Below are 115343 nucleotides of genomic sequence, written 5' to 3' on the forward strand. Positions count from 1 at the left end.
ATTCCAGACTGCGAGCACCGAAAATACAGGCAGGTCGGAAACTATTAATTTCCAGGGAACTTGAAGCACAGCCTCCATAACATCCTCTATATCTTTTAAATATAAGGCTTTTTGGATTTGATAAAGACCCAGATAAATTGAGCTTACTGATAAGTTATATTGAAAATGTTTGCACGTCCAGTTTCCAGATAAAAATATTTCTACATTTATTTTTTTATCTATTTTTAAATAAAAATAGAAATGTCTAAATAATTTATACTCTTCACGCTGTTATTGGAGGACTTCTATGAAACTTAACAGGATCTTTATGGCTCTTCTTCTATCCCTGGCACTCACCCTCGCTGTAAGCGGGTGTGTCTCGCAGGGCGGAGAAATAGAAGAAGGCGAAAGTGTGGAAGCAGAGGTTGAGAGCGAGGTTTCGAACATCCAGGCAAATCCTGTGACTCCCTGGAATCCCGAACCAACCGAACCGATTATTGACCCAACTGCCTACATCCACCCCCAGGCAGCAGTAATAGGTGATGTAACAATAGGCGCCAGTGTAATGGTTTCCCCGATGGCTTCAGTCCGGAGCGATGAAGGCATGCCGATTTTTGTTGGAGACGAGACCAATATCCAGGACGGAGTTGTGCTCCATGCCCTTGAGACGATTGATGAGGAAGGCGAGCCTGTGGAAAAGAATCTGGTTGAGGTTGACGGTAAAAAATACGCAGTTTACGTTGGAGAAAGGGTTTCTCTTGCCCACCAGTCCCAGATCCACGGCCCTGCCTCTGTTGGAAATGACACATTCATTGGCATGCAGGCCTTCGTTTTCAAGACTAAGGTAGGAAACAACTGTGTACTTGAACCGACATCAGCAGCAATTGGTGTAACTATCCCTGACGGCAGATACATCCCTGCAGGTACTGTGGTAACCTCTCAGGCTGAAGCAGACCGGCTGCCCGAAATTACGGATGACTATGCCTACAGGCACACTAATGAAGCCGTAGTATATGTAAATGTCAACCTGGCTGAGGGATACAATGCATAACAACACTACTGTTAAAGTAGAAACCGTTAAAGTAGAATAATAAACAGAGCATATGGAAAAGGAAATATGCAGGAGATAAAAGTTCAAAAAATTCAATGTCTTTTAACTAAAAAAACCTTTACCGAATCTTTATTTTCTTTGCCCGGAACTACCTACCTTTTCCTTATTTCGGGCAAACTCACTATTTTGCGGTCTTTATCTCGCAAGAGTTCTGGACTTATTGTTTCAACAAGAAAAGGCAATTTTAAGACCTGGCAAAAGACCACGCATATGTGTTATCGCGCATACCTGATGAGCACAATATATAATAAATTTAGAAATTTAGACATTTAGGAACGGTCATAAGGTTTATTTAAAATAAATACATTATAAAAAAGAGCAAGTCTTACTGAAAATTAATTCTGAAGTAAAGGTCTTTTGAGAATTTTGTTTAAAATTAATTATTTGTTCAGAAGTAGATGGTAGGGGTCGAGTCCCTATTCTCGAGATCCCTACCTGCGATCCAACCCTAGATTGAGAGGAAACCCTATTACTCTCAATCTATTATCTTTTATAACGATGCGGTAATATATATCATCACCGACCCGAAAAACCTTTTTTAATTCAAATTTTCAAATTGACCATATATTTTCTTTGCGATTAAACTTTCAACGGCGTTGAATATTTTAACCTAAATATAATAAAAAAGTATTTTTATAACTCTCATTTACAGCACTTACGTCATCTGATAACCAGATTGTAGTTTGTTTGATAAAACATCAATCCAGCAATCTGTTATTTCACATAATATCAGTTTCCCACTTCCTTTATGCTATTAAAAGAAACTTAATGCCGGAAACGTCCCCAGGTGGCCTGAGTACCTATTTTTGACTCCAGAACCACATCTTAATCCACAGGTAAATATAAGCGCCTCCGCTAACTTATCTGGCGGTCAGTCGAAAAACAAAAAATAGTAAGGGCATCTGCCCTTTAAATAATGTAGGCTTTGAGAGGTGGAAAGCCGTTAAAATTCACGGAACAGTAACTCTGGGTGTAAGCTCCGGTAGTGAAGATATATACACGGTTACCTTCTCTCATAGTATGAGGGAATGAATACTTATGGTGCTCATAGAGGATATCCATGCTGTCACAGGTGGGGCCTGCAAGGATGACCTCTTCTGCACATCCTTTTTTATCACAGAAAATGGGGTATTTGATGCATTCGTCAAGGGTCTCAATAAGGCCGCCGAACTTTCCTATATCAAGATAAACCCACTTGTACTGGTTGAACCTGGCTTTCAGGGAGATCATAACGACTTCACTTACGATTATGCCAGCATCGGCAACCAGAGAACGCCCTGGCTCGATAATGATTTCGGGAAGTTCTTCTCCGAAGTCGTCATGCAAAAAGCGGCGGATTTCACTGGCATAAGTCTCAAGGTCGTGGGCCTGAGCCTGATATTTTGCGGGGAAGCCTCCACCGAGGTTGATCATTTTCAGCTGAATTCCTTTTTCGGCCACTGCTTCAAAAAGGTATTTGCACTTGGAGATTGCATTGTCCCATTGCCCGATATCCCTCTGCTGGGAACCAACATGGAAAGAAAGCCCATAAGGTTCAAGCCCGAGCTTTTCGGCTTTCATAATTAGTTTGTATATCAGGTCCGGATGGGAGCCGAATTTTCTAGAAAGTGGCCAATCTGCACCATCACTTTCTGTAAGAATCCTGAAAAAAACCCTTGAGCCGGGAGCTTTTCGGGCTAACTTTTTCAAATCACTTTCTGAATCAGTAACAAAGAGCCTTACTCCTTTCTCATAGGCATAACCTATGTCCTTTTCTTTTTTGATCGTGTTTCCATAACTTATCCTCTCGGGCTCTACCCCGAGCCTTAGCAACTGATCAAGTTCGTAAACAGTTGCAACATCAAAGTTGGAACCTTTGTTCTTCAGAGCGAGCACTACCTTATCCATAGGATTGGCCTTTACAGCATAGTGAATTTTTGCAAAAGGCATGTGCTCTACAAGATCGTCATAACTTCGCTCTATTCTCTGAAGATCGATGATCAGAAATGGTGTTTCTTTATCCCGGGAGAACTTCTTTATTTTGTTAAAGTCTTCTCTTGGAATGAAATCCTCCAGTGGGAACTCATAAGGCTCTTTTCTCATATCTACTCCCTTTTTTAACCTGAAATTATTTGTAAGCAGAACTGAAACTTTATTATGGTCTGAGTGGCAAATCTGTTTAAAAGCTGTTTAGTTATATTTAGGTAGTTCTGTTTATAAATTTTTAGTATATTTCGGATTCATTTCAGTTTTGAGATTTATAATTTATAATATAGATAATCCCTGAAATAAAACGAATCAAATTGGATTTTATGTATATAAAACTAATTCTTGTTGAATATCAAGACCCAATAATAACTAAAATCGAAAAATATTCAATATAAATCGTCAGATCTTGGAAAAAAGCCTAATTATTCTTTTTTAAGCAATTAAATCTATATATATGCTTTTTTTGCTTATTAAAAGCATTAAAAGCCCATTTCTATTTATGGAACATTCCAGAAACACCTGTATGTTCCGGAAATATACAGGCGCCGTTTAAACCTGAAGAAGGAATTTAATCCTATAAAAAAGAAAAAAAACACTTTTTGAGTGACTAAATAAATATTAAAGCTTTTTTAAGCCATTATTTATATAAATATCTTCTAATTTGGTTTTTTATAATTAGCTCAAATGCCTTTGTTTGAATCAACTGTATAAATAATATTTATGTCTTTGTGAGATTTACTATAAGATAAATAGAATTAAAGAAAATCAGCCAGCCGGAATCTCAGCCGACTCTTTTCTGGTTTTAAGCAGCACTATAAGTACGCTTATCCCTGCAAGGAAAAACCCGTAAACCATGACTTCTTTACTGATCTGGGAAAAAAGAAAAACAGCAGATAGAGCACCAAGAGCCGGAAACAGGGGCAAACGGCCGATGCTGAACGGCACTCTAAAAGGGCGTTTTCTTCCCGGGTCGGTGTATCGGAGCCTTATGAGGGAAATATTGACTATAAAAAAGACAATAAAAATCATGAAATTCGCAATATTTGCTACCGTTGTTATGTCTCCGAGGAGGATGAACAGACTCGAAAAGCATGTAATTCCGAAAATTGCCGTCCAGGGAGTCTTGAAGAAGTGGTGTACACGTGCGAAGATTTTCGGAAGCGAACCTGCGTCTGCCATGCCGTAGACAATCCTTGACCCTCCAAGCATAACCACAAGTACGGTGTTCGTTGTGGAAAAAAGCGCGATCCAGGAAAGAAGGATAAAAGCCTTATTCCCAAGAGAGACCGCCGCAACATCAGCAAGCGGAATATCTGAAATTCCGAGAACCCGAAAATCAAGCACACTTACAGTAGCTACTGCCACACAAATATAGAGGAAAACAGTGACGAAGATGGCAATAAGCAAAGCTTTTGGAGTTGTTTTCTCTGCATCTATTGTTTCCTGGGATAATCTCACAATATCCTCAAAACCCAGAAATGCAAAAATAATCAGGGCAGAAGCCTCAAAGACTCCTGAGAGGTTCGGAGTCTCAAAATAATTTACCGTACCAAGATAAGGAATTCCCACGTAAATAATAATCAGAAGTCCCGAAAGTTCTATAAAAGTCATGAGAATAGCCAGCCGTGCGGACTCCTTGATGCCGTAAACCATGATAAAGCTGAGGACAATAAACAGGCTTACTGCCGCTATTATAATTCCACCCCCGAAAAGGTTACTGAAGTACCTTCCGAAGCCGAGAGCAACCGCAGAGCCGGTAATTGCTACATAATAGATAACTAGCAGCCCTACAAATAGACCTGTACGTTCTCCAAAAGCTCTTTTTGCAAACTCATACTCCGCCCCTGCTCGGGGATACATTGAAGAAAGCTCCATATAACTAAGGGCGGAAAGTGCAGCAGTAAATCCTGCAAACAGAAAGGAAAACCAGACCATATTGCCTGCAAGTCCTGCAGCTTTTCCCATCAGCACATAGATCCCGGCTCCAAGAATATTGCCAATTCCTACCAGAGTAATTTCCGGTAAACTCAGGTCCCTTTTTAGTTCAGATTCCCTTTCCATAAGAAAACCCCTTTTTCGTAAGAAAACTCCTTATCTGAAACTTGAAATCAGGACCTGAAGGTAATCTTGAAAATTGAACCTCGGGCCTGCTGAAAAGACCAGGTCCGGAAAAGCCTATAACCAGACCTACTAAACAGATCTATTATGCACTATATTCTATGCGCTATGTTCTCGAAAATTATTTTCCATATAAAGCCTTATTTTCCATAAATCATAATTTCCCTAATTATGTTTAACTTTAATAATTATATCACAGATGAAATTCTATTTATGAATTCCGGATAATAAACACAAAAGTTAAACATTTTCACAAAAGTTATACATGTTCAGCTCGCAGAGGTAAGAATGAAGGTTGAAAGGCTAAGTTCACTTACTCGCTCAATAGACCTTGATTATCCCACAAACAGGGCGATTGTGATAATTACCCTGCTTTTCCTCTTTGGAATCTCAGGTTTTCAACTTTTCCTGGGAAGAGATATTTCCGCAGCTTTTTACTCCGGCTTAAGGGCAGGAGCATCGGTATTTCTTGCCTGGGCGTTTGCAAGGGAACTGGACCCGGACAACGAACTCTCTGCGTTTTTTGCAGCTTTTTTGGGCTGCACAGGCTTTCTATTTTTCCCTTCTCCTTTATTGCTTGGTCTCTTCCTGGAACTCCTGCTTATTCGTATAGTTAACAGAAGTACCGGGATGCCTTCAAAAACTTCCGATTCTCTTGCGGTACTTCTGCTTTCAAGCTGGATTTCGCTGCAAGGAAACTGGATTTTTGGTTTATTTACTTCACTTGCATTTTTACTGGACTCTTTCCTTCCTGCACCCAATCGTCACAACCGTATCTTTGGAGGAGCGGCCTTTATAGTTTCAGTACTTGCTTTCTTAAAGGCTGCAGGACAAGAAAGCACTTTTCTGGATATAGAAAGCACTTTTTCGGCTATTCAATCAGGCTTATTCATGCTAACAGTTTCTCTCCTTTTTATTCCCATTGTCCTTAGCTCCAGAAAAATAAAATCCGGAGGGGACATGACAGGAATTCCTTTAGATCCTCTTCGGATGCAGGCAGCTCAGCTGACAGCTCTGCTGAGTGCAGGTTTGTTGACAGCTCTAAGAGGATGGGCAGGAGCTGAAAGCCTGCTGCCTTTATGGGGGGCAATTTTAGGCATTTCCTTTTACGGATATTTGCACATGCTACTGAAAAAATTTCATAAGGATTCTCAGCCAGATTAACCCATCAGCCAGATTAACCGTATCTTGTTGACGTGGAAGAGCCTTAGAGTTCTTCCTGATAGGATTCTTCAGGCAGAACTCTTCCTCCTGCAATTCACGGAGTCATGCTTTCATTTTTTGAGCCAGTTCTCTGCCTATTTCCTCTACTCTTTTTAAGTCTTCTTCACTAGCTTTGCCTTTCACCTGAAGGGTTCCTACAATCTCCATTTTCAAAGGAGCCAGAATTTCTCCTGCCTGCTTCAGCGCCCCTCCACCCCAGCCAAAGGACCCGAGCACAACCCCATACTTTGCCGGTGGGTTGAGAGCTTTTACCAGAGACGTGCCGTAAAGGGCAATCGGGTGCATGCCTCCAAGAACTGTCGGCGCTCCAAGGATAAGAGCACGGGAATCAACCAGTTCTCTTGCAACATCTCCTATATCCGAGACTGCAAGATCATACATCCTGACATCCACTCCTTCTTTTAGCAAGGTTTCTGCAATTGTCCGGATCATCTCTCTAGTTGAGCCCCACATGCTCACATAAACAATAAGGGCTTTATTCTCGGTTTTTCCTGCAGTCCATTTCGCATATGGGTCCATAATTCTCTTCGGGTTTTTGTAAACAGGCCCGTGGCTGGGGGCAATAATTTCGATATCCAGGTCCTTTATCTTTTCAAGAGCTCTGGCCCCCATTTTCCCGAAAGGCATCATGATTTCCCCGTAGTAGCGTTTTGCAAAAGGAATAAGCTCTTCGATATCTTCATCATAGATGCCCTGAGCTGTATGAGCTCCGAAAAAATCGCATGGAAAAAGGACTTTGTCTTCAGGCAGGTATGTGAACATTGTTTCAGGCCAGTGGAGCCAGGGTGCTTCTATGAAACGAAGGGTCTTTCCTCCCAGATCAAGACTGTCTCCTTCAGCAACGATTTTGATCCGGGCTTCAGGCAGCTCATGGTAGAGCCTGGCCATCTTCACTCCTTTCTCAGTTGTTACAAATAGGGCATTCGGAGCCTTTTCAAGGATAAATCGAATTGCATTGGCATGATCCGGTTCGGCATGGTTCATTATCAGGTAATCCAGTTTTTCCAGGTCCGAGACCATATTGATTTTTACCTCTAGTTCCTCTTCAAAACCCGGATTCACGGTATCTATGAGGGCTGTTTTCTTCTCGCCTTTTACGAGATAAGAATTGTAGCTGGTACCCTCTGGCAGAGGAATTAAAGAATCGAACATCCTGCGGTTCCAGTCTTTTGACCCGACACCAAAAACATTCCTCGCAATCTCTGGAATATTATAAGTTTCCATACTTTTCCTCCATTCTCCCTTATGGAATAATCAAAAATCTGCCATAGAAAATCCTGCCATAGAAAACATATTGAAATCTCTGGCTGTCCCCACCAATCTTATAATTTGTTATGGTTATATTTATTAAATATCTATATTGCATTCGTCCAATATATTTATTGGGCAAAAACCCTATTTTCTCCTGTCCATCTGTCCGAAAAACAGAATTATGCCGAACAAGCCCATGATGATTATCCGCTGTTTATATTTCATCCAAAAAATAAAAAAGAGAAAACTTTATATAGACCGCAGTAAGTTATCTCTTTCCTAGTCAGGCAGAAATTTACTAAATTACGATTAATACGGCAATCATTAAGCCTGAACAATATTATTATTGAAATGAGGCTTTGAATACTCGAATATTCCAATCAAACATATTTCAATCAATAAGAAGGGATAACAATGAAAACATCATCTGTAGAACTGAATCCGAACAGCCTGGTACAGTACCTTAAGAAGCCAGCAAACGAATTCACCAAAGACGACATCATAAAGTTCATCAAAGAAAACGGCATTAAGATGCTGACCTTCCGCTATGTTGGTGGAGATGGCAGGCTCAAAGCCCTCAGCTTCGTTATCAGAAATGAAGAACACCTTGACACCGTGCTTTCTACCGGAGAAAGAGTGGATGGATCCAGTCTTTTCAAATACATAGAAGCCGATTCAAGCGACCTTTACGTCGTCCCGAAATACCGAACTGCTTTTGTAAACCCGTTTGAGGAAATCCCGACTCTTGATTTACTCTGTTCTTACTTCGACAAGGATGGAAATGCCCTTGCAAGCTCTGCTGAAAACATCATGAAGAAGGCTCATGCTGTTCTGAAGGAAGAAACCGGGTACGAGTTAAATGCAATGGCTGAACTCGAGTATTACATCATCAGCGACAAAGAACAGATTGATACTGATTTCCCGGCTGTTGACCAGAGAGGCTACCACGAAGCAGGCCCCTTCACCAAGTTCGACCAGCTCAGGAAAGATGCCATGCTCGCAATCGCCGAAGCTGGCGGATCAATCAAATACGGACACTCTGAAGTCGGAAACTTTACCGATGAAAAGTACTACTACGAGCAGAACGAAATCGAGTTCGAGACCACAAGCCTCGAGGATGCTGCTGACCGCCTGATCATCGGAAAATGGGTGCTCAGGATGCTTGCAGCCCAGTATGGTGTTTCAGTCAGCTATGCCCCGAAGATCACCGTCGGAAAGGCAGGCAGTGGACTACACATCCACATGAAGCTCATGAAAGATGGCAAGACTGCAACCGTCGAGAACGGAGGACAGCTCACCGATGCCGCAAAGAAAGCAATCGTTGGCTGCCTGGATATTGCCGGATCAATCACTGCTTTCGGAAACAGGATCCCGACATCCTACCTGCGTCTTGTACCTCACCAGGAAGCTCCAACCAATATCTGCTGGGGAGACAGGAACCGCTCTGCCCTTATCCGTGTGCCTCTCGGCTGGTCCGGGGAAGCAAGCAAGATGATCACCATCGCAAACCCGAACTACAGCGAAGAACTCAAGGACCACTCCAGCAAGCAGACCTACGAGTTCCGTGCAGCTGACGGTTCTGCTGACGTCTATCTCCTCCTCGCAGGGCTCTGTGTCGGTACCCGTCACGGTCTCCAGATGGACAATGCCCTTGAACTTTCCAAGAAGCTGTACATCAGTGTAAACATCTTCAAGGACGAGCACAAGGACAGGCTTGCCGAACTTGAGCACCTCCCTGCTTCCTGCTACGAGTCCGCCCAGGCCCTGAAGAAACAGAAGGATATCTTCATGCAGTACGATGTCTTTACCGAGGGCATGCTCGATGGAATCATTGGTGGCCTTGAAGCCTTCAATGACTACCAGCTGAGCGAGAAACTCTACGGTAAGACAGAAGAAATCAAGAGACTTGTGGACACTTACATCCACGTCGCTTGATATCGACTGTAATGATTTAAAAACAAATCTTTTTTTCTTTTTTCCTGCCGGAAAAAAGAGCAGAGGCTCTGCTCCTGTGGGGCAGAGTCCCTGTAAAAAACGATTTTCCTCTTTTTGTAGCTTTTTTGGTGCCCTGAAGGTACTATATATACCTCACAGGATTAAAAAGATCTAATTGAATAGTTTACTAAAAAAGGAAAGCAGCCACCGAATTGAAAATATTCATAAACTAAAGCCTGCTTAACAGGAATAGCCTTCTCCGGTTGTTTATTAACTGCGCAGTGAAGACTTATTCCCTGAGGAACAATGATTATTCCTTTGATTATTCCTTATCCCTTATCTTTACAGCCGTTCCGTATGCAAGCATCTCGGCTGCTCCTGCCATTACCATGGAGGTCATGAACCTGACATTTACCACGGCATCGGCTCCCATCTTTTCGGCATCCTCAACCATGCGGTTGATCGCCTTCTCCCTTGCTTCTTCAAGCATCTCGGAGTATTCTGTCAGTTCGCCCCCTACGACGCTGCGCAGACCTGACATAATATCCTTACCAATATGCTTGGCCTGAATGGTACTGCCACGGGCCATTCCAAGGGTACGTATGATCTCCTTTTCTGCTATTGTATCCGTAGTTGCGATTATCATGTTCTCACCTAGTATCTCCTTTCAATCTCCTTATCCTTGACACTCATTTTTTCCTTTATCAGGATCAATAAAACCAGCCCTATACCTGCTACAATTGCCGTGATAGATATTTTAAGGATGAGGCTGGACTCTGTGGTAAAAATATCATAAAGGGCGTATCCCACCAGCAAGATTAAGCCTGTGACTGTCAGTCCTATGCCAAGATTTCTAACTGCTGTGTTGCTGTTCATAAGAACACCTCTTCAAACAAAATTGGAAATCACCACAGAAACCAGGTTGCTTGAGAAATTCTATAAGTACAGGATATACTATATCATTTTCTTTATATTAATGGATATGTTTCATCTGATGTAAATTTCCTATAATGCAACTTTCCCTTTACAGAATCATGGCAGAATAGAAAAAACTTCGCAAAAACGAAAACATGAGAAACAAATGAAAAGGGAAAGAAGAAAGGGAAAAGGAAAGAGGAAAAGGAAAGAGGAAAAGGAAAAAGGAAAAGGGAAAAGAGAACACATCAATCATAATTTTGGAAGTTCCAATATTATGAGAACAGGTCAAAAACCTGATGTATTTAACTGTTATTTAACTATAATATTAACCCACTGTAAGTAAATACTTATTATAGTGTGAAACATAGGGGGATGTAACTGCTTTTTAAGATGTTGCATCATAACTGAATTTTCGAAAAGTTAGATTGCATATCAAACTCTTGCTGCGTGGATGTTAACAATGGCTGCTTCAGTGAAAGATAACCCGCAAAATAGGCCGCATGATAGTAATTGGCGAAATACGTTATATACGATAATATTTGAAGCCGACACTCCCGCCGGAAAGATTTTTGATGAAGTCCTGATTCTTACCATCCTGCTGAGCGTCATTGTCGTTATGCTTGATAGCGTAAGCAGCATTGCAGCAAGATATGGCGGTTTGTTTTATTCACTGGAATGGATTTTCACGATACTATTTACAGTGGAGTATCTTTTGCGCCTGATCTGTGTTGGGAGACCCCTCAAATACGCCACAAGTTTTTTTGGCATCATAGACCTGCTGGCGATTCTCCCGACATATCTCAGCCTGATCCTTCCAGGCGGCCGGTATCTTCTGGTGATCCGGAGTTTACGTTTACTCAGGATTTTCAGGGTGCTCAAACTTGTCCAGTATCTTGGAGAAGCTGAGTTCTTGATAAGAGCTTTACGTGCAAGCCGGCGAAAAATAACCCTGTTCCTGTTTACTGTCTTGAACCTGGTGGTGATACTGGGCTCAATGATGTACGTTATTGAAGGGGCAGAGAGCGGGTTTACCAGCATACCCCGGAGCATCTACTGGGCAATCATAACACTTACAACCGTAGGATACGGGGACATAGTCCCTGAGACGAATCTCGGACAGGCACTGGCGTCATTTATCATGATAATAGGTTATAGCATCATAGCGGTTCCGACAGGTATTGTCACATCCGAGATGACCTATGCAAGCAGAAACCTTAAAGGAAAGGTGTGTCAAAATTGCAGTTTTGAGGGGCATGACAGCGATGCTAAATTCTGTAAGCGTTGCGGAGCAGAATTATAGAACCGCCTGTGGGATTGAAGAGCATTATCTACTTTCTTCTCTGCATCCGCCGTCTTATCCAGCAACTTGAACAAATCACCAAGATTGTCAGCTTGAGTAACTGTTTCCTCCAGAGCCTGAACTCCAAGCCTTCCGCCTGTCACACCCGGCGCCAGAGCACATACAACATCAGTAGCAAGACCTATGTAGGTCCATTTATCAGCATTCCCGGTGCGGATATCATTAATATCCATTGCAAGGAACGCTATATCAATGGCAGTTTCAACATAGTGCCCGCTCGGATCAGTATATTTCACCGGATTATTCAATGCATAAGAATACCTGTTCAAAGCCTGCGGATTATAAGGATCAGGAAGCATCGTATCCGGCTGAACGAAAACCCTGTACTCAGGCGAATAATACCTTGCACCGTAGTACATCAGCCCGGTATCGGCATCGTTCTCCTGACCTGTAAACCCGTATTTCTCCAGACCGCCTGACCGGACCTGGCCGTATGGGAAGTAATCGGTGCGTTCGACTTCAAGCCCGGTTTCGTCAACCATCAGGGAAGTGCTGCCTATATGGTCGGAGAGGTACCACTCCATGCTTTCGGATGTTTCTCTGAAACATTGGTTGTAAAAAACAATTCAAGAGGAGATTATAAGCAATAAAAAAACTTCATAAAGGGTAGATTTAAAGAGTTTCCAATCTCTTATGGATTCATGGATAAACCAATCGAATCACTCAGCATGGGCGATGAGAATGCTACTAAATAAAGATATGACCTGACATAACCGTATTTCAGGATCAATGCAGAGTGTACGATTTGAAAGATTGATAAGCATCAGGGAATAATTTATTTTCCCTGATGTATTCTTCAAAATCTTTTTTATACTTTACAGAGAATTAGTCTCTCAATCCATATTGTTTTCATCGATTAATTTATAATATGTCTCTAATAGTTTAATTGTATGAGATATGACTAAAAAATTAATTTCCATATGTGGATAATCTTCAAGGTTTATTTTTGCGCTTAAATCTTTGAGATTTTTTAGCCTCTCTGAAACTAAAAAATCAATTTCCTCTTTTTTCACTTTTTTTGAAGACTTTACATCTCTATACCTTGTGAGAATTCCATATACATCAGCTGATGCTAGGTCTAACTCAGCCCAAAAATCAATTTTAAGATCATCTTCTGGAATGTCTCCTAGATGTACAAATCGAATTATACTTTTCATTTGATCCAATACATCTATTATTTCCTCTAGTTTTTCCATACCTACACCTCTATTTGTTGGGATTTTTAGGATGATATGAAACTATTTTTCCATCTTTTGTAAAAATACCCATTTCATTATTACTCTTAGGTCCAGTTACTATTTTGATACCTGTAGTCCCGTCACTTAACCTAGTTTCTGTTATTTTCGCATTTCCCGGCAAATTATTTTTATCATATTGTTTAAATAAATTTTCGGCATTAGTTGTGTAGTCTTCCATACTCATATCGATATTTCTACTCAATACATGTCTTTCATAATGATAATCCAAACTATCTTCAACTGTTTTGGAACTTTGTGCTGACCATTTGTTCAGTATTCCTTCGTCAATATGATTAACAGTTTTTTCAGTATCAATCGCATTATCCACTTTCTTCTCTGTATCCGCCACCTTATCCATCCGATTAAAGAAGTCTGCAAGCTCATCACCATGATTAACCGTTTCCTCCAGAGCCTGAACTCCAAGCCTTCCGCCTGTCACACCCGGCGCCAGAGCACATACAACATCAGTAGCAAGACCGATGTAGGTCCATTTATCAGCATTCCCGCTGCGGATGTCGTTGATGTCCATTGCAAGGAACGCTACATCAATGGCAGTCTCAACATAGTGCCCGCTCGGATCAGTATACTTCACCGGATTATTCAGCGCATAAGAATACCTGTTCAACGCCTGCGGATTATACGGATCAGGAAGCATCGTATCCGGCTGAACGAAAACCCTGTACTCAGGCGAATAATACCTTGCACCGTAGTACATCAGCCCGGTATCGGCATCATTTTCCTGTCCGGTAAATCCGTATTTCTCAAGACCGCCGGACCGAACCTGTCCGTATGGGAAGTAATCGGTTCGTTCGACCTCAAGTCCGGTTTCATCAACCATCAGGGAAGTGCTACCTATGTGGTCTGAAAGGTACCACTCCATGCTTTCTGATGTTTGTTTGGCTACGCGTTCGTCGTCGCGGAAGAATTGGCTGGTGGATGTGCCGTTATCAATTTCGTAGAACTTGTTAATGTAATAGGTGAACTCGCTGTCGGAGTTCTGTTTCTTGATTCTCTGGCCGTTTGCATCGTACCAGTACTTTTCCACAAGGGAATTGTTAGCGGAGTAACGGACCTCACTTAACTGGTTGGCATCGTTGTAAATCGATTATCATTAGAAAAGTAAATCATGGTTTGAGAACCATAATTGGTGAGCTTATCCCAAAAGCCATTTCACTTCATTCATTAACAAGTTCCAGATTATTTTCAAGATCAGGAACTTGATCGATTATTTGGGATATAAGATTCGAGAAGTGAATTCTGAGTTTTAGGATGAGCTCAATAAAAAAGTAAATTTGCCTGTTATCAGGCAAAAACATAAAGGAATAAGCTTAAATTACTGTCATTTGTGAGAAACAATAGTCAAATATTATTTCTGTCTTTAAGTTTCCATGCCTCAAGGTTGTTTCGGAGAGCATAGAGATAAAGTTCTGCCTTCTCTGTTGCTAATTCCTTTCCTTCTTCGTCAATTTCTTCGAGTTCATCCATTACGCTTGCAATAGAATCACTATACTCTTCACAGTAATAATACCATTCAGAGAACCATATTGTGTTTACCCAATCCAATACATCTCTCTTTGAAATCTTTCCAGCCTTATATTCTTCCAATAAATGTATTAAGTGCTCACTGCAGACTACTACCCGATTATTCCAATATTCTTTAGGCGGATTAAATGGAACAGATTCAAAGAGTTCTTTATTTGAGATGATTAAATCCCTAAAGTTTGTTATTTTTTCTAGATCGATCATCTTATTCCTTCCTATTATCTCATTTTATTTTTAGAGTGTACAAGATTACCAGAAGGATCTATCGTTTCTTTGTATACCTTGAGGGTGTCTCCAGAAGGTGAAATTTCCTTATAGTAGGTAGCGTAAGAACCAGGAACATTACCTGGTTTGGTCATAGTAGCTAAATAGTTTCCGTTTTCAGTTTTCTGTAATGTAAACTCTGTGTATTTATTAGATCCTCCATTGTAAAAATCTTTTATTTTATCTCTAATCTCGAGAGGTAATCCATCAACAGCTTTTTTTGCTTCAGCTTTAGTGTTTGCTTTAAGAACATAATCTGTTGCTTGAAGCGTATCATCAATATGATTAACAGTTTGTCCCGCATCAATCGCGTTATCTACTTTCTTCTCTACACCCGCCGTCTTATCCAGCAGCTTGAACAAATCACCAACATTATCCGCACCAGTAACTGTTTCCTCCAGAGCCTGAACTCCAAGCCTTCCACCTGTCACACCCGGCGCCAGAGCACATACAACATCAGTAGCGAGACCTATCACTTATCAGCATTCCCGGTACGAATATCGTTAATGTCCATTGCAAGGAACGCTACATCAATGGCAGTCTCAACATAATGTCCGCTCGGATCAGTATACTTCACCGGGTTGTTCAGCGCATAAGAATACCTATTCAGAGCCTGCGGGTTGTACGGGTCAGGAAGAAGGGTATACGGCTGAACGAAAACGAATCATTCAAAAATGAAAAAACATCATTTCTCAGCTAAAGTATGTCATTGGACAGATTAAGTATTCATAAAATTAATGAGAGTATATTGTATTGGATGTGGCCTAAAACAAGTATTTCAGGATCGATAATAAATATGTGACTTGAAAATTGATAATAAGGGAATGATTCCCTTAATCTTATTATTAAGTTTGTTCAGTTTATTTTATTAACCTCCTGACAATCTCCACGCATTCTTCCATATATTTATGCAATTGTTTGTAATCTCTGGTACTTTTATTGTAAAGAAAATTCTCCCAATCACAATTTTTAACAATTACTATTCTAAAGGAGCCTTCGGGTGAAAATGCCGGATACCAACCAACGTCAATAGTGTAACGTGTATTGTCAACATTATAATTTACTTGAAATACATCTTCATCATATAATTGATAATCAGGATTTTCACCCTGATCAATTGGATACGGATTATAAATGTATTCTTTTGAGTTAAAATTAATATCTTCAAACATTTATATCACTTCAAACTATCATCTTTTAACAATTTATTGTATCTTGATTCATCAATAGGTCTGCCGTGTATGAATCCATCACTATACTCTACCTGAACATATTGAGTTTCTTGTCCAGAACTTGCACCAATCACATCATCAAACTTCATAACGCTGTATGTTTTTCCATTTTGCTCAACCTTAGTTCCCTCTTTCCATACCATTGTTTCCAGTTCTTTTATATCATTATCATTAAAGTCTTGAACATATTTTGCGCTTCCATGTTTTGTCCCTTTTACGACATCTTTCCATGGCAACTTTGAGCTTGCCATATGCTTATGAGCATGGTCCAACCATTTTACGTTGTCAACGGCATCTAATCCATTGTCTACTGTTTTTACCAACTCTTCTGTATTAGTGACAGCTTTTTCAGCATCAACAGCATTATCAATCTCATTGGCAGCTTTAATTCCTTTTACTCCAAGTCCGCCACCGGTTGCAAATGGCACGACAGCGCATACCCCATCTGCACCAAGTGCGCCCCAGGCCCACAGGTCAGATGGGTCCTGCCTGATGTCGTTCAAATCCATCAGAATAAATGCAGCATCAAGAGCAGTATCGACAATATGCCCGCTCGGATCAGTATATTTCACAGGATTATTCAGCGCATAAGAATACCTGTTCAACGCCTGCGGATTATAAGGATCAGGAAGCAGTGTATCCGGCTGAACGAAAACCCTGTACTCGGGCGAATAATACCTTGCACCGTAGTACATCAGCCCGGTATCGTCATCGTTCTCCTGCCCTGTAAACCCATATTTCTCAAGACCGCCTGACCGAACCTGTCCGTATGGGAAGTAATCGGTTCGTTCGACCTCATGTCCGGTTTCGTCAACCATCAGGGAAGTGCTGCCTATATGGTCGGAGAGGTACCACTCCATACCTTCGGATGTTTCTTTGGCTACGCGTTCATCATCGCGGAAGAAGTAGCTGGTGGATGTGCCGTTATCAATTTCGTAGAACTTGTTAATGTAATAGGTGAAAAATATAAGTTTCAGGAGAATGGGATGGTGCCATAGATTATCCATAAGAGATATTTTGGCACCGTTGTCATTCACCTGCTTGATGCTTATTTACGTTTCTTCTACTCTTTCAATTTCATCTGGCAAAAAAACCAATTGTTTGGAATTATTGTCTTTGTCCACAAATTCAACTTCATAAGCTTCATTTGGCTTACTAAAAGCGATAATTATGGCGCCAATATCTCCTTTTTTGACACCTTCTTCAGGAATGTCTTTCTTTGTTCTTACGATGTCCAGTTCTGAAAACTTCATGTTAATTCCTCACTTTACGAACAGAGTTGTTAACCTTGGGCTATCAGATCCTGCATCTAAAATCCAACCGGTTCTAACAGTAGCAACGTTACCATTTGCACCAGTTATCGCCATGTCTACAGTATACCTTTGCCCGTATCTATCCAATTTACCAACATTCGCCTGACTTTCTGGCAGCTTTGAATAAATCTGTTCAATCAAGTCATCAGCATTTGACCGATCATAGCCAAGAGCACTCTTGAAAACTCTAGCTTTATTAGAGCCTACTGGGTTATTTGGGTTTAAAGCATAATCAGTTATTTTTCTTGAATCAATTTTAGCATTTTTAAAGTTTGGCAACTGATTCAAAACTTTTCCAGCGTCTCCAACGTGATTAACAGCTTGTCCCGCATCAATCGCATTATCCACTTTCTTCTCTACACCCGCCGTCTTGTCCATCCGATTAAAGAAGCCTGCAAGATCATCACCATGAGTAACTGTTTCCTCCAGAGCCTGAACCCCAAGCCTTCCGCCTGTAACACCCGGCGCCAGAGCACATACAACATCAGTAGCAAGACCGATGTAGGTCCATTTATCAGCATTCCCGCTGCGGATGTCGTTGATGTCCATTGCAAGGAACGCTACATCAATGGCAGTCTCAACATAATGTCCGCTCGGATCAGTATACTTCACCGGATTATTCAACGCATAAGAATACCTGTTCAATGCCTGCGGATTATAAGGATCAGGAAGCATCGTATCCGGCTGAACGAAAACCCTGTACTCAGGCGAATAATACCTCGCACCGTAGTACATCAGCCCGGTATCTGCATCGTTCTCCTGCCCTGTAAACCCGTATTTTTCCAGACCGCCTGACCGGACCTGCCCGTATGGGAAGTAATCGGTTCGTTCGACTTCAAGTCTGGTTTCATCAACCATCAGGGAAGTGCTGCCTATATGATCTGAAAGGTACCACTCCATGCCTTCGGATGTTTGTTTGGCTACGCGTTCGTCGTCGCGGAAGAAGTAGCTGGTGGATGTACCGTTATCGATTTCGTAGAACTTGTTAATGTAATAGGTGAATTCTCCACCGGAGTTCTGTTTCTTGATTCTCTGGCCGTTTGCATCGTACCAGTACTTTTCCACAAGGGAATTGTTAGTAGAGTAACGGACCTCACTTAACTGGTTGGCATCGTTGTAGACGTAGATGAAATCCTCATCGTCGATCAGGTTTCCGTTTGCATCATAGTCGAGGGTGTTTCCGTTGTAGGTAACAGGTGCGTGGGACGGCGTCGCAGAGTAATCATAAGAGGAGATTGTGGCGCCGTTATTAGTTACCTGCCTGATACTGCCATACTGGTCGTAGGTGAAGTCTCTCTGGTAGGTAGGGACGCTGTTGACCGACATATCCGCGCTGACCAGCCTGTCAAGGTCGTCGTATCCGTAGGTTTTTACGGAATTTTGGGTGTTGTCCGCGATCTCGAGGACATTGCCGACGTTATCGAAATCGTAGTTGAGGTCCTGGAGGCCTGCAGCATAGATTCTGTCCAGCAGCAGTTTTTGACTGTCGTAGGTATAGGTTGTGACCACACCGTTGGAATATTCCTTTCTTGTGATCTGGTTCCTTGCGTTGTAGTCAAGGTCATCGATCACGCCGTTCACACTTTCAAGAAGGGTCTGCGCATTGTATGTCAGGCTGACGGCTTTGCCGTTCGGGTAGGTGATGCCTGTGACCCTGTCCATGCTGTCGTAATCATAGGACGTGGTGTAGGGTGTACCGTCAATGGTTAAGGTTTCGCTTTCTACCCTGTAGCGCAGGTCGTAATCGTAACTTGATGATGCGGATCCTTTTGTTACTCTGGAAAGCGTACCATCAAACTCAAGGTCGTAGGTGAAACTGACATCTTCATCGTTAGGGTAATCTATGGCAGTAACCCTGTCCAGCTCATCATAACTGAGGATTGTTGAAACTCCCCTGGCATCGGTCTGATTTATCAGGTTGCCGTTCAGGTCATATTCATAAACCCAGCTTCCCATGTCAGAGTCGTCCATTGCCACTTTCCTGCCAAGGGAATCGTAGGTGAAATAAACACTGGGGGATGCCTGAGGGTCATTACAGCCCGGCGTAATCTCTCTGAGATTATTCAGGGCATCGTAATCGTAGGATGTAACGTAAGTTTCACCTTCGTTAAATTCATAGACCTTGACAATATTTCCGAAAACATCACTTGTTAATGTTTTGTCAACTCCGTTCTGGTTTGTAATCTTGGTGTTGTCAAGTTCGTAATTATATCTCAGGGTAGTGCCATCAGTATTGGTGATTACCGTTGGCCGTCCGGTTGCATCGTACTCGTAGGTTACGGATAAGCCTGATTGATCCGAATAATGCGGGACTTCAGCACTTTCCAGAAAGCCCAGTTCATTATATGCGGTGTTCTGGACAATCCAGCCGTCTTCCCCTTCATACTTTTTCTGGATTAGTTGACCGAAGCCGTCATATGAGTCGGTAGAATCAAAAGTTGAATGATTTGGAGATTTGGAAATTGTATAAGTTGGTTCGGAAGATGCATATTTACGTACAAAGAGATTCTTGACTTTAAATGTATTCTTGTCTCTCAAAAGAGCACCGGAAGTGAAGTGGGGTAGTCGAATTGTCCCATGTGTATTTTCAAATTCTCCCAGAACATTGATTTTCTCAATTCCATTAACGTAAAGTGCAACATTGGAACCACCGAATTTGAAGACCATATCTGTCCAAGTATACTCTGGGTACATGACTCTATTATCAAGATATATCTCTTCCTCACTACCTGAAGTGTAATAACTCAAAAGTGTTTGGCTAGTATATATATGTGAATTGTAATACCATCCATCTGTGACCCCCTTATACTCCATGTAATAACCAGTACCATAAGAAACGTCAGCGAAGTGACCTATTTCTGTAGGCCCATAATAATCTATATGCAAGACTATTGGATCTTCAAAGTTAACTCTAGATTCAAGTACACTTCCACCTAAACTTATTGCTGAGGTAGATCTAGGTTCAATAGTAGAAGTATAAACACCATCTGACACCGAATAAGAAATCCGATACATGCGGTAATCATCATAGCTCGTTCTTATCCATTTACTTGAATTTATGGAATTGCCCTCGAACATATCATAAAATATCATAACTTCATCGATGCTTGATTTGGAGCTCACTGTCGGATTACCATAGTACATCCTGACTGTAGTATTCTCTGTGCCGTCGATTACCGGAACTTTTACCCAGACCTTTGCAGAAATATAATCGGTCTTTTCCTCGATCCAGTATGGAAGCAGAACTCCGTTTCCGTCTGTAAACCGAATGTCATCAAAATCAGGCTGCATCTCAGGATCGTAACTGACGTTAAAACTCATCTGGTAATCAGTCAGGGTACCGTCTGAGGATGGAGAAATTGTAATAAGTGTGGAATTACAGAACACGGCATTATCGACAAGATGGGTGTCGCCTTTTTCCTTTGTTTTGGTTGATATTTTTTCAGGTGCTACGCCATCTTGATAATATGTATATTCTATGGACGGAGAATCAGGCGTGTCATCGACCTTCAGTATCCTTGTTATTCTGTGCAGATCGTCATAGATATATTCCGTAGAAATACCATTACTGTCTGTTATTTTTGTTATCCTGCCAAGGTTATTGTATTCGTAACATTCTCTTTGGCCCAGAGCGTTTTCAATGGAAACGGGGTATAAATTGTTTGCATCATACTCTATGTTCTTTGAAGCCCCTTCCGGATTTGTAATCCGGATTATGTTTCCATATGCATCATAATCGTACAGAACATTGGGATTATCTCCCAAATTGTTCCATGATACTGTTTTAGTGAGCTGCCCTTTGCTGATGGCACTGTTGTCATTTGTTTCGTCATAATAGTACCATGATTCGCTCTTCTTTACATGATCGGAGTCTTCCACCCATTCATGCGTTTTTTTTCCGAGGATCCACGGATTTACTGCATTGACATATTCAAAATGGTAATATTTTCCATCTCCGGTAGTGTTCACATCGCCGTAATCTGTTATGGAAAGCGGGTTCCCGTAATCGTCATATTCGTTATATTTGATGAAAGAGGACCAGCCAGCTGAACTGGACGGGTTTTGTACAAGCCCGTCAAACTTTGTTTTGGACTCCGAGTCCAGCAAAATCAGGTTGACATCAGGGTACATTTCCTGAGCAGTATATTCCGCGTTCGAGGAACTGTATAGGTTTCCGTTTTTGTCCCAGACTTCAGTATGATGTTCGATGCCCTTGAGCACATTGTCCTGATGGAAAAAGTGTTTTACTATCGAATACTCGTTTTCAACGGTAACCTCGCCAAATCCTCTGAATTCGATTTCTTCCGGTGGGTCGAAATACTGCATTCCGTTTTTATAGGTGTAATCGGTTGTTGAAACTATACTTCCCATGCCTGTAATACCATTATCTCTTGTCACACTGCTTGTGACCCACATACTCATGGTCAAATCCGAAACGCCGTCTTCCCCGGTGTTATCGAAGAGCGTAGAAGGTTCATATTTTATGGTCGTGCTTCCACCGGTTGGGTGCTGTATTTTTTTGAGCAGGCCCTGTGTTTTGTAATTTTCTGTGCTCTCAGTGTTAGTGTTTATCCAGGTATGGTAATCACCATAACCTGCTTTGATAATGTCTGTCAGCCCATCTCCATTCAAATCTGCAAACCGTACTCCCTGATCTTTGTTGTAGCTTGCGATCAGTGTAGGAGGATTCCATGAGTTATCTCTTTCCCAGCCACTACCAGTGTTTATCCAGGCATCGTAAGTATATCCTACATTGTCATAAATACTCTTAAGAATATCTACCAAGCCATCTCCATTAACATCTACTAAGACTACACCAGTATTAAATGAGGCAAGTGATACTGGGGATCCCCATGAATTATCCTGTTCCCAGCCACTACCGGTGTTTAACCATGCAGAGTGTAGTGTAACGATATCAACCAGTCCGTCTCCGTTAAGGTCAGCGAGTTGTATTCCTACATTAACATCAGCATATGATAAATAAGTAGGCGGGTTCCATGAATTATCCTGTATCCAGCCTTCACCGGTATTGAGATAAGCATCATAGTATTCAGTTCCAAGATCATTTTTGTAACCCATAATTATGTCAACTAATCCATCTCCGTTGACATCTAAAACTCTTACACCATAATCATTTGACCAGCCAAAATCCAGTGGAGGTATCCATGAATTGTTTTGTTCCCACCCGGTGCCGGTATTCAACCAGGCAGAAGAAATGTAAAATCCATGCTGGATAATATCAACTAATCCGTCCCCGTTGACATCTGCAAGGCGAGCCCCACCATCATGATTATAATGCCTGAAATATGTTGGCGTTGTCCAGGAACTGTTCAGTTCCCAGCCATCTCCGGTATTTATCCAGGTTGAACAATATACATCACCATCACTATCTGCATAACCCATAAGAATATCTTCTAATCCGTCGCCATTAACATCGGCAATCCTTCTTCCACTATCTCTCCCTGACATGTCAACTGGTGATGCCCATAAACTACTTTCTTTCCATCCTTCGGTTAGTGAATCATATTCAAAAATAGTAGGTGGGAATTCCGTATTGTTTAGCCCCGTTTTTGTAATAGATGTCAGATATAATTTGGACTGTTGAGTTTCGTACTCAAGATCATATTCCCAAAGAACGGTTTCATCATTATGAATCGTGATGCTGGATATTAACTTCTTTTCACAAATTTTATTACCATATTCATATACAGTGAAAGTGCGTGGTTTTTCCGTAAACTCAAAATCAATAACTGCATGATTGTCGTTGTAGGTTATGCTGTCAAGATATGTGCTTCCTATCTCTCCACTTTCCGGGTTTTCAAGATACGTGTATCTAATCTGGTTGCTATTAACATCCTCTATAAGATCGAGCCACCATTTACTGACATAATTTCTTGATTCAACGGAATTTCTTTGTTCGGAATCACTGTTATAACCAAAACGATATTTTGTTCCATCCGGCATTTTAAGGATCCAATAATCTCCAAAAGAATTGCTACCGGTTGTACTTTTTTCAATTTTCATAAAACTTTCAATTTCGGTGTGATATGAGTCATCCTCTTCCACATAAACGAGTTTGTATGTTGAGCCATCCAAAACAAGAATAAATCTATCATCGCCGGTGTTTTCAGGGGTATATCTGGTATCTCTGATGATGCAGTTCTCATTCAATGACCACCCCATCCCCAGTGGACCGTATGTTCCTCTTGAGCCCATAGCACTGGAATAGGTTAGAGAAACCTTTGGTTCTAAGCCAGCTCTTCCTTTTAAAGTTTCAATCGGATAAGAATATACGAAAGAACCGGTAAACAGGCTCGTATCAAAGTAATCGTTTTCATTTTCTAGGGTTGGACTAAGATATGCTTTTGCATCCCCTAAAGGTTCCTCGTCTCCAGAAGTTGAAGTTAACACAGTATCTGTAGAATCGGTTTCAAAATTGTCATCTACACTTTCACTATCAAGATCGGAAGTTGTTTCACTCTTTTCTTCCTCAGATTCTATTATATTGTTATTATTTTCCTCATATAATTCAGAGTCCGCTTGTGAACTCTCAGAACTGACTTCTTGACTTGCATCTGTGTTTTCAAGACAATATACATTCGGTGTGAGCAATATAATTAGCATTAAAATTGAAATCAGTCTTTTGATATGGATCGGAATGTGTTGTATAATAAAAAGCACCTCTTTATTTATTTTTGTAGTGCCATATTGTTCTTTGATATAAGTGGATATATATTCAACATAAAAATAAAATAAATGTTACTCATTTATTTTTGAAATGAAAACCCCTCGATTAAAAACAGCACACTTATATAAAAAATTAATGTATGTTAGATAATACTATTAAAAAAAATTAATTTTTGTAGGTATTACTGCGATTCCTAAGTATGTTCACAAAATAGGAGGTTTGAATCTGCCTAGTGATTACGAATTCTTATCTAATCAAGAAATTTATTTTGGAATCGATGCACTAGTTAATATTATATTTTTGACCTGAAAATCCACAAATTAGTTATTTTTCATGCTTAATATTAATTAAACTAAATTATTTATTTAATCTGTTATAACTCATTTTTTTAATAAGTATGTGTTTTGTTAAATTGATATAATCTAAAACTGAAAACTTTTAGCCTTTTTAAGACATCACTCACTTTAATATATATTTGGTTTAGTCGTCTTTTAGATTTCTATCAATAACTTTTAGCTAGCTTATTGTGCCTAAATATTTTGGATGTTTTCAATCCCCCAAAATATGGGAATTGAAGAATGTTTGTAAGAATAAATTTTTTAGTTTTTAGTACTGGTGTTTACTATAGTATAAGTCTGCACGCTCTGAAGCACCTGCAATTTGAAGGGGCGAAGTAGGCTTACAATTTGTAATTTGCTCTATAATCATGCAAAAATCAACACTGGGCACACGACTTGAGACGTACATAAAACAAGTAGTTCTTATTACCTGCTTTTGGCAGGTCGACATAAAAATCGAGTAATTTTGTCTCCCGATATCGTTTTTTTTTCAGAACTTTTGAAATTAAATTAAAATAAAAAACTGCTAAATGTTAATCATATCATCATTAATATATATTTACAATAAATGAGGTAAATGACAAATAGGATTAGATCTGTAGTCCACATGAAACTGATTTTCAATTGAACCCACAAAAAATTTCAATCAAAGATATTTATATGTTAAAATGTTCTTGCTGCCGAATGTAGGTTATTAGTATATTTCACCGGATTATTCAGCGCATAAGAATACCTGTTCAACGCCTGCGGATTATACCGGAGTTTATATTTTGCAGTATAAAACCACATCAGACGACATATAAATTGTAGGGTGTATCAAAAAATTAGAGTCTTTTTAATTTTTAATTTCATTTAAGGAAGGGCCGCCAGAAAAGCTGGCGGAGGCTTTCTGTTCTTTTCAAGACAAAACGGTTCCCTTGATCGAAGTGGACGTTTTACATATCTGGAAACGACAAAAATCTTCACGAAAAAGAAAAATGAAATAGAAGAAAAAAAGGGAAAGAGGAAAGAAGGAAAGGAGGGAAAGAGAGACCCTCAATCATAATTTCGTTTTACTCTTTTCTGGTGGAGTAGAGAGCCGCCAGCATGCCTGTAACTGCGAATACAAGTTCAAATCCTGGGGTCTCTTTTCCTTCGTTATTTCCTCCGTTGTTTCCTTCTTCCTCGGAATCTTTTGTTACTTCAGAAGCTGTGGAGTTTTTGGATGTACCCGTATCTCCTGAGGAGGGAACCTGCATAACTGACCCGTCAGATTCGTCTTCTTCTTCATCAGACTCCTCCCCGGTTTCATCTGTCCCCGCGGAGATTATCCTGGCTTCCCCTGTCCCGCTTCCGCCGCTTCCACCGTTTCCGCTACTGATGCTCACCGAAGTGTATGAATCATAATCATCAGGCAAGCCTTCGATGTTTCCGTAGACATCCGTTGCGACAGTGTAGAAGTAGTAGTCACCTGCTGAAGCGGTAGAGAACATGAAGCTGCCGGTGCTGCTATCTCCGTATTTGCTCCAGTCCCCACCATCTTTCTTGTAGTAAAGCTCAACCATGTCCACACCGACACTTGCCGGGTTGGTAAACGTGGTACTGACGGTAAATGAAGCCGTGCCCGAACCGCTGGCTGTGGACGGGGCGCCTGCCTCGGAAAGAAGGACGAGCGGGTAGTAATCGGTTTGCGTGCCATGGTTGGTATTGTAATGACTGCTGGCAATATCGTATTCACTGTCGGCAATGCCGTCTCCGTCAGTGTCATAACTGCTTGAAAGAGTGCGGATTACCGGGGTGCTGAATGAGGTCTCGTTCCCGTACTGTCCTGCCCTTGCAACATGGACAAGCTCTTTTGCGTGTATGGAAGAATTGTTGCCCAGGTACAAACCGCTGTAGAGGGAAGTATCAAAGTAAGAATATTCAATCCTCTTAAAATTGAACCTGATGGTGCCGTTTTCATACAGCACAACCTGGAAATCGAGGGGGGATTCGCCGTACTCACGGTTATGATACGAATCCCCATATGTAATCACATGATAATCGATCACAGTCAGATTGCACGGGATAATGTTGTCCTCGGAATCAGTGTCTCCAGTTGAGTAACTTGTGTACCCGTACCACTGAACATCCGGGGAAGTGCTTCCCATGAGGGCAGTTTCAACTGGATTTGATTTCATGGAAACCGGAACATTCTTTTCCCTGTCCTTTTCTGTTACAGCTATTTCGCTAAAGGTTTCAGGTTCAGCAAAATTAACTGCGGAGGTATTTTCAACCCCAGGTTTTTCTGATGTGGCTGCAAGCTCGGTAAATGCAAAATTTTCTTCATCATATCCTTCTGCGGTAAGGTCGTCACAGAGGACAAATATGAACGTTTCGTCAGGATATGTGTCAACCCAGTGTTTGAGCCCATACCAGGAAGAAGCATTAAGCTCTCCGGACCCCGCTGGAATTAGCTGGATCACCCCGTTGCTCCCGATCTGCATGTCGGTGTAGTTAACCCCGTCGAGGGTGAGGTTAAAGCCTATAGGGACCTTTTCCGAATAATCTTCATCTGACGTGTCATACCAGGTTGCATTGTCCTTGGTGGTGTTGATCCATTGATAAGAGGATTCAGTCAAAGAGTATTTGCGGTAAACGTCCCCGTAGTAGTTCCCGATATAAGAGCCGGAAACTTGATTGGACATATAGTCGTTGTTTGAATCATAGCTGTAAATGGCACGCCAAGTTTTGCTAATAACGTTTCCGTAGAAAGTGTTATCATAACAGTCGTAAAGGTAAATTCCGCTAGAATACTCTAGATTACCTTCATTTACCGTGTTACCGGTAAATGTGTTGCTGCTTGAAGAAGAAAGACAGATACCGTAGAGATTTTCCGTAAGATTATTGTTTTCCAGTTTCGAGTCCGTAGTATTATAAAGGAGTATTCCGAGCCCTTCCTTTTCAATAGTCAGGTCTTTTACAGTGATATTTTTGCAGTCAATCAAGTAAAGAGTCCCTGCATTTGAAGATGAGTTTATTTCAAGATCCGAAACTTCAACAAGGTAATAAATTGGCTTTCCGTCTACGTAATTATTGGCATAGACAATATTGGTGTCCAGAGAATTACCATATGCGTAGAAATTGTAATTGTTGTCCTCCATCCGGTTTTCAGAAAGAATACTGTTGCTTGTAAAATTAAGAAATATGCCGTTTTCGTTGTTTGATGCTGTGTTATTTTCAAGCTTGTTGCTGCTCGAAGAATCAAGGTATATGCCGTTATAGTTGTCCGATGCTGTGTTATTTAGAATACTGCACCCTTCAACGGAATCAAGATAAATACCGCTATATGGATAGTTGACCGTCCCGGTTACGTTAAACCCACTGATCGTAACGGAATTTGCCATTATTTTGAAAACATGATCCTCTGAATTAGAAGCCTGAACCGTGGTAAGTCCGGGTCCGCTTTCGGAACGGATAGTCATGTTATCCTTATCCGCAGAGACAACGACGTTTTCAATGTATTTCCCTTGAGCCACAATTATCGTATCGTAACTGGATGCGTTATTTACGGCTTCCTGAATTGTCTGGTAATCCCCAGATCCGTCAGGGTTAACATGGATCTCACTGGCGGCTGCAGTGCCGATACTTATCAAAAGGAGGACTGCGACTGCAGCCAGGCAAAACATTATATGAATGTTTATCTGGGTTCTTTCGGAAATATTCATCTGGATCATACCAAAATATTTAATGTTAACTATTATATTATCCACAGTTTATATTTGCAATTTCTTAACTAATTCCAATGCAGTTTGTTGGCGCCTGGATGTGAAATTCACTCCCGTACCGTTTGAATCTAAATAATTAAGTTATGTTGTTTTTTTAATTATGTAGTTAATATATTATAACTGTTTTTATGTCACTTTGAGCAGGGTTATAATAAATTAATGATTTATTTCAACAGGTGGCGGCTTCTTATTTTTGTCAGGACAAAAAGGTTCTTTGGATCGCAGTTAGCATTCTCCAAAAAGGGAAACGGGACTTTTTCCCGGAGGTCAAAAACAAAACAGCAATTTTTTTGATTAGAGCCGGAATTTTGGGGTTGGTTTTATCTATCTTTACGAATTCTAAAGGCAATTGTTTCTGAACAAAAATGTTTCTGAACAAAAATGTTTCTGAACAAAATTGTTTCTGAACGAAAGTCCAGAATAAATCAGGATAAATTCAGAAGAAAACCGGACTGATCTGACAATGACAGATATAAGTAAGCCAGAGAATGTAAATAATTCAAAAATCACCATCATCTGTTCTGCCCCTGACCTTTCCAGCCAGAACATCAAAACTCATCTTTTGCGCCTGAGGGAATGGAAACCCCTTGAACTCCCGCCAGAATCCGGATTTTCAGCAGCCAGAGAATCAGCGGATGGAAAATTCAGGCTTGTAGATATTGAAGAAATCCATGTTTTTCAGGATAGACTTGATAAAAAACTCGAAGCTGCAGGGCTGCCAGCTTCCCTGATAATTTTCGCATCCAAACACAGGAGCAAAGAGGAAATCAATTCCCTTACCGTGCACTGTACTGGAAATTCCTCGGGTGAGGCCAGGCTCGGGGGCCTCCCGAAATCCCTTGCAGTCGCTTCCCCGGCTGCTATGAAATCGATCCTGAGCGAAATGAAACGGCTTGTCGGAGAAAAGGGGCTGAAGTACGAGGTAACTCTGGAAGTTACCCATCACGGTCCAACCGAACTCTCTGTACCCTCCATCTATGCCGAGATCGGCAGTACCGAAGTACAGTGGACAGATCCTGAAGCCGGAGAGGTTGCTGCAAAAGCTATTCTTGCAGTTTCCCTTGAAAAAGTGCCTGTAGCCGTCGGCTTCGGAGGTGGGCACTATGCCATGCGCCAGACAGGGCTTTTGCTTGAAACCGATATCTCTTTCGGCCACAACTTCCCCAAGTACCAGCTGGAATTCGCAGACGAAGCTCTCATCCGGCAGGCGGTTGAGAAATCAAATGCCGAATTTGCTTACTTTGACCGGAAATCCATGAAAAGTGAAGACAAAAAACGGATCTCCGAAATTCTGGAAAAACTCGGGTTAAAAGTTTTAAAAGAGTCTGAAATCCGGGAGAAGTACGGCAGGGAAGAATAAAGTTCATTGCATGGCATCCCAATATCCATGGGTATTCCAGTACCCATAAAGGTCATTCGGGTATCCGGGGCAGAAACATCATGTTTAACATTGATCCGTTTTCTTTATTCCTCCGCTTCCTGTTCGGAGGAAGCGCGGTTTTAGCTTCCACACTGATTGCCCGGACTTTCGGGGGCAGGCTCGGAGGAATCTTTGCTGCCTTTCCGGCAGTGTACCTGGCAGCAGTCATGGGCTTGAGCATGGAATATAAGGGTAGCGAACTGCTGTCTGTGACCGAGCAGCTTTCGAAAGGAGCATTGGTGGGAATGGCAGCAGACATCTGCTGTGCACTTGCCGCCAGCTACTTTATTCTCAGGTATGGATGGAAAACAGGCCTTGGACTTGCCCTTCTTTTCTGGGCGGTGCTTGCTCCGCTGATTTACCTCGCATGGTTCGGGTTTTGAAAAGAGAAATACAAATCAAGGGAAAAATATCAGGTAAAAACAATCAAGGAAAAAACAATCAAGGAAAAAACAATCAAGGAAAAAACAATCAAGGAAAAAACAATCAAGGAAAAAACAATCAAGGAAAAATATCAATCGAGGACTAAACCAATGGAAATCAAAACAAGTCCTGAATCACGAGGCAGCCCATGAAAGTTGATATCCGTGACCTGGGCCTGAGGTTCATCTTTGGGGGCCTGGCTGTCGCTGCCTGTTATGTTGTGCTCCAGCTCGTCCCTTCAAAATCTTTTGCAGGAATTTTTGCAGCTTTTCCTGCGGTAATGGCTGCAGCGATCATCATGGCCGGACACTTCGGAAGCTCCGAACAGGCTGCCGATATCGCCCTTGGAGCCAGTGCAGGGATGCTGGGCTGCACCATGTGCGTGCTCACTGCCTCCTTTTGCATGGAACATCTGAACCGGTGGGGTTTATCCCTGGTAATCGCCCTTGTAGTCTGGTTTGTTAGTTCTTATGCAGCAATTATGCTGATGCAGGGCTTTCTGGAAAAAAGAAAAGGAATGACGGGGAATCGGCCAGCAGGAAAACAGCCTCTTGAAAGTTCCGGAAAAAATCCCTGAATTAGAAATATTTCTTCGCGACTTATTTCCCGTACCCACTCCTTCCTGATTTATCCTTTTATAGCATTCTGTTGCTTTGCAGGAATTATTTTTTAAATATCATTGGCTCTCCGCAACATGTTATGTTGCCGGTACAGCAAGTATCAGTCGTGCAGCAGGTTTCTCCACATTCTTTCTCTACCTTAAGTTCGAACCCGCATTCTTCACAAACAAGAATCTGGCCTTCCTTCAATTCGCCGCAGTTCATTTCATGTTACCTCAATTTGCTTGATGTAAAAAATATGTAATTCAGGTTCAAACTGCTTTTGAAACAATGATTCTGAAGATTGTTCTATAAACTGAGAATCTTTTATGAATCTGAATCTAAAGGAAAAAAGAGGGGGGGGCGGAAGTATAACTCCTTTCTTCCTTTAAACGTACTAGACCTCACTCAACTCTGCTTGAAACTGCTATTTCTGACCCGGTCCCAGTTTTTGAAAAACCTGTGCGTTTTTTAAAACTCCTGTATACTCTGAAAAGCATCAGGCCGGAAAGGAGAAATGACAGGAGGTCCGAAGCTGGAAAAGCCGCCCAAACTCCAGCCAGCCCGTACAAACGGGGGAGGATGATCACAAGAGGGATCAGGAAGAGGAGCTGCCGGCTAAGGGAGAGAAGAAAAGAGGGCTTTGCCTTTCCCAGAGCCTGGAATAAGGTTGTTGTGACAACATTGATACCTATCAAAGGCAACCCGAGAACCATAATTACTACAGCGCTTTTTCCAACTGCCAGATATTCCGGATCAGCACTGAAAAGCCCGAGAAGTTGTTCCGGGAAGAGATAAATGATAAGCAGTCCAAGGAGCCCGAAAGCTGTTGTCGCTGCAAGAGACAATTTTACAGCTTCTACTATCCTCCCGAACTGCTTTGCTCCGTAATTAAACCCTACAATCGGTTGCAGGCCAAAGGACATACCCAGGAGGGGCAGGAAAATGAAGGCATTAATCTTCATTGTTATGCCAAAAACGGCAATTGCGACATCTCCTCCATAGTTTGCAAGGGCATTGTACACAAAAATCATCATGACACTGCTTGAGGCTTCCATCACAAAAGATCCAAGCCCAATAGCTCCGATTTCCTTTATAATCCCCAGGGATGGTTTCAACGTTTCTGCCCTGAAACGCACAGCTCCTTTTCCTTTAAGGCAGTATTGCAGGAGCCAGGCAGAACCCACTGCCTGGGATAGAACGGTTGCAATTGCAGCTCCCTGTACCCCCATCCCGAAGCCGAATATAAAAACCGGGTCAAGGAGAATATTGAGGCCGCCCCCTATCAGCATAGCGTTCATCGCAAGGCGGGCATTCCCTTCAGCTCTTACAATATTCTGAACTGAGATCCCGAAAACAAAAACAATTCCTCCTGCAATTATAATTTCAAGATAATCTCTGGCATAGGGAAGGATTCCGGGCGTCGCACCGAAGGCTTTCAGAATCGGGTCAAGGTAAAGAAGGCAGGGAATTGCAATAAGCACACTGAGGATCAGGCTCAGGGAAAACACATTTCCAAGGACTCTCTCAGCTCTTTCCGTTTCTCGTGCTCCGAGAGCTCGCGAGATAATGGAAGAGCCCCCTGTCCCAAGAACAATCCCGAAAGCCATAATTATCATCTGGACTGGAAAGGCTATGGAAAGCCCACCTATGGCCTGGACACTCTCTGCTCCATAGGCCCATCCTACAAAAAGGGTATCGACAACATTATAGAGAGCCTGCACCAGCATTCCGATGATCACAGGAGTTGAAAGCTTAAACAGGAGCTTCCGTATATTCTCTGTACCCAGAAAATCACTTTTTTCATCCATATTTTGTGCTCTTTCTCGTTTTTACTTCATGTCCTCCGGCCCATCAGGACACGGAGGTTCGAATCCCGGTTCAAGGAGATTAAATACAGCCTTCTGGATCAACCGCCTGAAAATTTCTTTTTCTTCCGGGGTGAAATCCGAAAGGAGAGTATCGACAAATGAAATCAGCTTTTCAAGGACAACGCCTCTTATTTCCTTTCCTTTTTCAGTGAGGTAAACTTTGTAAGCACGGAGGTCATCTTTGTCCCTTCGCCTGTACACGTATCCTTCTTTTTCCAGGCTCTGAATCGCCCTTGTGCTTGTTGCTTTGCTCACTTTAAGAATTTTTGCAAGGGTTTCCTGAGAGATACCGTCTCTGTGGTATAAAACCATTAAAAAATCAAATTGTCCGCTTCCGATCCGGTAAGCTTCGAGTTCTTTTGCCATGTATGCCAGGTGGCTCCGGTAAATGTGGGCGATCGAGCCGCAGATTTCTCTTGGGTCTTCCATAATTTTACTCTCCCTTTTATTATCCCTTTTTTGAAGCTGAGAAGCTTGTTTTGAGATCAAGGCGATTTGAAGTATAGTTTCATGTGAAACTAATATGACGCCCTCAAGGTTTTTGATACCTATAAAAGTTACGGGTGAAACTAAAAAGAGCAGTAATTCTTTAGGAGTACGAAGTCAGTAGTTTTACAAGTAATAATGGCTAATTTTCTACCCTAGTAAAAGATACGTCTGTTTCTTTTCTAATTTACTTTGCCAATTATCGCTAAAGTCGTAAGAGCAATATATTAAGGTACCACTACTGGAAACGCTTTCCAATTCTTAGTCTCGTTTCCAGATTTTTGAAATATATACGCGCATGCGCATATTATCGTGTGCTTGCGTATTATACATGCGCATATGTATGCCTTCTCTTTGGGAGTTGGATAATCGCATATCGGAACATATAAAAACTTCTATAACTTTGACACAGTAAGTACCATTAAATCGATAATCTAAGTTGAGAATGATGATTGACAGAGAATATATTAAGAAAAATATCAATCTGATTTTTGACGTTGAAACTTTGAATATAAGGAATAATAAGCTCTTCCATTATGTGGAAACATCTAGTGACGTAAACACAGAAAAAAAAGGCAGTTCTGGAGCATATACTCCTCGTTATTCTGCTCGGCCTCCATTTGTAGACATGCAGTTAAATCCAAATGGTAATTGGGAGCTTCAATGGGAAACATACACAAATTTGAAGAAATTGTATAACAAAGTAGAGCACCTTCCGGGATGTAGAAAGGTGTTCTTAGACATTCTTGAAAAGAAATTGTCAAACCTAGGTGCTATTTCTGTCTCTACTCATATTGACTCTCGAACCAAAATCCCCATAGCTCATGAACTTCACAGTAGTGCCTCTTTAGCATTCTATTTTTTGTTGAAAATAGATTGTAAGAATGCAATTATTGGAGCATTAGAAAAGAAATTAAATGAAAATATGATTCAAGATACAGTTGAAGATATTAATACGGGAGAATATGTAGATATTGAAATCTATAATTGTGAAAACGATATAGAAGGATTGTTTAGGTCTGTATTAAGATTCATGCATCTTGAACCTATCTGTTTTAGTGAGCAGCTTCTTAACTTTCTAAATAGAACCGCATACAACTGTTTAGGAACATCATCAGATCTAGGAAAACAGTTTATTGAAGAGATTATTTTTTTGAATTATAATCGACTAATCGATGAACTTAAAGATTCTAATGAAGAGATTAACATTCATAAGGAACAGGTAATAGAATTGATTTCAAGATATGGATTTCCTCAAGATATGGAGAGATTTTTACTTGAGATTGATGAGTTACCTGACTTGTCCAAATGGCAGTCAGTCAATAGTGGTATGATAGGGAATCTAAGGTCTTTTTTTGAGGCACTAGTAAGGAGTATTGCCGATAAAATCTCCACTAAAACTGGAGTAGAGTGTCCAAAGCCCCAAGGAAACGAAACGGAAATTGGAATTAAAAGAAAATATATTAAAGAGCAATTGGAACTGTCGGGGGCAGATAATAAATTAATAGATTCTTTTGTGACTATTCTTCATAAAGAAGGCGGTCATACCTTCGTTTCCGAGAGAAAATATTTTGTAATGACTAAAAACATTGGTATAGAAATAGCCTATTTTTTGTTATCGATATACGAAGAAAAATTTGAAAAATCTTGAATATATGATGAGCTTATCCCAAAAGCCATTTACTTCCATTTAGTAACAATTTTCTATAATCATTTTCAAGATCAGGAACTCTCTCAAGAATTCTGGATATAAGATTCGAGAAGTAAATCCTTAGTTTTGGGATCATCTCGATTATTAGGGTATACACCACAATTCTCATTTATGCAGAAAAGTCCATATTTACAGGCATCTGCAAAGCATTTCTTGTACGTACGTTATTCTATCAATTGGATGTTATAAGAACATAGGTCATGTTGTTTAATAAAATCTCTTTGCATTTTTAAGATTTCATCATAAGCGTAAGTGTGAATATTATTCCCTTCAAGATATTTTTTAAATTTCTTATATATATTATAATCTGAAATTTCCTTCGAAATATCATGTGCTGTTATTGGAAAGTATCTTATTGATAGACACTCCACCAAACTAGCTATGTACTTATCATTTGAGAGTTTTAGTGTTGATAGAGTAGCGTAGGATTTACTGCCTTTAGAACGTCCACATATATACTTTATTACTTCATCACAACATAAACCTCTACCATAGGCATTTCTAATAAATGCTCTATAACGGACAACTGGATCATAACCAATTACGTTAAACCACATCCAAGGTTCATCTTGAGGAATTTCTCCTTTGTCTTGTGCAGCATAGAAAAGTTCCTGTAGAAAGTAAAGTTCAGTAATCCAACTCAATATTGTTGGAAATTTTCCTATTTTCTCAAAATACTCTGATGTTATCCGTAAAAGAGGAAAGCCAAATTTACGACAAATATTGTTCTTTAACTCATCCCTACGAATTGCTGATGCATCGGATTTATGCTGTGATCCATCAAATTCAACGGCGAATTTTGGCATATAATCATTATCTGTGACTACGAAATCAAAGTGTGCCATTAATGCATACTTATACTCGTTGTCTGATAGTCCAGTGTTTCCTATTTCCAGAACATCTGCAACTCTAGTTTTTGTAAATATCCTAGCTTCGTATTCTTTTGCAATATCATTCAATATTTCATGAGTTCTTTCTTCTTGCTTATTTTCTATTCTTTTTCGGCGGTTATTTCCAATTTCCATTATATTTTGTTATGAAGCAAGTAACGTAAATGCTTTTTGATTTTTTTCTATCTGCTTTCGGATTTGACATATCACGCACAAGCGTATTATGAAGTAATCAATAAGCCATTAAGAAGCAGAAACTTAATCGTGATACAATATTTTCTGAAAGATGAAAGCTCCATCCTAGCTGCAGGCAGTAAACCGGGAAGATCTTGACCTATTCTACATCTACGTGGAGGGCTATCTGGGAAAGTATCCTGATAGTACCACCGCAAAATGTGTACTTGACTTCATTGGGAAATGATTGTTCTGTATAGAAAAAAATACACATCAAGAAGAAACTGATCGATCACAATTTTAGATTCTATGATTAACTGCTATTGTATCAACCATACATATGCGCATCTTCTTCGTTTCTTCTCAAAATCTTCTCGACATCCTTTTCGCTCAATCTTTTTCTTATCTTTTTTTCTCCATAATAAATTACTACTTCAATAGGTGGGGCTTTTTCCAAAAATTCGCCCATCTCTAATCCAGCAGATCCATCAATACCTGCTCCCGAAAACTTCCGTGCAGCAACTAAGTTTTTTCTTTCACCAGCATGAAGGTTAAATTTAGCTTCACCCAGCACATTTCCTTTTTCGGTTGGATACAAAGTGAGTGAATCCATTTTTTTGAAAGTAACTAAACCCTCGCAGTTTTGAGCATCTCTTTTTCCTTTGTTAAGAACTTCTACTTGTATTCCAGAAATAGAATGCTTCCATTCTTTATCCCCTTCTTTTACACCACTTATTCCCGGAACAATCGACTTGATATATATTATGACTCTGTCAACATAAAGATTATATAAACCTACAAAGCCTAATAAAGATACCAAAAAAGAAGCTATAGTTAAATCAATCATCATTTAACCCCCCATTTCAACTTGTCATAGGAGATTAATCTTTTCCGTTTTCCAATACATCCAACTCTTTCTTGGTTTTGTGTTGTTGAAAGTAGGGCAATGATATCATGTTTTGTCCTCAACCCGTTTTCTAAGTTCGAAACCAATTCTTCGAATTCACGAGATATCTTAAACATGTCTTGTTCACTGTTTTTGTTTGTTTTTCCAGGTATTTACTCTAAAGTTTTGTTTTTAAGAAAAGGCGTAAAGTGCAGCTGATATACAAGACCTGAATCAGCTTATGGACTTATTAGGTCAACCACACAATACAAGATCTACTGTATAACATTGTATATAAGTTAACATATAAAACTTTTTTGCTTAAAAAAGCCTGAAAAATGCTCTATTCTGCAAAAGAACACTTCAAAAAAAATATTTATAATAATTTATTAAATAATAATTAAAATTATAATAAAATGAAAACTTCGAATTGAGAACGAAAAGCTCTTTTTATCGAAGCCCTTCAAATCCCAAATACATCTGCATTCGCTTTTTTGTTCGCTTATAATATTAAGCACCATGACGAAGCTTACCAAACCCTGTATGATTCCTACAATGATGAAGCAAGCGAGTTGGAAGAATAGACAGCACCCTCGCTTGTGATCCCGATCATGTCTCTGACTGCTATTGTTCCGCACAAAATAATCATGGCGAGAGAAATTATGAGAATTAGTGAACCGATAATTTTAATGATTGGGATGTTTGAAAATATACTATTTAAACTGGACTCAAGCTTCATATTAAAAAATTAGCACAGATATGCTAATTGGTTACAAAAGAAGTAATATTCTTCAAGTTTCAGGGCAGTGTGCCTAATTTTCTGTAAAATCACAAATCTCAAGAAGTTTCTGGGACGAAAATACAGCTTCAGAAGAACTTACTTTCATACCGTGAGGAAAAATTTAACTTAGAATTTACAGAACTTTCGGCATACTGTCTTTTTCCAGACAAAGGCACAATTTTTGCGACGAATAGATACTGCAATAAATATATTAAAAAGACATAAATATAACATGCTAATATGTTAGAATATGTTCGATGAAGACCTTATCCTGAAATGGCTGGATGAAGGCACCATTGATCACGCCCAGGCAGAAAAGATGAGGGGAGACCTTGCGGAGTATAACAGGGAACGCAGGTCAAAAAAACAAATCATTGCCTTTTCGACCATAGGGGCGATTTTAATCGGGATCGGTGCCATTCTGTTTGTGGCTTCCAACTGGGAAAAAATCGGGGATACTGTCAAGGTTTTGCTGCTTGTTGGAAGTACAGTGGGCATACATTATGCGGGTTATCTTTTAAAATACGAGAAACAGAAATACCCCCGACTGGGTTCTGCCCTGATTTTACTCTCAGCCCTGCTCTTTGGAGCCAGCTTCTTTTTAATTGCCCAGATTTACAATATCAACGCCAACAACAGTACCCTTGTCCTTATCTGGGTCCTTGGAATTTTTCCACTGGTCTACGGCTACCGGTCCGCTCCAATTGCCGGGCTTTGTTCCCTGCTCTTTTATCTCTGGATTAGCCTTCTGTACCTGGAAAGGACTGACCTTAATAAATTGATTAACATCTGGGACCTCTACCTCATATCAGGCATTTCCATCTATTTTATAGGGGTTTTGCACGGGCTGGCAGAAAAAGTAAAACATGCTGAAACCGCGTTTAAGTTTATGGGGCTGCAGGCAGTACTCTTTGCATTATTCGTACACACCTTCGAGCTTGGGGAATACCAGGTTGAAAAAATCGTTCCTGTGGTTTACGCCATCTCAGGAATTCTTTTCCTTGCAGTCCTGCTCCCAAAACCACTCCGAGAAAGGCTTAAAGGTTTTCAGGCAGATGTGAGCATATCCATAGTTGCATTTTTAATGGCAGGGATCACCCTCACAACAATATACAGCCCTGCATCGGAAAAAATTTACATGATTTTTTTCAATATTATCTTCCTCGGACTTTTGACCTTGCTCCTGTATGCCGGGTACAGCACCGAAAATATAGGGGTCGTAAATACCACTATGTTCTGGTTTGTCCTCCTTATTTTTGCGAGATATTTTGACTTCTTCTGGGAACTGCTTCCAAGATCACTCTTTTTCATGCTTGGAGGGCTTGTCCTGCTGGTCATAAGTGTTGTTCTGGAAAGAAAAAGAAGGGAATTGAAGGTCCAGTTTTCAGGAGGGGAACAATGACAGGAACAATGACAGGAACAATGACAGGAACAATGAAAAGCAGCTGTTTGAGATTAAAGGGCTATGAAACTATGGCTCTTTCAGGAGCAGGGAGGGTTTGGGAATGAATCCGAAGAAGATTTTTTACCTCACAATAGTCTTCTGGCTCCTGATCTTTTCGGGCTTTATCCTGTACAAAGAATATACCCTGAGAACCGGGACAGAAGTCGTACTTAAAACCGAACCTGTAGACCCGAGGGACCTTTTCAGGGGAGACTACGTGACCCTTAATTACGAGATCAGTACCCTGGACCTGGAAGTGGTTCCAGCCGAAGATCCTTATTTTAACTATAATGACCGGATATACCTGGCACTTGCACTGGAAGACGGGTACGGAGTGCCAAAAAAAGTGTACAGGAATCCGCCAGAGGATGGGCTTTACATCAAAGGCACAGTAAAAGAACTGATCTACGACTGGGAAGAAGATGAAGACGGCATTATAACAGAAGAACCCCAAATTAAAGAACTCAGAGTTGAGTACGGTATTGAGAGTTATTTTGTCCCCGAAGGCAGGGGGCTAGAGATAGAAAGTCAACAGTGGACCGGGGAAGAAGGAGTCGATGTAAAGGTTGTTGTTGACAAATATGGAAATGCCGTAATTAAGAGCTTATTGATTGACGGAAAAGAGGTTGAAATTTAACTCAGGGAGCGCGGAGACATAGCGGGAAGTCCCCTTCTTCGCCTTCATCAGAAAATAGGTGGGGGTAGTTCACGGAGGCGTGTAAGAAATTAAAATTCCTTAACAACCTGTATTTCAGGCAGAGACTTTTTTATAAATCTATCTGACTATATTTTTACCACATTCATTTTTTGAATGTTTAATGAGGTTTTTATAAATATTCGATAAACTTAAATATCATATAATTAATTTGTTGTAAATATCAATTATTTATAATTGAATTAGTTATGGCTGTCAAACAGTATGTTTTCATTATATGAAACTAAAGTAGATCCTCAGACGCTTACAGACCGACGCTGTAATCTGGCTATGGTATCCATGCATCTGTACTCTGCAGTTACATGTATGGCGTCCTGGAGGAAGCATGTTAGATGATCAACAAATAAGAGAAATCAGGCTGTTGATGCTTGAAAGGACAGTACTTTTCAACAAATTGTTCGAAAGAAACGTCTATCAAAAAATATCCCAGGCCAGATTGGACGAACTCGAAAAACTCAGCAAACAACAGCCTCTTGCTATCATAATAATTGGCACGGCAGGAGAAATAATTCCTTCATATCTCGGCCTGTGCATGAATCTGGACAGGAGCAGCCTCTCAAGGATGATAGATTCCCTGGAGAATAAAGATATTGTCAGGAGAAGAATAGACCCAAATGACCGCAGAAGAGTTCCGGTATCCCTTACTGAGAAAGGGAAAAGGTACTATGAGATCCTGAACAAGAAAATGGAAGAAGTTGACGCTTTTCTAATGGGACATCTTGAGGAACAGGACATCAAAGATTATGAAGAATGCCTTAAAACAGAGGTGCGGATCATGAAGAAAATCGATTCCGTAAAGGAGGCAGGAAATTGATCCTGGAAAGAATAAATCCCGAAAGAACGGATTCAAGCATTAGGTCCTATATGACGGATTCTCCTGATAAAACATTTACAGAACTCTGTCCCCTGCACCCGGGGATCTGAGCAAGCAGTTTTTCAGGGGGTCCTATGAAAAGTATCCTTACCTGATTATTAGAGATAACTGCTAATCTAAGCCGGATTTCCTCAGTAGACATCAAGATACCAGGAAAATTTTTTGAATAATTTTCATGGAGAAATCAGTTTTGACTAGCTGTGGCTGTGGATTTTTCCTGAAAAACTGCTGATGGTGCTTATGATCTTCCAGTAAAATCTGAATTCCACAAAATTTGAGAATTCCAGTGAGACCTGAGAGTCCAGGTAAAATCTGTCAAAAATAAAGATTGTTCAGAAACAAAAAGAGTAAATGCAGCCTGTAAGGGGGTACTGCCATAAAAAACATATTCGAAAAATTAGGGGTTTTCATCCAGAGTAACCGCCCAACTATAATTGCCGTCATGTTTCTTCTGATCCTGCTGTCCCTTGAAGGGGCACAGATGATTGAGATGGCGTCAGGGACGGAAACTTTTGTCTCCAAAGGCACGCAACTGTACAAAGATTATGATCACCTTTTCAAGAAAAACTTCCAGACCGAGAACATTATAGTGATGGTTGAGGGAACCGAGGTCAAATCTTCAGCCGTTATGAAAGCCGCAGATAGGCTGGAACATAATATGCTGACCGTCCCGGGAGTTCTGTCTGTCACAAGCCCTGCTACCCTGATAAAGCAAATCAATTACAAAGTCTCCGGAAGGGCAAAAGTCCCGGATTCAGATCGGGAAGTCCAGGATATACTTAATATCCAGCCAGGAATGTTCGAATCTCTCATGCCTGACGATACTCATATGGTCCTCGTGATCAAAGTCGCAGGCAGTTCAACTGACCAGCAGAGGGGAGACATCCTTAATACCCTGGACATTTCCCTGAAAGAAGCCGGTTTTCCTCCTGGCTATGGCCTCATTGTTACTGGTTCCCCCGCCCTGAGACTTGATATTAACAAAGAGATAAGCCAGAGCATGGGCATCCTGCTCGGGATAGCTTCCCTCTTGATGATTGTCGTGCTCCTCCTGGTCTTCAGGCATGTAAGATGGGGGCTGCTTCCTTTACCGGTTGTGCTGCTGGGAGTCCTTTTTACTTTCGGGCTTATGGGATATGCCGGAGTGCCCATGACAATGGTATCTATGGCAGCTTTTCCTGTCCTGATAGGATTGGGGATTGACTATGCTATCCAGTTCCATAACAGGATGGAAGAGGAAATCCGTGCTGGAAAAAGTTCAGGAAAAGCCCTTGTCCTCACCATAAAACACACAGGTCCTGCCGTCTTGATAGCCCTGGCAATGACTGCTCTTGGCTTTATCCCCCTTTTTACCTCCACCATACCCATGATCCAGGATTTTGGGAAATTGCTCCTGATAGGGGTTGTCATGTGTTACATCTCTGCGCTCTTTTTCGGACTGGTAATCCTTTACAGCTTCGACTGGATTTCCAGGACGAATCCATTTGGACTGTTTAAGAAGAAAAAAGAAGAACTCGATACCGAAATTGATCCTTCCAATTCTTCCGCGGCAAAGGTGCAGAAGGCCCAAGCTCTTGAAAGATTCCTTATGAAAGTCGCCGACTTTGCCATAGAACATTCACGGGTCATCCTGGTGATTTCCCTGCTTACATGTTTTATTGGGATTTATGTAGACCAGGCAATCCCTATCCAGACCGACATTATTACCGATCAAAGTGTGACGATGATCGACATAATCAGTGCCCTTGCAAGTGGGAGGGTATTTATGATAATGTTTGGAATTTTTTTAGGACTGGTAGCCCTTTACAGCTTCTACTGGATTTCCAGGAAGAACCCCTTCGGGTTGTTTAATAAGAAAGACGAAAAAATCGAAACCGAAACCGATCCTTCCAATTCTCCAGTGGCAGAAGTCCAGAAAGCCAAAGCCCTTGAAAGAGCCCTTATAAAGATCGCCGACTTTACCATAGAACATTCACGGATCATCCTGGTGATTTCCCTGCTTACATGTTTTGCTGGGATTTATGCAGACCAGTCAGTCCCTATCCAGACCGACACAAATACTTTCATTCCCCAAGACATGCCTTCCCTTGTAAATTATAAACAAATGCAGGACCTGATTTCCGGAACCGGAGACCATCTAAACATTATTCTTAAAGTAAAGGATAACAGTGACCCGGAAGTTCTGAAGTGGATGGATGAGTTTAGCCAGTATGAAGTTAAAAACCGAGGGCATGTGTACGAGGCTACGAGTATTGTAGACCTTTTAAAGGAAAAAAACGGCGGTACCATACCCGAAACCTCTGAAGAAATACGGAAAATATACGGGGAAATCCCGGAAAGCCAGAAAAAAGGATACATACAGGGCAGCCAGTTGCTGACAATTGACCTTGATATAGGGCAGGCCATGGAGAACCTCGAGATAACAGGCATTAAAGAACTGCGGGATATTGTAGGGGAAGACTTACAGTGGCTGCAGCCGCCCCCCGAAGTTACTGTCATTATTACCGGTCAAAGTGTGGCGATGATTGATATCATCAGTGCCCTTACAAGCGGGAGGGTCTTTATGACCATGCTTGGAATAGTGCTGGTGTTACTCGGGCTGCTTGTGGTTTATAGGGACTACGTAAAAGCGCTCTCCCCGATCGTCCCCATGTTTATTGTAGTGGGCTGGTCAGGCCTCGTCATGTCCGGGCTGGGCCTTTCATACACGCCAATGACCGCGGTGCTTGGAGCCCTGATCCTGGGTGTGGGGTCCGAATATTCTATCCTGATGATGGAACGCTACTTTGAGGAAAAGGAAAACGGCCTGGACCCTGTGGAAGCAATCAACCAGGCGATGACAACCACCGGATCAGCTCTGATAGCTTCGGGAGCTACAACGGTTTTTGGGTTTTCAGCCCTTATTTTCTCCCCCTTCCCCATCCTGAGCAATTTCGGGCTTGTTACGGTCATTGATGTTTTCCTGGCAATCTTCGTCACCTTCGTGGTCTTCCCACCCCTGATTGTGATGATGGACACTCACAGGGAGAAGAAAAAAGCAGGAATAGACTGAGAAAAGGATGAAAACCATGGGAGCGGCTCAGGGATCCTATGCCTTTTTTCAACTCTTTTTTCTTTTTGACAGACGGGATCAAGCCTTGTACGGTGCGTGAAAAGAAAGAACGTCAAAAAATTGGGGGTCTGCTCTTCACCCCTCCATAAACTCCTTTACTTCCTTCAACATCTCTCTTATCTTAATATTCTGCGGGCAAACCTCCTCACATTCCCCACACTCAACGCAGTTCCTTGCCTTTTCCTCAGGTGACAGAAGGACCCCATACTGGAACCTGGCATTCTCCACATCATCAAGCATATAAACGTCATTCAAATAACTGAGGTTCCGCGGGATATTTACTCCCGATGGGCAGGGCATGCAGTATTTGCAGCCGGTGCAGTTGACCTTTGTCCGGGTTCTGTAGATCTCCTTAACTTCTGCGATCAGGCTTTTTTCCTCGGCTGAAAGGGAATTGGGGTACCCTTCTTCTGCAATTTTCAGGTTTTCTTTCAGGTGCTCCGGTTCCGACATCCCGCTCAGGACAACACTGATTTCGGGATAGTCCCAGAGGTAGCGAAAAGCCCATTCTGCCGGGCTTCTTTTAGTCCCGGCTCCGGCCCATACCTTCCGGGCTGCTTCCGGGACTTTTGATGCCAGATTCCCTCCCCTCAAAGGTTCCATGATAACGACGGCAAGCCCCTTTTCAGCCGCATATTTCAGGCCCTCGACTCCTGCCTGGTAGTCCTCATCAAGGAAATTGAACTGGATCTGGCAGAGCGCCCAGGGGTAGGCGTCCACGACTTCCTTGAAAACGTCCAGCTCGTCGTGGAAGGAAAAACCGGTGTATTTGATTTTTCCGGCTGCAAGGGCTGAGTCCAGGAATTCGATAATGCCGAGTTCCTTTAGTTTTTCCCAGTAACTCTTTTTTACGGCGTGCAGGAGGTAGAAGTCGATGCAGTCCGTACGGAGCTTTTCAAGCTGCTCGTTTAAGAAATGGTCCATGTCCTCCCTGGTCTTCACGCGCTTGCAGGAAAGCTTGGTTGCAAGGAGGACTTTTTCCCGGTAGCCATTGGCAAGGGCTTTTCCTAGAAATACCTCGCCCATCCCGCTGTGATAGGAATATGCCGAATCAACGTAATTTACCCCGTGGTCAATGGCGTAGCGGAGGAGTTCGGTTGCTTTCTTTTCGTCTATTTTTTCAGGCGCCCCCTCGAGAACAGGAAGCCTCATGCAGCCGTAGCCGAGAATAGAGACCTTTTCGCCTGTTTTTCCTAATTTACGGTACAGCATTTTTTACCTCTTACAATCGTGTCTATCCAGAAATATGGGGTTAATGGGTCTAAACCTTTGCTGCCTGAGTTGCGGATCGGGATCACAGGAAATCGGAGATTTCATGGGAGTTGCGATGTAATCGCAACAGTACGCTGTCCGTTTCGCTGCGCTCAAGAGGACTATTTTATGGGTTTTAGTAGTTAGTTTTTCTCAAGCTGATCAGAAACACTGTTAAGAGATACTGTTATATCCGATCCTTGCCTATCACATATCGATAATTATGGGGAAGAATATTCACGAAATCAAAGAAGTAAAGGGCTTTTTGCCCAGGTCTGTTGTTTATGCTGAAAAGATAAATGAGGATTTTGGTGAAGGGCTTGCAGGCTTTTACAAAGCTATCTGGGCTGAAAGGGAAGGCGGGCTTTCCATGAAACAGAAGCATCTGATGGTCTTTGCTATCGCCTGCTCCAACAACAACACGGAAAGCGCAGTCAAGATCCTGGAAAGGCTTCATAAATTCGGAGCTACAAGGGCTGAGATCTCAGACACCATGATGATGGCTGCCTGGACCGGCGGGATTCAGAATTTCACGGATTTCAGTGCAGCTGTACTGAAGGAAATGGAGAAACTGGGTTATTAAAAAGCCATATTTCTCTACTTTTTTATTTCTCTACTTTTTTAGAATCCTTTTTAAATCAGTTTGTCGTTTTAGTTGTTATAATTCCTACGTAGGTTTATTCTCATGGGAGTATACAATATTTCACTCCTGGAATACTTTCTATAAATTTTCTATCATATTTCATAAAACTCTCCTGTAGATTCCATAAAATATTGAAGACATATTCGGAGACCGGCAAAAAATGTACTGCACAACTGAAGGAATTAGCAGGATACGTAATCCAGTTCTCTTTAGAGAAGTCCAGAAGATGGATCAGGTGTGGATCAGGCTTGTTGTTGGTATTCCGGTATTTTTTTCCTGGTACGGTGCCTACCAGCAGCTCTTTCTCGGGAAACCTTTTGGGAACAATCCTGCTCCTGACTGGATGATGCTTGTCTTACTGCTGGTTTTCGGGGTTCTTTTCCCTCTTTTATTCTATTCCCTCAAAATGATCACCGAAGTCAGGAAAGATGGCCTGTATGTCCGCTTTTACCCTTTTCATTTTTCTTTCAGATCCTTTCCTTTCGAGACTATCCAGAGTTACGAAATCATAACCTACAACCCAATCAGGGATTACGGAGGTTGGGGGATACGCTACGGGTTAAAAGGGACTGCATACAATGCAAAGGGTAACAGGGGAGTGCTTTTTGAATTTGCGGAAGGGAGCAAAGTAAAAAAGCTGATGATTGGATCTCAGGTCCCGGAAAGACTTTCCGAAGCTATTAACAGGGCAATAAAAAAGCAGACTTAAAGGATAATTCTGCCAGTTTTTCAGGCTTTTAACTCTGGGAGCACGGAGGAACAGCTTGAAGTACCCTTACTCGGAGGGCATCAACCTGACAGGTGGGGGATGAAAGTACTTCAAAAACAGTTTTAATTTTATTATATATAAAATTTTCCAGAATGTTTTTGTATTTAACATTTTATCCCAGATTTACTTTAAGCATTTTATCACTATAGTTAATTTTTGATCATTAATTGTATTTTTAAATTAAATCTGATATAATATTCCTATTTTTTTCGGAAGGTTTATTTACTCTGTTTTAGTAGATAAAAATAAAAAGATTTTCAATTAATTGACTTTTAAAGTCAAAAATATTATCAAGCAGACATTTACTTATTAAATCAGTTTCTTTAAAAAGCATGTCTTCGGATTAAGGTACGACATGTATTTTCTGTGAGGTTACTAAAGTAGGTGTAAGGTGCCTGTTTCGTATAATAAGAGCATTGCCTGATAAGTTCTGTAAGGAATGCGTTGATCAGTGTATGTGTCTGGTTAGTTCATACTATAAAGGGAGGGATTGTCACGGTACATCCGGAAACAGGTTTGATTTTTAGAGAAGTACAGGATCTGCACAATAACGTTTTTTTGGTTTCTGTCCTCTATCCTGCCCTTCTGCTCTGGTACGTCGGGATCTACAGCCTGGTCTTCGGAAAACCTGCAGGGGTTCAGAATATCCCTGACCTCTACATATTAGCTCTCTGGTTTGTCTTTGGGGTATTTTTTCCTCTTTTGTTCCACTGTACAAAACATATAACCGAAGTTAGAAGGGACGGAATCTATATCCGTTTAATACCTCTGAATACCTCATTTAAGAAAATCCCTATTTATGTGGTTGAAGATTGCAGGATTCAGGCATATGACCCTTTTATCGGAAAGAATTGCAAAGATACGACTTTTTCCAGGAGAGCAAATTTCTTTGTAATCCTGAAACTCATAACCGGGAAAAGAGTAGTTATCAGCTCTAAGAATCCAAAAGAACTCCATCAGGCGATTGTGTCTGCCGTGGCCAGCTTTTGATCAAAGACTAAAGGATTGTGGGATTATAATGGAACTCTTTTACAGAAAGAGAATTATCATTTTTTGAGATGTGACGTAAAGAAGCCCATACATTGACTATAGAATGGTTACATTCGAAACTATAGCCGGGTATTAAAAGTGTAATTAATTGCTGAGTTGACTAAAAAAATGAAAGGAAGAAATTACTTCCTTTCTTTTGCATACGCAACAATTGCATCCTTGACCCCGTATTTGAAGGCAACCACAATCGCAATCCCCCAAGCCAGCGGCCCGAAGAAGAGGTAGAGGATACTGGTATCAATCAGCATTGTATCCAGGGCAACCAGAACAAGAATAAGAAGCAGGAAGCCCCTGAGGAGGGGAAGAATGATATCTGTCCCTTCTATATCCATGCTTTTGACAGTAACACTCAGATAGTCCATTACCAGATCTATAGAAAGAATTCCTATCATCAGGATCAGGATGGCTATGATTACACGTGGCAAATACTGAGTGATATCTATCAACAGTTGAGTAATCATGGTCTGCTGCAGGATATCCGATGCAGCCGTGAGGAAGATCAGGTACCCGAATATTCTAACTATTCCAGCTATAATGCCTGAAGCTGTCAGTCCTCCGGATCTAACTGAAGCTCCAAGAGCTGTCTGTTCAAACTTATCATCCACTCCGGTTGAAATAAGCACCTTCTGGAGTAGGTCGCTGATGAAATCAACAATCAGCAAACCTATGAGCAGGACAATGAGAGCAGAGATCACAAGCGGAATATAGAATATTATGATCTCAACAAAGCTGTTCACTACCTCAATATTTAGAAGATCCAGGATGATTAAGGCAAAAATGATGTAGACGAACCAGCGGATGACTGCATCAAAAAAGCCGACCGTACTCATCTGTGCTCTTCTTAGCATTCCCCCTATCACCGTTTTGTCGACCAGATCATCGAGTCCGATTTTATCCAGTATCTTTGCCCCGATCTTCCCGAGAGCTTTCCCCAATACTATCCCTACAATAAGAAGAAGAATTATGGCCACTAATGTCGGAATAAATGCTATAAACTGATCAAACATATCATATAGACTATTCGTAATCTCCGTTTGAACCATATTAATCACCCCTATATCCAGTTTCAAAACTGACGATCTTTCCAAATTCCCCTATTTTTTGGAAAACCTAATATTATATTTATTATAATATTCTATTTAATGGATAATACATAAAATTATCTGCAATTTATCTGCACACTTAAAAACTCATTTCCAGGCTGAGAGTCGGGTTATGCTGAAAATTATAGAACCGGTTTCAATAGCTTAATAATTATATTCCAAGAAAAAAACCATACATAGGCTTAAATCAGTGAAGTCTTAATTAAATAAGATACTTATTTTTATTATAAAGTGAGGCAAAGCCGTGAAACCGGAAACTTTGGGAGGAAGACAATCAAATGTCGGGCTTGCCCCCGGAACTCTTGTCCATGTGGGGGAAAAAAAGGTAGAGAAGGTCGTAATTCAGGCATGGATCTATAACAACGAGAAACTTATCGAAAAAGAACTGCAGACCGTGGAGGAATGTCAGGCTTTAATGGATCAGCCTGGAATGAATTTATGGATAAATGTCGACGGTCTAGACCGGATTGAGGTTATAGAAAAGCTCGGGAAATATTTTAAGATCCACCCTCTGACTCTCGAAGACATACTAAACACGGGACAACGACCCAAGATGGAAGACTATGAGTCCTACATCTACACTGTATTAAAAATGATGCTCCTTGATACAGAAACGAAAGAAATTGTTATTGACCAGGTGAGCATCATCATCGGTCCCAGATACATCCTGTCTTTTCAGGAAAGGGAGGGGGACGTTTTTGATCCTCTCCGGGAAAGGCTCAAAAATCCGGCTTCACGCATGCGAAAGAACGGGGTGGACTACCTTGCCTACGGCCTTATTGACGCTGTAATCGACAATTATTTTCTGATCCTCGAGCACTTTGGGGAAAAGATAGAGGATCTTGAAGATGAACTTATCAGAAACCCGGCGCCAGGTACCCTTAAAATAATCCAGAAATACAAAAGAGATATGATCCTTCTGCGCAAATCGGTATGGCCCCTCAGGGAACTGATTAGCGGCCTACAGAAAGTGGAGTCCGAGCTTATCACGGCGACTACGCAGATTTACCTGAGGGACATTTATGACCACACCATTCAGGTCATAGACTCCATAGAGACATTCCGGGATATCCTCTCTTCAATGGTAGATGTCTACCTGTCCAGCTTGAGCAACAGGATGAATGATATTATGAAAGTCCTGACAATCATCGCCACGATTTTCATCCCCCTTACCTTTGTCGCAGGAGTCTATGGCATGAATTTTGACTACATGCCCGAACTCCGGTGGCGCTGGGGTTACCCTGTTGTCATGTTTAGTATGGTATTACTGGGAATAAGCATGTTTCTTTATTTTAAAAAGAGAAGATGGGTCTAAAAGCCGAATAAGTAAGAGCTACTGAGGAAGCTTGTAAGTAAGAAATGAGAACCAAACAAGTCAAAGTGACCGAAAAAAAAGGCAGAAGAAAGCAAAACAAAGCAAATTCTACTTGAAAAACACTCTTTGTCAAATCTCTTTTTTATTTCCCTCTTTTTTGGGAAGGGCCGTCAGACAAGCTGGCGGAGATATCCTATAATGCAGGGATTCAAAACCGAACTCCGGGGTCAAGGAAAGTATTTCTCAGCCCAGGGGATATTTTTTCCACAGATCAGTTTCTCTTAATAGCCGTATCGTTTCACCTTTTGTTTTTAATCCTAGCTGGCAGGCCGGTCTTAACCCAGGGCGGTGCAGGGAGAGAACTGAAAGCTTCTTTCCAGGGCTCCGGAATAGATCAATCAATCAGGGACCATCTTGTTCTACAGTCCTATAAAATTTATTCGAAGTAATTTTTTTATAATAGTTTGAATGTAATATTAAGAAATTTAGAAATTGACATAAATATGTTAATTGCTGGAATACTATGTACGGCTACTACGATCCCCCATTTTCAGTAGAACAGGAAGGAATTTCCATATCCGTAGAAAAAACAGGAGATGGATGGGTATACAAGAGGACGTTTGGAAAAGATGAAGTGGAAAAGCTCATACTTGGAGATAGAAAGCGCATTATCATCAATCCAGTTGAACCTCTGAACACTCCTAAAGAAATTACTCCAAATCTGCTGATAGAGTTTGAGAAAACCCTGCTCCTTGCAGGCGGGGAGAAAAAACGGATTTTTTTGACTTTCCCGGTTGAAATAGGCGTTTTTATCCTGGAAAACGGAAATAAGAGTCCCCAGGTCCTGGATGTGCTCAGCCTGGTGAGGCAGAAATTTACCCTTTACGGAGAGGTTTCAAACGGAGTTGTCTGCAAGCACTGGAAAAGCGGGTTATACTCGGTTTCTCCTTCCCTTAATCCCCTGCAGGAAGGAGTTATGGAGCTTACTCTTAGAAATACCTCCTCTGATTGGGCTTCAATCTCAAAAGCTGTTTTCAGTGCGTACGGGATGAAACTGTACTATGACGGGGATGTTTTTATGAAAGCCCGTATGGACATCCTCAACAGGAACACGGCTGAAACTGGTTTCGAAATGCAACCTATTAACGGAGAGATGAAAGGTTATCTTGTGAAAGACCAAAAAATCAGGAAAGAGGCTTTTGGCGTTTACGGCCTCCGGAAGCTTGGTTTTGTGCCTCTTAAATTTTATATGGGGTGGGGCTTTTGATCCTCCCGGATATTAATTTTTTTGATTTTGAGCTGTATGAAACCTCAGAAGGCATGGTTACCTTTGCAGACCTACTAAAGTTTGTTCTCATTCTTTCTTTTTCGGTCCTCCTCTCCAGAGTGCTCACAATTTACCTGCGGAGGTCTCTTAAAGACCGGGTTAGTAAGGATGTGGGCGAACCTGTCCTCAAACTTCTTTATTATAGCTCTCTTATTGTCGTTTTCATATCGACACTTCCCTTAATAGGGTTTGACCCCTCAGGGTTCCTGCTTGCAGGAGGAGTCGCGGGTATCGTCATCGGTTTTGCGAGCCAGAACATTGTTGGAAATCTGGTCGCAGGATGTTTCCTTATGTTTGAAAGGCCCATAAAAATAGGGGACCAGGTAGAAATCAATGGGATAGCTGGCTATGTTACCGATATCCGCATAATCTCAACCCTTATCCGCACCTATGACGGGCTCCTCGTCCGCCTGCCCAATCAGCAGGTCTTTACCACAAACATCACAAATATTGTGGGACATCCGGTAAGAAGATTTGAATACACAATCAGAATCCGCTATAGCGACGATGCCAGTGCTGCAATATGGCTGATCAAGGACCTTATAGACAAGGAACCTTTCGCCCTCATGAGCCCCGCTCCGTCAGTTTTTGTAAATGAGCTTGGAGAAAGCTCGGTAAACATTACTGCCAGGATCTGGGCTCCTGTGAACGAATGGTTCGGGCTGAAAACGAGGCTCCTGTGGAATATCAAAAAAACTCTTGAAGAAAACGGCATAGAAATTCCCTTCCCGCAGCGGGTGCTTCATATTAAAACAAATTCGGAAAAACCGCCGCAGGTGATTGAAGAGCTAAAAGAAAATACGTTTGAAGAAAACGAATGCGTGTTGAACTTTGAAGAAAGGGTATTAAACTGAAAAACTGAACCGGTGATTAAGCTGAGTGGCAAAAAGAAAAGAGAAGCAGGCTTTTTAAGATACAGATTTCCTGATCACGGTTTATCCCCTGTGCCTCCTTTCCTTTGGCATGAAAGTACTGTGATTTGAAAAGTACTTTCATTTCTTTGTGCCTGTTATTTGAAGAATTTCATCTTCATTTTTAATTTCTGACCTCAAGTGCATCCCTGATTGGTTTAACTGTAAGGGCTCCGGGTGTTCCTTTCATATTGTGAGGCGGCCAGGTGCCGGATTTTATTTCTTCCGAGTTTTCATCATGTTCGTCTTCAAGGAGCAGGATAACCCCTATGTCCTCAGGGACAGTATCTACCATCTTTGCTCCGCAAGCTTTGAGCTCCCCAAGGGCTTCATGTCCTTTTTTTTCATCAAAGGGGACCGTACAGCCCTTTACGACGTTTGTCCGAAAGCCCTTCTCAAGAAAGACAAGAGCATTGTGGTAGATGCAGACCTCATCAACCAGGCCTGTTATGAATACCTCGTCAATGCCCAGCTCCGCGAGCTCCAGTTCGAGTCTAGGGTTTGTGAAAGCGTTGTAGTGGTCTTTCGGAAGCCTGAGTACAGCAGTATTTCCCCTGCGGAGGGCTTTTTTCACAAGTTCCACTATCGGGTCAACGATTGCCCTGCCCAGTGGGGCCACGAGGCTGCCTTTATATTCCCTACCTTCATGTTCGTATTTCTCAAACACAAAGTCGTTTGTCATGTCTATGATAATCAGTGCTTTCAAGCTTTCACCCTTTTCTCAGAGTTATCCTTCAATCCATCTCGTCTTTGATCTTCTATTTGCGTTATTTGCGATAAGTTTACCCCTTAAGCCTTTTCTTTGAAGCAACTTTTTCTGGACTAACATGAAAATATAAAAACACTTAATACTCATAATAAATATAAAATATTTAATAGTTTAGTGCTTTTATTAAATAAATATTTTTAATGTAATTTGTTAAAATGTACTGACCATTAAATAAATATTTCTAATGTAATCTGTTAAAATGTACTGATCATTTTACGTTTATGCCGAGTAGGAAGCTGAATCTGTGTTATATCTTTAAAATAATTAAAAAACAAAATAAAACGTATAAAGGGATAAAATGCTAAAAAAACTCATTATATTATTTTTTCTTGCTGCAATATGCCTCTTTCCATGGCAAGCATCAGCAATTTCAGAAAACCTGACTTCGATAGAAAATGGATGTGTAACAGATGAATCTAATTTATCTTCTACATTTGAAAATAATTTAATTAAAACTTTTGAAAATAATGGATCCACAACATTTGAAAATTATGAATCAATTTCATCTAAAAATGATTCTTCAGGACTTTTTTCCCTCGCTCCTTTGAACCCCGATTTTGAGGAGTACATTGAAAATGAGGAGCTAACCGAGAATAGAATACTCCTGACCTCAGGTGAGGTTTCTGAAGAAGAAGAAGAAAATTTAGCTACAGGCTATACTCCCGCCCCAGTAGATCTCTCACACCTGAAAGCTGTTGAAAGTCCGGAGGGTTTGAGTAATTATCCTGCTTCTTACGACCTCAGGTCCCTTGGGCGTGTGAGTCCTGTCCGGGACCAGAAAGATGCAGGAAGCTGCTGGACATTTGGGGCTTATGCATCCCTTGAATCTTACATTCTCGGAACAGAAGGAAAAAACATGGACTTTTCCGAGAACAACATAAAAAACCTGCTTTCGGAGGAGTATCCTGAAGGTTTTGACCGCACTTTTGATGATGGCGGAAACGCTCTTATGACTACGGCTTACTTTGCCCGCTGGAGCGGCCCGGTAAGTGAGACCGATGACCCCTACGACCCTCACTCCAGGGTCTCTCCGACAGACCTTCCTTCCTTAAAACGTATACAGAAAGTGATTTCCCTCCCGGCAAGAAGCGGTCCCGAAGATAATGACCTGATCAAATGGGCCCTGACGAATTATGGGGCAGTTGACACTGTAATTTACTTTTCTTCCGATGCTTATGACGCTGCCAACTGCAGTCATTATTACGCAGGCTCGAATTGTGCAAACCATATGGTAGGTATAGTAGGCTGGGACGATTCTTTTGACCGAAACAAATTCACTCCTGCAGCTCCGGGAGATGGGGCGTTCATTGTCAAGAATTCCTGGGGTACCAACTGGGGAGATGAAGGTTTCTTCTATGTTTCTTATTACGATAATGTCATCGGAGGCGAGAATGTCGTCCATACAACCGAAGACCTCAGTTCCTATTCCCATGTGTACCAGTACGATCCTCTGGGCTGGGTTGAAAGTATCGGGTCTTCAGGAAGCAGCACAGCCTGGGCAGCCAACGTCTTTACAGCCGAAGAAGCTGAAACCCTTGAAGCTGTGAGTTTCTATACCCCTGCCACCGGCACAGGGTACGAAATCTACGTCTACAGCGATCCGGTTTCCGGTCCCATAAACCCTGCAGGGACAGAAAGTTTTGCTAACGGGACAATCACCTTTGCAGGTTACCACACGGTTTCCCTGAAATCTGGAGTTCCGCTTGAGCCCGGACAGGACTTTTCAATAGTTGTAAAATTTACTACCCCCGGGTATTCCTTCCCTGTGGCAGTTGAATACCCACAGGAAGGATACAGCAGCAAAGCCAGGGCAAATCCCGGGGAGAGTTTCTTCAGCCCGGACGGGGAAAGCTGGGTGGACACTGCCCTTGCTGTGGAAAACATGAACGTTTGCATTAAAGCTTTCACAAACCGGAGCGAAGCGGCAGAAGCTGCCTTCACGGCCAATGTTACCTCGGGTCCGGTTCCCCTCATGGTAGAATTTATTGATGCAAGTACGCTCTCCCCCACGGCCTGGTACTGGGACTTCGGGGACGGGAACACTTCTACCGACCGTTTCCCAACCCATACCTATGCGGGAGCCGGGAAGTACAATGTCACACTCCGAGTGGAAAACGAATACGGAAATTGCACTATTGAAAAAACGGAATGGATCAGTGCGACTGACGCTTCCCTGATCTATGTGGACGATGACGGGCCTGCAGACTTCACTTCCATCCAGGCTGCAGTTAATGCTGCTTCCCCCGGCGCCACAATCATTGTCAGAAACGGCACTTACACGGAAAACGTGGATGTTGACAGGGCTGTTACAATCATTTCCGAGTCCGGACCTGAGTATACGGAAGTAAAGGCTGCAAACCCGAAAGATTCCGTGTTTTATGTAACGGCAGATGCAGTAAACATTTCAGGTTTTTCCGTAAGTGGAGGGTCTGAATATTATTCTTCTTCCTCCTACGCTACCGCCGGCATCTGGCTCTATGAGGCCAGGGACTGCAACATAAGCGGAAACGTACTTTCGGACAATTGCTGTGGAATTTATATTATTGGTTCAGGGAACTGTACCCTGAACGGGAACAGGGCCGAATCCAATGAAATCGGAATCTATCTGTACGACTCGGAAGGAAATAGCCTGAGAAACAACAGTATGGAAAACAACTCTTACAATTTTGCAATTCCGAAAGCTTCGACTGAACAGGATATTGACGAAAGCAACACAGTTGACGGCAAGCCTATCTATTATCTTGTAAACGAAAGCGACCTTGTCCTAGATTCAGGTTCGGATGCAGGGACTATTTATTGTATTGACTGCCAGAATGTGACAGTCCGGGACCTGAACCTCTCCGGAAATTACTACGGGCTTTACCTATACAATACGGTGGATTCCCACTTTGAGAACCTTAGCTCGTCAGAAAATGACATCGGATTCTACATCCTGGATTCCTCAGGCTTGAATATCACGGACAACAGCGCAGATTCAAATTACTACGGGCTTTACATTGAAGATTCGGAATGGAAATCCCTCTCCGGTAATAGAATGGAAGGGAACACTTACAACTTTGGAATTGAAGGAGACTGTGCTTCGCAAAGTGTGCCTGAGGTGGAGTCAAGCAACCTGCTGGATGGAAAGTCCCTGTACATCCTTTCCGAAGTCTCCGACTATGTCCTGGATGCAGAATCTGATGCGGGTTCTGTTTGTTTGCTTAACTGCCTGAACGTAACAGTCCGGGACCTGGTGTTCCGGGACGGACGGTTTGGGGTCTACCTTTCCAGAACGGAAAGAGCAGCAATTGAAAACAATACGTTCTCCGGCAACCGGTATGGAGTGTACCTCGAGGACTCCGGGAACAATACGGTAGAGGGCAATGAATTTTCAGACAATTCGCGGGGAATTTACCTGACGTCCTCTTCAGGAAACACCCTGGCAAACAACACCCTGGCCGAAAATTCGGCATACGGCATCTATCTTTCCGAGTCCGGACGTAACAACATAAGCGGAAACAATGCCTCAGGGAGTAATGTAGGAATTCAGGCAGACTACTCCAATGGCAACACTTTCCTGGAAAACAGTGCTTATAACAATACTAACGGGCTTTGTCTGTTGGGTTCGGACTACAACAACCTGACAGCAAACACTGCAAATTCGAACAGTGAAAGCGGATTTGACCTGACCATAAGCCAGCACAATACCCTTTCAGGGAACAGAGCTCTGGACAACTTCCACGGCATTGTTCTTCAGGGCTGGACCGGGGAAGATTTCACTTCGGATAATGTCCTGTCTTCCAACACGATTTCAAATAACTCGGAATTCGGGATCTGGATCACAGTAGCCGAAAATAACACCATATACGGAAATTCGTTCCACAACATAAAGAACGTTAAGGACACGGGACATAATGTATGGAATACTACTTCAGGAAACTACTGGAGCGATTATGCGGGCTCTGATGCTGACGGAAATGGGATCGGAGACACTCCTTACGTTATCAACTCCATGACCGAAAGTAAGGATTACCTGCCCATCTGCAGGGAACCGGGTATCCCTCTGACCCTCACTGTGGGTTCCGGAGCTGGGGCTTTTTCCTCAATCCAGGCGGCTGTAAATGCTGCGTGGGAAGGGGATACGCTTCTTGTAAGCCCGGGCACTTATACGGAAAACATAAAGGTGAACAAATCGGTCAGCATCATTTCTTCCTCTGGGTACCCTGAAGATACCATTGTCCGTGCGGCTGATCCCGAAGAACACGTCTTCAACGTGATTGCCGATTCCGTGACGATCAGCGGGTTTACCGTGTCCGGAGCTTCAGAGGCCAGCAAGGCAGGGATTTATCTGGAAGGGGTATCTGGCTGCAGTTTAAGCGGGAATGTCCTTTCTGGCAGTTATTTTGGGATTCTGGGCATGTTCAACAGCGACAGCAACTGTTCAAACAACACTGTTGAGAATAATATGTGTGGAATCTTTTCTGTTGCCGGGGAAAACAACAAACTGAACAACAACAGCATCTCAGAAAACGAGTTCGGGCTCATTCTTGCTTCCGATTCCAGCGTCCTGAGAAATAATCTTATTTCAGGTAACGAGTACAACTTCGGAGCTTTGCCTTTTATAGCAGGTGTAATCGGGGATATCGATACCAGCAACCTTGTGGACGGCAAGCCCATTTACTACCTTGTAGGGGAATCCGACAGGGTGCTCGATGCTTCTTCCAATGCAGGGACAGTGTATCTTGTTGACTGCGAGAATATAACAGTCAGAGACCAGGTGCTTGAGCATAACATATACGGCATTTATCTTTACAATACGACGAATTCAAGTCTGGTCGGAAACCGTGTGAGTAATAACGATGAAGGGCTCACCCTTTATGATTCTTGCAATAACAGCATCTACAACAATTTCTTCTCAAGCGACTTTCTGAACGTCGAGTTGATGGGGGAATGTTCCGGAAACACCTGGAACGTCAGCAAGACTGAAGAGCCAAATATCCTCGGGGACCCGTATATCGGAGGCAACTGCTGGGCAAACCCGAAGGGGACAGGCTTTTCCGAAACCACTCCTGACGCAGATGGGGACGGGTTCTGTGACCTCCCTTACGAGATTCCGGGATCCGGAAACCAATTTGACAGCCTTCCCCTCTACAACCCTCCCGAAGTTACCGATGGCGGAGAAGAAGTAGAAGAAGAGGAACACAGGGGGAGTAGCGGGAGCCGGTCAGCCATTTTCAGTGGCGTCTCTGGAGTGCCTTCTGTCAACGTTCAGGTAGTGGATGTTTCCAGGCAGCAGGTACTCGCAGGCCAGCAGGCGGAGTTTACATTCAGTGGCCCCGGATGCAGTGTTACGGGCATCAGTTTTGTTTCAGGGACAAATGCCGGGACAGTGACCGGGAAAGTGGAGACCCTGAACGGCCTGCCAAAAACGATTCTGGAAGGTCCGGAAGGCGTGGTCTTCCAGTACATGAACATAGTGATCGGGAGCCAGTTCTTTGGGGAATCCGGGACGTTTGAGAGTGCCGTGATTGACTTTAAGGTCCCACGCAGCTGGATGGAAGAAAATATGATCGATGAAGCAACCCTCGTTCTGAACCGCTTCCATGAAAATGCCTGGGTCCAGCTTTCAACCGAAAAAACCGGGGAAGACGCCGAATTCTTCTACTTCAGAGCAGAAACCCCTGGCTTTTCCTACTACTCGATTACAGGGGAAAAGAAAGGTGCCGTTACGATAACGCCGGCAGAAACTCCAGGCTCCGGAGATGAGGCACAGAAAATAACGGGTAACGAAGTTCCGGAAACGACCTCAGAAGAAAAGAAAAGTCCGGGCTTTGGGATTGTCTTTGCAGTTTCGGGAATTCTTTCCGTACTGTTCCTGTTGAAAAAGAAGTAAGGAGGACAAAAAAGGAGGACAAAAAAGGAGAACAAAAAAACCTGAACTGTTAATACAGTGAAGGGAAATCATTTTCCCTTCCACTTTCTTTTTTTGCTGCCCGAGTTGCGATTCGGGATCACAGGAAATCGGAGATTTTCTGGGAGTTGTTATGTAATCGCAACAGCCCGCGGTCCTTTTCGCTGCGCTCAAGAGGACTAACTTATAGACGTTAATAATGAACTTCGTTCAGCGGACTAAATTACGATTTCTTTGACCCATACAACCTTATTCGCTATATTGAGTCGTTTTTGTCACGCTCGACGCAGGAGAGCGGTCTTTCCTAAAAATACAGAAAAGAAAAAGAGAAAAGAAGAGAAAGGAAAGAAGAAAAAGCCAGAAAGTGAAAACTACTGAAAACACTGCAAAAAACTAACAGACAGAACTGACCGGGGAAGCCTTTAAGAGATCAACAATAAATCAACAATAAATCAACAATAAATCAACAATAAATCAACAAAAAACCAGCAAGTAAAAGCAACCTGAAAACCTGTAAAGATGCCAAAGAAAGATAAATCAATTTTTATCTGAAAAATACTCTTTTTCGACTCTCTTTTTACCTCCTTTTTCTTTTTTCGTTCCTCTTTCTTCCTTTTTTTGCAGGGCCGCCAGACAAGCTGGCGGAGGCGTCCGATATTTACCTGTGGGTTGAAAACGGTTGCCGGGATTCAAGAGAATTATTTGCCGGGTCAGGTGACATTGTTGATTTCAGTTTATTTTAATACCAACATGTATTCACCTGCTATTTTTCTTGCATGGTTGAAAAGCTGGCTTCAGCCCTCAGTGAGGGGAGAACAATTTCTTAATATTCCGTTTTCACCCTCCGGCAACCGGAGGGATAAGGACCATAACATCCCCGGCTTTCAGTTCGGTTTCAAGCCCTGAAAGAAACTCCATGTCTCTCCCGTTTACCAGGATCCTGATTTTCGGGATCCCACCAGCAGTAGTGCCTGTCGTAGCTTCTTTTAATTCTATCCCGTACCGGTGTTCCAGAGTCCTCATGACCGCTTCCACGGTGTCCCCTGAGTGGATCTCAAGCTCGATTTCGGGCTCTCCGGTGATTTCACGGATAGTCGCAAGGAACTTTATGTGTACTTTCAAGCCTATCTCTCCGGAAAAAGAAATGAATAGATATGAAATGAAATAATGGAAAAAGTGAGAAGGGGGTTCTCAGGCCCCTCGGTTGATCCTTCAGACGATCCCGAGTTCCTTCAACTTCCCTTCCGTCGGCTTCCCGTCAATCCAGCCCCTGAGCCTGTAGTATTCGTCGATCATTTCCGGGACATGGGAAATCTGGCCTTTGGCGGGACCGGCCGGGATTGGCTCTTCGGTAAGGCGCTTTGGGAGGACGTCTTCATTCCGATCGAGCCCGTACATGTTGTTCATCAGCCTCTCGAGGTTTGTGATCCTCTCCCCGAGTTTCAGGAGCTTGTCTGCGTCAAGGTCAAAGCCAGTAACCGCTGCCAGCATCCCCGAATACTCGGGCAGACCCAGGGCAAACGAGGTAAAGAGGCAGACTACGGAGGAGTTGATGGCTGAGGTCAGGTCCTGGAGGAGAATTGTCCACCTGGGCTTGTCCTCGACTGAGTAGGGGTCGAGCTTTTCTGGCAGGCCCAGGACTTCAGGGGAGATAGTGTAGCCGTAGACATGGTCACCGCCGCGGTTTGCGGTTGCGTAGTTCAGGCCTATCCCCTGGATTGGGCGGGGGTCGTAGGCGGGCAGTTCCATGCCCTTGACAGCAATTGAGCATTCCGGGGCCCCGTATTTTTCCGCGAGGGCTCTCGAACCCAGGGCAAGGTCAGCTCCGATCCCTGCTCGGTAGGCGGTCCTCCAGATGGCTTCGATCATTGAACCGGGGTCTCCGAAGCGCAGGTTCATGCCGTACAGTTTTTCCGGCGGGATTTTCCCTTTCTCCACGAGTTCCATGGCACAGGCGATAGTACCTCCCATGGAGATAGTGTCAAGCCCCAGTTCGTCGCAGAGGTGGTTGGCCTTTATCAGGGCGTCGAGTTCCGTTATCCCGCAGTCGGAACCAAAGGCAAAGATGGTCTCGTACTCCGGGCCTTCGGTATCCCGGACACTGTAGGGCCCATCGGGCACATCGGATTTCCGTCCACAGACAATCGGACAGCCCCAGCAGCCTCCGCGGCCGGTCAGGTATTTTTTGACAAGGGTCTCCCCGCTCTGCTCGTCGGCATCCGGGAAGTAGGCTTCCTGGAAGTTCCGGGTCGGGTAGGCCCCGCTTTCGTTGAGGATATTCACAAGAACCGCGGTTCCGTAGGTGTGAAGTCCTCCCTTCGGGCCTGTAATCGGGTTTTCCCTGATGCGCTTCATGGACTCTATGGCTCTATCTTCCATAAGTTCCCGGTTTGCAGGTTCAACCCTCTGGCTCCCGGAAACCACGACCGCCTTTAACTTCTTGCTCCCCATGACAGCCCCAAGCCCCGTCCTCCCTGCAGTTCGGTACTTGTCGTTCATGATGCCGGAAAAGGGGACCAGGTTTTCTCCCGCAGGCCCGATGCATGCAACCGAGGTCTTTTTCGGGTTTTCGCTCCTTTCCGTCAGTTCGTCCGTAACCGCGTGGACCGTCATCCCCCAGAGTTCCGGGGCCGGCACAAGCTCGGCTTTTCCATCCACGATGCTCAGGTAGACCGGCTCCTTTGAGATCCCCCGCACGATTACAGCGTCATACCCTGCAAATTTCAGGAAGGGGCCCCATTTTCCTCCGGAATTCCCGCTGCCCACGGTCCCGGTCTGGGGGGACTTGCTGCAGACGATATGGTAACGCCCGCTTGTGGGAAACTTTTGCCCGGTAGCAGGCCCGGTTGCAAAAATAAGCAGGTTGTCAGGGTCAAAGGGGTGCATGTCCGATCTGAACTCATCGTATACGAGTTTCAGGCCAAGCCCCTTGCCTCCGAGGTACATCTTTGCCATTTCTTCGTCAAGCGGTGAGTCTTTAAGCTCGCCGCTGTCAAGGTCAACTTCCAGGATCTTTCCAGTATAGCCCCCAGGCATGTGATTCCTCCGGTCTGGTATTTTTAACATTAAGGATATAGCAGCCTTTCCAGCTCACTTTATCCGGTTCACTTTATCCAGCCTGCTTTGTCAAAAACTTCCTGTTCGGCCACGCTTTTCAGCTGTCCATTAAAAAATCTCATGTCTGTGGCCGAAGCTCCATTAAAATATATCTATATATAATATCTGTTAATATTTACGTAATTATTTATGTAGAAGTTCCTTAATAAAAGTATTCACGCCTTGGTGATATACTCATGCCTTACATCGGCTCGCGTAATTTTCGGCACTTTTCCCCACATTCCGATGTACTCTCCCTGAATTACGAGTGCGCCTTTTATTCCTGGCACGTCTTTTACGGCTTTAAATGCAGCTTCAATAGATTCCTTTCCTATCCCGACTTCGTTTCCCAATGCCGTTGCCGCTGCATCCGCTAGAGAAACGTCATCCGAGAAAATTGCCGCTGCATCCGCCATCCCGAAGCTGATTGAAGGCCCCACTGTCCCTGCCGAGGTACAGATACCTGTGATCGAGTCCCGGGGCTCGAAAATTAATCCCAGGTTTTTAATAGGAGATTGCCCTGCATAGATCCCGACCACCACCGGTCGGTCATTGATAAGTGCAATGTCCCCACCGTTATCGACAATAGCGTATTTTGCTCCGGCTTTTACCATTGCTTCCACGGCAAGGGCAGAAATTGTGCCTGCAACCGCACTCATTGGCCCTATTCCCATAGTGTTTCCTGCTTTTACCATCCTGCGGACGACTTCAGGGGCGTTTTTCGGGCAGGCGTAGGGTTCGAGAGTTATCTGAAAATAAGGGTCGGAAAGGATGTAAGTTTCAAGGGCTGCCCTGTGTACCTCGATAGCTGTTTTTGCAGCTTCTATATGGGCCTGGTCGTCGGCTGCGATCGTTACTATGGTTTCCTTGAGCCGGAAGTGTTCTTTGATCGGATGGCTGGCAGGTTCTGTGACCGATTCTTTGGTTGGTTCTTTTATGGGATCTGGCATGCTGGTCCACTTAGGATTTATTGCTTAAAAAAGAAATGCTTTTCTGGTCAGGCTTCCGGAAATGTAACCCTAAACCGAAAAGCTGGCAGACTTAAGGAATTTGATTTAAAAATAGATTTTAGGCGGCTTTTTAAGGTATGCCGCCTTTTTTGACCTTTTTTGGTTTACTCTGAATCCGTCTTTGAATCCAACTCTGATTCTGACTCTGACTCTGAATCCGACTCTGAGTCTGACTCTTAGCCCGGTTTCAGGAATTTTTCGGATCAGAACTGCAGCTTCTTCATCCTTTCTACAGCTTCTTTGATCCTATCAACAGGCTTGGTGAGGGCAAACCTGATGTAGCCTTCGCCGGCGTCTCCGAAGCCGACTCCGGGGGTTGCGACGATTCCGGCTTCTTCGAGGAGGAGTTTTGCAAAACTGATCGAAGTAAAGCCTTTCGGGATAGGAGCCCAGACGTAGAAGGTGGCTTTTGGTGGGTTTACTTCAAGGCCCATGGCTTTGAGCCCTTCAATAAGGGCGTTGCGTCTCTCTTCGTAGACCAGGTTGGCATCATCAACGCAGGCCTGGGAAGAGGAAAGCGCTGCAATGCCTGCGATCTGGATCGCATCAAAGACGCCTGAGTCTACGTTGGACTTAACTTTCCCGAGCCCCTTTATGAGAGCTTTGTTTCCTACTGCAAACCCGAGCCTCCAGCCGGTCATGTTGTAGGTCTTGGAGTGGGAGTAGAGTTCCATACCGATATCCATTGCGCCTTTTGCTGCAAGGAAGGAGGGAGCCTCGTATCCATCGTAGGTCATCTGGCAGTAGGCATTGTCGTGCACTGCAATGATATCGTTTTTCTTGCAGAACTCAACGACCTTTTCAAAGAATGCCATGTCCGCGGTTGCCGAGGTGGGATTGTTCGGGTAGTTGAAGAAGAAGAGCTTCGCCCTTTTCAGGACATCTGCCGGAATCGAGTCCAGGTCAGGCAGGAAGTTGTTCTCGGCCTTCAGCGGCAGTGGATACGGCTCCCCACCCGCAAAAAGAGTCCCGATCTTGTAGACAGGGTACCCTGGCTCGGTATAGAGCACGACATCTCCCGGATTGACAAAGGCTAGCGGGATATGTGCAACCGCTTCCTTTGACCCTATCAGGGAAAGGACTTCAGTTGCAGGGTCGAGCTTAATTCCCTTATATTTCTCACACCATTCAGCTGCCGCCTTCCTGAACTGGGGCATTCCTGCATAAGAAGGATACTGGTGCGTATTCGGGTCAAGGACAGCTTCGCGCAAAGCTTCCACAATGTGGGGGTGGGTCGGTAAATCAGGGTCTCCTACCCCGAGGTCGATCACGTCCACTCCCTTTGCAATCATTTCGTCCTTAGCTTCATCAATCGCTGCAAAAAGGTATGGCGGTAATGCATTTATGCGGTCGGAATACATTGAAAAAGTCACCTGAATATGATTATGAGTATATAGGTCTGCGTAATTACGGTGTTGGGAATATTAAAAGGTATGGGATAACGAGGAGGTTGACAAATAATCTGATGGATATTAGCCTGATGAATATAGTCCCCTTATGATGCTTATAATAGACGGGATCAGAAATATAATTAATTCATATGTTGGTTTAAATCTTAGCTTGCCTGAAGCCCAAAGCTCAGGTTCCTTTATGGGCTAGATGACCTGGAATTTTTCCTTTCTATTTTTCGAATCCTGTCATTTTCTATCAATTTTATAGATTTTGATAGATATTGATAGATTATGATAGACAGAAACTCAGAAAAAGAAAAACTCTATCAATTCTCTGAAAATCGAATTAAACCTTTTTCCTGCCCTTTTCCTGCCCTTTTCTTCCTAAAATAGCCCTTGATCAAGAATTACATCTTTTTCTGAAGTTAAGGGATTCGGATTTAATTAGAGGAACTGAAAATATTAACCAACTTATCTCTTTTATATACCATGTTCCATATTATTGCAGGAACAATTATTGTTTTTCACAACAATCTTTGATATAGGTGTTGCTAGCTTCCTTTTTTTACTGAAATACTATTTTTTCAGCATGAATATTTTTTCTAGCATGAATGGTAATGGGCATGAAAGATCACCTGAAAAATAGGGGATCACCTGAAAAATAAAGGATCACCTGAAAATCAGCAATATTTGGCTTCGATAAGATCTGGCTTCGATAATAAAGAATAAATAAAAAATAATTTGTTAAAAACCACTTTAAGCAGTAAGTAAACTGCTTTAAGCAATATAATTAGTGTATTTCATGCAGTTTCAGGTTTGAAGTACTTCAACAGACAGGTCTGCATTAATGATATAATCAAAGTTGATAACCTCGTCCCATTTCTGCTGCAGAAACATCGACTGGAAACAGACTCCGATAATTTTTCCTTTAGCCGAGCCTTCGAGAACCTTTTTTGCGATTTCTTTAGCTTTTTCAGGCCCGGTGCCGATCTTTGGCATCGCAAGCCCGCCGAGCAGGACAACCGCATCAGCATGGGCATCTGCAGGTCCGCCAAGCTGCATCCCCTCGGGGGTCATGGAGACTGACCTGGCTTTTTCAAAGTCCATATTGGGGATGAAAGCAAGTTTTCGGTCCCTGACCACGAAACCCAGAAGCTCGGCAAAAGGAGTGCAAAAGCCCGGAGTCCCAACAAAAGTAATCTTTTCTGCTCCTTCGACAAGGCCCCTGAAACTATTCAGGATTCCTCCTACTCCTTGAGATGTGTTTATTATCGGCATGAAAATCTTCTCCTAAATCTTCTCCTTATGATGTTTCATTAAAATTCTGCTTTTTGAGAACTTTCTTTGCGGCAATATTTTTTGTAATTTTTATCTGTTTCTACAATAAGATTGGGAATATCTCCTTAAATAAGTTGAGTTGAGAACCAAAAGCAGCTCAAATTTAACATATATCCGGAGGCATATTATTACCGAATGTAATAAAAATTGCAACAAAAATAGGGCAGCCAAAAAGATTCAAAAATTTCCCGATTAAGCAAAGGTATCCGAAAACAACCAGAGCCTGAGAAGCTATTATAGGAGCTAGATTTTAGAGTTTTATGCTGCTCATGCTAGCTATGCTCATGCCAGCTATGCTCATGCCAGCTAATTTCATGATAAGAAGCAAAAGCATTTTTCAGATGTAACAAAAAACAGTGCGAAAACAGCGCAATAAGATAAATTGATGCGGGGCGGACACGTTGAACACAGAGTTTCCACCTTCCAATCACTTTTTAGAGATTGGTCATTAGATGATATTTAATCTGAATTATATGTTCCAAAAAAATAAATCGAATTGGCTCTCAGTTAATGAACTGAGAGTTTCCCAATAAATAAAGTTCCTTATCCACAATTTTCAATTCTATTATCGTGGATGTTTACATTTGTTTCTTTTGTGTTTAAATGTACTATTGCAGGAGCAGCCAGGTCATGGAAATAGTTTCCAGAAGCTTCTATGTTTACAAGAGTTCCCTGTAATTCTAAGCCTGCATATCCGCCACCGGATGTAGTACATTCATTGTTTTGCATGACTCCGTCGGTAACGGAATCGAAACGAACGGACGAATTAGTTCGGTTAATAAAGTTAGAGTTCTTAACTGTAATGCCATTTACATGATAGGCATATACACCGTCATGTCCGCATTTGTTCACGGTTACCGTGTCTATCATTATGTTGCTGGATTGTGAAATAAGCATGGCATCATTACATCCGTTCTGGAATGTAACGTTCTGGATTGTTAATCCATTACAATTTACTATGGTTGCCATGTTATAACAGGAAGTTCCAAGCCTGACGTCAGGATAATAGTCACTCTGACTACCATCAACAGTTAAGTTTCCTATTGTAACATTGCTTGCAGAACTGCCTCTGATCATAAGCATAGCTTTCTTTTCTGCAATACTGCTCTCACGCCCACCCCAGACCGGTAGTCCTTTGGCGAGCTTAATTGTTACATCGGAATCTCCTTCAAGGGTTGTTTCGCTGCCTATCAGAAGAGAATCGCCTATGTCATATGTGAATGGGCCTTTAAGCTGGACGGTTGTGCCAGGATTATTTGCTGCATATTCAAGAGCCTGGTTAATCTGGACATGATCGTCTACTCCATCACAGTTGTAATCTCCGCTTCCGTCTCCGGCAACAGTTACGGTTTGCGTATTCTGGCCGCCTAGTGCAGCAGGTACGGTTGTTAAAATAAGGCATGTTACCAGGAATAGGGTTCCTAGTTGTCTATTTAGCATCGTATCACCTTTGGGTTGGATTCTAGGGATTAAGTAAATCAAAATGATATAGGGTAATTCTTTACTTTTCCCAAATATTTTTCAAAATTCCATATTACGTACTCGTAATACTTTTTTTTCCGAACTATCCAATCAGGTCGGCTCTATGCCAAACATCTGATCAGGTCGGACCTATGCATTATTCAAAATTTTATATTACGTCTGCGCAATATTTTTGAACCTATCCAATTCGGTTCTCTGCGATTTATGTGGGCCGGACACTTTGCACACAGAGTTTCCACTCTCCAATCACTTTTCTAGGGACTGGTCACTGGAGGTGGCAGGACATAAGAAGTTCTGGCTTCTACCAATCAAAATTTGCTATTGACCATGGGACATTACTCCTTCTGATCAATATCTCCTGTTTTAATTAATCACGACCTTTAGCCGGGTCAACTCCTCTGAAACAGGTTTCATTAACCCATTATTGAATTCCTGAGTTGACATTCTGGGCTTATGTGACCGTGTTATAAAAGATTTTTGGTACTTTGGTAAATAAATTAAAGCAGTTTGCCATACACATGTGGTTAATTTTGAGTGTTCAGGGCTTTTGAGCCCCCGAATAAGCAGGATTTAGGAGGGAATTATTGTGTGAATTAAAAGGATTAAAATTATGTTAATTAGAAATCATCAAGTATACTATGCCTGTTTTTCTTAGATCCGTGCAAAGTTTAGTACACGCATAGTTTCCCTTTTCCATCCGTCGAGTATCATCCTTAATAATTTTATTTATATTTATTCTTCGATACAGATATAAATAAGTTGGGTTTGGAAAGAATTGTCTACTGTCTTGTCACTTTACTATGTATGCGTGTTACTAAATGTTACATTTTATATTATAATTCCGATACTTTAATTATCTTCCAGGATTGTCAAAATTCAGATCCATTTTTAGCATTTAATGGCTTCAACTATTTAAATAACCCGTGAATAATAAAAGTCTTATCTGGAGTAAATCAATAATATTACTACGGGACTTATGCAGTTGCAAATTTAGTATGTGGCTTTTTTCATTACTTCGTTAATGTTACAATTAATTTGATTTTTATCCCAGTCCCTTTATATATATCCTCATTGCCACTTTATGAATCTTGTTATTACTTTCAAATCAAGTGATTCCATTTTTAATTAATTATAGCTCCAATCTTAGAAAATATCTCAATGAGAACATTACATGCGCCCTTTATGACCTTTCTTTCTGCCAGAGACCTTTCCATACCATAAAACTGTTTTATTCTTCGGTTTTATTTCTTCAATTATCCATGACCGGGTGCCATGATACTCTCCATTTTGATTCTCCTCCATATTTCTCATTTATGTAGTACATTTGTGATCCGGCACTGCATCTCTCTGTATTTGGGAACATGGTTTTGAACGTAAATGCTTACATCTAACTCTGGGAGCGCGGAGGCACAGCGGGAAGTCCCCTTCCTCGGAGGGCATCAGCCCGACAGATGGGGGCAGTTCACGATTCTATTATAATGGAAAACTGGACGCACAGAAAAGCTATAACTCTTCGAATTAGCCCTCTCCAGCTCATCAAGAAAGAACAAAATCAAAGAAATAGCAGAAAAAGCAGAGATAAAGTACAAAAATAGAAAAAAGCAGAAAAAGCAGAGATAAAGTACAAAAACAGAAAAAAACAGAAAAATTAGAGATAAAGTACAAAAACAGAAAAAAAGCAGAAAAAGCAGAGAAAAAGTAAAAAAGTAAAAAAGAGCAAATGCCCTTTCAAACGTTCCTGATTCCGAAGGATTCGAGCAGGATTTCGGGATAGAGCCCGCCGCTTGAAATGGTCTTTGTACTCTTGAGGTCGTTTACGGTTACCCTGGCAGGAGCGAACATGCCTGCGTCAACTTTGAAGAAGTCAAAGTTTGCTGCCTTGAAGGTCTGGTAGAAGGGCTTTCCGAAATCACCGGAGGTTGTTGAGGGGACTTTCTTTACAAAGTCTTCCAGTTCAGCCAGTTCGCCTTCGAAGCGGACTGTATAGTTAGTCTCGCCGCAGTAGATTACACAGTCATTGGTTGAGCCCATGCACTGGACATCGTTTCCGACAATCGGGGCTATAGGGGCAATTCCGTACCCGCTCTTGATACAGTTGATATCAAAACCTATGGATTCGAACTTGTGGATACCGGTTTCTACAACACGGGCTGAGATCTGGACAGAGCCTGCAATGGAAGCTGTAGGGGCAACGGCGATCACGACGTTTTCAGGGTCCACACTGCAGTGTTTTGCAATATACTCGACCACTTTCTCATCAGGGATCTTGTCGGATTCCATGACAAGGACCGCAGCTTCGAAATCATCCTCATACCCGATTTCCTCATAGAGCTCTTTGGGTTTCAAACCGAGTGCACGTGCAGGGCCTGAACCCATCCCGAAGTAACCTCCTACTGAGATTCTCCAGCCTGCGTACTGGGAAGCCATACAGGCAATTACCGGGTTGTCAGTTGCCACCTGGATGGCAGGCCATTTGATGCCGTTGAGGTCAAAGGTGCTGTATTTAAGGTCAGCAAGGTCAGCAAGGCAGAGTCTTGCCAGGTACATCCCGGCTTCATATCCACCTTCGGCTTTAACTCCACAGTCAATGATCGTGGCGCCGTTTTCAAGCTTAATTACTTCCGTTTTCAGGTCTTCGCTCCAGTCGAGCATCTCTTCAATGACGTATGATCCCATTTCGTTGACGCTTATCAAAATATCACCTTATTTATCGGTCAGAGAATTGTTTATCGAAATTGTTTATCGAAATTGTTTACAGTCCAGGATTTGACTGTAAACCATATTATTGATCATATGGCTGGCCACCAATCGAGTCAATTTACCCGGCTGGAAATTTGTCCTGCCAGATGAGTATTATACTGAATAATACTGAATAAATGAGCTTATCCTGAATAACTGAACCAACTCGTTTCAGTTGTTTCCGTAAGCCGTAATCCGTATAAGGAAGAATCCAATATATAGATACTGTTATAATATTTTAATTGAATTATACTAGTTTACTTAGATAATACAATTAATCAGATTATAAATATTCGGTCGTTTTTTCTGACCGCCTTATCAACGGCAAGACCGACTTCATCCCCTTTTTCAGCTGTTTGCAGAAGCATGCCTTTTTTTATAAGAGAGCGGACCTGCTGCTTCAGATAGGTAGTGCTTCCTTCGATAAGGATTTCGTCTCCTATTGCAAGTCCTTCTTCAAGCAGTCTTATTGCTGCAGCCTGCTGTTTGGGATAATAATTTTCTACAACTCCTGCAGCCCGGCGTTTCTTTTCCGAGGCGTTCATGCCTTTTTCAGGAGAGAAGCCTTCCAGGCCCGGAACTCCGAAGTAAAACCCGGTGGAAAAGCCTCTATTATACACAGAAGACAGCTCGGATCTCCACGCATCTGCTTTTTCGCGGGTATAGCTTCCTTCTTTGCAGGCATCAATTGCTTCCCTGTAGCAGCGGGAGACCACTTCCAGATATCCGGGGTCCCGCAGCCTGCCCTCTACCTTAAATGAATCTATCCCGGCTTCAATAAGTTCCGGCACATGCTCGATCATACATAAATCTTTTGCACTGAGAAGGTATTTCCCCCTGCTTTCCGTAACAAGCCCATTTTCTCCGTGCAGCTCCCATTCCCAGCGGCAGGGCTGGGTGCATTCCCCACAGTTCCCGGATTTTCCAAGGACGTATGCCGAAAGGTGGCACCTTCCTGAAACTGCCATACACATCGCGCCGTGAACAAAAGTTTCGACTTTTATCTCAGTCTGCTGCCTGATTTTCCGGATCTCTTCCAGGGAAAGTTCCCTTGAAAGCACTATACGCTCTGCTCCAAGGGTTCTGTAAAACTCTGCAGTTTCGTGGTTCGTAACGTTTGCCTGTGTGGAGATATGGACCCTGAGCCCGGCTTTACGTGCCTTAAGGATGACAGCCGGATCCCAGGCGATAACTGCATCTACTCCAGCTTTTACAGCTGCATCTACCACTTCTTCTACTTCATCAAGCCTGGCTTCATTTACGGCTGAGTTTACAGCCAGATAAGCCTTAAGCTCCCGTGCCTTGACCTCATATACAAAATCTTCCAGAGTTTCAAGGGTGATCTCTTTTGCCTTTGCTCTCAGGCTGAGCCTATCCGTTGAAAAATAGACGGCATCAGCATACCTGGAACATGCCTCAAGCCCTGCAAAGTTTTTTATGCCAAGGATGAGTTCTGGCCCCGAACTGTTATGCATGAGAGATGGAAATGCTTCAACTTTCATTTAAGAATATCTTTGCTGCATTCATCAGTCTCATAAATAAGAGTAAGAAATGTAAACTATTCACATGTTGTACTAAGATGAATGGTTAACAGAAATCTATATATAAGTGTATTTCAGTCTTCAAAATGGGGATGAATGTTAATTCAACAGAAAATAATTTAAGGTATGGACAACAAAAATAAATATAGACTGTAACTATCTCGATCATGGGGGTAAATAAAATGGAATACGAACTCAAAGACATGGAACTCGAAGGCATAGAACTCAAAGAAGTAAAACTCGAAGAAGTAGAAAGAGATTACGTAGAATTCAGAAGGGAAATGGGAGAAGAGTAAACAGAAAACTGAATAGAAGTGGATTAAAAAGATGCGTGATGGCCAAAGATCAAAATTCAATCAATACTTTTTTTCTGTTTTTTCTTGAAAACGCCCAGCATGCCTTTTAACCGGGCTGGCAAACTTAATCCATCTTTTTCGCCCTGGCTTTTGGCTCTTGAGAGCTCATCTCTCTGCTTCTTGCAGGGTCCGTTTTTTGTACAGCCTTTTCCACTCAAAACTTCAGGGCACTGATCGCAGTACATTTTGTTACCTCAGACTTTTTTGCGGTATCATTGATTCGTATCATTGATTCGTATCATTGATTCGTATCATTGATTCGTATCATTGATTCTTTCGTTGTTTCCTTTTTTCTCGGAATTAATTTGTAAGATAATTTGAGTATACTTTTGATATCAATATCCTTTAGATACTATGTATATGCTGTATTTTAATGCATATATAGCAAACAGTTTCAAAGCCGATACTTAAATGTCAAAGTATTGTCAACGTATTGTTAACGAAAACATTTATCTCTAAGTAAACGTACTCTTCCGCTGCCAGTTTAAGTTTATTTCACGGTTAACAATAAGGTCAATAAGGCAATTGATCTGGCAGTCAACAAAAAGAAACAAAAAAAATAAAAATCTAAAAATTTGCCCTATTGAGCATTGAGGGTTCAATTTCATGAGCAGGAAAACAACTTATCCGAAAGTTATGTGCACGCAGCACCCGGACTCTGCATCAAGGTACATATCCACACAGGAAGAGCCTGGGGAAGCCATTGAAGCTGCAGTGGTATTCGGCTGTGACGAATATATGCCGGATTATGAGGGAAAGGCAACTCCCTATCATCAGAATGTCCAGGTCGTATCAAAATTCATAGAAGAAACAGGCCTTGTGCCCGGAAAAGATGTTTTTATCACTCCCCGGGCTCCAAGTGCAGTCCAGGAGAACCGGTTCAGGCAGCTTATGGTAATGATGTCTATTGCCGAAGCCAACCATAGTGCCCTTGAATACTCGGATGTCCAGGCAATCAATGAATTCGTGCACCCCATGACAGGCACAGTCAGGGAAATCATTGATGCCCAGCAGCATATGGTAGATGTAAGCGAGCTTGCAAAAAAGGAATTCGGGTTTGAAATGGAGGTCCCGCGTATAATTCCCCTTATAGAGGATGCTCCTGCGCTGCTAAATGCAAAGGAACTTGCAAAAAGTACGCTTTTTGCCTGGAAAGAACGTTTTGGGACAGCCCCCGAAAAATTCAGGGTCTTCCTGGGCAAATCCGACTCAGCCCTTTCTTTCGGGCATGTGGCAAGCACCCTCTCATGCAAATACGCCATAAACGGGATTTCCGAACTGGAATCAGAGCTTGACACCGAGATGGGCATCATATTCGGAGCAGGGACTCTGCCTTTCAGAGGGCACCTGGACCTGAAAAATGCGGAAAACTTCTTCAGGGAGTACAGGGGCATCGGAACAATCACCCTGCAGTCAGCTGTCAGGTACAGCCATGAAAAAGGGGACGCTGAAGCCCTTGTGAACCTTGCAAAAAAGAAGCTGCCCGAAACCCCTGAGCTCTTTTCCCTCGAAGAAAAGGAAGAGCTCGTAAACCTTATAGGGATTTTCGGGACAAGGTACAGCCGCATTATACGCGAACTGTCCTCCACTATAAACCAGCTTGCCGACCTTCTCCCCCAGCAGCGGGACCGCCTGATGCACAGTGGAAGCGGCGGTTATTCAAGAAGTGCTCCTGATATTTCTGGCATAATCAGGCTCTGCCGCAGTGACATCGGAAAAGAACTCAATGCCAGCATGCCTGCAGAAAACCTGCACCTCCCACGGGCTATCAAGTTTACCGGCGCCCTCTACTCCATAGGCCTGCCTCCCGAATTCATAGGTACAGGTACTGCTCTCAAAGAAGCACGGGAAAAACTTGGCGATGAGGCCTGTGAAAGGCTGCTTACAAAATATTTCCCTTCCCTTGCCAGTGACCTGAGTTTTGCATCCGGGTACCTGGACCTCAATGTAGCCTCCCGATTCCTCTCGGGAGCCTGCCTGAAGGAAGTCCAGAGAGATATCGAGGTTTTGAACGATACCTTCAACCTTGAAACCAGGCCCGAACCTTCATACCGCATCCTGCTCGAAATGATGCAGCCTGACCTCCTGCAGGCGGGTACGGCAGGAAACTGTATGGATGAGGAAGTCTCACAGCTCGTGTGCTCGACCCTCACAAAAATGGGAAAAATAAGAAAGGCTCTGGGTTGATGGAAAAACTTCCCTTAACCCCTAAACTTTTTTTGAATCAATGTATTATAGGAAACCCCGCCAGCTTGTCTGGCGGCTCTTCCCAAAAAGAAGAAGCAGAAAGAAGAAAAACAAACATAAGACTTGAAAAAAATTGGAAGAACGCTTTCAAGTAGAATAATTTTTTGTTCTCATTTCTCCCATTTTTCATTTCATTTTTAATTTCTGCTCTCTCATTTTCTCTTCTTTTTTCTGGGAATGGCCGCTCTCCTGCGTCGAGCGTGATAGGAACGATTCAGTATAGCGAATAAGGTTGCTCGGGTTAGAATTCAGAACTTAGAATTCCAAACAATCCCATGTTTCATTTTATCGCACATCATTCCCATTATAAATGAGTAAACGAAATTTCCTTACTCTACCTCAAACGCCCTTAAAATAATGCCCTGTCGTATATTCAATCCCTCTTATAGGTTTCAGCTTTACATCTTTTCCTGCAAGTGCCTCTTTATATGCCTTTAAGATTTCTTCTATCTCGGCAGTAGTGTTGAACGAAAGGTCAAGCCTGAGCACGTCCACGCCGTATCCTTTCATGTTATTAACGTACTTTAGCATGTCAAGAACCTTTGAATTATAGATAAGGGTCCGGGTGCCAAGGCGCTGGACGGGAAACTCTGAGCCGCTCTGGTCAACAAGGAGTACTTCGCTATCTTCTCTTACGATTTTCCGGTCAACTAGGGGCTTTAAGAGGTCATTTTCCGTAATAAGCATCAGTTCACTGCCGTAAACTAATATTTCGGTCTGGCCTGAACCCTCGCATGCCTGAAGAGCTTCACATACATGTTTTATTTCGCTCAGGTTCAGTTCGCTTGAAAGGGTTGCCCTGTACGCTCCTGCCTGGTAGAAGGTGCTGGCAGTAAAAGAATTGAAGATATTGAAGTCCTTCTGGGCGACAAAAGGTATGGCAAGCTCTTTTGCAAGCTGCGCTGCTCCGAGGCTGGAACAGGCCACACTAAAGCCGGCATCCCTTATTTTTTCCAGCAGGGGTTTTAATTCAGCCAGTTCACTGTCATGGGTTATCCTTGGGATCCTGAAGATGAGTTCGATTCTTTCTGCTTTCAAATCCTCAAGCTTCGCCGCATTTTTGGGAGACATCAGTTCTTCGAACAGTGATACAGGGATGTAGGCGATATCTGCTCCGGATTCGGCTGCCTGTAAGAGATAAGAAATTCCCTGCACTTCAACACTCAGGAGGAGTTTCTTTGAAGCTGTATCTCTTGCCCTGGTCCTGGTCATGCTGATGTCATTCTTGCTTACTTCATTCTTGCTTACTTCATTCTTGCTTACTTCATTCTTGCTTACTTCATCCTTGCTTACTTCATCCTTGCTAGCGTTATTCTTATTTTCGGCACCGCTTTCTACAGTGCACAGGCGGTTGAAATCTGCCAGGTCAGGGTGTTTTTGTTCTTTTTTATACCCCCCAAGGGTTTTTTCCAGCAGAAGGTCTGCGGCCTTTCGCCTTGCATTCTTCAGCACACCGACCGGGATAAAGATATTTTCGTCAGCTTCGATCTCAATGGCAGCGGCTTCGAAAGGAGTGTCTCCAAGGCTTTCCATTGCCTTTCTGATCTGCTCTTCAGTGGTTGGGACTCTTTCGGCTTCCTGGACGATATAGTCGTCTGTAAACTCCGCATACGCGGATTCTTCTGTTCTGCAGCCTTTTCCGTTTTCTTCGTTTTCTTCGTTTTCTGCGCATTTCCCGCTTTCTGTTCTTATCTCAACCGTAAAACGTTCTCCTTTTCTGGCTCTTGCCTTCAGGCTTACGGGGAGAGCTTCCAGTTTTGTTTTCTGAAGGGTATCAAGGAGCTGCGTGTCTGTTGTGAGATGGAGTTCGTCACCCCGCTGGACAGCTCTGCCTGTCTTTGAGCTGATCTCAAGCCCTACTTTTTCGCCTTTTTTTGCGTTTTTTACTTGCTCGCCTGTAATCGTTATAATACCTGTTACCGCAGAGCCGAGCATCCTTTCCCGCGTGAAGATACTTATGCCGTCTTTTACCTGGATGTCTTCTTCAAGCCGGACTGTAAGTTTTGTGTTCCCTTTTGAACGGGAGAGGTCCAGGACTTTTCCGAGGAATGCCCCGTAGTTTGAGCTGTATTTGGGATGGGACACGCCTTTTTCCCCGAGGATGAAGCCCCGCGTAAAGCCCCTGTAAAAAAGTTTTGCAAGCTTGGCTTCCCTTGCTTCAAGCTCTTCCTTTGTCGGGTTTTCTCCGGCCCTGCAGATGTCTTCGACTGTAGCTTTGTAGGCAGCGGCACTTGCAGTCACGTACTCGGGCTTTTTCATCCGGCCTTCGATTTTAAGGCTTATGACCCCGGTTTTTACTATCTCCTCAAGCCCTGTGAACGTGGAAAGTTCGGCACAGCTTATGGGGTAACTGCCTCCTATATGCCTTTCGTCAATTTCCCTGCCGTTTACCAGGAAACTGTATCTGCGCCGGCAGGGCTGGGCACAGGCTCCCCTGTTTGCGCTCCTGTCGTGCAGGAAACTGCTGAAAAGGCATTTGCCTGAGTAGGAATAGCAGAGGGCTCCATGGACGAAGACCTCTATACCCACTTTTGAGTGTTCCACAATATCCTTTACCTCGGCTGTGGTAAGTTCCCTGGAAACTATCACTCTTTTTGCACCCAGCCTTGCTGCAAAATCCACTCCCTCTTTATTGTGGATAGTCATCTGCGTGCTTGCGTGGAGGTCCAGGTCAGGATATATTTCCTTTAAAAGCCTGAGAAGCCCGAGGTCCTGCAGGATAATAGCATCGGTTCCGGCTGCGTATGCACGGTCCACTATTTCAAGGGCATGCTGCAGTTCTTTTTGTTTGATCGGGATGTTCAGGGCAAGGTAAACAAGGACTCCGTGTGAGTGAGCCAGATCAATGGCAGCTTCCAGGTCATCAATGGTGAAGTTTTTGGCTCCCTGTCGGGCATTGAATTCGCCAACTCCAAGATAAACGGCATCTGCTCCTCCCTTGATTGCGCCAAGCAGGGCTTCGTTATCGCCGACCGGGGAAAGGATTTCCGGGGGGTTGCAAGAATAATTTTTGTCAGACATATTAGATCAGGGGTATTTTTCTTAAGATAACTGTAATTTCTGGTGAATGGAAAATTTCGGTAGCTGAAAAGCTATGGTAACTGTAAAGAAAAAGGCTTACGCAAATCAATTCAGAGCCGGTTTAAAACATAAAGGTGCTTCTCGCATAAAAAATGGATGGTGAAATCCGGAATATCAACAAAGCATGCCAGTCTCCAGTGGTTGTTTTTTAATGGCAGTTGTGCGAGATATTTATATTATCTCAAGCCGGATATTTAATTAAATCTGGCTTTCTTACCCCTCAAAAGTAATATATATTTGACATCTATTAACATATATATTAATTTTCCTGGTGAGGTGAAAATATTGGGAAAAACCTGAAAATCAAAGTTGCTCGTGCAGCGTTAGATATGACGCAGAAGGATCTGGCGGAAGCTGTCGGTGTTACGAGGCAGACGATGAATGCCGTTGAAAAGGGAGAGTATAATCCTACATTGAAATTATGTGTTTCCATATGCAAAGTATTAGGAAAAACCTTAGATGAATTGTTTTGGGAAGACTAAGATATGAATCCGAAATTTGATGAACTTCAAATGCTAAACAGACAAAAAATCGCTTTTCAGACATTGATTTTTACATTGGCGTTAATTTTTGTTGATGGTTTTATAAAGACTTTTTATATTTGGGCCACCCCAATGGTTGAAGCATTGGTATTATTAAGTATACCCACAGTGTTCTTTACAACTAGAGCGATTATGAAGAATGCTTATTTTGTAATGGGAACCAAGATAAAAAAAGAAATTTGGGGATTTGGTGCAATATGTGCTTTTGGCATCATAATTCTCGCTCAGTCTATATTTTCCGGGACATTAAATATTATTGAGAACGGAATGCTCTCTGATGAAGTTTCATTCCCGATTCTGATACTGACCTACATTTTTATTGTCTTAGCTATGGTCGTGAAAGCAGTACAGGAAAGAAAAGAAGTTAAAAATGTTGATGAGTAAAAATACTACGGATAACGAGCATACAACCGGTTGCTCACTATAAGTAATCTGATCAGCAAAACTTTTCTAATTCTGATAATAGCAATACCTACAAGTACGAATTTGTACTGTGGGTATTGCGTTATAGGGTCGTTTACAATATAGGCACTCGACTGATTTGACATAACAACCTTGAAGTTAATTGTTTTGCTAATATTTCCCTACGACTTACACCTTTTTGTTAGCTTGTTTTCATTGGGGGGTTTTTCTGATATGTGTCGGTTTTAATGTTTCCCCTCTCCCTAACTTTATTAATTTATTTACCTAGATATATACTGAAACTTATTTAAATAAATAAGTTAGATATACTACCAATTCTTCGTATTATTGGAAAACTTCTTTATTTTTTGGAAAATGCATTTTCAGGTCAATGAGACTATACATGTAAGGCTAAGAAAGTAATGGGGATAAAGTGGTTTGGAGGTTGTTGCCTATGAAAAATATACTTGTTGTGGAAGACAATCCTTTAATAATGGAACTTGTCAGGACTCTATTGGTTTCATTTGGATATGAGCCAATAGAGGCAGTGGATGGAAATATGGCTATTGAAATTAGTAAAAAAAATAAGTTAGACATTGTATTATTAGATATACAGTTGCCCGGGATTGATGGGACTGAAGTCTTAAAAATATTAAAAGAAGATCCTGCCACGTGTGAGATCCCGGTTATTGCTCTTACAGCCCATGCCATGCGCGGAGATGAAGAAAAATTTCTGAAAGCGGGGTGCAGCGGTTATGTTTCCAAGCCTATCGACATTAAGAGGTTCAGATCTATCATAGCAGAGTTCATTGCATAAAGTGAAAACAGGGTGCTGGGGTATTATTTTTGTTTTATGGGGACCATAATATGTCAGATTTTTTCAGACGTACGTTTGGGAGAAAATCGGATGAGTTGTTGATTATTTTAGCCGTGGGTCTTTTCTTCACATTCTTTGCCTCTTACTTTGGCCTTTTTGAATCCGTCGTTTTATTTGTTGAAGAATACAATCCCTGGAAACTCGGGGGGCTGCTTACTCTTTCGGTCTATCTCTCCTTTGCTCTCGGGATTTTCTCCCTGCGGCGCTGGATGGAACTTGAAAATGCCCTGGTGCTTCAGGAACAGGCAAAAGAGATCCTCAGGGAGAAAGAGGAAAGATACAGGGCTCTGTTTGAACAGTCAAATGACGCAATCGTGATTTTGAACGAGGAAAAAGTCCTTGACCTAAATAAAATAGGCCGTACAGCTCTCGGGATAGGCGACAGAGATCTTGAAAATGTCTCACTGAGCTCTCTGGTATCCAAAGAATATCTTCCGACAGCCCGGAAAGCCCTGAAAGAAACTCTTGAAAATGGAGCTGCACGTTTTGAAATCCAATTTAAGAAACAGGACGGGAATATTATTGATGCGGAGGTCAGCTCTTCTTTCCTGAGCCTTGAGAACAAGGAAGTCCAGTTTGTTGTCAGAGACATAAGTTCGCGTAAAAAATCTGAAAAAATGGAGCGGGAAAGCCAGGAGAGATTGAAAAAACTAATTGACAACGCCCTCTGCGGGATTTTGCTGGTAGACGCCTCAACACACGAAATTGTGGAAGTGAATCAGGCAGCTGAAGAAGTGATAGGGCTTCCGAAAGACAAACTCCTCGGAAATGTCTGCCATAAATTCATCTGTCCTGCTGAGATAAATAAGTGTCCAATAACTGATCTGGGGCAAACTGTCGAAAGGTCTGAAAGAGTACTGCTCAGCAATGGAAGAGGCGAACATTTACCTGTCCTGAAAAGTGTGGTACCTGTAAAAATTGGAGAGAAAGAATACCTTATAGAGAGCTTCATCGACCTCTCCGAACGTAAAAAGGCCGAGCAGGAGCTATTGCAGGCAAAGCTTGCTGCTGAAAGTGCCAACCGTGCCAAGAGCGAGTTCCTTACAAACATGAGCCATGAACTGCGGACTCCCCTTACCTCGATAATCGGATTTTCAGATGTGATGCTCAGCGGAATGAGTGGAGAATTCAATGAGCAGAATAAAAAGTTTCTCAACAACATAGCTAACAGCGGAAAACACCTCCTCACCCTCATAAATAACATTCTTGACCTTTCCAAAATTGAAGCCGGCAAGATGGAACTGGACCTGGAGATGTTTTCAGTGCATGAGGTATTTAATGATACCAGAGCTGTAACCTCGGCTCTTGCCCTGAAAAAGGATATCTCAATGAAATTTAATGTAGAGCCTGAGCTTACAATCTATGCTGACAGGATACGTTTTAAGCAGGTAATCTACAACCTTATGAGCAATGCAATAAAATTTACACCAAAAGGTGGATCAGTAGCCGTTTCAGCCGTAAAAACAGGGGACTCTGTCAGGGTCAGTGTTTCGGATACCGGAATAGGAATCTCAGAGGAAAACCAGAAACTCCTTTTCCAGCCCTTCAGGCAGGTAGATTCCAGTATCAACCGCCAGTATGACGGTACAGGTCTCGGGCTGGCTCTGGTCAGGAAGTTCGTAGAACTCCACGGGGGCAGGGTCTGGATTGAGAGCGAAACTGGAAAAGGCTCGACTTTTACATTTGAACTACCTTTGAAATACAGGAAAATTCCCGAAACATGCGTAAACGGTTCAGGCATTTCTAATAAAACGGTCCCACTGACAGCCGAAAAGGAAGAAGCCTTAAAGTCAGAAACCTTAAAGCCAGAAACCTTAAAGCCAGAAGCCTTAAAGCCAGAAACAAATGATGAAACTGGGATTCCGGTAATGACTCCGGTAATTATAGAGCCTTCCGGAGCCACAGGAGACGAATCTCTTGTGCTGGTTGTTGAAGACGATGAAATGGCAAGGGAGCTTCTAATTATTACGCTTTCGGAGGCAGGATACAGGGTTGCTTCGGTTTCCAGCGGGAAGGAGGCTCTTTTGCTCGCCCGTAAACTGAAGCCTTCTGTAATTACTCTTGACATAATGCTGCCAGGGATCAATGGCTGGGATATCCTGAAAAACCTGAAAGAAGACTCTGCAACAGCCAGCATCCCTATCCTGGTCATTTCCATGAATGACGACAAAAATTGCAGTATTCTATGTGGTGCATTTGACCATCTGATTAAGCCTGTGGAAAAAGGCCATCTCCTTTCCAGCCTGCGGAGAGTAAAAGTAACAGGGGCTGCAAACTCCTCTCCTCAAATTCTAATTGTAGATGATGATCCGGCTATAGTCGAGCTCCTCAGTTCCATTATAGAGAAGGAAGGATATGAGCCAGTCTGCGCATACGGGGGTAGGGAAGCAATCGATAAAACTGTAATCAGCCGACCTGATGCAATTCTCCTTGATCTGATGATGCCGAAGTTTACGGGTTTTGACGTCATAAAGGCTCTTAAAGAAAATCCGGAGACTGTAGATATTCCTATCATCGTATGTACCGCAAAGGACCTGAGCTTTGAAGATAAGGAGCTGCTCAACAAGAATGTCTCTTATGTTATGCAGAAAGGAAACATAAGCAGGGAAATACTTTTGAGCGTACTGGATAGGGTCGAGGATGGAAAATTCAAAAGCAGGCTGAAAAACCTTTAATCCTAACCCTTAATTCTATTAGAAGCAGGAGCAGATTTCAATGATCTGCTAGCTCTTTTTTCTTAAGGAAGTTCAGGGTTGCTTCTGCATATTTCTCCGGGAAAAGGAGTCCTTATTCAGCCATATGGTCCTGACAGGTTTCCAAATCTCTTTAAGTTTTCTAATTTTAAGTTTCCGAATTTGTTTGAATATCTCTGTTGATCTCCGAACATGGGAATTCAAACACATGACTGTTTTGTCAAACACATGACTGTTTTGAGTTTTATGAATCGAGTTCGTACACTTTAAGAGAATGGATTATTTTTAACAGAACACTTATATATATATGTAAGATCATTAAACATATCTAAATTAAACGTTATACATATTAAGTTTAGAATATTTTTAAACTTTCTGGAAAATATATAGTTTCTCATATTTTTTGCATATAGTTTTTCAGATAGAGGCCGATAAAAGTCGTTTTTGGTCTCAGGATAAGTAACCTGGTAAAACAGGAGAGAATGTGAATGTATAAATATGGCATAAATATTTAGCGGCGCGTAAATATCAGTTGGTCAGACTAACTATCTGAGTATTGGCTAATTTGCTTTGTTTATATTCCCATAAAATCTCTATTGAGGATTTCTATCTGATATTTCTATTCAGAATTTCCCATCCGGAATTTCTACTTAGAATTCTCTATCAAGGATTATCTATTTCGATTTAATCCACGTTTGCCAGTTAAAATATGATGGAGCTTTGTAAAAATTTAATTGTATTGCAGAGATGTAATACAAAATGACCCTAAGAATAATACAACCCTCAGAATGTATGCAATGATTGGTTTAGTACAGGCAGATAAATTAATTCTGCAAAAAACAGCTACACCTTCGATGTGCATATTTTCCGAAGCTTCATCCGGAACAAAAAATGTCTTTATAGCAACCATTCAAAAAAGTTGATCGACGTTGTCTCAATTTTTTAAAAGAATCCAAAACCCCAAAAAAGTATAATGTTACCGATCTCGCTTTGAACAGGTCCTTCTTAAGAAAAGCCCTGGCTTTTCTCTATCAGGAAGGGCTGGAAATCCGGCTTCATGCTCCCGTAATACCGGCTTTGCAGCTTGCGGAGGCCCGGATATGGTAAGTGAAGAAGAGATGAGGTCCGGAAGTATTTTGAGTTTGTTCTTGAAGTTTGCCCTTCCGGCAGTTGTGGGAGTTGTCATTGCAGGAATCCAGGGCATAATCGATGGTTTCTTTATTGGAAATTTTATCGGAAGCCAGGGACTTGCAGGCATTACCCTTACATATCCCCCTTATTTGATTATAATTGGAGCTGGCATAATTATAGGAATAGGCTCGTCCAGCCTTACAGCTCTGGAACTTGGAAAAGGCAATACAAAGGGAGCACTGGATATAGTGAACAATGCTTTTCCTTTATGCCTTCTTGCAGGAGCCATTTTTACCATAGGCGGGCTTATATTTTGCAAAACATCTATCAGTCTCCTTGGAGCCAGCGGTACTGCCCTTAACTTTGCCCGCGAATATCTTCAGATTATCTTCCTGGGTTCTGTCTTCATGACCCTTAATATTGCCCTCGAACCTCTCGTAAGGAATGACGGAAAACCGAAGCTTTGCATGAACATAATGGTTGCCGGAATCGTTGTAAACGTTGTGCTTGACTACCTCTTTGTCATGCGTATGGGAATGGGAATGTCCGGTGCTGCCATTGCAACAGTAACTGCCTTTGCTCTGTCTGCATTGATGCTCATGTATTACCTTTTCGGCAGCGAGGCAAAGTTGAGACTTCAGCTTAAAGCAATGAGATTAAAAACCGGAATTGTGCTGCGGATCCTTAAAGCAGGTATGCCGTCCTTTGTAATGCAGATCTCACTGGCTCTTGTGCTCTTTGTTCATAATTACATGCTGCTCATATACGGCTCCGAGCTTGCGGTCTCAGCTTACGGTATCATAGGGTATGTCCTTTCAATCTTCTATATGCTCTTTGAAGGAATAGCCCTTGGTGTGCAGCCGATTATAGGTTTCAATTACGGGGCTGGCTACTATGAAAGAGTTTCAAAGACTCTGAAACTGACAATGCTTTCGTGTATCCTCGTCGGAGCTTTAGGATTTCTGTTTATCTACTTCTTTTCCGAGAACGTAGTACGGATTTTCAACCGGGACGACTCCGAACTTCTGAAAGTTACGCTTCGAGGAATGAACATTTTTATGTTCTCTTTGCTTGTTGAAGGCACAGTGCTCCTCACTGCCATCTATTACCAGTCAATAAACAGGGTCAAAGCTGCACTCTTTATCCATCTTGGAAAGATATTCATTTTCCTCTTTCCCCTGCTATTCATTCTGCCCCGTTTCTTCGGGCTCGACGGTGTCTGGTCTGCAGCGCCGGTCACAGAATATATTATGATGGTAGTGGTGCTGGTTATGCTTTCAAAGGAGTTCAAGCTCCTCAAGAACAACGGAAAGACAGGGATCAGGCAGCAGCCAGCAGATACAAAACATGTAGTGTCGGTGTCCAGAAACAATGTAAAGACAGGGAGTGAGGAGAGTAAAGGGGTTGTTACTTTCAGGCACGCTGAAAAAGTGGATACCTTGTGAATCAGTCTTTCAATGGTATTTTATATGCCTGCGGTTTTGACGAAGGGGTAGAAATCCCCTTACCATCCCGTAAAGTAAACCTGTAATAAAGAAAAATTCAATCCGGTCTGGACTCCGAAGTATATCGCTCTCCCACAGGGTTTAAGAAGAGTCTTGCCCTGAAAGATATTGCAGCCCTGGTCTCAGGGATGAAAGACCTTTTTTAAGGATACTTCAGGCCTGAGGGTCAGGACAGTTAACACCAGCCAGGCAGCTGACTGAGGTCCTGGCTGAGGTCTTCCTCATAATATTCTTCATCTCAGTCTTCCCTGTCCAGCTATTTCTTCAAACTTATCCAGCACTTTAAACATGAATTTCTTTGTCTCAGCCAGATACTTCTCCTGTCCGAACATTTCCTCTTTTTTCTGGATAAACGGTCCGTTTCCTGATTCTCCCCCAAACCGCATGATCATTGATTCAACCCTTTCTTTATGCACTTCCGGGTGAAATTGAAGCGCCACAACCCTGTCGTTATAAATAAATCCCTGATTTTTGCATCCTTCGCTCCGGAAAAGATGCACAGCCCCGGCTGGAAGGTCAAAGGTTCTGGAATGCCAGTTGAAAACTGTGATTTCTTCCGGCAGCCCCTCCAGAAATTCAGGTTTATTTCCCTCCGTCCGGACCGCCTTTACAGGAAACCAGCCCATTTCCCTGTGCCCGTTTTCATAGACGCGGGCGCCGAGGACGTCTGCAAGTAACTGGGCACCGAGACAGATCCCGAGCACAGGCTTTCCTGCTTCGATTGTCTGTTTGATGAAGGCTTTTTCGTCTCTCAGCCAGGGGTTTTCTTCGTAGTCGTAGATTCCCATAGGACCGCCCATGATAATGAGGAGGTCAAATGAGTCGAGGGCTGGCGGGTTTGTGATTTTATAAAAGCGGGTTGACTCAAGAGGGTGGTTTTTAGTTCTGGAGTATTCTTCTACGGTGCCGAGGGTGTTGAGGGCGGAGTGCTGGAGGACGTGAATTTTCATAAGAGATCAATTTAACTTTGAGGAATTAACGTTTAGAGTTTTCCATTTTTCCATGATTAAGAGAATAACAACTTCTAACCAGTTAATTAATCTTGTTCCCGGAGTACTATAGAATAATTATGGAGAAAATTCACCGTCCGGTCTGAGAAATAATTTCCTTGACTAACTGGTGATGTGTTTTAGCTCATAGCTAAATATAAGCGCCTCCGCCAGCTTGTCTGGCGGCCCTGTAAAAAAAGAAAGAAAATTGAGACTAATGAGAAAATATTTAAAAGAAGTATTTCTCAGATATTTTTAGCTTTTTATTTGCCCTTTGAAAGGGTTTTGGTTTTTTCACTTTCAGGCTTTTTCAGCAATTTTTGCGTCTCTTTTTATCCCCTTTTTCTTCTTTTCATTTTTTTGGGCAGGCCATTCTCCTGCGTCGAGCGTGACAGAAACGACATGATACACTAAATGACGATATGCAGGTTAAGATACGCTGAATAACGCTGCACAGGTTAATATTCAGGCTCCATAATTTCAAGCCCGCTTTTTGTTCCCACAGATAAATCCATAGGATAACCCACAGGTATTCAACCGAAATAAGTTTATTTATATTTCAGGACGTAGTTGTAAAAGATGACCAGGAATGAGACTTGACATTATAATCCGCAGTTTTATGATAGCAGTTTTAATCTCGCTTATAGCAGTACTTCTGGAGTCGGCTTACTACGGACTGCATACAAGGACGTATTCCGCCAGTAATGCTGCTTACTCTATTACCAGCCCTTTTATCAATAATTTTTCAGGTATAAGCAGCCCAACAAATACGGCATTAATCGCTATAATATTCGTTTCCAGCTTTGTGATAGCCTTAAACCTGATATCTAAAAGAGAAAGAGCATAATAAGTCACAAAACACTGGTTGAAGGGCACATTCGCTTTGAACTGTTAGTTTTAGCTCGGAGGGAATCCTGTCAAATAATTCAGGAAGCACCCGGACATCAAAGCTCATCAAAGCTCATCAAAGCTCATCAAAGCTCATCTATGCTCACAAACTTTTCTTTCTTTTAATTTACTATTTTTTGACCGTATTCTGCGAGCCGATTTCTGTTCTGTTCGGTGATCAGCTTCTCAATAAAAGTTACTCGGAGCTTGATTAACTGCTATTTACAACCTGCCAGATTCGTTTTGATAACTCTGAATACTGAGTTCTTGGGTCACTGGTTTTCAGAATGAAAGAATTTGCACCATTTTGCATTGCCTGGTGCATAAGTTCTTCTCCGACTCCCGTAAATAGAATAAAAGGAATGTTGATTCTCTTATCGCGGATAGTCCTTAGGAACGTGATACCATTCATAACGGGCATGTCATAGTCCGAGACTATCACATCATAGGAATCTTTCTCTAACATCTTGAGAGCTTCTCCTGCAGAATCCACAGTATCGGAGGGTATATCATGGAAAATTTCTAAGAATGTCTTTGATAGCTCTAAAAATGAAGGATCGTCATCTACAATCAATACTTTCATGGGGGTTCTCCTTGCGGTTAAAACTCAGTCTCTGAGATAATATTCAAAAGCTTATAATCGATTGTGAATTTTAATACCTTTTCACACTTATATTAAATTACTTAAGCGAAAAATTTTCTCAAAACAAAAAAAATATTCAGATTAAAAATTTCAAAATTAGTATAGGGTTCTATATTTATCCATTACCACAATGAAGAAAACAATCACTAACAAAGCTAAAATAAGAGGATAGTAAAATTTCATATGAGTGACTATATCACCAAAAATGACTGCCCTTTCTTTATCAATATACATTGTTTTGTCTAATGGACAACTGTTTTTCTTTTCATTTTGTTGTGTGCAATGAATAGTTTGTTCAGACTTCATATCTATAGGATAGTAAAATAACAAAAAGTAATATTAAACAACTCCATACAGGATGTTGCTTGAGCCACTTAACGTATTTGTCATAAGATTCTCTTTTCAGATATTTCATCGCTAACACAAAATTAAAAACATTAAAGAGAAATAGGTAATCTATCAATATTTCGTCCCTCGTTTCAACAATCCAGACATTGCCATAATTAATCCAGTTAGTTACAATATAGTCAAGCAGATATATAATCCATTACAAGTTTTAATTAAATTAGATTGTATATTGACAAGGAACATATTGCCATCTTGAGAACCAGAGAAAACTATAGGCAAGACAACAATTAAAAAAACCAGTGTATAGGTCTTTTAATACGCATATTGGAAGTGGTGTTCTTCCAGCTTCTCGTAAAATCAGCTCCAAAAATTCAAAAAAATATACTCATCGAGCGACAACATTGTAAATTCGAAGGTACGTAAAAAATTCGACTTTGACTAAAATCGGAACCAATCAAGACTGCAAGCTGAAAAATCCAGTCTCGAATTTCTGAGAAAAATCTGAAGTTTTTGTTAGCTATCAACCAGATCTTTAATCTCCTGCCCTGCAAGTTTTACTGTCTAAAACATCCTACTTAGTCACAAAGCCGAAAGTGCTTGATTTTGTACTTCAAATGCGTAAGTCCTACTTAAGAAAAGAGCTATAATGAGCTTGAAACTTTTTACGTCAAACTATTTTTTGCTTGAAAACAATTTTTTGTATAATTAATTTAATATAATTTATACTATTAATTATGTACTGGAGTTGGGGAATAAAGGGGTATCATCAAAATAAAAGAACCTCCTGGAGGTCGCTGATTCTTCTTCGAATTAATTTGCTTGGGGGAGCATAATATTCGAAGAGACTGTATTGGGGGATACAGTAGATTCAGCGCCTCTGGGCTTCTTCTTGCATTACATATCCTGAAGATTCTCACCAAATTTGATGATGAAAATTCAAGAGGTTTTATTTCTGTCTAACAGATCAGCGACTAAATAAGAGTCATTATGAGTGATTAAAATTTGAGTGCTGTTTGTATCTCTTTTCTCTGATAACCCTTCTAAGAGATTTAGGATTTTGATTGCGGGCTCTTTGCTTTTAATCCTAAGTTTTACAGTACCAACTAATTGGTACTGAATATTTCCCTTTTTTTGGTCCGATTGGACTTGACAGGTTCTATAAATTTATAAAAATATATAATATATTCTACGTAATCCCACTTATTTTTGCTACAATCAAGCTATTGATCTGGTCAAAATTCGTAAAAATATAGTTTTTTTATATATGACGCGATGGCTGTTTTAAGAGCAGAGGTATGCGTAACCGCAAAATCTTTATACTCTTCTCGATCTTCACTATATTTGTCGTTTGTCCACCAACATTCACAAAAATCATCTGATATCAGTTCTGCTACTTTTGCTAAGTTTCCATCCGCTTTTGACAGATAATACTCATAGGGTTTTATGTCTACACAAAAGTTTTTCAAAATTAGATAAAGCTCAGAATTCTTCACTTCTTCACTACATTTTTATAAATGTATTGGTTATAATCTTTTTGAATTACTCTTCTCTAGATCGACATTTATAAGTTTATAATGAGAGCTCGTTTTATAGCTATATTTCGTCTTCGATTTATCACTATAAAGCCAGAAATCCCACTCCATAATTCGATTGACGCAGAGCCGCGCCGGGAAGTCTAACCCCCTGAATATCAACCAGGTAGTCGGGGACTACCAGAATTTTGGCTTCAGAAAAATTCCTGCCGATCAGCAGGAAAGTGAAAGTATTCAATTGAGCCGTTTAAAAGGCAAAAATAAAAAAATCGATTAATTCATTACGGGGCGTTTCATCCTCTCAGGAAGGAATTGAAAAAATGATTGATTAATAGTTTCAGTCCGCGATATAACTATATTAATAAAAAATCGACGTTTTTGTACGCTTTTAACTAAACAATTCAATATTCTATATTATGAAGTTGTTTGAAAAATTTATCTAAATGATTAATCTAAATAAACTCAACTATTTACAAATTTATATTTACATGTACGTATAATTGTGCAAAAAAGCATTTTGAGGAATGATACATTAACAAAAAGATTATATCCAGAAACTATTTACTATTTTCTAAATTTTTAGGTAGAAGTCGCCATGTCTTAAATATTTTGATTTAAGAATCATTCAAACGATAGGAGGAGATAACGACAATGAACATTTTTATCAGATAAGAAGAAGAAAAGGACTTCAAAAGTGTAGAATACATGACAAGAGAAGCATTCTGGGATTTATATAAACCAGGATGTGATGAACATCTTGTAGTGCATAAAATAAGAAAAGTACCTGCATTTGTAAAAGAATTGGATTTTGTTGCATGTGATAAGGATACAATCGTCGGCAATATTATCTATTCAAGAGCTAAGGTCCTGAATGAGGAAAATAAAGAATTTGAAGTTTTATGTATGGGCCCAATTACAGTATCGCCATCATATCAAAAGCAGGGGATCGGTTCTTTATTAATGAATCATTCTATCGAAAAAGCAAGGCAGCTGGGATATAAGGGTATTATTATTTTTGGAAATCCCGACTATTATCATCGTTTTGGTTTTGTCAATGCTAAAGAATATAATATCCAGACATCCTGGGGCGATAATTTTGATGCATTTATGGCATTGGAACTCTACGATGGTAGCTTGAGGGGCATTTCAGGAAAATTTTATGAGGACGAGGTTTTTAAAATCGAAAATGAGGAGCTGGAGGATTTTGAAAAGCAATTTCCCTACAAAGAGAAGCATGTTACGGACACTCAATTAAAACTATAAATAAAGAAGGAACATCATGAATTAATTTTTAATATATAATGCAAATTATATAAAAAGTCGTTTTTTTGTACACTGTTTGAGGGTAATGCACAACTCATTTTTTTTCTGAAGATATATGGACCAGGTATATCCCGGAAGGCTCCACAACGCAATTAGAACAGAGGGAAATTTTTTATTTCCTGCTACCACATTGAAATTAGAAAACAGAGTAATGCAGTGGGTTGGGTTTTGAGTCAGTAAACAAAACGGTTAGAGGAATTTTAACAAAGAGAAGTAGAATGTTAGTTTTATTTTTTGTCTTCTCTATTCCATTCCATTAAAGCCTTCTCAATAGATATCAACGTGAACATAGTGGTATTGAATATCTCGTCCGGGTGTTGCGACAGCCAACTGATTTCGTCGAGAACGTCTTTTGGGAGCCGAACAAGGTCGTTCTGGTCTTCCCCTATCTTCATGAAATATTCAGTATATCGTGAACCGTACCTGCTGTTACCACTTGCAGTGATAGAAATATACTGAGTAAATGACCCATCATTCAATATATCTCTTGAATATCTGTATTGAATTTCTTTAACACAATCCGAGTAATCGTTATTCATTCTTCTGATGGTATCTGGAATCGATTCACCATCTTTTTGCAAAGCTTTCAGGTCTGAAAATACACTGTTAGAAAGTCTGAAAGTTTTGTATTGCTTCATACCCTACTCGTACAGTTAAGATGTATAAATAGACTACTACACAAGTATAGTATTTCGCTGAAAATCCTCCCTCTTTTTATCCTCTCCATTTACCTCAGACACTCCACTACTATCCCGGAAGACTCACAAGTCCATATTACTCTATATCGAAGTTTTTCTACTTTTCGGATAGGCTCTTAATGCAAACTCCCCTTAGAAAACCCCAATTTATTCCAATCAGAATAAGAAATTTTATTTGTCTGGAACTACGGATTTTAAGGAAAAGTTCGACGCTCTCCGATTAATTAGTTTTTATCATTCCTGAATGGCCGCAAATTGCATCTCACGTTCTTTCTTTCCACGCGCCGCGCTCCGCTTGAACCCGCCTGTGTACAGTAGATAAAAATGAAATCATTAACCGCGCCGGGAAGTCTGATCCCGGAATATTAACCAGGTAGCTGGGGACGGCCAGAATTTTGGCTTTAGAAGAATTCATGCAGGTCAGCAGGAAAGTGAAAGTATTCGGTTGAGCCGTATAAAAGGCAAAAATAAAAAAATCGATTAATTCATTACGGGGCGTTTCATCCTCTCAGGAAGCAATTTGGAGTTTTAAATTTGATTCAAAGGAATTAGGGGTTTAGAATCCCACCCCTCACACTTAAATTTTGTTTCGTCTGTCTTATAATTTTTTTAGTGCTTCTTCTTTTTTGGGGTCACGGTACCCGGACTGGTTCCTGGCATAGCTATGCTGTCCCAAATCCGGTCTGCTTCCTTGCGGTCCTCCTCTGTGATCGGGCCACCGTCTTCAAAAATAAGGCCTTCCGCCGGGCTATAAAACCGGCTTATCTTCATGTCGTCTATGTCGTGAACGTCTAGCGTATAATATTTTTTGCCGTCCTTGTCGTAGTGGACGATTTCCTTCGGTTCGTCGCTTGGCATCCTGCTTTCCTCCCATTTCATTATTATGGCACTACGTGCCGTTTCTATTCCCCAAAATCTAAGTTTTTAACTGGTTTTTAGGTAAATGTAAAACAAAATTAAAAAAATATATATGTAAGAAAGAAACCTTTACGGGTTCTCTATTGGTATCTTATCCAGTTTTCCTGATATAAATGTCTTGGAAGAGTGTATACGAAAGCTACAGGAGCTCCTGGAACAGGCATATATAGTGTCCGTTTGAGCATGGCGTTCATTTGCTAGTCTAGAGTTCCTCCTGGCTTCAAGGAAACAACGCAATCAATCTATAATAAAATATTTTTTGTTAATTTGTTAAACAATGCAACAAAATAGGCACAAGAATGAAGAAACAACATTAGAAATTTATTTATTTGTGGAAGTCAATTCATTAACTATTAAAAAATTAGGGAGGTGGTAAATATGGGTAAGAAACTAAACGATGCAGCCTTACAAGAGGCAGCAGAAGCAGCTAAAACAACGAATAAACAGCACAAGGCGGCAAAAGATAGGAAAGAAAGCCTTGGTAAGAGAAAAAAATAAAGAGGCAGGAGGAGAGGGTCACAGTAATAAAGATAATTAACAATAAAGTGCTTTACTGTGACCCTTTCTAAGCCTTGTGCCCTAATGCTACAACTGTCTAAAGGGAGAAATGTATGAAACAAAAAGTATTGTTCTTTAGCCTGCTGTTCTCCTGAATAAGGGTTTGAATGTAAACTATTTATGCATTTTCTCTTTATCTTTCGATCTGGTCATCCTTTCTTCTGCCTAATATCCCAAAAATCCCACTTCATAACTCGACTGACTCAAAGCCGCGCCGAATTATAAAATAGGGTTTTGAGTTTCCAGCCGGTGGTGGATACAATTTTCCTTTAGGTTTAATTCCAGGCGCTCCCTGTTTAATTAGGTTTTATTATTCCTGAATGACCGTAAATTGCATCTCTCGTTCTTTCTTTCCACGCGCCGCGCTCCGCTTGAACCCGCCTGTGTACAGTAGATAAAAATGAAGTCATTAGCCGCGCTGGGAAGTTTGATCCCCTAATATCAACCAGGTAGCCGGGGACGGCCAGAATTTTGGCTTCATAAAAATTCATGCAGACCAACAGGAAAGTGAAAGTATTCGGTTGAGCCATTTAAAAGGCAAAAGTAAAAAAATAAAATACCTTGAACTAAGATCTTATCCGAAAAGTCAATAATGGCATGTTGTAGAAGTTGCAATAGGTCATAATATTGAGTATAAGTTAAGTTGTGCATATTGCCAATTGTAAAAGTTACAGTAGGTTACAATACTTTTCGGATAGAAACTAGGTCTTTACTTTAACATTTTTTTGGACTTGAGGTAGATGTCTACGATTTTTCCAATTATTCCTATAGCCAGCGATGCTATCATGCTTTCTTAGTGATACTACAAATTTCATCTAAATTTGCATACATTTCCATAACATCGGCCAAAAGTTCATCAAATTGGTTTACAAGACTAGAAGGATATTTCCTGCTCCACACTTCAACATCAACAATATTAGATCGACCTATCATAATACGTATCTGTGACACGAACTCTAATAATTTATCAGATACCGCTATGGGTAGGTCACTTATTTCATTTGAGACGAGATTAAATTGATCTAAATGATACTCAAGTCGATGGTTTACGCATATGAATGCAATATATTCCGGATCTTCATTTGAATAAAGTTCTTTACTATTTGAATATGATTTCCAATCATTACAAAATCCTAAGAGAACCTTTTTCACTTTACTTTTTGCATCTAAAACACGTTCTTCATGAATAACGAAATCTTGATTTTTTTTGTTATGAGCTTTTCTAGCATAATAAGCAGAAATACAATTAGGAATACCAAAAATAATGCTTACTATGATAGTTATGATAGCTAATTTAGTGATCAAATCCATAATTCCCTCATTGGTGGTATTATTGCCAAAATTTCTACCACACTTCAACATTATTTTCTGTATTTTCTTCTACTCGGGAATTCCAAAATAAAAAATTAAAGACCTTGGATTAAGGTCTTTACAATTTTCTAAACACTAGGCAAATTTCTATTATCCTAGCTATAATTTCTACAAGGTTTGCTATTATCCCAGTTATTCGGTCGATGTCCATTAATTCCAAGTTTTGCATAGCTATCGCTATAATCATTAGTTCAACTAGCATACCTGCTCCTTTTTTGTGCAGTTTAAACTAATCAAGTTCTTAAAAGTCGTCCAAAACTAGTTGCCATATTGAACTTTGCTCAAATGGCATAAGTATTATATACGGTATGCTTTGTTATAGCACAAATGCAGTTGAATTTACTATCTAGCTTTGTCGCTGGAAACTTTGTTGTTGGAAACCGTACCAGGGTTTCTGACGGCATTAATTGAGCACGTTTTTTATTTCACAAATTTGATCGCCTCATTAGAAATTTTCTACCGACCATTATATTCATACCTATATATAAAATCCCCCATACTGTGTAAATTTTTATCCTTTATACATATATTCAGGGTGTTTGTAGGAATAGACTCCATAAGAATTCATTCCAATTATCCCCCACTGATAATATACAATTAGGACCTTTAGATGATTTATTTTGCCAAAATAAGCTTTAAACAGCGTATTTAACATGAGTTGGATGTCACGTTACATATTTCATAAAATTTATCACTGAAACAGCCACTTTATGGTCCTTTACTCTCATCAATAGTAAAATTTTGACAATACGCGGGCGACAGTCGAGGCTTTTAAAAATTATATAATGCGATAAAGTGTCTGATTTTTGTATATATAATGTGAACCTACTGAGTTGTTTACTTACCCTAGGATAAATAAAGTAGTAAGGAAGCTAATTTCAATCCATTGTAAAGGCTCTGCGTGAGTAGTAAAAAGCCAAATGGCTTTTCTCCCCAGATACTAAGATCTAAGATCGTTTAACTTTCATTTATGTTATCAAAATCAAAAATAATCCTAAAATGAGACCTGATCCGTAGAGCAGAATACCGGTTTGTATATCTTTTTCTTCACTCAATACTGCTAATAGATCAATAAAAGATACGAGAGTAAACATTATTGATAAAAGCAACAAAGGAGTTCTCCAATTGTAAGTCGAATTAGTAACTTTTCCCAGATTTTCAAACACTTGCGTGAAAGTAGTTATTATGAGATCTCCTTCATCTATAGAAATGCCCGTTTTCATGTAGATCCCGAATAGAGTTCCAGCAATAAAACCCTCAATTAAAGTTCTTGGTTTGGGCATAACTTATAATATGGAAATGTACTGTATTAATTTTTAATGTATTTCCTGAAAATCAGTTTTTGATAAAATTACTCTTTTTCACTGAACCAACAACACGCTTTTGTTGTTCGTGTCGTTTCTCCACTATCCATCTTACACCAATGATGAGCTAACTTAGTAATCTCCTCATTTTCTAGATAGTGATCCGCATAAAACTCTTTGAAATTCGCGCAGTTCTCGCATACATCCATATTGTCCCAAATATTATTTTCACTCTTTAGTTTTAGTTCCTGTAAGTTAATCCCGATGTGGGTAATAGCCGTATCATGCCCACATTCAAAACAATGGATGTAAAACCACTGAGGCGCTTCAAACCCAGGGGTATCAATTCCCCCGTCGTGGTCATAAGACCTGAGAAACCCAAAACACAACGGAGTTCCACACTCACAATGGCTATATTTTAGTGGAGCATGGAGTATTCTCTCCCAGATAATAGACATAGATACTACAGCATCTCTTTTGTTTGTAATCTTCCCATGAATATTTTGTATAATAGGTTCTGACATTATTTCTCACTCCAATATTTAACATCTAAAATATATCCACATTTCTGGGTGCTGCCTCATTTTCCAATAATGGTTTGAGAGATAAAATTTTATTTTGCCAAAACTTCCACTATGGCTTTTGATCTTCTATACTCTCCGGAAGCAGTTTAATGTTTAACCTGTTGTTCTCTTGTATTAAGGTTTGAATATGAACCGCTTACTTATGTATATTTTTATTTAGCTTTTCGATCTGGTCATACTTTCTTCTATCCCACTCTCCCATGAAGCCAGAAAAACCGGATCCTAGAACTCGATTGACGCAAAGTCACGTCGAATTATAAAATAGGGTTTTGAGGTTCCAGCCGGTGGTAGAGACAATTTTCCTTTAGGTATTATCCCATGCGCTTCCCTGTTTAATTAGTTTTTATTATTCCTGAATGACCGTTAATTGCATCTCACGTTCTTTCTTTCCACCCGCTGCGCCCCGCTTGAACCCGCCCGCGTACAGTAGATAAAAATGAAATCATTAGCTGTGCCGGGAAGTCTGACCCCCAGAATATCAACCAGGTAGCCGGGGACGACCAGAATTTTGGCTTCAGAAAAATTCCTGCAGGTCGGCAGGAAAGTGAAAGTATTCAATTGAGCCGTTTAAAAGGCAAAAATAAAAAAATCGATTAATTCATTACGGGGCGTTTCGTCCTCTCAGGAAGGAATTGAAAAAAAGATTGATTAATACTTTCAGTCCGCTATATAACTATATTAATAAAAAATCGACGTTTTGCTACATGTGCTGAAAAAATCGGGACATATCTCTCCGGAAGAATTCCGGACAACTGGTGCGGGTCATTTATAACCACCTATTTATAATAATACGTAGAATTATCTGCCTGAACACATTATCCGAACATTGAAGAGAAAATGTAAAGAGAAAAAGTGAAGAGAAGTTCTTCAAAAATGATTTTGCTTCTTGTTTCATATTATTTTTTTAACCTTCAACTTTCAAGACCTTACGATAACTGCTTTAGCTGAAATATAGCTGATTCAACTGAAATATAACTGATTTAACTGGAATAACTGATTCAACTGACATAAGAAAAAACCCGAGAGAAGAAATATGAAAAATATCATCGTTAAAGGGGCACGGGAACACAACCTGAAAGACATTACCGTGGAGCTCCCGCGGGACAAGTTCATCGTTATCACCGGCGTCTCAGGCTCGGGGAAATCTACCCTGGCCTTTGACACCATCTATGCCGAGGGGCAGCGGCGCTACGTGGAGTCCCTCTCTGCTTATGCGCGGCAGTTCCTCGGGCTTATGAACAAGCCGGATGTGGACAGCATTGAAGGGCTGTCTCCGGCAATATCCATAGAGCAGAAAACAACTTCTAAAAACCCCCGGAGTACGGTGGGGACCGTCACTGAAATCTATGACTACCTCAGGCTGCTTTTTGCAAGGGTAGGGACTCCTTACTGTCCTGTCCATGATATCAAAATAGAGTCCCAGTCTCCGGAAAGGATCGCGGACAGCCTCAGCAGGGAATGTGAGGGAATGGTTACAATCCTCGCACCCATCGTCCGCCAGAAAAAAGGGACTTATCAGCAGCTTTTCAGGGACCTGAACAGCGAAGGCTTTACCAGGGTCAGGGTAAACGGGGAAATCCACAGGACCGACGACGAAATTACTCTTGACCGCTACAAAAAGCATGATATTGAAGTGGTAATTGACCGCCAGGACCCTGCCGAAGACCGGTCAAGGCTTGTCGAAGCCTGCGAAAATGCCCTCCGGAAAGCTGAAGGGCTCTTAATTGCCGTCGATTCCGAAGGGAAAGACCACCTTTATTCTTCTAACATGGCCTGTCCTGTCTGCGGGATGGCTTTTGAGGAACTCCAGCCCAGGATGTTTTCCTTCAACAGTCCCTTCGGGGCGTGTGAAACCTGTAACGGGCTCGGGATTAAGATGGAGTTCGACCCTGACCTCATAATTCCTGATAAAAGCCTGTGCATTGCCGACGGAGCCGTTGCTCTTTACAGGAACTTCCTTGACGGCTACCGGAGCCAGCACCTGACAGCTGTTGCAAAGCATTTCGGTTTTGATATCTTTACCCCTCTTGAAGCCCTTTCAGCAGAGCAGTACAACGCCCTCATGCACGGCTCAGATGATCGAATCCAGTTCAGCATGAGCATGAAGAACGGGGATGCCCAGTGGTCCCACAAAGGCACATGGGAAGGGCTTCTTCCGCAGTCTGAGAGGCTTTATAACCAGACCAAGTCCGAGTACCGGCGAAAAGAACTCGAGAAGTTCATGCAGGTCCGCCCCTGTCCGGATTGTGAAGGCAAGCGTCTGAAAGAAAAGGTCCTTGCAGTCAAGCTCTCCGGAAAGTCAATTGTGGATACAACAGACTTCTCCATTATCCAGTGTATCCGGTTTTTCGAAAACATCACGCTTTCGGAAAAAGAGCAGGAAATCGCAAAACAGGTCTTGAAAGAAATTCGTTCCCGGCTTGGTTTCCTTGAGCATGTGGGGCTTGGTTACCTGACCCTTTCCCGCGGTGCAGGCACTCTTTCCGGGGGAGAAGCCCAGCGGATCAGGCTGGCAACACAGATCGGCTCAAACCTCATGGGAGTGCTCTACGTGCTGGACGAGCCTTCCATAGGGCTGCACCAGAGGGACAACGAGCGGCTGATCCAGACCCTGCAGACCCTCCGGGACCTCGGGAACACCCTCATCGTGGTAGAACATGACGAGGATACTATCCGGGCTGCGGACTATGTGCTCGATATAGGTCCGGGCGCAGGGATCCATGGAGGATACGTGGTAGCCGAAGGGACACCCGCAGAAATCGAGAGAAATCCGGAGTCTCTGACAGGCAAGTACCTCTCAGGAGAAAAGCAAATAAAACCTCCTGCTCTCCGCCGCCAGAGCGCGGCCTTCATCCGGCTGAAAGGCTGCCGGGCAAATAACCTGAAGGACATCGATGTGAATATCCCCATAGGGCTTTTCACGGTAATTACCGGGGTTTCAGGTTCCGGAAAATCTACCCTTATCTACGATACTCTTTACAAAGCCCTGATGAAGAAGATTAACAAATCAAACGTGACACCCGGGGAATATGACGAGCTGGTTTTTGACTCCGAGCTCGATAAGGTAATTGTTATCGACCAGAGCCCCATAGGCAGGACCCCCCGCTCGAACCCTGTGACCTATACCAAGGTCTTTGATGCAATCAGGCAGGCTTTTGCCGAAACGAAGGAAGCCAAAATCCGGGGTTACAAAACCGGACGCTTTTCTTTCAACGTAAAAGGAGGGCGCTGTGAAGCCTGCCAGGGAGACGGGCTGATCAAGATTGAAATGAATTTCCTGCCTGATGTTTACATTGAATGTGAAGAATGCAAGGGCACGCGTTATAACCGGGAAACCCTCGAGGTAAAATACAGAGGCAAATCGATTTCCGAAGTCCTGGACATGACCGTGGAAGAGGCTGCCGAGCAGTTTGAAAACGTCCCTGCGATCAAAGGCAAGCTCGATACCCTCACGCGAGTAGGGCTGGGATACATCAAGCTCGGGCAAAGTTCAACGACCCTTTCCGGGGGAGAAGCCCAGAGAATAAAGCTGACCCGCGAACTCTCTAAAAAGGGTACCGGAAAGACCATTTATCTTCTTGACGAGCCCACAACAGGGCTGCATTTCCATGACGTTAAAAAATTGATTTCAGTCCTGAACAGCCTTGTTACAAAAGGAAACACTGTGGTTGTTATCGAACACAACCTGGACGTCATCAAATCCGCGGACCATATAATCGACCTTGGCCCCGAAGGCGGAAATGCAGGCGGGGAGATTGTTGCCACAGGCACGCCGGAAGAAATTGCCCTGGTTCCGGAAAGCTATACCGGGCACTTCCTTGCTCCCAGGCTTTCGGGAGCGAGGAACTCATACCTGGAGTCGGGAGCACAGCCTGTCGAGGCAGTTTTCGAGGACGGGGAAGATTTTGAGGCCGATTACGAGGAATCTGAAGGGGACTCTGAAGAAGAATCTGAGGAAGAATTTGAAGAATAGCCTGACGAATTCGAAGACGGAGCAGACAAAGCGTTTGAAGGACAGGCGCTTTAAAGGATTCCTGATAAAGGATTCCTGAAAAATTAAATCCTGAAAAATTAAAACCTGAAAACCGGATTTGAGTAAACCAAATTTGAACGCAATGAGGCTCAAAAATGATTGACCTGGATGCTCTTCCGCACCTGCCCGGCTGCTACCTTTACATGGACGAGGACGGGGTTGTGCTCTACGTGGGGAAGGCAAAGGACCTTAAAAAAAGGGTGACCAGCTATTTCCAGAAAAAGGACCACGACCCTAAAACAGCGAGCCTTGTGCAGGCTGCCAGGGGCCTTGACGTCATAGTTACAAATACCGAAGTGGAAGCACTGCTCCTTGAGAATACCCTGATCAAGAAGCACTGGCCCAGGTACAATATTCTCCTCAAGGACTCAAAGCGATATGCCTGCATCCATCTTACCGGAGAAAAATTTCCCCGGATCGTGATTTCCCGGAAAAATACCGGAGAAGGAGAGTTTTTCGGGCCTTTCGTTTCTGCAAAGGAAAGGGACTACATCTTCGAGGTCGTAAGAAAAACCTTCCAGCTCAGGACCTGTAAAAAAATGCCTGTACATGCCTGCCTTCGCTATCACATCGGAGTATGCAGCGGACCATGCATAGGCAGTATTTCCATGGAGGAGTACGGAGAGAAGGTAAAAAGGGCCACTTCTGTCCTGAAAGGCAATATCAGGGAACTTATCGAGTCCATGGGAATAGAAATGAAAGAGCTGGCTTCCAGGCAGCAGTTTGAACAGGCCCTGGAACTCCGAGATGAGATTGCAGCCCTTGAAAGCCTTCAGGAAAAGCAAAATGTGGAGAGGCAGAAGAAGCATGACGAGGACATTCTGAACTACATTGTCAGGGATGATACCGTCTACCTCATGCTCTTCAAGGTTTACAAAGGGACTCTGGAAGACAAGCAGGACTATGTCTTTGCCTTCGGACAGGAGTTTCTGGAAGAATTTCTGGTGCAGTACTATTCCGAGAATGACCCGCCTGAGGAACTGATCGTTCCCGAGCCTCTTGAAGAGTCCCTTATAGAATTCCTGGCGCATGTGAAGGGAAAGAAAGTGAAAGTAACAGTTCCGAAGCAGGGAGAGAAAAAAGAACTTCTCGATCTGGTCCTGAAAAATGTTGAAATCGGATTTTTCGGGGACAGAAAAAAAATCGAAGCCCTGCAGAGCAAACTCTCTCTCCCCAAACTCCCGAACGTTATCGAGTGCTTCGACATCTCCCACCTCTCGGGTACGGCTACGGTCGGTTCAATGGTGCAGTTCAGGGGGGGCAGGCCTGATAAACACAATTACCGGCGCTTCAAAATAGAAAGTGTGGAAGGGATTGATGATTTTGCTTCCATTGCCGAGGTTGTGCGGAGGCGCTATTCCCGCCTGCTTGAAGAAAAACACGACATGCCTGATTTAATTATCATAGATGGGGGCAAAGGGCAGCTCTCTTCAGCTTTCCAGGAACTCAGGAAACTGAAGCTCAGGGTTCCGATTATTTCCATTGCCAAGCGGGAAGAGGAAATTTATGTGCCAGGGCTTAAGTCCCCTCTCCCCATAAAAAAAGATGAAAAAGCCTCTCTCTTTGTCCAGGAACTCCGGGACGAGGCCCACAGGTTTGCAATCAACTACAACCGCCTGCTCAGGCAAAAATCATTGATCCCGTAAATAAAAGTCATTGGTCTTGTATAACTATAGAGAAGGTCTTGATCCCATGAAAGTTTCCAGCCAGACACCCGAGCCATTATCCGGAAAAAAGTTCGAAACAATACACGATGCACGGTACTGGGACAGCCCTCAGTTTAAACTGGTTTCCGATTTTGAGCCCAGGGGCTCTCAGCCAGAAGCTATCAGGCAGCTTGTAGAGGGGCTGGAGAAGAAAGAAAGATGCCAGACTCTTCTAGGGGTCACAGGGTCAGGAAAGACCTATACGGTCGCGAATGTCATAAACCAGATCAGAAAACCGACTCTTGTCATTGCCCATAACAAGACCCTGGCTGCCCAGCTATATAATGAGTTCAGGGAGTTCTTCCCTGAAAACCGAGTTGAGTACTTTGTTTCATATTATGACTATTACCAGCCTGAATCCTATCTTCCTGCCAAAGACCAGTACATTGAGAAAGACGCGCAGATAAACCCGAAGATTGAACAGATGCGCCTTGCAGCTACAGCCTCCCTGATGTCACGCCAGGACGTAATTGTGGTGGCTTCCGTGTCCTGCATCTACGGGCTTGGCAACCCTGAGAACTTCCAGAAGATGGGGTTTGAACTGAAGGTTGGAGATAAGGTCCAGAGAAAGGAAATCCTTGAGAAACTTATCGATATCCAGTTTGAAAGAAACGATCTGGAACTCATGCCCGGGCGTTTTCGAGTAAAAGGGGACACTATTGATATCATTCCCGGCTACTTCGATGACATCATCCGGGTCGAGCTCTTCGGGGACGAGGTAGACCGTATTTCCGAACTGGACAAGCAGACAGGACAGCGAAAAGAAGAGATGGACTACTTTTTCGTCTACCCTGCCAGGCATTATGTTATCCCTGAAGAGGAGCAGAAAAGCGCAATCCAGTCCATCCTTGAAGAGCTTGAGGAGCGCCTGCCTGACCTCGGGCTGCTCGAGTCCCACCGGCTGAAGCAGCGCACGCTCTATGACATGGAAATGATTGAAGAAACCGGCAGCTGTAAGGGCATTGAGAACTACTCAAGGCACTTTGACCACAGGCAGCCCGGAGAACAGCCTTTCTGCCTGATTGACTATTTCCCTGAAGATTTCCTCCTGGTCATTGACGAGAGCCACCAGACCATTCCCCAGCTGCATGGGATGTATAACGGAGACCGCTCGCGGAAAAAGAGCCTTATTGATTACGGTTTCAGGCTACCCAGTGCATTTGACAACAGGCCCCTGAAGTTTGACGAATTTGAAAAATACATGAAAAACGTGGTCTTCGTCTCGGCAACCCCTGCAGACTACGAGCGGGAGCAGTCCGCCCGGATCGTGGAACAGATTATCCGCCCGACCGGCCTCGTTGACCCTGAGGTTGAGATACGCCCCCTCGAGGGACAGGTCAGGGATGTCATGCAGGAGATCCGGAAAATAGTGGATAGGGGAGACCGCGCCCTCGTGACCACCCTTACCAAAAAGCTCGCAGAAGAACTGACCGAATTCCTTGCCAGAAACGAGATCAAGGCCCGCTACCTGCACTCCGATATCAAGACCATCGAAAGGACAGAAATCATCCGTGAACTGCGCCTTGGCAAATTTGATGTCCTTGTCGGGATCAACCTGCTCAGGGAGGGGCTTGACATCCCGGAAGTGGGCTTCATCGGTATCCTGGACGCAGATAAGGAAGGCTTCCTCCGAGACTCAAAGAGCCTAATCCAGATCATAGGCCGCGCAGCCCGGAACTCCAGTTCAAAGGTTGTCCTCTACGCCGACAGGATGACCGATTCCATCAAAAAAGCAGTGAGCGAAACCGAACGCCGTCGCGCAATGCAGATCGCCTACAACGAAGAACACGGCATAGTCCCGACAACCATCCGAAAACCCATACGAGAAAAAGTAGTGGATATTACCGACACAAAACATATCCCGAAGACCGATATCCCCAACGTAATCATCGAACTGGATACGGAGATGAGAGAAGCTGCTGACAGGCTGGACTTCGAGCGCGCAATCCAGCTCAGAGAAATCATAAAGAGACTGGAAAAAGAGATAAAAACGGTGTGAAGGTGAGAATCGATTTAGAAAGTAAAACTTTTTTACATCAGTTTTTCATTTTATACAGTTCTTTTCTTCCTATTACCTTACATTAATATATTCATTGATATATTCATCGGCATTGATATTTCATCAGAGCCTGATCTTCATTCCCCGTCATCGTCAGATTCATCGTCTTCGTGCTCTTCTCTTTCGTCTCTTTCCGAATATCCTGTTTCCTCTGTCTTTCTGATTTCTTCCCTTTCCTTTTCTGCTTTCATGAGCTCTCTTTCGGCTTCAACTCCCAATTCCATCTCTTGTGACTTTTTTGCACTATATTTTGCATAGGCAAACATGGCTATAAGTACTATAATTGAAGCAAGTAAAAAAATGAGTATCATGTTCAGTGTGGATTCGATGTTCATTCCAGATCAACATTAATAAGTTGGTGAGAGTTCTATCTGTCAGTTTCTGAAAAAAGGAAGAAAATCTTCTTCCTGAAAGCTTATTTTAATAATATCCTCCATACCTTTCATTAATTTTCCTGGCAGTATTGTAGGCATCATACAGGTTGTAGATCCAGAACAGCGGATAGAGGATGTAACCGATTAAAACTATTGCTCGGAAGCCGAAAAGAAATGCAAGAATGATAAAGACAATCCCAATAGAGGCAAGAATGAAAAAGATAATCCCTTTCATGATCTGCCCGTTATAAATCTGCCCGAGGCCCGGGATGAAGAATGACAGTACTGCAGCAATACCGGGGTTTTTCCCTGGTTGAGACATTTTTTATGCTCCCTTCCCTGTTTTTGATTGTTTTTTTCCGGGTAATATTATTTTCACCGGGCAATATTTTCACCGGGCAATATTTTCACCGGGCAATATTTTCACCGGTTGATAGAGCCTATTTTTCGAACTCAGGCAAATATTCGTCATATAATCCGGATTAAATTAAAATCAAACTTGATTATTTGTCAAACTGACTAAACATAATAAGCTACATAGAAGCGGTAAGCAACCTTAACTTCGTCCATTTCCCTGGATGCCGGTTCAAAATCCAACTGGTCAGTTTTGTAAACTTTTTCTCCGAAGTCTTTGAATGTGACCTCACATTTTGTATTTTCGGGAAGCTGAGCCTCAAAACTATCGCATTTTCTGCAGATTTCATGAATAAGAGTTTCTGTTTCTCCGGGGCTGAAGGTTTTTTTGTTTTCAGGCCTGTAATTTACTTCAACCGTCAGTTCTTCTTTGCTGAGCAGATCTGCCCAGAAACCAGAGAGTTCTGCTCCTTCTATCCTGTAGTCCTGCAGTTCGAAACTCCTTGTTATCGTGTTCTTTATCTTACCTTCTTCCATATATTTAGTTTAGAAAGTGGGTATATATAAACTATTTCAATAAACAACAGAGATACATTAAGAAAATAAGGGTATACAAAAGGGGAACTGACAAAATGAGATTTAGTCCATGAGGCTGAAATTCCGGCTGAAACTTCCAGTTGAATTGTTTTATTTTGGAGTACTGGGACTGTCATTCGTGAAAACACGCCCGTGAAAATGAGGTATAAATGCAGACAATAGCCCTGAAGTTTCGGGTGACTTAAACAAAAAAGCTCTTTTGACCCGGGTTACAAAAAAGTGAAATTAAGAGTGAGTTTGGTCAAACTCAACTCGTCTGGCCCTCTTAATCAGATCTTCTTAAGCATGAGAGACATTATGCCCGGCTTTGAAGGTTTCATTGTCTGGGGCATAAACATATCCATGCCGCCAGCAGACCCGAACATTTCCTCGTTGACCCGTTTGGTTATTTCATCGAATATCATCTTATAGGCAACGCAGTGCGGGTCGACACCTTTTATTTCCCCATCCGTGGGTACTATAGCATTGTAAGGGCATCCGCCTCTGCAGTACTTGATATGGGCGCATTTGCCGCATTCCGTGTCCACGTACTCCTTATATTGGTGCATGAGCTTCCAGGCATCGGACTGGGCGAGGTCTGCCATTGTCGGATGGTCATAAACATTTCCCATGACATACTCGGGCATGCCTACGAAGCGGTAGCAAGGGTAGATCGCTCCGTCAGGGCCCACTGCAAAGGTATCTCCCATGCAGTCCACGAAGGTGCAGACAGTGCCTCTGCCTGTGAACACACACTTGCACAGGTGGTCAATGTTCATGACCTCAATCCTGCCCACGTTTTCCAGATATTTGTCCAGAAGGTAAATTAAGAGTTCCCCATACTCTTCAGGATCAAGTGCCCATTTCTCGGGGTTGTCATCCTTCAAAGATGGCAGGCAGGCGTGCAGTTTAAGTGTTAAACCTTTTTCCAGGTAAAAATTGAAAATATCCTCCCTGAACTTTATGGAATGGGAGGTAAAAGTAGTGATGAATCTCACCAGCAGCCCGTGAGCTCGGGCAATCTCATAGCCTCTAATGGTCTTTTCATAGTACCCTTTTCCCCTCTGCAGGTCGTTAAGCTCCTGGGGACCATCCAGACTGGAACCGATTGGAATATTGTATTTGGCAAGAATTTCGGCTATTTCCGGGGTAAGCTTCCAGAGGTTTGTCTGTATGGCAAAAGCAATTCTCCTGGAACTCAAGCCTTCAGCCAGCAAGGGTAAGGCTTCCCGGTAAAAGTCCGCTCCTGCCAGGAGAGGCTCTCCACCATGGAAGGTAAAAGTAACCGAATCCCCCCTGAAGCCCTTAAGCCATTCAACCACTTCTTTAATGGTTTCGATACTCATTATCGGGGATTTTTCCTCGGAACTCCAGCAATAACTACAATTCGCAGGACAACCCAGGGTAGGGATTAGCATCACATGAAAAGGCATATTAAAGCACCTTTTTTATAAGCTTCTTTAAATTATTAGTAGTTTTCTAAAAGTTGTCCTTTCAGGAAATCAGTTGTTAAAGAATTCTTCAAATAATTTTATTCTTCATTAAAAGTTTTCTTTCTGCTAACTTCTCTCTGCTAACTTCTCTCTGCTAACTTCTCTCTGCTAACTTCTCTCTGCTAACAGATAAGTAAATTTGATGAAACTTCAATTATAGTTCTAATTTTAGTTTCCTATACATTTAGATAGATTATTAATCAGTTAATTGAATCAAATCTCTTAAAGGGTTCTCAAACCCACTCCGGAAATATCCTTAATCGTTGAATCTTAAGTTTCAGTGCTTATTGATGGAACTATATTTGAGATATTCTAAATCTAAAACACGTTCCAAAAGAGCATTTTGTGACTGACGACAGATCGTTTAAAGCTTGAACCTCCGGATTTAGAGGAGGATCAACTGAGGGGAATAGAATGGCTAAATTTGAAGTTTATCCGGATGAATCCGGAGAATACCGTTTCAGATTGAGAGCAAGAAACGGGCAGATTATCGCTGTAAGCCAGGGCTACAAAAGCAAGGAAAGTTGCGTGAGAGGAATCCAGTCCGTAAAAGCAAATGCTCCGACTGCACGGATAGTTTTTCTTGAAGAGGAACCTGATATAAAAAAAGGAGTTGGAGTCTCAGTTTAATCTCTCGAGTTCGATTCCTTCAAACCGGCATTTTGTGATTTTTCCTTCATGAAAAGCATAGAGAAAAACTTTGAAAAGGGCATAAAGCCTGAAATAATAAGAAAGCAGGACAGGAGAGCAAAAGCCACTGATATATACCAATCTCTTATCATCCCGGATAGAATTGTCAAGGAACCTTACAATCCCATCAAAGCTCTCCCTTTCAAGGGTGCTTCCTCTGGGCAGGCGGGGACCGAGCACAACCACATCTTCTTCCATGCCGTCCGGACTCGTTGTACCCTCTACGAAACCATAATTAAAGATAGTAGGCAGGGGAGAAATGAAAGCTCTTTCATAGCCTTTTTCTGTTTTTCGGTATTTCGAAAAACTGTATTTGGGAGTTTCTATAAATATTTTCATATCAAATTTTCCTGCGTGTGTTCAGGATCAGCTTTAATCTCTGTTTCGCTTTTTTCTTTTCTCAGGCTTTGTTTCTTTTTGTAGCTTTCGCAATTTCAATCCTTCTGTTACTCTGTATGATTTGTACTGGCTCAACAGAGAAAATCGAAACTGAAGCGTACTGAAAAAGCAGAGAGTGAAAGTCAAATAATAAATATCTACAAAGATGAAATTATCTACAAAGATGAAATGCCTGTATAAGTGCCTGAATAAGTGCCTGAATAAGTGCCTGAATAAGTGCCTGTATAAGTGCCTGAATAAGTGCCTGAATAAGTGCCTGAATAATCAAGTTTCCTATTAAGTGTCCTGATAAAGAACCTGAAATGATGAAAGGTCTGCAATTTTACCAGACAGAGGTGTCCTGAGATGAGTTTTCGAGATAGAGTGACCCTGCGAGATGCGATGAGAGGAATAGTTGAAGAACCCCTTCTTCCCTTAGTCCCAAAGCGCTTTGATTATGTAGGGGATATTGCAGTAATTTCTATCCCAAAGGAACTTGAGGCTTACAGGAACTCTATTGTCTCAAAGATTCTTTCGATGAGAGGCAATACCCGGGCTGTACTCAACAAGATCAGCAAGCTTGAAGGGGAACACAGGGTAGCCCAATTTGAACTTATCTCCGGAGAATCTGCAGAAACCCTTCACAGGGAAAACGGCTGCACATACAGAATGGATGTAAGAAAGGTTTTTTTCAATCCCAGGCTTTTCTGGGAAAGGGCACGTGTGGCCTCAAAAGTTCTTCCTGGAGAATCTGTTCTAATCCCTTTTGCAGGTGTGGGCCCCTTTGTGCTCCCTTCTGCAAGAAAAGGGGCAGTTGTCTTTGCAATCGAAATAAATCCTGACGCCTGTGCCTGCCTGAAAGAAAATGTCCGGTTGAACCGACTTGAAAGGCAGGTGACCGTAATCCAGGGAGATGCTGAATCTATTCTTCACCATCCCGGCTCTTTAAACCCTGATATCAAGCCCGGAAATGAAGTTGAGACCGAAACCGAAAATACAGTTGAAACCGAAAGTGCAGTTTTTCCTTCTGTAATTGCCGACTCAGAATCCGGGAAAATTAAAGGATTCCAGGTTTCGGAAAATGGGTTTGACAGAGCAATTGTGCCAACTCCTTACGGCAGGGATCATTTTCTTTGTGAGGTTTCAGGACTTGTAAGAAAAGGAGGGAACATCCATTTTTACACATTCAAAAAGGATTCTCAGATCCCTGGATTAATTGAAGAGTACGGAAAAATGGGGTTCGAGGTTGAATATTACAGGCGCTGCGGAAACGTTGCCCCAGGCGTCAGCAGGTGGGTTTTTGACCTGCTTAAAAAATAGCCGCGTAAGACTGTAACCGACCTGCCACCTGGAGAAGAAAAGAAATTATCTCGATCCTGGAAACCGTTTTTTAGTCCAATCTTTATAGAATGCCTCCACCAGCCTGTCTGGAGGCCCTGCAAAAAAAGAAGAAAGAGGAAAGAAAAAAGAGATAAAAAGAGATAAAAAGAGATAAAAAGAGCATTTTTCAGATAAAATTTGATTTATCTTTCTTTGGTATACTTACAGGTTTTGTTGTTGCTTTCCCATGCTGATTTTTTGATTTTTTTGTTGATCTCTTATAGGCTTCCCCGGTCATTTATACCTGTTAGTTTCTTACAGTGTTCTCAGGAGTTTTCACTTTCTGGTTCTTATTTTCACTTCTTTTTTGTCTGAAAGCCGCTCTCCTGCGTCGAGCGTGACAGTGACGACCCAGTACGGCGAATAAGGTTGTATGGGTCAAAGAAATCGTAATTTAGTTCGTTTGAGCAAAGCTTTCAGTATTTAATTCGTCTTTTCAGCGGTTTTTTCAACCTTTAAACTGAGCTTTTCAGTCCTCAAGCCCGAGATGTTTCATAATATGGTGGTAGTGTCCAGGAGACAGCCGGGAATAAAAGGCTCTTGTGACAACCTCACTGAGGGACGGGTGGATGTCCATGCTGCGGATAATTGGCTCTGCACTTCTTGATGCCGTGTACATGAGAGGAATTACCTGGTGGATCAGGACCGAAGCATGGGGGCCTATAATATGGGCGCCCAGAATTTTTTCTTCCTGCCCGTCCAGAATTACTTTTACGAAATAATCCCTGGCTTCCATAGCAGCTCCCTTTGCCGTATCTTCAAAGAGTTTAAAGCCTATCACGACCCTGTCTTCCCCGTACTCCTTAATAGCTTCCTGTTCTGACATCCCTACGCCTGCAATTTCAGGGTAGGAGAAAACTGCGTGCGGTACGGCATGGTAATCTGCCTTTACTTTTTCTTTCATGATTGCATTGAGGTAAACTATTCCGGACTCATAGTTTCCTACATGCTTGAGCAGATATTTTCCGTTTGCGTCCCCGAAAGCCCAGATATTTGGCTGGGAGGTTTCAAGATACTCGTCAACTAAAATCCAGCCCTGGGAATCGGTCTTGATTCCTGCCCTTTCGGGTTGGAGGATATCAGTATTCGGGACTCTGCCTGTTGCCACCAGGATTTCGTCTACAGTAACTTTTGTCTCCTCTCCCGAGTTTCTTTCCTTTGCAACAACGGTTTTCTGCCCGTTACTTTCTTTTCTGACCTCTATGGCTTCGTGGTTTGTAAGGATCCGCATATATTCCGACATCTTTATCCTGGCAAGTTCGGAGATTTCGGGTTCTTCCTGGGGAAGAAAATGCGAATTTCGTCCTATAACCGTGACTTCAGCTCCCATCGCTGAAAAAAAGTGCCCGTACTCGGCTCCTATGTAACTTCCTCCGAGAATGGCAAGACTTTTCGGGCATTCATTGAGTCCAAGTACAGTGTCGCTTGTAAGGTAGCCGGTTTCTTCAAGCCCTTTAACAGGCGGGATTGCAGGCCTTGAGCCCGTACACAGGAAGATCATCTCAGAGTGAAGGGTTTCTTCTCCAACCCTGAGGGTATACGGGGATATAAATTCGGCAGCTTCGGGATAATAGTCAAGGTAAGTACTCTCAGTTAGCCCTTCCCTTATCATATCGATGTCTTCACCTACCCTTCTGCGCATCCTTTCCATGATCATGCGGAAGTCAATATCTTTTATCTCGAGCTTAATGCCGAAAAGCGGAGCTGTCTCAAGTTCCCTGACAAGCTCTGCAGGGTAGAGCAGAAGCTTTGAAGGGATACACCCTCTGGTCAGGCAGATCCCCCCGGGTTCGTCCTTATCTATAACAGCTATTTTTAGCTCCGGATTCGAATCAATAATGGAGTTCACATAATTCATTCCGGAACCCGTGCCTATTACAATCAGGTCATAATTTTTCATTATTTTCCCCTCACAGCAAGCATAAAATTAGATCTCAACCAGTTACTGGATTTGTTAACTGGATTTGTTAACTGCAATAATTATCTGTCTGTTTTGCTAATTACACTTATCCTTAAATAAAATGATTCTTATAGCAAAAGAAGACCGAAAACCACTCAAACAAATTCTCAAAAAAGACTGTCTCCCGGATCGCAGGTGTCTGTCTTTCTGAGATATAAAATTAGTAGCAGGTGTCTGTGGAGTAAAGTTTCTTACAAAAAAGTTACTTTGCTCTTTGAATACCCTCCAGAGCTGGCATGAAAACCTTTCCGAGCGTAAGTAATAAGATACATAAATATTTTTAAATCTTATTTCATTTTAAACAATTGTTTGAAGGAAAAACAACTATCTTTTTATAAAGAAAAACCTATTTTATGTAGCTTCTCAGGAAGAATAAAAAACAAAAGATGTCTTAGAATGAACAGAGCTACCCCCCTCCTCGAAAATGGGAGTTCCTATCACGGAATTCCTGTGATGCACATCTTATATCTCCTGCTTATTCTGATAGCTCCTTTTGCAGGGGTAGATCTCCTCCTCCTTCTTTCTCTTATCCTTTTTCTGGGACTGAGGTTTTCTGGAAAGTTTCTTTCCTGCAGCAGAGATGCGGTCAGCCTTTCTTTTTCCCTTACACTGATGCTGCTTGTTTCTGCAGTTTCTAAAGACCTTCCGTACACATTCCCATTTTATATAGTGCTTGCCGCCTTTGCAGTTGCAGCAGTAGGAAACCACAGCTCTTTTTTTTCGGAAAGAGGCTTTACGGCTGATTTAGATTCCAGAAAGAGCAGGATGAAGAAGAGAGGTTTTTCATTGCTATGGAGCTCGATTTTTCTTGCGCTCAGGATTACTGCGGCGTTTCTTGCAGCAAGCTGGATTGTCTACTGGCAGGGACTTCCGATCTCGTATAACTTTGTTTTTTTCATAGCTGTTATTGGAGCAGTTACGGGTTCTCTTTTTGAGTCCATTCCTTCAAAGATAGACAGTAATATCCCTGTGACTCTGGGAGCAGGGATGACGATGTGGATATTTGAGGAGTTCAGGTACTGGGTTCCTCCTGAGAAAATGCTTGTAGCCCTTGCCTTCTCCCTTTTCCTCGGTGCACTGGCATACCGGGCGAAAATTGCCGACGTTTCTGCCCTCCTCAGTGCTGCCCTTCTTGGAGTCCTGATAATTGTTTTCAGCGGACTTCCGTGGTTTTTGCTTCTGCTTACTTTTTTCATTCTGGGAGGCGGGTTTACCAGATACAAGTACGCATACAAGGAATCAATCGGGATTGCTCAGGCAAAAGACGGAATCCGGAGCTATGAAAACGTATTCTCGAACAGTACCGCAGCCCTTGTCCTGGCAGTAGCATATGGTGTATTTCAGGAACAGAGCCTTCCGATTATTTATGCCTATATGGGCACTGTTGCAACCGCTACAGGCGATACTCTGGCAAGTGAGATCGGGACCACGGCAAAAGGAAGACCCAGAATGATCACAACTCTCAAGCTTTCGGAACCCGGAGCTGATGGAGCTGTTTCCTCGCTGGGTGAACTTGCCGCAATTTTCGGTTCTGCAGTCATAGGCGTGCTCGGCTATGCTCTCGGGATATCTGACGACCTTCTGCTTTCAGTCCTTATTACAACTGCAGGAGGCTTTATCGGAACAAATGTGGACAGCCTGCTCGGGGCTACTCTTCAGAAAAGGGGTATGCTCTCAAACAGCGGGGTAAACTTTGTTGCAACCTTTGTGGGGGCAGGGATTTCAGCTGGAATATATCTTCTGGTATCAGGTATATGAGTAAAAAAAGTTGGTTTAAAAGCTGGTTTAAAAGCTGGTTTAAAAGCTGGTTTAACTGAAATTTTAAAGAAGTTCAAAAGCCTGGCTTTTCTTCCAGTGGTTCAGCCATCTGCATGCAGTGCCAGAAAAGCTCCTTTCCCCAGCCTAAAGCTTTTTCCTCTGTGGCTACAAGTATCTGGTCCCTCAATTTGCCATCATTTTCAAAAAGTTTAAGTGCAAGAAACCTGTCAGTTACAACAATTGAGGGGACAGGTGCGGGTTTTCGGCAGACAAACATTTTTGAATTCTTATTTCTGGACAGCCTGTCAGCTTCTTCCGGATAACTGGAAAACAAGCGCTCTATAACAGTTTCTGTCATGCAGAGAACCTGCTTCATGCCATTTTCCGCAATGCCTGCATAAATGGAAGGGGCGTCCGGATGAAAGTAGGATACAAAGGTAAAGATCTCTTTTGAACTCAGGAGTTTTTCCAGGAGAGCTTTCGGGGTCTCAAACAGATGTTCCGCATCAGGCTCAAGCAGTTCGCAGCCCTCAAGTTCGTCAATCCTCTCCAGAAGGAAATCGGGAATCTGGGTTAAATCACGGGTCTTCCAGTATTTGTCATTGACTTCAAAAACCTCAATCGAATTCAGGAAAGGCTCCAGATTTTCGACTATTATTTTTCCTATTTCGGACAAACTGTAGACTTTCTTTACCTCGGTTATCAGGTGAGCATCTTTCATTTTTTTAATATGCGGCTGGATCGAGCCGGCATCTACGTTGAGCAACTCTTTGATTGTATCGATATCTTTTGGCTCTTCCCTCAGGAGAAGTAAAAGATCTTTTCTCCTGTCAGAAAAGAGGATAAGATTAATAAGTGACTGTTTCATCTGTTCGCCTTCAGTTTGCCCGTTATTTCTATATATTCCCTAAAAACGTTTTTGTTTTTGAGCCCTAAAAAGATTTATTTTTGAGCCCAAACCGTGTTTATTTTTGAGCATAAATATCCTCCATGTATTTGTGTCTATTCAAATTTCAGGACTCCACAATTAATTATTGGCTAGTATAGATATCTCTTAAAAACTGGCCAAAGAATATGCAAAAGTTAACCAATAATTGCGACATTTGAACGAAAAATGAAATCAAGTAAGGATAAGAAGAACGGAAGAAAAGCAAAATAAAATCGGAATAAAATGTCAAACAGGAAGAAATAAAAAACAGAAGAAAAAAATAGCAACCTGAAGAATATTTATTCTCACTGGAGCTGTGAAACCACTGGATCCAAACATATACTTTTGTAGAAAATGTACATGCTCAAAAGAATCTGCACCCACGTTTGAGAACTTAACTGAAAATATAACTGAAAACTCAGATAGCACTCTAACTAACAGTTCAGTTGAAGGTTCGGATGCAGGCTCTATTAACAGTCCAATCACTGTAAGCAACCTGATTAGAAACTCAATCGGAATGGAGTTTGTCCCTGTCCCCGCAGGAGAATTTGATATGGGCTCTCCTTCCCGTGAGAAACGCAGAAAGCTCTGGGAAAGCCCTGTACACAGGGTATCTCTAAAAAAACCCTTTTATCTGGGCAGGTATCCGGTTACGCAGGAACAGTGGAGTAAAGTTATGGGAAATTCTCCTTCATATTTCAAGGGTGAAAAGCACCCGGTTGAAATGGTTTCCTGGGAAGAAGCACAGGTTTTTATACGAAAACTTAATGCCGTTGAAAATACTGGCGAAAAAAGCTCAGTCTACCGCCTCCCCACAGAAGCCGAGTGGGAATATGCAGCAAGGGCAGGAACCACAAGCAGCCACTTTTTCGGTGACTGTGAATCCAAACTCACAGAATATGCCTGGTTTCTTGAGAACTCCGGACTTGAAACTCACCCTGTAGGTTTGAAAAAGCCCAATCCCTGGGGCCTTTATGATATCTATGGAAATGTAGGGGAGTGGGTACAGGACGAGTACCACATCAGCTACAAAGGAGCACCTTCAGACGGCAGGGCATGGGAGAGTCCCTTTCCAGGTATATCGGTTCCTGTACGGATAAGGAGAGGGGGAGGCTGGAACGGAAATGCCGGAGGCTGCAGGTCGGCTGAAAGGCTTTTTGCGGCACAGGATCGGAGGCTTAACAGTCTGGGATTCAGGGTGGTCAGGGAGGTATAACTATCGAATAGTACTGACTGGCACAATTTTCAAGAGCCTTAAGCAGGATTCCCGTTACTTTAGAGGCTGTCCGACAATTACCGCGGATAATAAGAGTTTCCTGTTTGAATATATACAAATGATTTTATAATTTTGTTATGGACATTTGATTTATGGTTTTCATTGAATCTTCAAAAAATCAAGTTTGGACTTTACCTCCAGACATTCGAGATCTTATTCCTTCAGATCATATTTGTTATTTGGTTGAGGCTTTTGTAGATATGATGGATTTTAGTGAATTTGAAATCAAGTGTGAAGGCCCTGGACACCCTTCTTATCATCCTTGTATATTGTGTAAGATTTTGATTCAATCTATGCTTGATAGAGTTCGATCATCGCGAGCGATAGCTCGCAATGTTCGAGAAAATATAGTTTACATGTATTTGGCTGAAAACCTGCAACCTGATTTTAGAACAATCAGTGACTTCAGAAAAAACAATGAAAAATTGATCACGGAAGTGTTTATAAACACGGTTAAGGCGGCTAAAGATCTGGGAGTAATAGGCCTTGAGCAATTAAGCACTGATGGATCCATAGTAAAAGCTTCTGCGTCAAAAAACAGTACGGTTATAATAGATGTTTTGGAAGTAATTGGAGAATATGTCAACAATGAATTAAAAAAAGGCATTGAAATAGACAACGTTGAGGATAAAAATTTTGGAAGCTGCCGTGGTTACGATCAGTTGAATAAAAGTGGAAAATATAAAGTAAAAACTGTGGTTGCGAAGTATATAAAGCAAGTAAGTAAGGATAAATTTGATAATAGAAAAAAAGAGATCGAAAACACAGTTAAGGAATCACTTAATGAATTTGAAAAAGACAGCATTGAGAAAGTGAGCTTGACTGATCAAGAATCTAGGTTTATGAAAAACAAAAAGGGAACGTTTGAACTGGCATATAATACTCAAATAACAGTGGATCATAAACTGGGGATTATTGTTGCAAATGATGTCTGCCAAGACAGAAGTGATATGCATCAATTGAAACCACAGATTGAACTTGTGGAAGAAAATTGTGGTTTGTTGACAGAAGGCACAAAAATATGTGCAGACAGTGGATATTGTAGTGGAGAAAACATACATTATTTGAATGATAAGAAATTGGACCCATACATCCCCGAAAAAAAAGAAGTAACTAAAACAGCAACAGAAAACGTTGGAGATATCAGGTTCA

87 protein-coding genes and 1 pseudogene (2 of these 88 cut by a window edge) are annotated in these 115343 nt (G+C 42.1%); 37 read left to right on the forward strand and 51 right to left on the reverse strand.

From position 1 onward, the window contains the following. Positions 1-78, reverse strand: partial view of a hypothetical protein gene (locus tag EO92_RS12380; RefSeq protein ID WP_048171976.1) — the beginning only. 621 nt of this gene lie to the left of the window's left edge; the window shows 78 of its 699 coding nt (coding positions 1-78); its start codon is at positions 76-78; the stop codon falls past the left edge of the window. 208 nt (positions 79-286) lie between these two features. Here EO92_RS12380 and EO92_RS12385 point away from each other — a divergent pair, with 208 nt between their 5' ends. Beyond that, entirely contained in the window at positions 287-1030 is a 744-nt protein-coding gene (locus tag EO92_RS12385) for a carbonic anhydrase (RefSeq protein WP_048171978.1), read from the forward strand. 969 nt (positions 1031-1999) lie between these two features. On the opposite strand, the gene EO92_RS12390 is transcribed toward EO92_RS12385, so the two are convergent. Continuing rightward, complete coding sequence (locus tag EO92_RS12390) at positions 2000-3172, reverse strand: type III PLP-dependent enzyme (RefSeq protein ID WP_048171980.1); 1173 nt, start codon at positions 3170-3172, stop codon at positions 2000-2002. A gap of 651 nt (positions 3173-3823) precedes the next feature. Then, entirely contained in the window at positions 3824-5119 is a 1296-nt protein-coding gene (locus tag EO92_RS12395) for an APC family permease (RefSeq protein ID WP_048171982.1), read from the reverse strand. A 345-nt stretch (positions 5120-5464) separates the two neighbouring features. Here EO92_RS12395 and EO92_RS12400 point away from each other — a divergent pair, with 345 nt between their 5' ends. Beyond that, on the forward strand, positions 5465-6340 hold the full coding sequence (locus tag EO92_RS12400) for a hypothetical protein (RefSeq protein WP_048171985.1): 876 nt from the start codon (positions 5465-5467) through the stop codon (positions 6338-6340). A 102-nt stretch (positions 6341-6442) separates the two neighbouring features. On the opposite strand, the gene EO92_RS12405 is transcribed toward EO92_RS12400, so the two are convergent. Beyond that, entirely contained in the window at positions 6443-7624 is a 1182-nt protein-coding gene (locus EO92_RS12405) for an FprA family A-type flavoprotein (RefSeq protein WP_048171987.1), read from the reverse strand. A 441-nt stretch (positions 7625-8065) separates the two neighbouring features. On the opposite strand from EO92_RS12405, the gene EO92_RS12410 reads away from it, so the two are divergent. After that, on the forward strand, positions 8066-9586 hold the full coding sequence (locus EO92_RS12410) for a glutamine synthetase family protein (protein ID WP_048171988.1): 1521 nt from the start codon (positions 8066-8068) through the stop codon (positions 9584-9586). Between the two features lie 322 nt (positions 9587-9908). On the opposite strand, the gene EO92_RS12415 is transcribed toward EO92_RS12410, so the two are convergent. Together EO92_RS12415 and EO92_RS12420 are read right to left on the reverse strand one after the other, a co-directional pair. Next, positions 9909-10232 (reverse strand): YbjQ family protein, encoded by a 324-nt coding sequence (locus tag EO92_RS12415; RefSeq protein ID WP_048171990.1) that lies wholly within the window; start codon positions 10230-10232, stop codon positions 9909-9911. 8 nt (positions 10233-10240) lie between these two features. Beyond that, positions 10241-10462 (reverse strand): hypothetical protein, encoded by a 222-nt coding sequence (locus EO92_RS12420; RefSeq protein ID WP_048133461.1) that lies wholly within the window; start codon positions 10460-10462, stop codon positions 10241-10243. A 205-nt stretch (positions 10463-10667) separates the two neighbouring features. Between EO92_RS12420 and EO92_RS12425 the strand changes: the two genes are divergently transcribed. Continuing rightward, positions 10668-10847, forward strand: a complete 180-nt coding sequence (locus EO92_RS12425) for a hypothetical protein (RefSeq protein WP_048171993.1) — start codon at positions 10668-10670, stop codon at positions 10845-10847. A 117-nt stretch (positions 10848-10964) separates the two neighbouring features. Next, complete coding sequence (locus tag EO92_RS17235; protein WP_048171996.1) at positions 10965-11804, forward strand: ion transporter; 840 nt, start codon at positions 10965-10967, stop codon at positions 11802-11804. On the opposite strand, the gene EO92_RS16755 is transcribed toward EO92_RS17235, so the two are convergent. The 10 genes from EO92_RS16755 to EO92_RS12480 form a co-directional block, all read right to left on the reverse strand. Beyond that, positions 11735-12388, reverse strand: coding sequence for an RHS repeat-associated core domain-containing protein (locus tag EO92_RS16755; protein ID WP_052734355.1), 654 nt, complete (start codon positions 12386-12388; stop codon positions 11735-11737). The genes EO92_RS17235 and EO92_RS16755 overlap by 70 nt on opposite strands. A gap of 309 nt (positions 12389-12697) precedes the next feature. Continuing rightward, positions 12698-13060 carry a hypothetical protein gene (locus EO92_RS12440; protein WP_048171998.1) on the reverse strand — a complete coding sequence of 121 codons (363 nt, stop codon included), beginning with the start codon at positions 13058-13060 and terminating at the stop codon, positions 12698-12700. A gap of 10 nt (positions 13061-13070) precedes the next feature. Next, positions 13071-14147, reverse strand: coding sequence for an RHS repeat-associated core domain-containing protein (locus tag EO92_RS16760; RefSeq protein ID WP_052734356.1), 1077 nt, complete (start codon positions 14145-14147; stop codon positions 13071-13073). Positions 14148-14461: 314 nt separating this feature from the next. Then, the gene (locus tag EO92_RS12450) at positions 14462-14848 is read right to left on the reverse strand and encodes a hypothetical protein (RefSeq protein WP_048172000.1); all 387 of its coding nucleotides are present in this window, start codon (positions 14846-14848) and stop codon (positions 14462-14464) included. 14 nt (positions 14849-14862) lie between these two features. Further along, positions 14863-15384 carry a hypothetical protein gene (locus tag EO92_RS12455; protein WP_048172001.1) on the reverse strand — a complete coding sequence of 174 codons (522 nt, stop codon included), beginning with the start codon at positions 15382-15384 and terminating at the stop codon, positions 14863-14865. 384 nt (positions 15385-15768) lie between these two features. After that, on the reverse strand, positions 15769-16080 hold the full coding sequence (locus EO92_RS12460) for a hypothetical protein (RefSeq protein ID WP_048172003.1): 312 nt from the start codon (positions 16078-16080) through the stop codon (positions 15769-15771). A 5-nt stretch (positions 16081-16085) separates the two neighbouring features. After that, positions 16086-17177 (reverse strand): RHS repeat domain-containing protein, encoded by a 1092-nt coding sequence (locus EO92_RS16765; protein ID WP_200896779.1) that lies wholly within the window; start codon positions 17175-17177, stop codon positions 16086-16088. Positions 17178-17192: 15 nt separating this feature from the next. Next, positions 17193-17393 (reverse strand): DUF4926 domain-containing protein, encoded by a 201-nt coding sequence (locus EO92_RS12470; protein ID WP_048161721.1) that lies wholly within the window; start codon positions 17391-17393, stop codon positions 17193-17195. 9 nt (positions 17394-17402) lie between these two features. Continuing rightward, positions 17403-24065 carry a DUF2341 domain-containing protein gene (locus EO92_RS12475; protein ID WP_162197473.1) on the reverse strand — a complete coding sequence of 2221 codons (6663 nt, stop codon included), beginning with the start codon at positions 24063-24065 and terminating at the stop codon, positions 17403-17405. Between the two features lie 1466 nt (positions 24066-25531). Further along, positions 25532-28174 carry a pectinesterase family protein gene (locus EO92_RS12480; protein WP_048172011.1) on the reverse strand — a complete coding sequence of 881 codons (2643 nt, stop codon included), beginning with the start codon at positions 28172-28174 and terminating at the stop codon, positions 25532-25534. 514 nt (positions 28175-28688) lie between these two features. On the opposite strand from EO92_RS12480, the gene EO92_RS12485 reads away from it, so the two are divergent. The 4 genes from EO92_RS12485 to EO92_RS12495 all read left to right on the forward strand — a co-directional run bounded on the left by EO92_RS12485 (position 28689) and on the right by EO92_RS12495 (position 30645). Further along, complete coding sequence (locus tag EO92_RS12485; RefSeq protein WP_048172015.1) at positions 28689-29585, forward strand: D-aminoacyl-tRNA deacylase; 897 nt, start codon at positions 28689-28691, stop codon at positions 29583-29585. A gap of 80 nt (positions 29586-29665) precedes the next feature. Next, a complete protein-coding gene (locus tag EO92_RS12490; protein ID WP_048139399.1) occupies positions 29666-30028 on the forward strand; it encodes a DUF3147 family protein in 363 nt (120 codons plus the stop codon). Beyond that, positions 30025-30174 carry a hypothetical protein gene (locus tag EO92_RS17875; RefSeq protein WP_156165819.1) on the forward strand — a complete coding sequence of 50 codons (150 nt, stop codon included), beginning with the start codon at positions 30025-30027 and terminating at the stop codon, positions 30172-30174. Before EO92_RS12490 ends, EO92_RS17875 begins: the two co-directional genes overlap by 4 nt. A gap of 42 nt (positions 30175-30216) precedes the next feature. Beyond that, positions 30217-30645, forward strand: coding sequence for a DUF3147 family protein (locus EO92_RS12495; protein WP_082108111.1), 429 nt, complete (start codon positions 30217-30219; stop codon positions 30643-30645). An 85-nt stretch (positions 30646-30730) separates the two neighbouring features. On the opposite strand, the gene EO92_RS18320 is transcribed toward EO92_RS12495, so the two are convergent. From EO92_RS18320 to EO92_RS12505, 3 genes are all read right to left on the reverse strand, one after another. Then, complete coding sequence (locus EO92_RS18320; RefSeq protein WP_200896780.1) at positions 30731-30892, reverse strand: hypothetical protein; 162 nt, start codon at positions 30890-30892, stop codon at positions 30731-30733. Positions 30893-31071: 179 nt separating this feature from the next. Then, positions 31072-32478 (reverse strand): MATE family efflux transporter, encoded by a 1407-nt coding sequence (locus EO92_RS12500; RefSeq protein ID WP_048172017.1) that lies wholly within the window; start codon positions 32476-32478, stop codon positions 31072-31074. 21 nt (positions 32479-32499) lie between these two features. Continuing rightward, on the reverse strand, positions 32500-32967 hold the full coding sequence (locus EO92_RS12505) for a MarR family winged helix-turn-helix transcriptional regulator (RefSeq protein ID WP_048172019.1): 468 nt from the start codon (positions 32965-32967) through the stop codon (positions 32500-32502). 505 nt (positions 32968-33472) lie between these two features. Here EO92_RS12505 and EO92_RS12510 point away from each other — a divergent pair. Next, positions 33473-34675, forward strand: a complete 1203-nt coding sequence (locus EO92_RS12510) for a hypothetical protein (RefSeq protein WP_048172021.1) — start codon at positions 33473-33475, stop codon at positions 34673-34675. Between the two features lie 224 nt (positions 34676-34899). On the opposite strand, the gene EO92_RS16770 is transcribed toward EO92_RS12510, so the two are convergent. Both EO92_RS16770 and EO92_RS12520 read right to left on the reverse strand, forming a co-directional pair. Beyond that, a complete protein-coding gene (locus EO92_RS16770; protein ID WP_052734358.1) occupies positions 34900-35760 on the reverse strand; it encodes a DUF2726 domain-containing protein in 861 nt (286 codons plus the stop codon). A gap of 367 nt (positions 35761-36127) precedes the next feature. Continuing rightward, positions 36128-36649, reverse strand: a complete 522-nt coding sequence (locus EO92_RS12520) for a hypothetical protein (RefSeq protein ID WP_048172023.1) — start codon at positions 36647-36649, stop codon at positions 36128-36130. 1067 nt (positions 36650-37716) lie between these two features. Between EO92_RS12520 and EO92_RS12525 the strand changes: the two genes are divergently transcribed. From EO92_RS12525 to EO92_RS18625, 4 genes are all read left to right on the forward strand, one after another. Next, complete coding sequence (locus EO92_RS12525; protein ID WP_048172024.1) at positions 37717-38868, forward strand: DUF2157 domain-containing protein; 1152 nt, start codon at positions 37717-37719, stop codon at positions 38866-38868. A 103-nt stretch (positions 38869-38971) separates the two neighbouring features. Continuing rightward, the gene (locus EO92_RS12530; protein WP_048172025.1) at positions 38972-39547 is read left to right on the forward strand and encodes a GDYXXLXY domain-containing protein; all 576 of its coding nucleotides are present in this window, start codon (positions 38972-38974) and stop codon (positions 39545-39547) included. 403 nt (positions 39548-39950) lie between these two features. After that, positions 39951-40439 carry a MarR family winged helix-turn-helix transcriptional regulator gene (locus EO92_RS12535; protein WP_048172027.1) on the forward strand — a complete coding sequence of 163 codons (489 nt, stop codon included), beginning with the start codon at positions 39951-39953 and terminating at the stop codon, positions 40437-40439. Positions 40440-40941: 502 nt separating this feature from the next. After that, positions 40942-43551: a hydrophobe/amphiphile efflux-3 (HAE3) family transporter gene (locus tag EO92_RS18625; protein WP_052734359.1), complete on the forward strand. Its 2610-nt coding sequence runs from the start codon at positions 40942-40944 to the stop codon at positions 43549-43551. 135 nt (positions 43552-43686) lie between these two features. On the opposite strand, the gene EO92_RS12545 is transcribed toward EO92_RS18625, so the two are convergent. After that, the gene (locus EO92_RS12545) at positions 43687-44823 is read right to left on the reverse strand and encodes an aldo/keto reductase (RefSeq protein WP_048172031.1); all 1137 of its coding nucleotides are present in this window, start codon (positions 44821-44823) and stop codon (positions 43687-43689) included. 262 nt (positions 44824-45085) lie between these two features. Between EO92_RS12545 and EO92_RS12550 the strand changes: the two genes are divergently transcribed. The 3 genes from EO92_RS12550 to EO92_RS12560 all read left to right on the forward strand — a co-directional run bounded on the left by EO92_RS12550 (position 45086) and on the right by EO92_RS12560 (position 47264). Next, complete coding sequence (locus EO92_RS12550) at positions 45086-45445, forward strand: carboxymuconolactone decarboxylase family protein (RefSeq protein WP_048172033.1); 360 nt, start codon at positions 45086-45088, stop codon at positions 45443-45445. Between the two features lie 220 nt (positions 45446-45665). Continuing rightward, positions 45666-46214 (forward strand): DUF6141 family protein, encoded by a 549-nt coding sequence (locus EO92_RS12555; protein ID WP_048172034.1) that lies wholly within the window; start codon positions 45666-45668, stop codon positions 46212-46214. A 504-nt stretch (positions 46215-46718) separates the two neighbouring features. Next, positions 46719-47264 carry a DUF6141 family protein gene (locus EO92_RS12560; RefSeq protein WP_235283325.1) on the forward strand — a complete coding sequence of 182 codons (546 nt, stop codon included), beginning with the start codon at positions 46719-46721 and terminating at the stop codon, positions 47262-47264. Positions 47265-47446: 182 nt separating this feature from the next. On the opposite strand, the gene EO92_RS12565 is transcribed toward EO92_RS12560, so the two are convergent. Further along, positions 47447-48367 carry a hypothetical protein gene (locus tag EO92_RS12565; protein WP_048172035.1) on the reverse strand — a complete coding sequence of 307 codons (921 nt, stop codon included), beginning with the start codon at positions 48365-48367 and terminating at the stop codon, positions 47447-47449. A 304-nt stretch (positions 48368-48671) separates the two neighbouring features. On the opposite strand from EO92_RS12565, the gene corA reads away from it, so the two are divergent. The 3 genes from corA (at position 48672) to EO92_RS12580 (ending at position 51923) form a co-directional block, all read left to right on the forward strand. Further along, positions 48672-49742: a magnesium/cobalt transporter CorA gene (gene corA / locus EO92_RS12570; protein WP_048172036.1), complete on the forward strand. Its 1071-nt coding sequence runs from the start codon at positions 48672-48674 to the stop codon at positions 49740-49742. A 523-nt stretch (positions 49743-50265) separates the two neighbouring features. Then, on the forward strand, positions 50266-51009 hold the full coding sequence (locus tag EO92_RS12575) for a DUF432 domain-containing protein (RefSeq protein WP_048172038.1): 744 nt from the start codon (positions 50266-50268) through the stop codon (positions 51007-51009). Beyond that, positions 50997-51923, forward strand: a complete 927-nt coding sequence (locus EO92_RS12580; protein ID WP_235283326.1) for a mechanosensitive ion channel family protein — start codon at positions 50997-50999, stop codon at positions 51921-51923. Before EO92_RS12575 ends, EO92_RS12580 begins: the two co-directional genes overlap by 13 nt. 181 nt (positions 51924-52104) lie before the next feature. Here the strand turns inward: EO92_RS12580 and EO92_RS12585 are convergent, their stop codons facing one another. Next, complete coding sequence (locus tag EO92_RS12585) at positions 52105-52686, reverse strand: cysteine hydrolase family protein (protein WP_048172040.1); 582 nt, start codon at positions 52684-52686, stop codon at positions 52105-52107. Positions 52687-53013: 327 nt separating this feature from the next. Continuing rightward, entirely contained in the window at positions 53014-53226 is a 213-nt protein-coding gene (locus EO92_RS18130; protein WP_162197474.1) for a hypothetical protein, read from the reverse strand. Between the two features lie 67 nt (positions 53227-53293). Here EO92_RS18130 and EO92_RS16775 point away from each other — a divergent pair, with 67 nt between their 5' ends. Further along, complete coding sequence (locus tag EO92_RS16775) at positions 53294-58621, forward strand: NosD domain-containing protein (protein WP_162197475.1); 5328 nt, start codon at positions 53294-53296, stop codon at positions 58619-58621. A gap of 855 nt (positions 58622-59476) precedes the next feature. Here the strand turns inward: EO92_RS16775 and EO92_RS12595 are convergent. From EO92_RS12595 to EO92_RS12635, 10 genes are all read right to left on the reverse strand, one after another. After that, a complete protein-coding gene (locus EO92_RS12595) occupies positions 59477-59761 on the reverse strand; it encodes a ubiquitin-like small modifier protein 1 (protein ID WP_048139432.1) in 285 nt (94 codons plus the stop codon). Positions 59762-59851: 90 nt separating this feature from the next. Continuing rightward, positions 59852-61675 (reverse strand): aldehyde ferredoxin oxidoreductase family protein, encoded by a 1824-nt coding sequence (locus tag EO92_RS12600; RefSeq protein ID WP_048172042.1) that lies wholly within the window; start codon positions 61673-61675, stop codon positions 59852-59854. Between the two features lie 236 nt (positions 61676-61911). Beyond that, positions 61912-62685: a UPF0280 family protein gene (locus EO92_RS12605; RefSeq protein ID WP_048131220.1), complete on the reverse strand. Its 774-nt coding sequence runs from the start codon at positions 62683-62685 to the stop codon at positions 61912-61914. A gap of 263 nt (positions 62686-62948) precedes the next feature. Beyond that, the gene (locus tag EO92_RS12610) at positions 62949-64106 is read right to left on the reverse strand and encodes an LL-diaminopimelate aminotransferase (protein WP_048172044.1); all 1158 of its coding nucleotides are present in this window, start codon (positions 64104-64106) and stop codon (positions 62949-62951) included. Positions 64107-64946: 840 nt separating this feature from the next. Beyond that, positions 64947-65414, reverse strand: coding sequence for a DUF2124 family protein (locus EO92_RS12615; RefSeq protein ID WP_048172045.1), 468 nt, complete (start codon positions 65412-65414; stop codon positions 64947-64949). Positions 65415-66017: 603 nt separating this feature from the next. After that, positions 66018-66914, reverse strand: coding sequence for a right-handed parallel beta-helix repeat-containing protein (locus tag EO92_RS12620; protein ID WP_048172046.1), 897 nt, complete (start codon positions 66912-66914; stop codon positions 66018-66020). Between the two features lie 1209 nt (positions 66915-68123). Further along, a complete protein-coding gene (locus tag EO92_RS18135) occupies positions 68124-68267 on the reverse strand; it encodes a hypothetical protein (protein ID WP_162197476.1) in 144 nt (47 codons plus the stop codon). A 417-nt stretch (positions 68268-68684) separates the two neighbouring features. Further along, positions 68685-69650 carry a methenyltetrahydromethanopterin cyclohydrolase gene (gene mch / locus EO92_RS12625; RefSeq protein WP_048163061.1) on the reverse strand — a complete coding sequence of 322 codons (966 nt, stop codon included), beginning with the start codon at positions 69648-69650 and terminating at the stop codon, positions 68685-68687. A 323-nt stretch (positions 69651-69973) separates the two neighbouring features. Beyond that, entirely contained in the window at positions 69974-71170 is a 1197-nt protein-coding gene (locus tag EO92_RS12630) for a peptidase U32 family protein (protein ID WP_048172136.1), read from the reverse strand. Between the two features lie 418 nt (positions 71171-71588). After that, on the reverse strand, positions 71589-71777 hold the full coding sequence (locus tag EO92_RS12635; RefSeq protein ID WP_048172048.1) for a hypothetical protein: 189 nt from the start codon (positions 71775-71777) through the stop codon (positions 71589-71591). A 421-nt stretch (positions 71778-72198) separates the two neighbouring features. Between EO92_RS12635 and ppcA the strand changes: the two genes are divergently transcribed. Then, positions 72199-73779 (forward strand): phosphoenolpyruvate carboxylase, encoded by a 1581-nt coding sequence (ppcA, locus tag EO92_RS12640; RefSeq protein WP_048172049.1) that lies wholly within the window; start codon positions 72199-72201, stop codon positions 73777-73779. A gap of 399 nt (positions 73780-74178) precedes the next feature. Here ppcA and EO92_RS12645 read toward each other — a convergent pair whose 3' ends face one another. Next, positions 74179-76860, reverse strand: a complete 2682-nt coding sequence (locus EO92_RS12645; protein WP_048172051.1) for a U32 family peptidase — start codon at positions 76858-76860, stop codon at positions 74179-74181. Positions 76861-77222: 362 nt separating this feature from the next. On the opposite strand from EO92_RS12645, the gene EO92_RS12650 reads away from it, so the two are divergent. The 5 genes from EO92_RS12650 (at position 77223) to EO92_RS12670 (ending at position 84010) form a co-directional block, all read left to right on the forward strand. Next, the gene (locus EO92_RS12650; RefSeq protein ID WP_255350239.1) at positions 77223-77402 is read left to right on the forward strand and encodes a helix-turn-helix transcriptional regulator; all 180 of its coding nucleotides are present in this window, start codon (positions 77223-77225) and stop codon (positions 77400-77402) included. A gap of 3 nt (positions 77403-77405) precedes the next feature. Continuing rightward, positions 77406-77846 carry a hypothetical protein gene (locus EO92_RS12655; protein ID WP_048172054.1) on the forward strand — a complete coding sequence of 147 codons (441 nt, stop codon included), beginning with the start codon at positions 77406-77408 and terminating at the stop codon, positions 77844-77846. A 472-nt stretch (positions 77847-78318) separates the two neighbouring features. Then, positions 78319-78681 carry a response regulator gene (locus EO92_RS12660; RefSeq protein WP_048172056.1) on the forward strand — a complete coding sequence of 121 codons (363 nt, stop codon included), beginning with the start codon at positions 78319-78321 and terminating at the stop codon, positions 78679-78681. A gap of 50 nt (positions 78682-78731) precedes the next feature. Next, complete coding sequence (locus EO92_RS12665; RefSeq protein WP_048172057.1) at positions 78732-81416, forward strand: PAS domain-containing hybrid sensor histidine kinase/response regulator; 2685 nt, start codon at positions 78732-78734, stop codon at positions 81414-81416. Positions 81417-82534: 1118 nt separating this feature from the next. Continuing rightward, positions 82535-84010 (forward strand): MATE family efflux transporter, encoded by a 1476-nt coding sequence (locus EO92_RS12670; protein ID WP_048172058.1) that lies wholly within the window; start codon positions 82535-82537, stop codon positions 84008-84010. A gap of 293 nt (positions 84011-84303) precedes the next feature. On the opposite strand, the gene EO92_RS12675 is transcribed toward EO92_RS12670, so the two are convergent. Continuing rightward, a complete protein-coding gene (locus EO92_RS12675) occupies positions 84304-85020 on the reverse strand; it encodes a type 1 glutamine amidotransferase (RefSeq protein WP_048172059.1) in 717 nt (238 codons plus the stop codon). Positions 85021-86158: 1138 nt separating this feature from the next. After that, entirely contained in the window at positions 86159-86530 is a 372-nt protein-coding gene (locus EO92_RS12685) for a response regulator (protein WP_048172062.1), read from the reverse strand. A gap of 2058 nt (positions 86531-88588) precedes the next feature. Between EO92_RS12685 and EO92_RS18630 the strand changes: the two genes are divergently transcribed. Further along, positions 88589-88747, forward strand: coding sequence for a hypothetical protein (locus EO92_RS18630; protein WP_156165820.1), 159 nt, complete (start codon positions 88589-88591; stop codon positions 88745-88747). 428 nt (positions 88748-89175) lie between these two features. Continuing rightward, positions 89176-89733, forward strand: a complete 558-nt coding sequence (locus EO92_RS12700) for a GNAT family N-acetyltransferase (RefSeq protein ID WP_235283327.1) — start codon at positions 89176-89178, stop codon at positions 89731-89733. A gap of 287 nt (positions 89734-90020) precedes the next feature. Here EO92_RS12700 and EO92_RS12705 read toward each other — a convergent pair whose 3' ends face one another. The 6 genes from EO92_RS12705 to EO92_RS12735 form a co-directional block, all read right to left on the reverse strand. Further along, positions 90021-90431: a hypothetical protein gene (locus EO92_RS12705; RefSeq protein WP_048172066.1), complete on the reverse strand. Its 411-nt coding sequence runs from the start codon at positions 90429-90431 to the stop codon at positions 90021-90023. Positions 90432-91100: 669 nt separating this feature from the next. Continuing rightward, positions 91101-91349, reverse strand: coding sequence for a hypothetical protein (locus EO92_RS12710; RefSeq protein WP_156165821.1), 249 nt, complete (start codon positions 91347-91349; stop codon positions 91101-91103). 1401 nt (positions 91350-92750) lie between these two features. After that, positions 92751-93278 (reverse strand): hypothetical protein, encoded by a 528-nt coding sequence (locus tag EO92_RS12720; protein ID WP_156165822.1) that lies wholly within the window; start codon positions 93276-93278, stop codon positions 92751-92753. 1028 nt (positions 93279-94306) lie between these two features. Beyond that, positions 94307-94621 carry a hypothetical protein gene (locus tag EO92_RS12725; RefSeq protein ID WP_156165823.1) on the reverse strand — a complete coding sequence of 105 codons (315 nt, stop codon included), beginning with the start codon at positions 94619-94621 and terminating at the stop codon, positions 94307-94309. Positions 94622-94689: 68 nt separating this feature from the next. Continuing rightward, positions 94690-95166: a hypothetical protein gene (locus EO92_RS12730; RefSeq protein WP_048172074.1), complete on the reverse strand. Its 477-nt coding sequence runs from the start codon at positions 95164-95166 to the stop codon at positions 94690-94692. A 423-nt stretch (positions 95167-95589) separates the two neighbouring features. Further along, positions 95590-95784 carry a hypothetical protein gene (locus tag EO92_RS12735; RefSeq protein ID WP_048172078.1) on the reverse strand — a complete coding sequence of 65 codons (195 nt, stop codon included), beginning with the start codon at positions 95782-95784 and terminating at the stop codon, positions 95590-95592. Positions 95785-96259: 475 nt separating this feature from the next. Between EO92_RS12735 and uvrA the strand changes: the two genes are divergently transcribed. The 3 genes from uvrA (at position 96260) to uvrB (ending at position 102964) form a co-directional block, all read left to right on the forward strand. Then, a complete protein-coding gene (gene uvrA / locus EO92_RS12740; protein ID WP_048172079.1) occupies positions 96260-99199 on the forward strand; it encodes an excinuclease ABC subunit UvrA in 2940 nt (979 codons plus the stop codon). A gap of 155 nt (positions 99200-99354) precedes the next feature. Next, the gene (gene uvrC, locus EO92_RS12745) at positions 99355-100905 is read left to right on the forward strand and encodes an excinuclease ABC subunit UvrC (RefSeq protein ID WP_048172081.1); all 1551 of its coding nucleotides are present in this window, start codon (positions 99355-99357) and stop codon (positions 100903-100905) included. 46 nt (positions 100906-100951) lie between these two features. Next, positions 100952-102964 carry an excinuclease ABC subunit UvrB gene (gene uvrB, locus EO92_RS12750; RefSeq protein WP_048172083.1) on the forward strand — a complete coding sequence of 671 codons (2013 nt, stop codon included), beginning with the start codon at positions 100952-100954 and terminating at the stop codon, positions 102962-102964. Between the two features lie 137 nt (positions 102965-103101). On the opposite strand, the gene EO92_RS12755 is transcribed toward uvrB, so the two are convergent. From EO92_RS12755 to EO92_RS12770, 4 genes are all read right to left on the reverse strand, one after another. Continuing rightward, positions 103102-103359, reverse strand: a complete 258-nt coding sequence (locus EO92_RS12755; protein ID WP_048172084.1) for a hypothetical protein — start codon at positions 103357-103359, stop codon at positions 103102-103104. An 85-nt stretch (positions 103360-103444) separates the two neighbouring features. Then, the gene (locus EO92_RS12760) at positions 103445-103720 is read right to left on the reverse strand and encodes a DUF5683 domain-containing protein (protein ID WP_048135122.1); all 276 of its coding nucleotides are present in this window, start codon (positions 103718-103720) and stop codon (positions 103445-103447) included. A 197-nt stretch (positions 103721-103917) separates the two neighbouring features. After that, positions 103918-104289: a hypothetical protein gene (locus EO92_RS12765; RefSeq protein WP_048172087.1), complete on the reverse strand. Its 372-nt coding sequence runs from the start codon at positions 104287-104289 to the stop codon at positions 103918-103920. Between the two features lie 329 nt (positions 104290-104618). Then, a complete protein-coding gene (locus EO92_RS12770) occupies positions 104619-105761 on the reverse strand; it encodes a TIGR04083 family peptide-modifying radical SAM enzyme (protein ID WP_048172089.1) in 1143 nt (380 codons plus the stop codon). Between the two features lie 474 nt (positions 105762-106235). Between EO92_RS12770 and EO92_RS12775 the strand changes: the two genes are divergently transcribed. Next, a complete protein-coding gene (locus EO92_RS12775; protein ID WP_048172092.1) occupies positions 106236-106451 on the forward strand; it encodes a YegP family protein in 216 nt (71 codons plus the stop codon). Here the strand turns inward: EO92_RS12775 and EO92_RS12780 are convergent. Then, complete coding sequence (locus tag EO92_RS12780) at positions 106443-106850, reverse strand: inorganic diphosphatase (RefSeq protein ID WP_048135112.1); 408 nt, start codon at positions 106848-106850, stop codon at positions 106443-106445. The genes EO92_RS12775 and EO92_RS12780 overlap by 9 nt on opposite strands. Positions 106851-107255: 405 nt before the next feature. On the opposite strand from EO92_RS12780, the gene EO92_RS12785 reads away from it, so the two are divergent. Beyond that, positions 107256-108209: a class I SAM-dependent methyltransferase family protein gene (locus EO92_RS12785; protein ID WP_048172095.1), complete on the forward strand. Its 954-nt coding sequence runs from the start codon at positions 107256-107258 to the stop codon at positions 108207-108209. A 529-nt stretch (positions 108210-108738) separates the two neighbouring features. Here EO92_RS12785 and EO92_RS12790 read toward each other — a convergent pair. Further along, positions 108739-110169, reverse strand: coding sequence for a dihydrolipoyl dehydrogenase (locus tag EO92_RS12790; RefSeq protein WP_048172105.1), 1431 nt, complete (start codon positions 110167-110169; stop codon positions 108739-108741). 456 nt (positions 110170-110625) lie between these two features. Between EO92_RS12790 and EO92_RS12795 the strand changes: the two genes are divergently transcribed. After that, the gene (locus EO92_RS12795) at positions 110626-111987 is read left to right on the forward strand and encodes a TIGR00297 family protein (RefSeq protein WP_048172107.1); all 1362 of its coding nucleotides are present in this window, start codon (positions 110626-110628) and stop codon (positions 111985-111987) included. Between the two features lie 73 nt (positions 111988-112060). Here EO92_RS12795 and EO92_RS12800 read toward each other — a convergent pair whose 3' ends face one another. Continuing rightward, positions 112061-112855 (reverse strand): winged helix-turn-helix domain-containing protein, encoded by a 795-nt coding sequence (locus EO92_RS12800; RefSeq protein WP_048172109.1) that lies wholly within the window; start codon positions 112853-112855, stop codon positions 112061-112063. Between the two features lie 376 nt (positions 112856-113231). Here EO92_RS12800 and EO92_RS12805 point away from each other — a divergent pair, with 376 nt between their 5' ends. Together EO92_RS12805 and EO92_RS17240 are read left to right on the forward strand one after the other, a co-directional pair. Continuing rightward, the gene (locus EO92_RS12805) at positions 113232-114131 is read left to right on the forward strand and encodes a formylglycine-generating enzyme family protein (protein ID WP_048172111.1); all 900 of its coding nucleotides are present in this window, start codon (positions 113232-113234) and stop codon (positions 114129-114131) included. A gap of 152 nt (positions 114132-114283) precedes the next feature. Then, positions 114284-115343 (forward strand): annotated as a pseudogene (locus tag EO92_RS17240) (IS1182 family transposase); it runs 566 nt beyond the window's last position.

Origin of the sequence: Methanosarcina sp. 2.H.A.1B.4 (assembly GCF_000979385.1) — an archaeon.
In the GTDB taxonomy this organism is placed as follows: domain Archaea; phylum Halobacteriota; class Methanosarcinia; order Methanosarcinales; family Methanosarcinaceae; genus Methanosarcina.

Bases quoted from the DNA above. Each gene is read 5' to 3' on its own strand.
- EO92_RS12555 (WP_048172034.1), top strand. From the start codon at position 45,666: ATGTACTGCACAACTGAAGGAATTAGCAGGATACGTAATCCAGTTCTC.
- EO92_RS12720 (WP_156165822.1), bottom strand. From the start codon at position 93,278: ATGGATTTGATCACTAAATTAGCTATCATAACTATCATAGTAAGCATT.
- EO92_RS17235 (WP_048171996.1), top strand. From the start codon at position 10,965: ATGGCTGCTTCAGTGAAAGATAACCCGCAAAATAGGCCGCATGATAGT.
- EO92_RS12420 (WP_048133461.1), bottom strand. From the start codon at position 10,462: ATGAACAGCAACACAGCAGTTAGAAATCTTGGCATAGGACTGACAGTC.
- EO92_RS12635 (WP_048172048.1), bottom strand. From the start codon at position 71,777: ATGTACTGCGATCAGTGCCCTGAAGTTTTGAGTGGAAAAGGCTGTACA.
- EO92_RS12460 (WP_048172003.1), bottom strand. From the start codon at position 16,080: ATGTTTGAAGATATTAATTTTAACTCAAAAGAATACATTTATAATCCG.
- EO92_RS12610 (WP_048172044.1), bottom strand. From the start codon at position 64,106: ATGTATTCCGACCGCATAAATGCATTACCGCCATACCTTTTTGCAGCG.
- EO92_RS12645 (WP_048172051.1), bottom strand. From the start codon at position 76,860: ATGTCTGACAAAAATTATTCTTGCAACCCCCCGGAAATCCTTTCCCCG.
- EO92_RS12675 (WP_048172059.1), bottom strand. From the start codon at position 85,020: ATGAAAATTCACGTCCTCCAGCACTCCGCCCTCAACACCCTCGGCACC.
- EO92_RS12605 (WP_048131220.1), bottom strand. From the start codon at position 62,685: ATGCCAGATCCCATAAAAGAACCAACCAAAGAATCGGTCACAGAACCT.
- EO92_RS12665 (WP_048172057.1), top strand. From the start codon at position 78,732: ATGTCAGATTTTTTCAGACGTACGTTTGGGAGAAAATCGGATGAGTTG.
- EO92_RS12565 (WP_048172035.1), bottom strand. From the start codon at position 48,367: ATGGTTCAAACGGAGATTACGAATAGTCTATATGATATGTTTGATCAG.
- EO92_RS12530 (WP_048172025.1), top strand. From the start codon at position 38,972: ATGAATCCGAAGAAGATTTTTTACCTCACAATAGTCTTCTGGCTCCTG.
- EO92_RS12770 (WP_048172089.1), bottom strand. From the start codon at position 105,761: ATGCCTTTTCATGTGATGCTAATCCCTACCCTGGGTTGTCCTGCGAAT.
- EO92_RS12705 (WP_048172066.1), bottom strand. From the start codon at position 90,431: ATGAAGCAATACAAAACTTTCAGACTTTCTAACAGTGTATTTTCAGAC.
- EO92_RS12775 (WP_048172092.1), top strand. From the start codon at position 106,236: ATGGCTAAATTTGAAGTTTATCCGGATGAATCCGGAGAATACCGTTTC.
- EO92_RS12600 (WP_048172042.1), bottom strand. From the start codon at position 61,675: ATGCCTGGGGGCTATACTGGAAAGATCCTGGAAGTTGACCTTGACAGC.
- EO92_RS12755 (WP_048172084.1), bottom strand. From the start codon at position 103,359: ATGAACATCGAATCCACACTGAACATGATACTCATTTTTTTACTTGCT.
- EO92_RS16770 (WP_052734358.1), bottom strand. From the start codon at position 35,760: ATGGAAATTGGAAATAACCGCCGAAAAAGAATAGAAAATAAGCAAGAA.
- EO92_RS12485 (WP_048172015.1), top strand. From the start codon at position 28,689: ATGACAGATATAAGTAAGCCAGAGAATGTAAATAATTCAAAAATCACC.
- EO92_RS12730 (WP_048172074.1), bottom strand. From the start codon at position 95,166: ATGTCAGAACCTATTATACAAAATATTCATGGGAAGATTACAAACAAA.
- EO92_RS12685 (WP_048172062.1), bottom strand. From the start codon at position 86,530: ATGAAAGTATTGATTGTAGATGACGATCCTTCATTTTTAGAGCTATCA.
- EO92_RS12500 (WP_048172017.1), bottom strand. From the start codon at position 32,478: ATGGATGAAAAAAGTGATTTTCTGGGTACAGAGAATATACGGAAGCTC.
- EO92_RS12550 (WP_048172033.1), top strand. From the start codon at position 45,086: ATGGGGAAGAATATTCACGAAATCAAAGAAGTAAAGGGCTTTTTGCCC.
- EO92_RS12495 (WP_082108111.1), top strand. From the start codon at position 30,217: ATGAAAGTTGATATCCGTGACCTGGGCCTGAGGTTCATCTTTGGGGGC.
- EO92_RS12545 (WP_048172031.1), bottom strand. From the start codon at position 44,823: ATGCTGTACCGTAAATTAGGAAAAACAGGCGAAAAGGTCTCTATTCTC.
- EO92_RS18135 (WP_162197476.1), bottom strand. From the start codon at position 68,267: ATGAGAAATATGGAGGAGAATCAAAATGGAGAGTATCATGGCACCCGG.
- EO92_RS12480 (WP_048172011.1), bottom strand. From the start codon at position 28,174: ATGATCCAGATGAATATTTCCGAAAGAACCCAGATAAACATTCATATA.
- EO92_RS12725 (WP_156165823.1), bottom strand. From the start codon at position 94,621: ATGCCCAAACCAAGAACTTTAATTGAGGGTTTTATTGCTGGAACTCTA.
- EO92_RS12525 (WP_048172024.1), top strand. From the start codon at position 37,717: ATGTTCGATGAAGACCTTATCCTGAAATGGCTGGATGAAGGCACCATT.
- EO92_RS12620 (WP_048172046.1), bottom strand. From the start codon at position 66,914: ATGCTAAATAGACAACTAGGAACCCTATTCCTGGTAACATGCCTTATT.
- EO92_RS12785 (WP_048172095.1), top strand. From the start codon at position 107,256: ATGAGTTTTCGAGATAGAGTGACCCTGCGAGATGCGATGAGAGGAATA.
- EO92_RS12660 (WP_048172056.1), top strand. From the start codon at position 78,319: ATGAAAAATATACTTGTTGTGGAAGACAATCCTTTAATAATGGAACTT.
- EO92_RS12450 (WP_048172000.1), bottom strand. From the start codon at position 14,848: ATGATCGATCTAGAAAAAATAACAAACTTTAGGGATTTAATCATCTCA.
- EO92_RS12780 (WP_048135112.1), bottom strand. From the start codon at position 106,850: ATGAAAATATTTATAGAAACTCCCAAATACAGTTTTTCGAAATACCGA.
- uvrA (WP_048172079.1), top strand. From the start codon at position 96,260: ATGAAAAATATCATCGTTAAAGGGGCACGGGAACACAACCTGAAAGAC.
- EO92_RS12520 (WP_048172023.1), bottom strand. From the start codon at position 36,649: ATGATGATTGATTTAACTATAGCTTCTTTTTTGGTATCTTTATTAGGC.
- EO92_RS12395 (WP_048171982.1), bottom strand. From the start codon at position 5,119: ATGGAAAGGGAATCTGAACTAAAAAGGGACCTGAGTTTACCGGAAATT.
- EO92_RS12505 (WP_048172019.1), bottom strand. From the start codon at position 32,967: ATGGAAGACCCAAGAGAAATCTGCGGCTCGATCGCCCACATTTACCGG.
- EO92_RS12490 (WP_048139399.1), top strand. From the start codon at position 29,666: ATGTTTAACATTGATCCGTTTTCTTTATTCCTCCGCTTCCTGTTCGGA.
- EO92_RS12425 (WP_048171993.1), top strand. From the start codon at position 10,668: ATGAAAAGGGAAAGAAGAAAGGGAAAAGGAAAGAGGAAAAGGAAAGAG.
- EO92_RS12415 (WP_048171990.1), bottom strand. From the start codon at position 10,232: ATGATAATCGCAACTACGGATACAATAGCAGAAAAGGAGATCATACGT.
- EO92_RS12470 (WP_048161721.1), bottom strand. From the start codon at position 17,393: ATGAAGTTTTCAGAACTGGACATCGTAAGAACAAAGAAAGACATTCCT.
- EO92_RS12765 (WP_048172087.1), bottom strand. From the start codon at position 104,289: ATGGAAGAAGGTAAGATAAAGAACACGATAACAAGGAGTTTCGAACTG.
- EO92_RS12410 (WP_048171988.1), top strand. From the start codon at position 8,066: ATGAAAACATCATCTGTAGAACTGAATCCGAACAGCCTGGTACAGTAC.
- EO92_RS12790 (WP_048172105.1), bottom strand. From the start codon at position 110,169: ATGAAAAATTATGACCTGATTGTAATAGGCACGGGTTCCGGAATGAAT.
- EO92_RS12440 (WP_048171998.1), bottom strand. From the start codon at position 13,060: ATGGAAAAACTAGAGGAAATAATAGATGTATTGGATCAAATGAAAAGT.
- EO92_RS12795 (WP_048172107.1), top strand. From the start codon at position 110,626: ATGAACAGAGCTACCCCCCTCCTCGAAAATGGGAGTTCCTATCACGGA.
- EO92_RS12575 (WP_048172038.1), top strand. From the start codon at position 50,266: ATGTACGGCTACTACGATCCCCCATTTTCAGTAGAACAGGAAGGAATT.
- EO92_RS12760 (WP_048135122.1), bottom strand. From the start codon at position 103,720: ATGTCTCAACCAGGGAAAAACCCCGGTATTGCTGCAGTACTGTCATTC.
- uvrB (WP_048172083.1), top strand. From the start codon at position 100,952: ATGAAAGTTTCCAGCCAGACACCCGAGCCATTATCCGGAAAAAAGTTC.
- EO92_RS12710 (WP_156165821.1), bottom strand. From the start codon at position 91,349: ATGCCAAGCGACGAACCGAAGGAAATCGTCCACTACGACAAGGACGGC.
- ppcA (WP_048172049.1), top strand. From the start codon at position 72,199: ATGAGCAGGAAAACAACTTATCCGAAAGTTATGTGCACGCAGCACCCG.
- EO92_RS12385 (WP_048171978.1), top strand. From the start codon at position 287: ATGAAACTTAACAGGATCTTTATGGCTCTTCTTCTATCCCTGGCACTC.
- EO92_RS12405 (WP_048171987.1), bottom strand. From the start codon at position 7,624: ATGGAAACTTATAATATTCCAGAGATTGCGAGGAATGTTTTTGGTGTC.
- EO92_RS18320 (WP_200896780.1), bottom strand. From the start codon at position 30,892: ATGAACTGCGGCGAATTGAAGGAAGGCCAGATTCTTGTTTGTGAAGAA.
- EO92_RS12535 (WP_048172027.1), top strand. From the start codon at position 39,951: ATGTTAGATGATCAACAAATAAGAGAAATCAGGCTGTTGATGCTTGAA.
- EO92_RS12655 (WP_048172054.1), top strand. From the start codon at position 77,406: ATGAATCCGAAATTTGATGAACTTCAAATGCTAAACAGACAAAAAATC.
- EO92_RS12700 (WP_235283327.1), top strand. From the start codon at position 89,176: ATGACAAGAGAAGCATTCTGGGATTTATATAAACCAGGATGTGATGAA.
- EO92_RS12670 (WP_048172058.1), top strand. From the start codon at position 82,535: ATGGTAAGTGAAGAAGAGATGAGGTCCGGAAGTATTTTGAGTTTGTTC.
- EO92_RS12390 (WP_048171980.1), bottom strand. From the start codon at position 3,172: ATGAGAAAAGAGCCTTATGAGTTCCCACTGGAGGATTTCATTCCAAGA.
- uvrC (WP_048172081.1), top strand. From the start codon at position 99,355: ATGATTGACCTGGATGCTCTTCCGCACCTGCCCGGCTGCTACCTTTAC.
- EO92_RS12800 (WP_048172109.1), bottom strand. From the start codon at position 112,855: ATGAAACAGTCACTTATTAATCTTATCCTCTTTTCTGACAGGAGAAAA.
- EO92_RS12510 (WP_048172021.1), top strand. From the start codon at position 33,473: ATGATTGACAGAGAATATATTAAGAAAAATATCAATCTGATTTTTGAC.
- EO92_RS12400 (WP_048171985.1), top strand. From the start codon at position 5,465: ATGAAGGTTGAAAGGCTAAGTTCACTTACTCGCTCAATAGACCTTGAT.
- EO92_RS16755 (WP_052734355.1), bottom strand. From the start codon at position 12,388: ATGGAGTGGTACCTCTCCGACCATATAGGCAGCACTTCCCTGATGGTT.
- EO92_RS18625 (WP_052734359.1), top strand. From the start codon at position 40,942: ATGTTTCTTCTGATCCTGCTGTCCCTTGAAGGGGCACAGATGATTGAG.
- EO92_RS12615 (WP_048172045.1), bottom strand. From the start codon at position 65,414: ATGCCGATAATAAACACATCTCAAGGAGTAGGAGGAATCCTGAATAGT.
- EO92_RS12630 (WP_048172136.1), bottom strand. From the start codon at position 71,170: ATGCATAACAGTTCGGGGCCAGAACTCATCCTTGGCATAAAAAACTTT.